A 115,343-nucleotide genomic window follows, 5' to 3' on the forward strand; every position below is an offset into this window, starting at 1 on the left:
TGGTACGTGGTCGACAGTCAAACCGAGCATCATCATAATGCCACCTTCAGCGATGGCCATGATGGTGATCATCAAACTACCAAGGACAACTTTGCTTGCCCACCATGCAACCGGTGACTTGCCTTGGATGGCAACACGCCGAATTGGGTAGACAAAGTTGAAAATCAAGGCACCGACGTACAGGGCAACGGACAGAACGTATGGTGCTAATGCGTGACCATAGTTTGGTACGTAGCTGTAGCTGTGGCTCTTCAGCTTGCTTGGTTCAGCAAACATCTTGGCCGTCCGGTTGTTGGTCTTGATACCATTAACGGTCTTGGCACCCTTGCCTAAAGCCGTGGCCAGTTGACCAGCACCGGCGTTCAGTTTGGTAATCCCTTGAACCAGTGCAGGTGAGTTGTCAACTAACTGCTGGGTCCCGTTGGCTAATTGGTTAACGCCCGCCGTCAAAGCAGGGATCTTACCATTCAGCTGTCCCAGGGCGCCTGCCAGTTGGCCAGCACCAGAATTCAGGGCACCCGAGTTAGCAGTTAATTGACCGGCACCAGCACCAGCTTGGGCAACCCCAGCCGTGTACTGTCCGATCCCGCCAGCCAAGGTGTTAGCACCAGCAGCGGCACTATCAACACCGTTCGTGTACTGGTGGACACCGTTATTCAACGTGTTGGCACCAGCGGCAATCTGATTCGTGGCACCTTGCAATTGTTGCAGTGCACCAGGCATCTGGCTCAGCATTGGCTTGTAGCCATCCAACGCCTTCAGCAAACCGTTAGCCTGCTGGATCGTCGTGTCAGCGTTGTTCAGGATTGCGCCCATGTTTGACAGCTGACCAAGCTGGCCCTTCATTTCATTTAAAGTGCTACCCAATTGATCAAGGCTACCCAATGCAGTTTTTACATTAGATAACGCACCTGCATTTGCTTGTAATTGTTTAAGAATTTTCCCAGCTGCCGTTCTCGTTGAAGAACTGGCGCTTGGATCACTGGCAATCTGGCCCGCTAAAGTGCCAATTTGAGTCTCACCAGCAGCTACTGTGCTCAAATTATCTTTAACTTGGGCTTTTATATTGCCCATGGAACTATTAGCTTGTTCTAGCTTATCAGCACTTTGTTTTACGCCATTCAATGCAGCCTTAGCTTGGTTCAAACCTTGTTGCAGCTGGCCTAAACCTTGCTGCAGCTGGCCGGCTTGGTTCATGGCATTTGAAATACCACTGAAGTCCAAGTTGCCCAACTGGCCGTTAACGGTTTGGTTCAGCTTGCCGGCACCATCAGCTAGTTGACTGGAGCCATTCCGCAATGATTCTGAATTGCCGCTTAAGGTGTTCAGACCAGCGCTTAATTGACCAGCACCACCGCTTAAGGTTCCGGAATTAGCCATTAACACGTGCAGGCCAGCAGCTAACTGACCAACGCCGCCCGTGTACTGAGCGACACCGTTTGCCAAGGTTGCACTACCGTTAGCCAACTGCTGAGCGCCGGCTGCTAATGGAGCAACCCCCATCCGCAGTGTTTGCACACCGTTGTTGACTTGCGATACACCAGCGACGTATTGGTTCATCCCGTTTTGCAGGGTAATCAGGCCGTTATCCAATTGGTGAGCCCCATTGGAAGCCTGGTTCATGCCCTTGCCTAAGACTTTCAGTTCCTTGAACATCGTCTTGGCATAGGCGTTGGTAACACTGGCACGGACCTTTTCGTTCAGCTTGCTCATGGCAACTTGGCTCATAACGTTACCGATGTAGTTGAGCGATTCGTTGGATGAGTAGTGCAGCTTCATCGTCTTAGGATGCTTGTCCAAAACGGTCGTTGCATCCTTTGAGAAGTCCTTTGGAATGGTGATCACCGTGTAGTATTTTCGGTGGGCCATCCCATCTTTGGCGGTCTTTGCCGAAACAAAGTGCCAATCCAGTTGATTATTGTGCTTCAATTCCTTGACCATCTGATCACCGACAGCCATTTGTTTCCCTTTGTAGTCAACAGGCACATCCTTGTTAACGACTGCCACTGGCAGGTCCTGTGTGCTGCCGTAAGGGTCCCAAACTGATTTCAGGAAGAAGATACTGTATAAGAAAGGAATGAAGCAGATAACAATTGCAGAAAGTAATAATAGCCGGTTGCGCCGGATATGACGGAATTCTGCTTTAATCATTCCCCACATTCTGCATGCCCCCTTTGGTTAAATATCTGTCGCCATCCGATAATGCCTTCACTGCCTGCTTGGCAAAGGTGACGATCTCTTGTTTAGGAACGTTGTAGTTCTTGGTCTGCCACCAGAAGCAGGCGCCCATGAATGCACCGCTGATCGAATAAGCTAACAGTTCTGGATTATTGGAATGCCGGATGAGTTTGCCGATCGTGTCAGTCGGTTGTGCCTTTGACCAATTCAAGGTCACGTCACTCACAATCCGAATTAATTCCGAAAATAGTGTCCGATTCGGTCCACCATCCGCAATGTTGCGGAAAACCTTTTTGTGTTGGTCGATGTAACTGATCCCCGACTCGATCAAGTCAGACTCGGATGACGAACCAGCGATGATCTCCTCCACACGGTTATCAATCAGGTGTTCCAACAGATCATACTTATCATGGAAATAACGATAGAAACTGCTCCGATGCAGCAAAGCTTCTTCGCAAATCTGATCAACTGTCAGATGAGCGAACTGCTGATCTTCAAGCAGGTGTTCCAAGGCATTTTCAAAATCACGAACCGTCCGATTGACCTTCATTTTTCGGCCCCCTTTCCCATGATTCGCCTAAAATTATAGTTCGTTTCGCAATAAGACCAAAGAGCCATACCGAAACATTTAATTAAAAATGAGACATATGTTCTAAAATGGTTCGAATATGTTTTTATTGGATTCCGGAATTGTCCAGCAATAAGAATGCTAAAATAAGGTTGATTAGTATTTCCATTGAAAGGGGTTATTAAAAATGGAAGTCTCACACACTAACTTTGGCAGCTGCCAAGAACGCGACGTGATCAAGTACACATTGACCAACGATCATGGGGTCAGTATCAGCGTGCTGAACTATGGCGGGATTTGGCAAGCTTACACTGTCCCAACCGACAAGGGATCACAGAACCTGCTGCTAAGCGCCAACAGCATCGACGATTATCTGGATGCCGGCTATGCCATCGGCCAAACGATCGGCCCCGTTGCCAACCGGATTGCTGCGGCACAATTTGTGATTGACGGTCACGATTACCAGCTGACGCCCAACGAAGGTCCAAACCTGATCCATGGTGGGAATCGTAGTTGGCGCAAACAATTCTGGGCCGTAGCCACCGAAGTTACGGATGGTGTCGGTAAGATCATCCTCCACCGTCGCTTCACGCCCGTTGACGATGGTTTCCCTGACAATCGGCTCGTTCACGTTGTCTTCAGCCTGCACGCCGACGACAGTGTCAACATTGACTACTATGCCGAAACCGACCAGCCAACGTTGTTCAACCCGACCAACCACACCTACTGGAACTTGGGCGACAGTGACGCCGCAACCATCGAAGACCAGCACCTGCAGCTGAATTCGGACTACCATCTGGCGGTCGGTCAGGGTAAGATCCCAACCGGTCAATTCCTGGCCAACGTCCGCACCCCATACGACTTCAACCGTGGTGCCCGCTTAGGCGATGCCCTGAACAAGATGTTAACGACCCCTGAAAAGGGCTTTGACGACTACTTTGTGGTTCGGCCAAGCAACACTTTTGAAGGCGAACCAATCGCCGTTATGTCAGATCCAAAGTCCGGCCGGCAGATGAAGATGTACTCCGACCGCAACAGTCTGGTTGTCTTCTCCGCTGATGGCCTGCCAAGCAGTGTGAAACTGAACCGGCCTGGTCGTAGTTGGGCTGCCTTGGCATTGGAAGCCCAGTCATTGACGGACGCCATTCACCACCCAAGCTTTGGCGACATTGTGCTCCGTCCAGCTGAACCAAAGCACTACCAGGTTCGTTACGAAATCAAATACTAAAATTAATGCCATGTAAACGTAAAAGCGCCCTGAGCCAGCAAGCTCAGGACGCTTTATTTTGTCTGTACGTTAATTATTGCCGATCTTTGTAGGCAACGTGGGCGATTAAGCCAAAGTCGCCATCAGTCAGGATCGTACTGCCACGCCGGCCGGCAATCTTGTGTGGCCCGCCGGTGACGTAGACGTTGGCCAGGTACAGATGGTACTGACGGTCAGCCGTCCGCACATCCGTTAAACCAACACGGGTGATGTGGCCGACCCGGACCCGGTGCATCTGATTGATCCCGGCATAGATTTCCAAGCGATTCAACACTGTGTCACGGTGTAATTCGAAGTATGGCGTCTGATTCTTGTTCAGGGCGTCCACCGGTTTCTGGGTGGCGTTGTATTCCTCAACAATTTCTTCAGCGTTTTTACCGTCATAATCGGCAACGAAGATCCTCTCTTCGACCAGTTGATCAACCAGGTGACGCAGGTTGCGTTGTTCTTCGTGGTCAATCTCGACCTCCGCCTGAATGACATCCTTATCGGTAAAGAAACCATTGGCCTGGTTGTGCACGAGGGTGTCAGCTGCAGTCGCGCGCCGGCCGTGTTTACCGGTTTCTGCATCCGGAGCTGACCCCGTGATCTTGATCAACCATGGCGATAAGAAATCGTAGCGTGATGTCTTGTCCAAGAAGTAGTACACGAAGTTCAGGTAAAGGTAGTAGGTAATGAAGACTACCGCCAGGCAATACAGAAATGCCCGCATCCACACGTGGTTGGCGAAGAGCCGGTAGGTAACGTAAATCAGGTAGCAATCCCCTAGAAAGGCAACAATCGTGTATAACTTGTTCTTTAACGTGGGCTTGATGTTGAAGTAACCAAGCGAATGGTTGATCATGTCCAGAAAACTAAACACTGTCCTTGCCTCCTTTATTGACCTTGACCGTTACTGCCACCAGTCGTTCCATTACTGCCGCCGCTATTATTGCCATTGGTGGTGCCAGTATTGGTGTTATTTTCGGTGTTAGTACCGTTATTCTTACTACTTTCCGTTGTTGACTGGTTATCGTTGTCGTTTGTGTTTTCGTTGCCCGTGTTCCCCTGATTGTTGTTGTGGTTGGTGGTAGAAGACGAGCTGCTTGAATCATGATCCTGATCATTGTCGTCATGACTAGACGAACTACTGTGATTCTGATCATTAGAATTATCAACGTGCCGATCGCTGGAATCGGTTCTGGTTACACGTGCCCCTTCACTGGTATGAGTGGCCGTGTTGACAACCACGTTGGTTGCACCGAGTGCCAATACCAACGAAACCAAGGCAAAGGGGGTCACAAATGGTGGAATTTTTGCCATATTAAAAGACTCCTTTTGAATACCACTATCATACTATCGCCGCTGACGGATAAAGGTTAAGGATCTCCTAAGATTTTTCCCGCATCCGCTGCATACAATCGGCGCAAATGCCATACAGTTCGAAGCTGTGACCGGTGATCTTAGCCCCCGGCAACTGCTTTTCACAATAGGCCAGCTGATCTGCCGACATCTTAATCTCTTGCACCCGTCCGCAACGCTGGCAGATGAAGTGATGGTGGTGCTGGTAAGCCGGATCACAGCTTAATTTGACCACCATACCGCCGCTGCGCCGGGCAATTTCGACGATCCCCAATTCCTGAAACTCCTTCAGGTTGCGATAGATCGTGTTATGACTCACGCCTGGATAGTATATGCGCATGGCATTATCCACGTCACTGATGGGAACATAGCGCTGCTCGCTGGACTGCATGATCGTAATCAGGCGGTTGCGTTGCTGGGTCCACCGCATGCCATGGGCTTTTGCCATTGTTTTTGCTTTTTCTATTGCATCCATCTTTTCACCTTTGTTGTGCCGCCATTAATTGATCGATCTTCTCGCGGGTGACCTGCCAGTCATCGTTGACAATGACGTGGGCCTTGCCTGCTAATTCGTCGGGCAGGGTCAGATCGCGCTGGTACTCTGCACTATGCAAGCGGGAATGAATGGCCGCCTGCCGATCGCCCCGCGAGTACAGGCGCCTGCTCAAGACCCGTACGTTCGAAACCGTCAGGAAAATGACAACAACTTTCGTGCCCAACTGTTGCTCATAAGTGATCGCACCAGCAGTATCCAAGACGATCACATCATCACGACCGTCCTGCCAGCCGCGTTGCAGGCCTTCCATCGAGGAACCATAGAGGTGGTGGTCATACTCGACTTTCTCCAGCAGGTGCAACTTGTTCATGGACGTCGGCGTTTCAAAGAAGTAGTCCACGCCATTCTGCTCACCGGGGCGGGGCTGTCTGGTCGTATGCGTGATCACCTTCATCATGTGGTATTGCTTGCGCAGGTAGTTGGCCACCGAGGTCTTGCCGGTCCCCGCAGCACCGGTAATCACGTAAACTTTATGCTCTATGCCAGCCATTAGTTCTGATCCGTCAAGTGGGCGTTGACCTGGTCAAGCAACTGTTTGAGGTTGTCGTAGGTTAACTGCTTGCGGGCATCCTCGTAGTTGAACCAGCCGGCATTCTTGATTTCTTCGGCCTGCAAATGTACCGGTTCGGCATCGTCCAAGCAGGCGGTGTACAAAGTCATCTGCTTGTGGTTGCCGTTGGGCAGGTCATATTCGGTGTAAACGTGAAATGACGTGTCGATCGGCGGTTCCAGCTGCGTTTCTTCCCGGATTTCACGGTGAGCCGTTTCCGGCAGCGTCTCATTGCCCTCAACGTGGCCCTTTGGGAAGCCCCAGAAATTTCCTTTATTAGTACTTTGCAATAACAAATATTGAATCTCACCTTGCCGACGCCGATAAACGACCGCGCCACTAGTTACTTCAATTGCCATTTGCAAACACTCCTAACCATTTTCTCATTGATTTTTAATAATATTGCATATATTATTATGTACAACAACCAACATTATACCAAAGGTGATTTGTGATTATGAAATTAAACATTCTAAGGAAAGAAAGTCTGTCACGCTACATGAGTGCGGATCAAAAATTCGTTAAATCCATGTCCGCAATCGACCTGATGACTTTGGGAATCGGTGCCGTCATTGGGACCGGGATCTTTATCCTCCCCGGGACGGTGGCCGCCAACGACGCAGGTCCTGGTGTAATCCTTTCATTCTTAATGGCCGCCGTTGTCTGTGCCTTAGCCGCAATGTGTTATGCCGAATTCTCATCCGCTTTGCCGGTCGCCGGGAGTGCCTACTCATACGGGAACATCATTTTTGGTGAAATCATCGGCTGGGTCCTCGGTTGGGCGCTGGTTTTGGAATACATGCTGGCTGTGTCCTCTGTTTCCACCGGTTGGGCCGCCTACTTCAATTCCTTGATCGGCAGCTTTGGCATTCAGGTGCCCAAAGCCCTGTCTGGACCATTTGATCCGGCTCACGGCACCTACATCAATATCGTTGCTGTCATCATCGTTCTATTGATTGTTTTGATGCTTTCTCACGGGATGCAGTCATCACTGCGGATCAACAACATCGCCGTTGCCATCAAATTGTTGATCATCCTGCTCTTTATCGGGATTGGTCTCTTCTTCATCAAGCCGACCAACTACCACCCATTCATGCCCTTCAAGCTAAGCGGGGTCTTCCGCGGGGCCACGACCGTCTTCTTCGCCTTCCTGGGCTTCGACGCGGTTTCCAGTTCCGCTGCCGAAGTTAAGAACCCGAAGAAAAATATGCCTTTAGGAATCATCGGTACCCTGCTGGTCGCTACCGTTCTCTACATGGGTGTTTCCGCCGTCCTGGTCGGGATGGTTAAGTACACCAAGCTGGATGTCGCCAACCCGGTGGCCTTCGCCTTGAAGTACGTCAACCAGGGCTGGTTAGCCGACCTCTTATCCATTGGGGCCTTGATTGGGATGTTCACGATGATGGTTACCATGATCTACTCCAGTTCCCGGCTGGTCTACTCCCTGGGTCGTGACGGCCTCTTGCCGAAGTTCTTGAGCCAGTTGAATGAAGAAAAAGGCAGCACCCCAGAAGCCGCTCTGTGGGTTGTCGGAATCATCATTGCCGTCATGGGTGGTATGGTTTCATTGGACAACCTGACCAGCCTGGTTAACATCGGGACCCTGCTGGCCTTCACCTTCGTCTCCTTTGGGATCATCCCGCTGCGGCACCGGCACGATATCGGTAACCAAGGTGGCTTCCAAGTGCCTCTTTACCCGGTTTTGCCAATCCTGTCTGGGCTGGCCTGCCTGTGGATGATGTTCCAGTTGAGCAAGCTGACTTACATTGGTGCCGGTATCTGGTTCCTGATCGGCTTAGTCATCTACTTTGCTTACGGCTACCGTCACAGCAAGATGAACGTTAAAAATTAATAGCAAATGCAAAAGCTCCTTCATCCACACTGCGATGAGGGAGCTTTCCTGCTTTTCTGCATGGTTAGTGCGATAATAATATGTATCAACGAAATGAGGTGTCATCATGAAGAATAATCAATTTGCCATTGTCCCGACCGACTTGGCCACCAAAAAGCAAGAGCTCACCCGCCTGCACCTGCTTCAAGACGGTGACCAGGATCTAAGTGCCAAAGATTTGTGGCTGACCTTATTGACCCGAATCAACCCCGACGGTCACACGGCGGCAGCGGACCAGGAATGGAAGAACGGGCTGTTGGCCACACCCGACCTGTCGATTGAGCAGTGGGCCCAATCCAATTCAGCATTGACCACCGACGTCTTCTACCTGGTTGCCTTGCAGTTGCTGCATTTCGAACCGGCCCTGGACTTCGCCATCGACCAGCCAATGGCCGCCATGAAGAAGATCAACCTGCCTTTTGAAGCTCACGATCAATGGGACGTAGGCGCCGTTATTTCTGCCTTCTACCTCCTCTTGAACACTAGCACCAAGAATGGCCAAAACCTGCTCGATCGGTTGACGGTCGCCGGCTTGTTCACCTGGACCTTCGACCTGCCTGCCAGTCAGAAGCCGCTCTTCTTCAACGGTAAACCGATGGCCTGCTTCGATCCCGAAAAGTTCATCCGTGAAGCTGTCTACGTTGAGACCGACATGGACACCGACAATGATGGGCATGCCGACCTAGTCAAAGTCGAAATCACCCGTCCACAAGACACGAACCATGGCTTGAAGGTGCCAGTGGCCTTCACCGCCAGCCCGTACTACCAAGGCACCAACGATCAGTGGGGTGAAAAGATCACCCACCATGTCAACGAAACGATCGACCGCAAAGAGAAGAATGATGTGGCGCCAAGTGAGCCCCACTTCAACCTCGACTTTGACCGGCAGACCGTGAATGGCCACGCCGATCAAGCGACGGAAAGCTTTAGTTATCAACCTAGCTATTCCTTAAACGACTATCTGGCTGCCCGTGGCTATGCCGTAGTCATCTCGGCTGGGATCGGCACTAAGGATTCGGATGGCCTACAGACCTGTGGCTCACCGGAACAAGTTGATTCAATGAAGGCTGTCATCGAGTGGCTGCATGGCGATCGGCGGGCATTTACCGACCGGACGTCTGGCATCGAAGTCAAGGCCAACTGGTGCAACGGCAACGTCGGCATGACCGGCCGTTCCTACCTGGGTACCCTGTCGACTGCGGTGGCCACGACTGGGGTAGCCGGCTTGAAGGCCATTGTCAGTGAAGCGGCCATCTCCAACTGGTACGACTACTACCGGGAAAACGGCCTGGTCATGGCTCCTGGCGGCTTCCAAGGCGAAGACGCGGACGTGCTGGCCGCCGAAACCTTCAGCCGTACCAAGCGGCCTGCCGACTACCGGCGCATTGAATCCACCAACAACGCCTACATGAAGGGCCTGCTGCTGGCACAAGACCGGACGACCGGCAACTACAATGCCTTCTGGGCGCGCCGCAACTACCTGCCGAATGTTGACCACATCAAGTGCGACGTCATGATGGTTCATGGTTTGAACGACTGGAACGTCAAGCCAAGCAACGTCAAGCACCTCTTTGACGCTTTGCAGGAAGTCGACGTCACGAAGAAATTAATCCTGCACCAAGGCCAGCACATCTACATCAACGCCTTCCAGTCACTTGATTTCTCCGCCATGGTCAATCTCTGGTTCGCCAACAAGCTCTGGGGTGTCGCCAACCAAGCCGACGAACTCCTGCCTGACGTGCTGGTCCAAGACAACGCCCATGAACAAACCTGGACCCCTTACCACAACTGGTCCGGCAACCACGAGACGACCCTCAACCTGACCAACAACAGTTTGACGGCCGCCGACGTGCACGACCATGCCCAAGTTGACTACCAAGACCAGCAGGATGACGCCGTCTACAAGGAATGGTGCAAGCATCCAGCCAAGTGGTCCCACGCCCTGCTCAATGACAATGACGGCCACTTCAGCGCGCACTTCCTGACGGCGCCGTTAAAATCCGACTGGCTCCTGCGGGGGATGCCGATGTTAAACGTCCGGATGGCTGCCAGCGTCGACCACGGCATCCTGTCCGCATGGCTGGTTGATCGCGGAACGGACAAGCGGCTCACCACTAGCCCGGTCGTCTTGGGCAAAGGCACCCTGCAAGAGGCCTACCACTACGGCAATGACGACTTAAGAGAGTTCCAGTTCCAAAAAGAAGCCACTCCCGCTAAGACCATCTCTTATGGCCACATCAACCTGCAGAACCGTCACGACGCCTCGACCGTTGACGACCTGAAGCCAGGTGAATTCGTTGACGTTGAGCTGCCGCTGCAGCCGATCTTCCACACTTTAAAGAAGGGCCACCAGTTAGAACTGATCCTCTTCGGGACCGACTATGGGATGACCTTACGCGGCAATGAAGCTATCCGCTACCAGATCGACACCTACAACAGCAGCTTGATCATCCCGGACGACCAGCAATAAACGGCTTGATTTTGTTATCAGCGATAAATGCGGTAAAATAGCGTCAGAATCGTTATTACGTCAAACAGAAAGGAAGTTACACATGAAACAAGGAACTACCATCATCACTTTGGATAATGGTTATCACCTTTGGACCAACACGCAGGGTACCGGTGACATTCACCTGCTCTGCCTGCACGGGGGCCCAGGTGGCAACCACGAATACTGGGAAGATACCGCTGACCAGCTCAAGAAGCAGGGCTTAAACGTCCAGGTCCACATGTACGACCAACTGGGCTCGCTCTACTCTGACCAGCCTGACTTCAGTAACCCTGACATTGCCAAGAAGTACCTGACCTACGAATACTTCCTGGACGAAGTTGAAGAAGTACGGCAAAAGCTGGGCATCGACCACTTCTACCTGATCGGTCAAAGCTGGGGCGGCCTGCTGGTTCAGGAATACGCCGTTAAGTATGGTCAACACTTGAAGGGTGCCATCATTTCTTCAATGGTTGACGAAATCGACGAATACGTTAAGCACGTCAACGAATGCCGTGAAAAGGTATTGTCCAAGGACGAAATTGACTTCATGCACAAGTGCGAAGCTAACAACGACTACGACAACCAGCGCTACCAAGACGATGTTCAGGTATTGAACGTTAACTTCGTGGACCGCAAGCAGCCATGCAAGCTGTACCACGTTAAGGACCTGGGTGGCACCGAAATCTACCACACCTTCCAAGGCGACAACGAATTTGTGATCACCGGGAAGCTGAAGGATTGGCACTTCCGTAAGCACCTGAAGGACATCAAGGTACCAACCCTGCTGACCTTTGGTGAACACGAAACGATGCCATTAGACACCGCTAAGACCATGAACAAGCTGATCCCGAACTCACAACTGGTAACCACTCCTGAAGGTGGCCACCACCACATGCTGGACAACCCAGATGTTTACTACAAGCACCTGGCTGACTTCATCCGCTCCGTCGAAAACGGGACTTTCAATAAGTAATCAGCTTCACTAAGCAAAGATTTTCTGCCGCATTTTGCCGCAGGAAATCTTTTTGTTTCCGCACTTTAAGCAATCCGCGATATGTTAATATTAATTGGTTAAAGCATTAATACAGGGGAGAGAATTAACGTATGGGCGAAATGAAAACCTTTATTTTCGATATTGATGGCACACTCATCGATAGTTATGAAATGTACATGCCAGCCTTATTTACGATTTTGGCACGCCATGGTTACCACTACAGCCATGAACAGGAAGTTGACTACGGCCACAAAACCTTTGGCATCAGTGGTGCCGACACGCTGCGCTTCTTGCACATTCCAGAAGCAGAACAGCCAGCTATCCAGCGTGAATGGTCCGACCTGGCCTTTCAACACGAAGACCGGCAACATGTCTTTCCTGGTATTCCGGAAGTGATTGATGACCTGTCGCACCGCTCAGACGCCCAGATTGCAATTGGCACCTCCAAGCCTTTGCATGACTTCCGCGAACACTTTGCCAAGCATTACTTTTTCACGAGTCTGTTTGACGATGTGGTCACCATCGATAGCGTGGAACATGGCAAGCCAGAACCCGACATGGTGATTAAGGCTACCCAGGATCTGCATGCCGACCCCAAGACAACCGTCTACATTGGTGACACGATCAACGACTTGAAGGCGGCACATGCGGCCGGGGTCAACTTTGCGGCGGCTCTTTACGGCGCTAAGAACCCAGAGAAGATCACCGATGGGGCCGAGTTCCTACTGCACCAGCCTGGCGATTTGTTGAAGATTTAGTTGATTTAATTTTGTTAAAGAGGCAGTTTAGAAAAATGAACAAGGACAGTTATCCACAAAAAGTTGCTTTATTTTGCGGTAGTGCCTTATTGACGTTAGCCGCATTGGGAGTCGTTAACGTCAGACCGCAAAGTGTCCACGCTGATACAGTTACGCCGGCACAAACAGCAGCGGTCAAGCAGCCTAGTTCCTTAACCAATCAAACGGTTAACGCAAACAAGCCAGTTGCCGCTAATATGCAGGCCGCACCAATTCAAAATGTCAACCACGTGAATGCAGCCACAGCAGCCCAAACTACACCCGCACCCAACCAGCCGATCCACCAAGTCGGCTGGGATGTTAACAGCACCACTGCGGATGCGGTCGACCTTTCCTGGATGAACGCCAACATGAATGAAGGCAACTTCGTCCAGCTCCGTAATCAAGGCGTTAAGTACGTCATGATTCAGTTGACCAAGGGCACCTACATGCAGGACCCTTACGCAGCGGAACAAGTGCGTGACGCTTACGCTGCCGGCTTAGGGGTTTCCGCCTACCACTTCACCAAGTTTACTGACCACAACTCTGCGGTTGCTGAAGCCAACTACTTCGCCGACCGGGCCGACCAACTGGGACTGCCGGCCAGCACCCTGATGTTTGCCGATGTTGAAGATCAGCTCAACAGCTATGCCGGCGTGGCCAACGACCTGCGCGCCTTCTTCGATCAATTAAGCGCTCGCGGTTACTGGAACCATGCTGTTTACACCGGCTTATGGTTCGACAGTTCCTACAATGTCAGCGCCGTCGTGGGCCGCAACCGGACCTGGATTGCCAAATACACCTGGGATCACCAGGTTACCCCGCAAGAAAAGCAGCAGATGGCCAACATGGGCTATGGGGCTTGGCAGTTTACTGGCTACAAGAATGGATATTTATTGCAGGGTTATGACCACATTGACGCCTCCGTTGACTTAGGCCTGTTGGGATCCGCCATCGGCCAAGGATTCCGTTCTGCAGCTAACTTAGACAACCTGTCCATCAACCCGCAGGACCAAAGCCTGAACGTCAGCGGCTGGTTTGCCTCTTACGACAGTCAGGGCCGCGATCAGTACCACTACATCATCCTACTCGACCAGAATAATCACGAAATCGCCCGGGAGCGGGTAAATGCCGGCGACCGTCCTGATGTCGCCAATGTTTACCGTTACCTTTACGGCGCCGATCATTCCGGCTTCAGTGGCAGCTTCAGTCTGAAGAATCCAGCATTGTACGCCGCCCTTGCCAACGGCAGTCAGCTGACCGTCATCTTCCGGAACAGTGCCTCGGCTGATGGCAACAGCAACTACAGCGACTACTGGTTCACCCAGCAAAACTTCGTGAAGAATGAGGCTTACCTGGACCACTACTACGTCGACAACGGCGACCTTTACGTCTCCGGCTGGCACGCCGCCGACCAATCCATGTTCAACCCTTACCAGTGGATCATCGTTTATGACCAGACGACACACCGCGAACTGGGCCGAATGAAGGTCAATAACCGTCAACGTGACGACGTAGCCAAGGCCTTCCCGCACATCTACAACGCTAATCAAAGCGGCTTTTCTGCCGACTTCAAGATTGCGGACAACCAAAGCTTAGCTGCCGCTCTCCTGCATGGCGATAGTCTGCAGGTCGTTGCCCGCTACAGCGATGACAGTCAATCAGGCGAAGGCAACCGGGTCGACTACTGGTTCCCTGCCCGCAACTTTGGCAATGGCAGTGCTGCCTCCCTGGATAACTTTGCCATTAACGGTCATCAATTAACGGCGAGCGGCTGGTTTGCCAACGATCGTTCACGTGGTGCCAGCCACCGTTACGTCATCCTCTTCGACCGGACGCTGGGCCACGAATTAAGCCGGCAAGAAGTCAGCTTGATCAGTCGGCCAGACGTTGCTCGTGCTTTCCCTAACCTGTACAATGCCGATCAGTCCGGCTTCAGTGCTAGCTTCGACATCGATACTGACAGTCAACTGGCTAAGGCCCTGCAAAACGGCGACCAGTTGCAGGCAATTGTCCGCGATTCAGACCAGGACAACGGTGAAGGCGACTACGTACAGAATTGGTTCGACGCGAAGACATTCACCGCCAACAACGCTTACTTAGACAGCTTCCACGTCAACCACGATAAGGGCACCATTGAGGCTGCTGGTTGGCACGCCACTGACCAGGCGGCAGGCCGTCCTTACCACTTCGACATCCTGCTGGATCACGACAACCACAACGCTGAATTGGCACGGGTTAAGCAAGCGACCACCGACCGTGACGATGTGGCTAAGGCCTTCCCTGACGTCTACAACAGCAAGCATTCCGGCTTTAATGTTTCCTTCAAACTGACCGACTCGATTAAGGCCGCCTTACAAGCCAACCACCACCTGCAGATTGTCGACCGCTACACCAACGATCCCGCTGGCAACAACAATGACGTCGACTACTGGTTTGCTGGCCGGCAACTGTAATCAAGAAAAATAAGCACTAAACAAAACGGCTCCTAGCGTTTGCATTAAGAACGCTAGGAGTCGTCATTTTTTGTAACACACGAATTTGGGGAGGGGTGTCACAAATCAATGGATTGCAGCTACTTCTAAATTATTTGTCGGCGTGCTTTGCATGGTCCTTGGAGTGTGCATTGTTTTGACCATAGTAAGCATTGGCACCATGCTTACGGTAGTAGTGCTTGTCGAGCAGGTATTGTGGTAGTTCAATATTTGCTCGGGTCAGTTGCAGAGAATGGTAGTCTTCTTCGGCAACAACTTCCAGAACCTTGGCATTGTAAACCGCCTTGTCTGGCGTAGGGCCCCAAGTGAATGGACCGTGTTGCATAACTAAGGCAGCTGGGGTTGCTTCATAATCAAGGTGACGTTCCTTGAAGGTCCGAACAATCACTTTACCAGTGTTGCCTTCGTAGTCTTCCTTGATTTCTTGTTCCGTCAATGCATCCGCTGCTGGAACATCCGTGTAGAAGGTGTCAGCATGGGTGGTGTTCAATGCCGGAATGTCCATGTGAGCAGCGGCAAAGGAAACGGCCCATGGTGAGTGGGTGTGAACGATGCCACCGATCTTTGGGAAGTGGTTGTAGAGGTAAGTGTGCGTTGGCGTATCAGATGATGGGTTGTAGTTGCCTTCCACTACTTCACCCTTCAAGTTAACAACGACCATGTCTTCAGGCTTCATGTCCTCATAAGGAACACCAGATGGCTTAATGACAAAGAGGCCCTTGTCACGGTCAATGCCGGAAACGTTACCCCAAGTAAAGGTAACCAGGCCCAGCTTTGGCAGCTTCATGTTTGCGTCATAAACTTCTTGTTTCAGCTTTTCGAGCATGTTAATTCTCCTTTTTATTTAACCTTACTTAACGGCTTCCTGAACAATCCCGACCTCTTTAAAGATCCGGTCGAAGTATTGTTTGGCTGCCTTGACTTCTTCAACGGGATCAGAGTCACCGTTGTCGCCCGTCCACATTTCGATGGTGTAGCTACCGTTGTACTGCAGACGAACCAATTCCTTCAGCAAGCCAGGGAAGTCAACACAACCATCACCAAAGTTAACGTTCTTGAATTGACCCTTGGACGTTGCCGTGACTGCCTTGGTATCCTTCAAGTGGATGGCGGCGATGTTATCCAGGTAGGTTTCCAGTTCAACCGGGACATTGTTTTCCGGCCAAGCGCTCAGGTTACCCAGGTCTGGGTATGCCTGCAGCCAAGGACTGTGGATCTGCGTCTTCAGTTCGTTGATCTTACTAATGGAGTTCAAGAATGGGTCATCCATCGTTTCAATCGACAGCATCACCATCTTCTTGGCAGCCATGTGAACACACTTACGCAGGTTTTCGATGTAGAGTTCACGTGACATCATCGTTTTATCTTCATAGAAGACGTCGTAACCGGCCATTTGGATGTTGTGAATGCCAAGATCCACTGCCAGGTCGATTGCCTTCTCCATCATTTCGAGGGAGTGCTTACGGATGGCTGGATCCTTGGAGCCCAGTGGGTAACGACGGTGGCCAGACAGCATCATCGTGTTGATCCGGCTGTGCGTCTTCCACATTGCATCACGAAAACTTGCCCGCTGTTCGTCGGTCCAATCCAAACGAGCCAAGCGCTCATCACTTTCGTCAATGGAAAATTCCAAGAAGTTGAAGCCCAAGTCATGAGTTAACTGGAACTTTTCTTCCCAGCTCAAGTCTTGTGGTAAGGCTTTTTCATAAATACCTAGTGCATTTTCAGTCATAAAATTGTTCCTTTCCACTAAAAAAGGCAATGACGAACTAACCACAGCCCGCCATTGCCTTGCATAACGCAAAAAGAGATTTTAACGAGGCGCTTATCGATTAGCCCCAAATACGGTTGATCTCGTTCTTAAAGGCCATCGCTGCTGCGTGTGGATCATCGGCACCGTGGATAGCACGGCCAGCGATGAAGCAGTAAACTGGCACACCAGCAAAGAGCTTCAATACTTCAGGTTTAACCCCACCAGTTACGGATACCTTGAAGCCCATGTCGATCAGCTTCTTAACTGAGTTCAGGTCCTTTTCGCCCCAAACTTGGCCAGCAGCCTTAGCATCACGGCTTTGGTGGTAAACAACTTGATCAATACCGTTGTCAAGCCATTCTTGAGCACGTTCCTTGTTGTCCCAGCCTTCGTAAAGTTCAACTTGAACTTCAATCTGCTTTTGAGCTTGGGCCATCGTTGGAACCGTAGCGGCGTTGATGCAGGTCATCCAGTCAGCACCGGCGTCCTTAGCCACCTTGCCGACGTGGCCACCGGCATCGGCAACCTTAGCATCAGCCAAAACGATCTTGTTAGGAGCAATTGCCCGCAGATCACGGACAGCTGACATACCTTCTTGGTAAATCAACAGGGTTCCGGCTTCAACGACATCAACAACATCGCTTACCTGACGAGCAACACTCAGAGCTTGGGCAGTCGTATCGGTGTCCAAAGCTACTTGTAACATTGGTTTTGCCATTCGAATAACTCTCCTTTTAATGTTTACTTGTTGAGCTTTTCTTGCAGCTTCTTGTTGTTCTTAACTGCTTCTTCAACTTCTTGCTTTGACATAACGTTCTTTACACCGATAACAATGGCACCACGCTTTTCGGCTTCGTCAAACATCTTGACAAATGGCAGTGAAGTGAAGACAACATCGTAGTTACGAGCAGTACCCTTAGCTTCAGAAACTGAAGTGTGGTCAGACTGGGTAACGTTGAATCCTAAGTCCTTTAAAGCCTTAGTAGCAGTCCGTGACAGCATTAAACTGGTACCAGAACCATTGGCACATGCACTCATAATTTTCATAATTGACACTCCCTTTTAGTGATTGAGATTGATAAATTCACATTAATTAAGCTTCAGTTTGTTCTTCCTTGTCGTGCATCTTCTTCCATGCATCGTAGTCCTTAACAATTAAGAAGTAGCCCTTTGGATCGTGACGGTACTCCAATTGTGGGATCATGATGAAGAGTAAGATGACGATGGCAATTCCGATGTAGCCTAAGTACTTCATGATGACAGTTGCGAGCGGCCATACAGTTGCCCAGTCGAACATGCCAAGGTAACCACCGTATGTTGCCATACCAACCCAGGTTGCGATCAATGCAGAACCGGCAACTTGGATCAGGCCGGAGATAAATGGTGCGATCATAGCGTACTTGTAACCACCACGGTTGTTGGCAAAGACACCAATTGCGGCGTTATCGAAGAACATCGGAATAAACCCGGCAATAACAATCGTTGGTGAGTGGAAGACGATCAGCAGAATGATCATCAGGAATTGTCCCATGGCACCAAACATGAAACCGATGGTAGCTGCGTTCGGTGAACCGAAGCCCAAGGTGGCAGCAACGTCGATACCAGGAACAGAACCTGGCAGCCAACGATCGGAAATACCAGTAAAGGATTCAGTCAGTTCGTTAACGAATGTCCGTACCCCTAATTGCAGGATAGCCAGATAAACGGCGAACATCAGTGAAGTTTGCAGAATGTAGAAGACGAAACTCTGACCCGGTTTCATAAAGCCAGCCTTTACCAGGTAGCTAGGGCCTAAGATAATCAAAATGATACCGAAGAAGACGATCATCAGGATGGCAGTGGAGACCATGTTATCGTTGAACATGGACAACCAACCTGGTAATTCAATATCTTCCAGACGCTTGCTTTCGGTCTTACCCTTAGCCTTGGCACGCTTTTCCATCCATTCAGCCCATTTGGCGAAGATGAAAATACCAAACATTTGCTGGTGGGCAATACCGAAGCCGGCACCATCAGTTAACTCTTGCGTAATACCTACAGTCAGGTTTGAACCAACAGCCCAGTAGAGACCTAAAACGATACTCATGATAATCAGGATTGGCAGACGACCCATGTGTGGGAAGCAGAATAAGAAGAGCCAGAAAGCAGTGGCTGCTTGTTGAACTTGAACATTACCAGTCGTAAATACGGCACGCAGCTTAGTGTACTTTTGGAAACGAACCAGCAAAATGTTGATGATGTATGCAAACAGCAGCAACAGCATCGTGTCGGCAAATGAACGGCCGAACCGCTTCATAATACCAACCGTAACGGCGTTCTGACCGAAGTAAGGGTCAGTAACCATGGCTGACAGGTGGAAACGAGTCTTCAGACCAACCAAGATAGGTCTAAAGGAAGTAACCAAACCACCAGAGCCGACCGTTAAAATGAAATAACCAATCGTGGCTTTTAAGAAACCTGACAGCACTTCGTACCATTTTTTCTTTTCCAGCAGGTAACCGATCAGGACAATGAACCCAATCATGAAGGCTGGCTGTTCAAGAATGTTCTTGGCGAAGTACTCCCAGATTGTCATAAAGACATTAAAAACAGTATTCATATTTTTCACCCTTTATTCTGACAATCCTACATATTGTGCTTCTTCATTACATTGCGATAATCGTCCATGGTCTTAACCTTTAACAGGTCATCCACCATTTCGTCTTCCATCAGCATGTCAGACAAGTTAGCAATGTTCTTAACGTGTGTATCGTGATCCTTAGCGGCAAGCATGAAGAACAGCTTTGCATCCTTTTCAGGGTTGCCGTCTTCAAATGAAACCTTTTCTGGCATGATCGTTAAACCAATGCCAGTGCCCAGCACACCGCTGTTCTCAGCTGATGAGTGTGGCATAGCTACACCGGGAACGATAACGATGTAAGGGCCGTATTCCTTGACGTCGGAGATAACCTGGTCAATGTATTGGTCAGTAACCAGCTTGTTCTTCTTCATCACTTCGCCGCTAACACGAATTGCTTCTTCCCAATTCTTGGGATGTTTGTCTGTAATATTAATTAGTCCATTTTCTAAAAAGTAACGTAACATTATTTAAAATCCTCCCAAGCCCACCCGATCGTGGGCCAATTAACTAATTTTAGCCAAGCTAATGTCCTTCTTTAGTTTGAAAAACTGTGAATTAAAGTAATTCAGGGAATGGCAGATCAGGCTTGTTCTTGAATGCGTCGTGGAAGCCACGGTCGTACATGTATTCGAAGTCATCCTTGTTCTGTGGGAAGCTGAAGCCACCACCGACTTGCAGGATGTATGGCTTGAACTGGTAGTGCAGACGGTACTTCTTCAAGTTCCACAGACGGATGATGTCCTTTGGATCTGCGAAGAAGTTAGTCCAGATGTCCCAGTGCATAGGAATAACAACCTTGGTCTTCAGGTCTTCGGACATCCGCAGAACTTGTGAGTCGTCCAGCTTGTCAGTGATACCACGTGGGTTTTCACCGTAAGCACAAAGAGCAACGTCAATCTTGTTTTCGTTACCGTGCTTAGTGAAGGTGTTGGACATGTGTGAGTCACCAGCGTCGTACAGGTTACCACCAGAAGTTTCGAACAGGTAGTTAACAGCAACTTCAGCCATGTTCCGTGGCATCTTGCCGGCTAACTTAACGTTAGGGTCGTCTTCGGTAACCAATTCAGTCCGGTCAAATGATTCAAGAGCCTTGATGTTAACAGCACCAACCTTGATTTCATCACCTGGCTTAACAACGATGGTCTTTTCCTTCGGGATACCCCAGTCGATCCATTCATCAACAACGCCTTGAGGGCCGATGAACTTAGCGTTAGGGCAGTTCTTGTTTACACATGCAGCAGTGTAAATGTCCAAGTGGTCGTGGTGAGTGTGGGTAACACAAAGGGCATCAATGTCCTTGAAGTGGAATGGGTCGATAACGTAAGGACGGTTACGAAGGTTTGGTTGTTGAGCTTCAACACCGGCCATCCGCATCATTTGGTGACCCTTACGCATCTTGCCGTTACCGTGGGTGTGCTTACCAGTACCGTTCCAAACATCAACGATGATGTTGGTACCTTCATGAGTCTTCAACCAGAAGCCCATGCAGCCAGTCCACCATAAGTGGAAGCTCTTTTCAGGTACTTGATAGTCAGCGATTTCTTCATTCAGGTAGTGACCCCATTCTGGGAAGTTGTTCATTGCAAAAGTCTCTGGGGTTACATCCTTAATATTCTTTGGTGATGCCATATTGTAATTCCTCCTTAACAACATCATGCTTTTGTTTACGGTTATAGTGTATTATCCTAAGCAACCGTTTTCAATCATTATATATGATAATTTTCAAGTTTATATGTGAATTATACGATATATAACATTATTTTGGCTTTTTTAGGCCGTTATAGAGTGCAAAGGCGCTTTTATTTGATATAATCACATAATAAAAGTAACTTTTTCGTTTATAAGGAAGTCATTAGATAAAATGCGCAATTCTTACAAGGCAATTGAAAACCGACGTGAACGTATCTTAAACATCCTGAGCACCGTCCCGTCCATTTCCATCCAGGAACTGAGCAAACGATTAAACGTATCCGAAATGACGGTGCGTAGGGATTGCAACAAGTTGAGCCAGATGGGCCGTTTAAAGCAAAAGCTGGGCATCGTCAGCTTTGTTTCCCCTGAAACCGCCAGCAACAGCAATTCACGGGAACGCATTAAACGCAGCCTCGGCGAAGAAGCCGTCAAGAGCATTAGCGATAACGAAATCGTCTTCATCAACTCCAGTACGACGGCTTTGTACTCAATCCCGCCACTATTAAAGAAGAATGTTTCCATTGTGACCAACAACGGCAATGCCGCCAAGTTCCTCAGTGAACACAACGTTGCTTCTCTGATCTTATCCGGTGGCAACGTCAACGATCGTGACATCATGAGCGGTGACATCGCCCAGCGGTCGTTCTCCAGCATGCGGTCTGACTGGAGCATCATCGGCTGTGCCGGCATCAGTGTGGAACACGGCATCACCACGCCTGTGATTGAAGAGGCCAACATCAACCGCACCATCATCAAGAACTCTCGTCACTTAATCGTCGTGGCTGACTACAGCAAGTTTGGCAACTTCTCGAACTTCACGATTGGCCAGGTTGATGACATTGACGTCCTGATTACGGACCCCTTTGTCTCAGCCAAAACGCTGGCCTCCTTCCGCAAGAAGGGCATCAACATCATCCAGGTCCCGCAAATCTAAATTCACAAAAAAGCTCCCGACCTTCAGTTTTTCACTGGAGATCGGGAGTTTTCTATTTAATAGTAGTTTTTACAACCGCGTGATCTTTACTTAACCAGGTTGTAGTTGCCGGTCTTTTCGTCAAAGTCGAATTCGTAACGGTCTTGGTCAGTCGTAACGTAGATCTTCTGGTAGGTTGGCTTGTAACCGTGGTTGGTCAACTTAACCTTAACGTCACCATTTTCTTCAACGGCAACATAGTATTCGTTGTATTCACCATGCTGGTAGTTGAAGTCGGTGCCATCGTCTTGGTAGTGGACGTATGAACCAGCTTCACCGAAGAGCCGGAAGGTCATGATCTTTTCTGGTTCGTCGCTAATGTGCATGACCTTGTTGCCCCATGGCAAAATGGTGTCCTTCTTGATGAAGAGTGGCAGTTTGTCAATTGGTGCTTCAGCCACAACGGATTGCTTACCAGAGTATTCGGCGTTGTTCCAGAAGTCTATCCATTCGCCAGCTGGCAGGTAAACGAGCCGCTTAGTCTGGCCTTGGTCAACGATTGGGGCAACCAAGAGCTTGCTGCCAACCATGTATTCATCGTTCAGGTTCCGAACGGCCGGATCCTGATCATAGTTCAGAACCAGTGGCCGCATTACTGGCAGGCCGCATTGAGTCTCGTGACGGAATTGGTCGTACAAGAATGGAATGAAGCGGTAACGCAGGTTCAAGTACTTCCGGTAAATGTCCAGGGTTTGCTTGTCGAATGCCCATGGTTCCTGGAAGCGTGAACCCATGATGGAGTGGTTCCGGAAGAGCGGAACGAACAGTGAAGCTTCAATCCACCGCGTCAACAGTTCTGGAGTGGTATCTTCTTGGAAACCACCAATGTCAGTGCCGGCAAAAGCAAAGCCTGACATGCCCAAACCGTTCAGCTGTGGGATGGCCATTGCCAGGTGAGCCCAAACGGCGGTGTTGTCACCGGTCCAAACAGTGGAGTACTTCTGAGTGCCAGAGTAAGCAGCCCGGGTGATGATATATGGACGCTTGCCAGTGGCTTCCTTCATGCCTTCGTAACAAGCCTTGGCCTGCAGGTGACCATAAACGTTGTGCATCCGTGCGTGGGTGCTCTTTTCGTGGCCGTTGGAGAAGACGGTGTCGTTTGGCAGTTGCTTTTGAGCGAAGTTGGCTGGTTCGTCCATATCGTTCCAAATGCCGCAGAAGCCGTTGTCAGCGAAGAACTTGCAGTGCTTTGCCCACCAAGCACGGACGTCCGGGTTACCAAAGTCTGGGAAGACCGAGTCGCCTGGCCATACCTTGCCGACATAAACGGAGCCATCAGGATTCTTAACGAAGTAGCCCTTTTCGATACCTTCCTTGTAGATGTTGTACTTGTCATCCTTCTTAACACCGGCATCCAGGATTGGCATCAAGCGGATTCCGCGTTCATGCATTCTCTTGACGAAGCCCTCAGTATCATTGCTGTACTTCTTTTCGTCCCAGGTGAAGTCACGGTAGCCGTTCATGTAGTCGATGTCCAAGTGGATAACGTCGATTGGCAGCTTGTACTTGGCAAAGCCGTCCGCAATGGATTCAACCCGCTTGTCGCTCGTGGAGTAGCCCCAACGAGACTGTTGGTAGCCCAGCATGAACTTCTGTGGCAACGGAACGACACCAGTTAAGTAGGTGTAGTTAGCAACGACATCCTTCAGCGTGTGACCACCCATGATGTAGTAGTCAATGTTGCCGCCAACAGCGGAGTAGAAGTAGTAGTGTTCGCTTTCCTTGCCCAGATCGAAGTGGCTCTTGTAGGAGTTATCGAAGAAGAGGCCATATGGGTGACCGTTCTTCAAACCATAAACCACTGGAATGGACTTGTAGAGGTGGGTTTGGGTTTCATTGTGCACAACCGGGTTGTCAGCGTTCCAGTTGTCGTATTCGTAGCCCCGCTTGTTCAGGAAACCAGTCTTGCCACCCAGGCCATAGAACTGTTCGTCGGGTGCCAAAGACTTGATGATTTCAAAGTTAACGTTGCCGGCCTTGGCCTTGGCGTGAACACTGTGACCTTCTGACATAACGGTGTGACGGTGTTCATCATCCATGTCGGTCGGTAATGGTGTCCGTTCGCCACGATAGTCGATGACCAGCGGGTTACCTTCGCTGTCATAGACATCCAGCTTTTGGTTATCATATGCCTTTACAATCAAGCCACTCGTGGTGATCTCAACATGGTCACCCTTGTCTTCAACTTGATACTTCGTTTTACGTTCCTTATTGCCTTCAACAGCGTATGAGTTAGCAGATACGCCGTGATCTTGGAAGACCCGAATGATTTCGCCGGTCAAAACCTTTAAAATCAGTGGCTTCCCTTCTTCATAAGTTAAGGTGATTGTCTGGTCGTTGTTTTCATAACCAGTTAATTGATTGGACATAGTGAACTTCCTTTCAAGTTTAACGATCTTTCCAATGCAATTTCGTTTACGCCATTATCATAACACTTTATGTAAACGTTTACAATACAATTATTATAGTATTGTAAACGTTTGCGGGGGATAAAGGAATCCGGTATAATGGTAGTAATTGATAAGGGAGTGTTAACGTGAAAGCGACAATTAAAGACATAGCAAAAGCCACCCAGCTTTCCACCGCCACCGTTTCACGGGTGCTGTCTCGCAAAGAAGGCACCTATCGTGAGGAAACGGCGAAAAGAGTGCTGGCTGCCGCCGAAAAACTGGGCTACCGACGCAACGTGGCAGCGGCAGATCTGGCTTCGAACAGCTTAAAAACGATTGCCGTGATCCTGAACAACACCCAAACGAACTTCTGGCAAGGTATTTTGGACGGTATCCAAGAGGCAGCCCTCAAAAACCACCGGCAGTTCATCATCTTCTACGCCGGTAACAACAACCCGGCAATGTTGACGCAGGCGCTCAACAATGCCCTGGAGCGGCAAATTGCCGGAATCCTTCTAGTAGCGACCAAGATGAACGCCGAGCAATTGGCAATTTTGCAGCACGCTAACATCCCCTACCGTTTCGTTTCCATCTATGACCCTAGCCAGCTGGACCGGACCTATGTCAGCTCTGACAACGTGGTCATCGGTCGCTTAGCTTGCCAATACCTGATTGATCATGGTCATTCCCAGATTGCCTTTGCTGGGCTCGACCGATCAGCAACCGGGCGCGAACGCCTATTAGGCTACCAGCAAGCAATGACCAAGGCTGGCCTCACGATTGACCCGACCTGGATTTTGAACGGTGATTACAGTTTTGAAAATGGTCAATCCTTGTTCCCACAAATCCATGAAGCCGATGTAACAGCAGTGGTGGCCGCCAGTGACATGATTGGCGCCGGGATCATTCAGGCAGCGGCACAAGCGCGAGTGAAGGTGCCGGACGACCTATCCGTCATCAGCATTGATGGTACCCAAGTTTGTCAAATGACCAACCCGACCCTCACCTGCGTCCAGCAAGACTTCTTTACCATTGGTGCGACCAGCCTGAACAGCCTAATTAACAACGAACAATCATAATTCGTCCCGGTCAAAATTGTGGAAGGAAAAAGCGTCAAAACTCTAAAATAGTTCGTTAAAGCTTGAAAACATAATTAGTGGAGCATGGCTAATTTTAGCCATGCTCCTTTGTTTTTTATTTAAATTAATGGTGAATGGTTGGCATTGCGTAAATTCCTGTTAAACTAGGACCCACTAAGTTTGTCAAAAAGGAGATTGACATGTTGCGCAAAGTTAAACGATCACTGATTGCCATTGTTTTGATCATCGTCGTTCTCTTTGCCGGCTGGCGCGGTTACATCGGCTATCTGGAGCATGCCGGCAAAATCGCGGCACCGACGAGTGGGCAATGGCTGCGGTCATCTGAAGACAAGCCCTATCCTGACGTCAACCGTTATCCCCACATGTGGATCCTGGTTTCCAAGCATCAGCAGCGCGTCTACCTGATTAACCACAACAAAGTGTTGTACACCATGTATGCTTCAACCGGGACGGGGAAAAACAACAATACCCCAAGCGGTTTCTACCACATCCAAGCTGAACGCGGCGATTCTTTTTACAACAATAAGAGCGGCGAAGGAGCCAATTTCTGGGTTTCCTGGAAAGACCACGGTATCTACCTCTTCCATTCGGTGCCGGTTGATCGCGACGGCCACTACGATAAGAGTGAGGCCGCTAAGTTAGGAAAGAGTGCTGCTTCCCACGGCTGTGTCCGGCTATCGATTCAGGACGCTCGTTGGCTCTATCAAAACATTAAGCAGGGCACGCGGGTAATCATTACTAGCTAATAGTCTAAAAAAGCGCCAGCCAAAGCCAGCGCGGAAAAGAAGCAATATTATTTCATCATTCAGGGTCATGATATAATATATTTACGATAATAAAGATGCTGGTGTGCAAATTGGAATCAGTTGGTTACTTATTCCGAGCCGGCGGGACATCTGAAAAGATGCCCTTTTTTTATGCTTAATTTTTGCTATGATCTTAAATAACTAGAAATAGGAGTAATGCTTTGAAGATTAACAACAATTCAGTCGTCGTCATTGGTTCAGTACTCAATTGTCTATTTGCCATTGCCCTACCTTTATTTGATAAATATTGGGATAATATCTCAGGCTGGATATCTTACCCATATATATTGCTGATGATCATTAATGCGACGATATTAATTGTTTACGCAACCAAAAACAGAAAATAACCTACATCATGACAAAGCAAAAGTCCCCAGCAGTTCTAAATTGCTGAGGGCTTTTAATGTATTTCGATTGTTGGGTGCTTATTGATCAGTTTTGCCAAACAAAGCCGCCATCTTCTTGGCCACTTCGGGATCCAAGTTATCGGCTAACGTGTCACCCGTATCCTCTTGTTGTGACTCGGCCTGGCGCTTAACTGTCTGCTGGAGTTCATCCATAACGGCCTGTTCACCGACTTGAATCAGGTTGGTGCTTAACCGGCCACCGGCAGCATCCGCATGGCCACCGCCACCAAGGTACTTTTCAGCAAACTTGGCAACATCAATCTTGCCGTTGCTGCGCAGGGAGGCACTGGTTGGGCTGAGCACCATTGCCGCCTCCACGTCCGGGTTTTGCAAAAGCAGTTCATGGGCGATCTCTGACTTGTAGTCATCCGCATAGACGAAGCCCCACTGATGACCGTCAATTTTGGCCTTAAGCGTATCCTTCAGGTGGCTCTTCAAGTAATTGGCCCGGCGCTCGGTCAACGTTTGAATCAAAATGGCATTCTGTTGCCGGTAAGCTGGCCAGCCGGCTTGAAAGACCTCGTCAACAAAGGCCTGTGAATGATCCAAGGGGTAGAACCAGAAGAGTTGATCAAGCTCATCGGCACCCTGCTTCGTATCCTTATCCATGTCCGGGTCGTTTTGCCAGTCCCAAGTGTCATAGGCCCGGATCAGTTCCACGATGGTTGCCAGTTGCTGCTGACGGTCACTGCCTAGCTGGTCATAACCGTCTTGACTGGCCAGCCATTCCCACACCAGGCTGGTGGCACTAGGGTTCTTGTCCTGCTTGGTTGCAATACAATTGCTGGCGTACTGCTGGCGGGCCTGGGCTTCCGTCTCATGGTGGTCAAACAAGAGCCAGTGGTTGGCAAAGTTTGTGTTGAGTTCCTTAAAGGTGTGCTCGCTGTCAGGGGTCATGTCCATGATGTAGACATCGCTATATGAGTCTGGATCGCCATAGGCAAAGAAGTGATCCAAGGTCTCATCAATGCGGCCAGCCCCGATGTTGTCAACGTCAAATGTGACCTGAGCAAACATGGTCGGTTGCACCGCGGTTAACAATGCGGGACCGCCAAAGCCATCCAAATCGTTATGTGAAAATACTTTTATTTTGCGTGCTGCCATTATAATGTCCTCCAATATTGACCCTATTATACATGACAAATGAGGCCACAAAAAAGGGAACGTGACATAGGCCATGTTCCCCGAGTGTATCAATTGTTTACTTAGTTAATTAGGCAGCCTTCTTAACGCTGACCCCTTCTTGAATGCCACGAACACAAAGGGCGGCAAGGAGCAGTGAAACACCGGCGATCAGCATCATCGTTGGCTGACTCTTGCCCGTCAATGGGAAGAGGACGAAGCTTAACAGTGAAGCAACGATTTGTGGCAGGCAAATACCAATGTTGAACAAACCGATGTAGGCACCTTCGTTCTGCCCGTTCAGAGAAGAAGTGAACAGGGTAAATGGCAAGGTGTGGATGGTGAAGTAGCTGATCCCAAAGAGGATGAAGGCAGCAACCGTGAGCCACTTGCTAGTTGCAAATGATACGGCAACCAGGCCAATTCCACCGAGGCACAGGCCTAAAGCGTACCACTGTTTCCGGGAACTGCTCTTGGTCTTCCCGTACAAGAAGCCCCAGCAGATACCGGCAATTGAAAGGATGGCGGTCAGAACACCGTACCAGTTACCAGCAGCTTGGAAGCCGGCGCTGGTTGGGTTGGAAGTGTGCCATACGTTGCGGGCCAACGTACCAGTCGTGTAAGTCCAAACGTACATAACACCGATCCAAGAGAAGAATTGAACCAAGCAAATTTGCCAGAAGGCTTTTGGTGCGGTCTTCAATAATTCCCAAAGTGAAGCGCTCTGGGCGTTCTTAGTTTCCTTAATGCCATGGTACTTAGCATAAGTTTCTGGGTCGTATTCGTGCACGTTGAAGACGGTCCACATACTAGTGATGAACAGAATGGCAGCGGCAATGATGTAAGCCCAGATAACCGTGTTTGGCACAACCCCCTTCTTAGCGGTGTTGTGCATCCCAAATGCGGTGAAGAGGAATGGCAAAAGTGATGCTAGAATACCACCGGCGTTGAAGAAGATTTGTTGAAGCGACCATGCATAGTTCTTCTGCTTGTCGTTGACCATGTCCCCCATGATCATCCGGAATGGCTGCATACAAATGTTACTGAACAGGTCCATGAAGCAGACGGCAAATGCGGCAAAGATCATTGCGGCCATTGAACCGTAGCCGAAGCCCAGTGAACCAGAGAATGGCAGCATCAGTAATACAATCGCAGCAATTGGAGCCCCAAAAAGCAGGTATGGCATCCGCCGACCGAAGCGGTTCCAGGTCCGGTCAGAATACTTACCAACTAAAGGCTGAACGATCATTCCCATCAGTGGTGGGAAGATAAAGAAGAAACCTAAACTGTTCGGGTTGGCACCGATGGATTGGAAAATCCGACTCATTTGTGAGCTTTGCAGTGAGAAGCCCATGTTAATCCCCAAGAAACCAAAGGTAATCGCAAAAATTACCCGTTTGGACAGGTCAGGCAAGCCTGCATCCAGGTTGACCCGCTCTTTCTTTTCTTTTTGATCCATGAAAATCACTCCTTCATTGGATCATTGCATCCGTAAATCAAACAAAATAATAGCAAAATGATTGTAAACGTTTACATTGGATTACGCTTTAATAGTAACACGCTTTACCAAGATGTCAATTACAAGCGCTTTATTTATTGATTTAATCGGGTTTTCACCAATAATTTGTTTAAAAGTGAACGTTTACATTTTGTCCACAAAATAAGGGACGTACTAGCAGTTTCAGCTGACTGCTAGTTCACGTCCCCGAGGTCACGACAGCGATTTAGGCATTCAACAAATCCCTAGCACCAATTGTCTGTCGTGCTTGTCTGTTTGCTTAAAGTTAGTGATTTAGGTCACAAACAATAATTATGTATTTTTTCTGCTTATTTACGCAAGCTCAGTTTCTCAACGTTTAAGACCTTATCGAACCAGCCCTGGGTGAAACTGGCTTCGTGGCTAACCAGAATCAGGTTGCCTGGAAATTCCTGCAGCGCCTTCTTCAGGCCATCTTTGGTTTCGTCGTCCAGGTGGTTGGTCGGTTCGTCCATGATCAGGAAGTTGCATGGTGTCAGTTCCAGGATGGCCAGCTTGACCTTGGTTTGTTCACCACCAGACAGCAGTTTGAGCGGCTTCATCGTGTTGGCGGCATTGATTCCGGCCCGAGCTAACTTTTGCCGGATGGTCTTTGGCATCATTGTCGGGAACATATTCTGAATGGTCTGCAGCGGTGTCTGCTCAGGATCGTCCCAAACCAGGTCCTGGTCAAAGTAGTTGATCTTGGCGGACGGAGAGAAAACCGACTGCCCGCCCAATACCGGGATCTTGCCCAGAATTGACTTGATCAAGGTTGACTTGCCGACCCCGTTAAACCCGGTGAAGAGCAGCTTCTCACCCATCGTTACGGAGAAGGTCACCGGCTTCAAAAGCGGCCGGCCATAACCAACGGAGAGTTGACTGACACGCAATGCGTTGGCGGAGCCGGTGTTTTCATAAGGAAAGTGGAAACTGGCTTTCAGATTGTCTGCCGGCGGGTCGATCCGCTTCATCCGCGCCAGCATCTTCTCCCGGGACTTGGCCATGTTGGAGTTGTTCCCAGCCTTGTTCTTCCGGATGAACCGTTCCGCCTTTTCAATCGTTTCCTGCTGCTTTTCGTACTCCCGCTCCTGAGTTTCCTTACGTTCCTCCTTCTGCTTCATCGCCTGTTTGAAGGAACCACGGTACTTGGTGATCTTGCCGAAAGCCACGTCTACAATCGAGTTCGTTACTTGCTGCAAGAAATCGTAATCATGGGAAATGATCATGGCCGCCCCGTCAAAATCGTTGAGGTAGTCGATCAGCCAGTTAATGTGGGCGGTGTCCAAGTAGTTGGTCGGTTCGTCCAGCAAGATGACATCCGGCTTTTCCAGCAGCATCTTGGCCAGGATAATCTTGGACCGCTGGCCACCACTCATTTCGGAGACCACGTGATCTTTGCCGATTTCGTCCAGACCCAGCCCGGTCATGACCCGTTCAACGTCCGTTTCGATATCGTAAAAGTTGTGGGCATCCAGTTGTTCCTGCAGGCGGCCGGCCTTGGTCAACAGGTCGTCGTCCATGTTCTTGGCATAGTCTTCATAGAGCTGGTTCATGCGGTCGTTCATCTGATAGAGATCTTTAAAGGCCGTATGGAGAAATTTGTTCAACGTCATCCCCTTGGGAATATCGACGTATTGGTCTAGGTAGCCAATCTTCGTGTTTTTCTGCCACTTAATCTGACCGGCTAACGGCAGTTCCTGGCCAATTAACAACTTAATCAACGTCGACTTGCCGGCCCCGTTTTGACCAACCACGCCCATGTGTTCACCCTTTTCTAAGCGGAAACTGGCGTCTGTATACAGCTTTTTGTCGGCGAAGCTCATCGTTAAGCCCGAAACTTCGAGAACTGCCATGTAAATTCACCCTTCTTATAAATCAAATAACTGCTAAAATAACACTATTGAACACTGGATTCAAATTAAAAAGGCTTATTACAAGTCTTTTTTTAAGGACCGTGATAACATTGGAGATGGATTGGTCTATATATTAGGTAAAACGAATTAACGAAGGGGAGGATTATTGTGAACTTGCTTGTCATTAAGGGTAGCCCGCAAAAAGATGGCGCCGCTACTGCAATCACTAACAAACTAATTGACGGCGCCCAAGATGGTGGTCAAACGATCACGCAATATGATGCTGGTACGGATCCGGTCCCTACCCTTACTACCGATGGCGATGGCAACTTCTTACCTGACGATGAACGCTTGAAAAAGCTGTTAGCCGAACTGCGAGCTGCCGATATCATTGTTTTTTCTACCCCGATGTATTTCTTTGGCATGTCAGCACAAATGAAGGCCGTCGTTGATCACATCATGCGCTGGAACGAGCAGCTAAAGACCCACAAGACCGGAATCCTGGTTGCCGTTGCGCCGGTGGACAACTTTGACCACATTAAGTCTGAATTTAAGGCCATCTTTGCCAGTCTTGGCTGGACATTTGGTGGTCAGGTGCTGGCCGGCAAGATTTCCGACGCCGACCACCTGCGTTTCTATCCCGACCTGGCCTACCAGCTGGGTAAAAGCTTGTAAACAATTTAATCATCTGTAACGAATAACGCCGCGAACATTCCTGATGTGAATGTTCGCGGCGTTTTTATTGTTGTTCGTGATCTTTGATTAACTGTCCCATCGCGTGCCAAGCTAAGGTGGCGCACTTGATGCGGGTCGGAAACTCGGCCACGGTAGCCATGACCGCCGCATCCTGCAAGCCTTTCTCCTGTTCTTCACTGACGGAGCCGCCCATGGCCAACGTTGAGAAGGCCGCAATCAGGTCACGGGCCTGGTCAACCGTCTTGTTGTTTAGGGTGTCGGTCATCATGCTGGCGGAAGCTTGGGAGATGGTGCAGCCCGACCCGTTGAAACAGACATTGGTCAATTTGCCATGGTCAATTTTGGCCGCCAAATTAATCGTGTCGCCGCAGGTTGGGTTATGCAGGGTGACTGTCTGACCGTCCTGAGGTAGCTGCTTAACAAAGTGGTGTGGCGCCTTGGCGTGTTCTAAGACCAACGTTTTGTACAAGAAACCTAGCTTATTCAAACTCATTGAAAAAACTCCCCACTGCCTTTAAGGCTTTAATGAAACGATCGCACTCGTCTTTAGTGTTATAGAAAGCCAGGCTGGCCCGGGCCGTCGCGGTGGTGTGCAAGGTCGTCATTAACGGCTCAGCACAGTGATGACCGGCACGGACGGCCACTCCTTCCATGTCTAAGCCAGTGGCAAGGTCGTGCGGGTGCAAGTGGCCCAGGTTGAAGGCAAAGACCCCTGTATGGTGATCCTGCGGGCCATATAGGCGGAGGTGCGGGACGGCCTTAATCTGGGGCAAAAGGTAGGTAGCCAAATCAGCCTCACGCTGCCTGATTTGGTCCATCCCCAGTTTCTCTAGGTAGTCGATGGCCGCCCCCAAAGCAATTGCACCGCCGATGTTGGGTGTGCCGGCTTCAAAGCCCAGCGGAGCCGCCTTGAAAGTGGTGTGATCGCGCTGGACGTCATCGATCATCTCGCCACCAAATTGGACGGGGCGCGCCATCTGCCACAGCTCACTCCTGCCATACACAGCACCAATCCCAGTGGGGGCCAGCATCTTGTGACCAGAAAAGGCGAAGAAATCTGCACCCATCTTTTGGACATCCACCGGATAATGGCCGATCAACTGGGCACCGTCAACCACAACGTAGGCCCCTTGCTGATGGGCCAGCTGGGCAATTTCCTTGACCGGGTTAACGACCCCCAGAACGTTCGACGCACCAGTGATGGCCACGATTTTGGTGTGGGGGCCGATGACACGGTGGGCACAATCCATGTCCAGCTCTTCGTTGGCATTTAATTCGATATAACGCAGGTGGGCCCCCTTGCGCCGAGCAAGCTCCTGCCACGGCACCAGGTTGCTATGGTGTTCCATGATCGACAATACGATCTCATCACCCGCTTGCACCACCTGGTCGCCAAAGGCCCTGGCAACCAAGTTCAGGCCTTCCGTAGTTGACCGGTCAAAGATGATTTCATTCGGGTCATTCGCGTTGATGAAGTGCGCAACTTTAGCCCGCGCCTGTTCATACTGTTCTGTCGACCGTTCTGCTAACGTGTGAACACCACGGTGCACGTTGGCCCGGTCATGCAGGTAGAAATGACGCAAGGCATCCAAAACCGGCACTGGCGTCTGGGCAGTGGCCGCGTTGTCAAAATAGATCAATGGTTCATCGTTGACCCGTTGTTTCAGGATCGGGAAGTCCTGGCGAATTTGGTTGACATCAAGTGACATTGGTTGTGCTCCCTTCTATTGCTATGTCCTATCTTAACTTAAAGTCGACCGCGGGCAAAAAATAAACTCCCAATCTGATTGACCATCGATTAGGAGTTTAATTGTAGTGATTATTTACAATTTTGCTTGCTATGCTTGCGGTAGCTATAAATCGTCGCTCCAACAAAGGCAACGATGGCCACCAAAATAATGATCAGCACGATTTAATTCCTCACTTCACAAAACAACGCGACACTACTTTTCTGCCAAAGCAGCCTTAACTTCATCATAGCTTGGGATTGACGGTGCAGCACCCATCTTCTGCACTGCCAAGCTGGAAGCACGCTGGCCAAAGGTTAATGCTTCGACCACGTTGGACAAGTCGGTCTTCAATTGAGAAGCAAAGGCCCCGATGAAGGTGTCACCGGCAGCCGTCGTGTCAACGGCCTTCACCTTGAATGCTGGCACTAAGCCTTGACCACTGGCAGTTGAGTAGAAGACACCCCGTGAACCCAGCGTGATCAGCAGGTTGTCAATGCCTTCCTTCTTGAAGTATTCGGCCGTCTTCTTCATGCCGGCTTCATCGTTGATTTCGATACCCGTAATCAGTGCACTTTCGCTTTCGTTAGGTGCAATCAGATCAGTGTATTGCAGCAATTCGGGAATGATCTTGTGGGCTGGTGCCGGGTTCAGAATCGTTACCACGTTGTGTTTCTTGGCTTCCTTAAAGGCCGCCAAAGTGACAGCTTGTGGAGTTTCAAACTGAGCGATCAGGATGTCGATGTCGTCAAAGACCGGACCACAGTTCTTTAAAACGTCGGTGGTCATTGCCTGGTTGGCACCACCGTAAACCATGATGTCGTTTTGGCCGTTGGCATCCAAAGTAACGAGGGCCGTCCCCGTACCGTGCAGTTCATCGATGCCGATGTGACTAGTATCGATGTGGTCTTCCTGCATTGCTTCACGCATAAACTTACCTTCGTTGTCGGCACCAACCATACCGATGAAGTAAGTTTTGGCACCCGACCGTGCACAGGCAACTGACTGGTTGCAGCCCTTGCCACCAGGAGCTGATGACTTATCCCGAGCGGACAGCGTTTCACCTGGTTGTGGGAAACGTTCCACGTGGTAAGTGGTATCGACATTAATACTTCCAAGAACGGCGATTGTGTTTGACATTATGATTCCTCCTCAGTGGTCAATTTAATGTTTATTTGATAGATTCTCGTGTCATGTAAAACGTTTTACACTAAATGCTACTAACAAGCTACCATATTAGGAAACCGCTTGCAAGTCCTATTGTGGCAAATCTGCCACTTATTTTGCTGGAACGTATTGTTTTAGCTTGCGGTCAAAGTAATGAGCTAAGCGGTCATAGGGATAAAAACCCGTCACCCGTTCTTTGGCGACCCCGTCACAGAAGAGCACCAGGCTCGGCATGCTCATCACCTTGTAGCGAGCCGGAATGGACTTGTCATCATCAACGTTGAAGCGCACAAACTTGATCTGGCCAGCATAATGGTCGGCCAATTTAGTCATGGTTGGGGCCATCATCTTGCAGGGCCCACACCACGGTGCCCAAAAGTCGACCACCGTCAGCGGCCCCTTTACCTGTTGATCAAAATTTTCGACAGTGGCATCTTGCATCGATTAATCCCCCTTATGATTTGCACGACGGATAAAGTGAATGATAAACGTGATGACGAAAACACCCACGATGAAGATTCCAAAGGCTTCCGATGAAATCTCGATGCCAATCGCAGGAATTCCCAAGAAGAGCTTGATCGCAATGATGGCAATCAAGACGTAAGCCATGGGTTCCAGTTCAGGGATCTTACGCATCAACCGCATGATGATCTCGGCCACGCCCCGCATGCAGGCAATCCCGATGAAGCCACCAATGAGGACAATCACCGGGTTGCTGGAAACGGCCAGCGAAGCCAAGACCGAGTCGATTGAGAAGACGATGTCGATGAATTCAATCTGTGCGACGACCGCCCAGAATCGTTTCCGTCCAGTTAAGTTTTTAAAATGGGTCCCTTTACTCTTGTGCATCGGCTGCTTTCCGAAAAACTTAAAACGGAAGAAGCGGTAGGAAAGGTACAGGAGATAAAGCGACCCTAAGACCTTGATTTCCCAGAAGTTAATCAGGTAAGTACCAACCCCAATGATCAAAAAGCGAAAAAGATAGGAGCCCCAAATCCCGTAGAAAAGCGACTCTTCCTGCTCCTTCAAGGTTGGTAATACCCTCGTCTGCGCGGCCAACACAATCGCGTTGTCCACCGACAGCAGACATTCAATCATAACCAGTGAGAAAATAATCAGCCAGTCTTGTCCTGACTCAACAACAGTCACCCAATTGTGTGGATCAAAGAACGGTCCATACAATTTCGTTAATAGTGACAATCAAGGTCCCCCTTATTTAATTCAATTTGCATATTTGCTGTTTTTATTTTAACAAATTTTACGGAAAATAGGGAGGCAGGGGATCATGGATTTCACAAGTGGTCATCTTGAAGGGCAAAATCAACTGCTGGCAATCACCATGGAGCAGCATTGGCCCGTGGTCGTCATGGCTGTACAAGGGATCGCCAACAATCGGATGACCACTGTGGGCGAGGTGGACCCGAATCTGGTGGGTGCGGCCGGTTTTCAAGCGTAGCCGCACCAGGCTGAATTGAGCATTAGCCTTGACCACTTCGTATTCGGTGATAGCGGATTGGGCGTGGACACCATTGACTTTTCGCTTGCGCCGGTCGTTTTCATCACGACCAATCGGCCAGTTAAAAGAACCGTGTGTAGGCGTCAGCTGGCCATGAATCAAGGCTAAATAAGAGCGGTGGATGCGGCCCTGCGCCATCAGTCGGTCCAGGATGGGCACCACAATCGGGTTCTTGGCAACAATGACCGCCCCGCTGGTTGCCTGGTCAATCCGGTGGACCATATAAGCATTTTGGCCCTGAGGCTGCAGGTAAGCCTGGGCGTCGTTCATCAAGGTGTTGTTTTCTAAAGGCTGGTTGGGATGGCTCTTCTGCCCGGCCGGTTTATCGACTACCATCAGGTCACGGTTTTCGAAGAGCACGTGCAGATGTGGCTGTGGACTGGCCAGGTAGTGGGAGTTGACTGTCCGAAACTCCTCCCCGCTGAACTGCAAGCAGATGTGGTCGCCGGGGCCCACCAATTGATTCATGTAGCGGTAGCGCCCGTTGACTAGGACATGCCGGCGGATCCGGAGAAAGTGGACGAAGCGGCTCGGCAACAGCCACTGTACGGATAACAAGTCACGCAGGCTGATCTCCTCTTGTGTACGTCCCAGTGTTTCTTCGATTTGCCAATTGACCATCGGACCACCCCCCTCCTGCATGTCGATGAATGATTAGTGTATAATAACGATGGATTTCTATGGAAAGCAGGTGACGACATGCTTAGTTCAGTCAAAATCAACAATCACGGGCACTGGGTCAGTGTTTTTGAGCCATTACCGCATGAACGCGAAGAACTGTTCAGCAAGTATGAAGTCACCCAAGAATTACTGGATTACGCCATCGACCCCTACGAAAAGGCGCGGGTCGAGGTTGATCGTGACGCGGGCGTGGCGCTCTTGATTTTTGACGTCTACGTGCCGATCCACAGCGCCTCAGCACCACAAACGGCCCCCATCGGCATCATGCTGACCACCAATAACGTGCTCACGTTCACCAACGCCAAAACGAACTTCGTCAACGGGATCATCGCTAAGCAATTGAAGATATTGCAGAGCCACCAGGATGAACCCGATCAATTCGATTTCATTCTACCCGTTCTCTACCAGCTTTCAACGGCCTATTTCGGCCCCATCCGCCGTGCCGACCAGCAACGACAATTGATTCAGCAGAACCTGCGGGGACGGACTGAACACAACGCAATTAGCGAATTTCTGGAAATTGAGACTGGGTTAGTCTACATCTTAATCTCCCTGCAAGGCAATGTCGCCTTGCTGCAAGAGTTTAAACGGCGCTATTCCAGCCAGATGTCACGTAAACAGAACAACGATCTGGATGACGTAATCATCGAAGCCCAGCAAGGCCTGGAGATGGCCCAGATGACCTCAGATGTGTCCGCCCGGGTTTCCGATGCCTACAGCAAGGTTCTGGACTCCAACCTGAACCGCACAATGAAGTTCTTAACCATCTATTCGATTGTGCTGGCAATCCCGCCGATCATTTCCGGTTTCTATGGCGAAAACGTCAAATTGCCGCTGGCCAACAGCCCATATGCTTGGCAGATTACCGTTCTGATGACGATCGGCTGCATCGCCGCTTGGCTGATCTTCTACCGGCGCTGGTGGCACTAGTCAATCTTTAAAAATACAAATTTGATCGCCGCGTTGTTTCCGATGAGAGAATCAACGCGGTTTTGTCTTACACGAATAATTAAATGAACGTTTGTGGCTTTAGTGCCTGTTTGACAGCAGATTCACCAGCTTTTGCCCCCGTTCTGTTGTACAATTGAAACAACAAATCGTTGCTGTAAGGCAGCGGCTAGGAGGATTTCTATGAAAAAGTTCAAGCGTATTAGTTCCGACTGTACCGCCATTATTGTTGGTAAGAAAGCCAGCATCGACGGTTCAACAATCATTGCCCGTGACGAAGACGGCTACGGCCCGATCAACCCCATCAAGTTTATTGCTGTCCCAGCCCAAGATTACGATGAAACTTACAAGTCCAAGTATACGGGCTTAGAAGTTCCGGTTCACGAACACGGTTACCGCTACACCGCTACCCCACAAGGTGACAACAGCAACGGTGACTGGTTCGAATCCGGCATCAACGAAAAGAACGTTGCCATGTCCGCTACCGAAACGGAACAGACCAACGCCCGCGTTCTGGGTCACGACCCACTGGTACCAGGTGGGATTGCCGAAGACGCCATGGTCAACCTGGTCTTGCCATTCATCAACAACGCTCGTGAAGGGGTCCAGCGTTTAGGCTCCCTGGTTGAAAAGTACGGAACCGCCGAATGCAACGGGATCGCCTTTTCCGACAAGGATGAAGTCTGGTACATGGAAACCGGTGGTGGTCACCAATGGGTTGCTATGCGGCTGCCTGAAGATGCATACGCTATCTGCCCGAACATCATGGTCATTGAAAACATCGACTTCGATGATCACGAAAACTACATGTACGCACCAACCATCCGCGAATTCGTTGAGAAGCACCACCTAAACCCAGACCCATCAACCTTCAACTTCCGGAACATCTTCGGGACCCAGAGTGAAGCAGATTCTTACTACAACACTTCCCGGACCTGGTACGGCCAGAAGTTGTTCAACCCAAGCATTGACCAGGATCCAACCAGCCAAGACATGCCAATGGTACGCCGGCCAGAAAAGAAGCTGGCCATTGAAGATGTTCAGTACTTCCTGACCTCACACTACAACGGCACTGAATATGACCCATTTGGCTCCATCTCTTCCGGTGACGAAAAGGCCCAGAAGAAGTTCCGTTCCATCGCCTTAGACCGGAACCAGTGCTCCAGCATCCTGCAAATCAGAAACGATGTGCCGGCAGAGTTCGCTGGTGTGCAGTGGATCAACCTGGGCTTCTACTGCTACAGCCCATACGTTCCGTTCTACACCAACATCAAGGACACCCCAGCCAACTACAAACTGGCACCAAACGACTTCACGATGGATTCCGCTTACTGGATGAACAAGCTGCTGCCAGTCATCATCGAGCCTAAGTTCCACCAGTTTGTCACCGAAGTCAACGCCTTCAGAGACGACTGCCAGAGTTACGGTGTTGGCCGCTTAGACGCCATTGACGAACACGCAAAGACCTTATCCGGCGATGAATTGACCGAATACTTGACCAACGAAAGTATCCACACCGCTGATCACATCACCGAAAAGACTTTGCAATTGATCAACAGCCTGGTTAAACAGTCACTGAACTCATCCAAGTTCAACTTCGAATTAGGCGATAACATGTAATTTAAGTGCACAGATTGACAAAAAGAGGAGGACTGCATGCAGTCCTCCTCTTTTTTAATAACATCATTTGTCCTAAACGCGGTTATAGAAGTCCACCTTAATATCGTCGTCAGTCATGATCATCTTGGATAAACTACCGTTGGCCGGCCGTTTGGTGACATCGTACTTGCCCTGGCCGAAACGCTCGATCAGACTCAAGCAGGTGTTGCCGTGGCTGACCCACAGCACGTTGCTATTGTCCGGCAGGCCAGCATTCCTAATCAGTGCAATGCCCTTGTCCATCCGTTCCCAGTATTGCTGGTTGTTCTCGGCGTCATGGAAGGGGTCGGCGTCGTGCAGCCAGTCTTTGGCTTGACCGATCGAGTACTTCGTCACAATGTCATGGAAGTTCTTGAAGCCATGAGGCGCGCCCGCCAGGTACCATGCTTGGTCCATATTGGTACCCTCAAAGACCCCATAAAACTCTTCACGGAAGTATGGGGAAACGGCTGGTTGAGCAACAGAATCGGCTTGGTTTTCTGCCAGGATGGTTTGACAGGTTTCTACTGCCCGGCTCAGATCCGAACAAAAGGCAGCCGCAAAGTGAATGTTGGCGACTTTTTGCCCCGCCCGCTTGGCGTCCTCTTTGCCTTTAGCAGTCAGTGGCGAGTTGCTCCACCCTTGCAGCTTGTTGTAACGGTTATAGTAGGTTTGCCCGTGACGGATCAGATAAATGTTTATCGAAGTCATCATTTTGGCCTCCTTGATCAAGTTATCTTTATTTTACCGCTTTTCGCCCAACTTCCCGTATTAAACGGCTTAGATCAACGATTAAGTTTTAGCAACATTTTGGCGATCTAACAAACTGGCGATATGAGTGTGCTAGAATTATATACGTTCTAACTGAGATTAATCACATTGCGAGGACATTTCATGAAAAAAATCGGACAAATTGTGGATACCAGGATGGGCTTCTGCGCCTTACTGGTCATCCTTTTTTGGTTAAAGACTTTGTTCGCGTATTTCACTGACTTTCGTCTAGGCGTTACTGGTCTTTACCAATATGCAATCTTACTAATTAACCCGCTGGCCACGACTATGCTGGTATTTACGCTGGCATTCTATCTCAAGCGGTCACGGTTCTTCTATCCGGTCATCATGGCGCTGGATGTGTTGAACACCCTCCTGCTTTACTTAAACGTCATCTATTATCGTGAGTTCACCGATTTAATGACGATCGCTACGATGACGGGATATTCCAAAGTCGACCAGGGCTTGAGCGGCAGTTCTTTGGCCTTAACCAACATCCATGATATTTTCTACTGGGTCGACATTGTCATCATCCTGTTGTTGATGGTCTTTCGCCGGATCAAGTTCGACCCGCGGGCCATCAGCCACCGTTTGGCTTTTGCCTTCACTTCCTTGTCGGTCCTGTTTTTCGGCTTGAACCTGATGTTTGCTGAATTCAGCCGGCCACAGTTGCTCGGACGGACTTTCGATCGGTCATACATCGTCAAGTACTTGGGTTTGGACGCCTTCACCGGCTACGACCTGCTCAAGTCCCAACACATTGACAATATGCGCAAGAGTGCCACTAAGACCGAGTTGGACACCGTCAAGAAGTTCACCGACAGCCATTACGCGGCACCGAATCCGAAGATGTTTGGCATTGCCAAGGGGCGTAACGTCATCGTGATCCACCTGGAAAGCTTCCAGCAGTTCATCATCGACAAGAAGGTCAATGGTCAGGAAGTCACACCATTCCTGAACTCCCTGTACCACGGCAAGGACACTTACGCCTTTGACAACTTCTTCCACCAAGTCGGGCAAGGGAAAACCTCCGACGCCGAAAACATGCTGGAAACCAGTACTTACGGCCTACCCCAAGGATCACTCTTTGCCACTTTAGGCAGCGATAACACCTTCCAAGGGGCGCCAGCAATCTTGAATCAACGGGCCGGCTACACCAGTGCGGTCTTCCACGGTAACGTTGCCAGCTTCTGGAACCGGAACAATGTATACAAGAACTTGGGCTTCCAGTACTTCTTCGATGCCAGTTACTACGACACTTCTGGTGACAAGGCCACCGGTTATGGCTTGAAGGACAAACTGCTCTTCCACGACTCGATCAAGTACCTGCAGACTTTGCAGCAGCCGTTCTACGTTAAGTACATCACCGTCACCAACCACTTCCCGTACGAATTGGATGATGAGGACAAGGACCCTAACTTCCAGACTACCAACACGGGGAATTCCACGGTTGACAACTACTTCGTGACGGCCCACTACCTTGATCAGTCACTGCAGCAGTTCTTCGACTACCTGAACAAGACCGGGTTGGCTAACAAGTCGATCATCATGATTTACGGTGATCACTACGGTATTTCCAATTCTGAAAACGAACACTTAGCCCCTGTTCTGGGCAAGAGCGCGGACAAGTGGAACGACTTCGACAACGCACAGTTGCAACGGGTTCCACTGATGTTTGTCATCCCAGGATCCGGCGGCCACGGCGGTATCTATCACCAATACGGTGGTGAAATCGATGTGCTGCCAACCCTGCTCCACCTGCTGGGAATCAGTAGCAAGCGTTACATTCAGTTTGGGACCGACCTCTTCAGTCCACAGCACGATCAGGTCGTTGCTTTCCGGAACCATGATTTCGTCACGCCAAACTTCACCAGCATCAACGGGACGATCTATAACAATAAGACCGGTAAGGTGGCCAAGTTGACCAAGGCACAACGCAAGCAGTTGAAGAAGGACGCCAAATTGGTTGAAAAGGAACTCCGCTTGTCGGATTCGCTCAACCAGAAGAACCTCCTGCGTTTCTACACGCCAAAGGGCTTCAAACGCATCAACCCGAAACTCTTCAACTACTCGAACGGCTTGAAGAAGGCCAAGAAGATTGAAAAGGAGAAAGGGCGCAAATCAACGAGCATCTTCAGTGAGAATCACGATCAATCCACGGTCGACGACTTCTCGACGGATGCACCTGAATTGAACCACTCCTCAACTGATTCGAACCGGATCAAGATCACCAACCCTGATAGTGGTAACAAGTAAATTACAAAAGCGGCTTTGCTTGAGCGTCAATACTCAAACAAAGCCGCTATTTGTTTAGTCGCCTAAATGCATAGATGAACTATGGGTGGCCATCCGCTTGTGGGGGTACATCTTCTTGGCCAGACTGGCAATGGCAACCGGACCCTCGCCAAAGGCCGTCGAAATCAGGGGCTGCTTACCAGGATAAGTGACCCCGTCACCAATGGCGTAGACACCCGGCACACTGGTCGTCATCTCGGAGTCCACCTTGATCAAATGACGATCCGTTGCAAACTGAAGCTCCCACTCATCTAGGGCATCATGATTGGCAGTGAAGCCGTAGTTAACTAAGACCCGGTCCACCGTCAACTGGCGATTGCCATCCCCGTGCATGCGCTTCAAACCGAGGCTGACCTGGTCGCCTACTTGGCTGATATTTTTCGGCAGGTATGGCGTTACTAATGACACACTCGACGCTTCGAGCTGGTCAAACATCTTCGGCAAGGCCCGGAACTCGGCGCGCCGGTGAACCAGGTAGACCTGCTCCGCAACCGGTGCCAACATCAGTGCCATATCGACAGCCGAATCGCCGCCACCCAGTACGGCCACGGTCTTGCCGGCATAGTCTGCCTTATGGGTCACAAAGTAATTGAGCTGGTGGCCTTCCAGTTGATCGGCACCTGGCAATGCCAATTTCCGTGGGGAAAAGGCGCCGTTGCCCAAAGCGATGACAACTGCGCGAGCGAAACTGACGCCTTGAGCAGTCGTGACCTTAAACGTACCATCAGGACACTTCTGCACATTGGTGACTGGGGCATTCAGCAGATAGTTAACGTCCACCAATTGCAGCTGCTTTTGCAGACGCTGCACCAGCTCTTTCCCGGTGATGCCCGGAGCCGCCGCCACATCCCAGATCGCTTTTTCGGGATACAGGGCGCCAACTTGCCCGCCTAATTGCGGCAACGCTTCGATCAGTTGCGTCTTCAAATCATGCAAGCCGGCATAAAAGGCCGCAAACATACCTGCCGGGCCGCCACCAATAATGTCAACGTCATAGACTTTCTTTTGCATGAATACAATCCTTTCTTTATCACATATCGCATTTATTGTATCATTATGTTCGCAAGGACCTGAATATTTAGTTTGCTTTTCACCCTTGTATCCGCTATCATTGTAAATGTAAACGGTTTTACTTACTGACAATATGGAGGTTATTTCTTATGGCTAAAAGAAAAATGATTTTGGACCTGGATACCGGTGTTGATGACGCTTTAGCAATTGCCTACGCCGTTGCCGATCCAGATGTTGATTTAATCGGGATCGTTTCTTCATACGGTAACAACCGGATGAAGACCTGTGCCCAAAACAGTTTGAAGCTGTTGGAACTGCTGGGTGCTACTGACGTTCCGGTTTTTGAAGGTGAAGCTCACTCTTGCACCACTGACCACTTTGACCCTGAACAAGTTTCGCTGGACATTCACGGTCAAAACGGGATTGGTGAAGTTCAATTACCTGACCCAAAGCGCAGTGTTGAAAAGGAATCCGGTGTGGACTTCTTCATCGACGCTGCCCACAAGTACGGCAAGGACTTGATTATTGTTCCTACTGGCCCGATGACCAACCTGGCTGCGGCTATTAAGAAAGACCCATCCATTACCAAGCTGATCGGCAACGTTACCTTCATGGGCGGTGCATTGACTGTTGAAGGCAATGTTTCCGAAGCTGCTGAAGCTAACATTCACCAAGACCCTAAGGCTGCCGATGAAGTTCTGGAAAGCGACCTGCCATTAACGATGGTTGGCCTGGACGTTACCCTGCGGACCCTCTTGACCAAGAAGGAAACCAAGAAGTGGCGTGACTTAGGCACCAAGGCCGGCAAGGCTTACGCCGACATTACCGACTACTACATTGATGCTTACTACAACATGGACATCGACAAGAAGGGCTGTGCTATCCACGACCCACTGTCAGTTGGTGTTGCTATCAACCCAAGCTTCGTTTCTACCATCAGCCTGTACATGAAGTGTGTCACTGACGGTCCTGAAGCTGGTCGGACGGTTGGTAACAACGCTCGTCTGCACGATCCAAACCCGAATGTTAAGGTTGCTGTTAACGTCGACAAGGACCTTTACCTGAAGGTCTTCATGGATCAACTGACTGGTCTGTTCAAGCAACACTAATCATTAACCAACATGATGATCAAGAGTCTCGCATGCGCGGGGCTCTTTTTTTACACACAACGTGGCTTGAAAACTACAAACTGTGCACGGTTATTGTGAAAAAAGGCAGCTAATTTCATTAATACCACAATCCGTGTTGTTAGACAGCCACCTTGGCCCCACTTTTTAACCACAAGACTTAGTAGTTTTCCACAGTTCTTCCACAAGATATGGTGGATAACTTTTAATCATCCGCGACAAAGCCCGTGACACCGGCTTTTATTTGTCCACAGTCAGTTGTGCACAATTTCTCCACAAGGTGTGGATAATTCTCGTGAGCTTGCCACAATGGTCAATCGCGTGTACTATGAATGTATCAATCATCTTTGTCTGAGGTGCCATCTGGCTGAGATAATACCCATTGAACCTGATCTGGTTAATACCAGCGAAGGGAGATACAAGTTTTAGTGGATATCAAATGACCCGCACCCTTGTCAGACACTGGCTAAGGGTGCTTTTTTGACATTGTGGTTGAAATACGCATTTAGGAGGATGCAACTATGCAATCCAAACGCGGTTTTCACCTGCGAGACATTATTTTTCTAGCTCTGATCGGAATTCTGTTCGGCGTTATCTACTACGGCGGTGACTTCATCTACAACGCCCTGACTGTCGCGTTAACGCCCCTCGGTTACGGACCCATGGCCAACGACCTCACAATGGGCCTATGGTGCATGGCGGGGCCATTGGCTGGCTTCCTGCTCAAACGTCCAGGAGCAGCCTTCATCGGCGAATTTCTGGGTGCCAGTGGCGAAATGTTCCTGGGTGGCCAATGGGGTGCCGCCAACCTGATTTCCGGTTTTGTCCAAGGGATTGCCACCGAATTAGGTTTCACCTTCACTGCTTACCGGATCTACAACAAATTTACGGTCGTCGTCGAAACGCTCACCACGACCCTCGTCACTTTCGGTTGGGACTGGTTCCGTAACGGCTATGACCACTTCAAGCCATCGACAATCATCATCCTGTTGATCGTCCGTCTGCTGTCCGTCTTCCTGTTCAGCGGCGTGCTCGTCAAACTGATCAGCAACCTCGTCAACCGGACCCATTTAATCAAGAATTAACATGAACGCTATCGAAATCCATCAACTGACATTTGCATATCAAAAAAAGCAGCCGGTCCTTTCGATCGACCAGCTCACGATCCAACTGCATCGGTTCACGATTTTGCACGGCCCCTCAGGAAGCGGCAAGTCGACCCTGTTGAAGATCATTGCCAACTTTCTCCCGCGCCATGGGGGCCAGTTAAGCGGGCAACTGCGAATGCCCAAATCACAGCGCGTCGCAATGATGTTTCAAGACCCTGGGATGCAGTTTGCTTTGGACACGCCTCGGCACGAAATTGAATTTGCGCTGGAAAACCTGCAAGTCACCAGCACGGACATTGCCCCACGAGTCGACGCTGCTTTAACCCAGGTTGGGATCAGCGACTTGGCCGACCGCCGCTTTGCCACTTTATCGGGTGGTGAGCAGCAGCGGGCCGCCTTGGCCGTAATCATTGCAATGGATGCCGACATTTTGCTGCTGGACGAACCCTTCGCCAGTCTGGACAGCCATAACCGGCAGCTTTTGATTGCTTCGCTGGTCCAACTGCAGCAGGCCGGCAAGACCATCATCATTGCCGACCACGACCTGAGCGGCTACCGTGGCCTTAATGCCGACATTGTGAGTTTCAAGGATAAAGTTGTTCGCTTAAGCCATGATCAAGCCCAGTTCTTGCTGGATCAGGCGCCGGCACAGTCAATTGTCACCGACCTGCTCGACACGCATGAGAGCCCAGCGGTATCACTACACCATTTCCGTTTGAAGCGGGCTGACCAACTGTTGATCGACCAACCCGAGCTGGAATTCATGCGCAACCGTGTCACATTGATCACCGGTGAATCCGGCAGCGGCAAGTCATCACTACTGTTGTCGTTGGCGGGCCTGCTTGATTATGAAGGCTCGGTGACCCTCTTCAAATGGCCACTGAATTCGTTTAAGCCCCGCGAGTTAGGTCGTAAAGTCGGTCTGACCTTCCAGCGGGCCAGCGACCAGTTCCTGAATGTCACCGTTGCCGAGGAACTGGCGCTCAGCCGGCGTCAGGGCAAGCAAACTTACTTCAATAACGACCGGCTCAACAAGTGGTTAAAGCGGCTAGGCCTTTCTAAGATGGATGACCGGGTGGTGTACTCACTTTCCGGCGGCCAACAGAAAAAGCTGCAGGTCCTATTGATGTTGATGATGGGGCAACCTTTACTGCTAATGGATGAGCCCTTCAGTGGCTTGGATGCCCAATCAGCGGCCGACATTGCGGCCCTCATCCGCGCTTGCCAGGAGCACAGCGGCATCACTGTGATCATGGTTAGCCACCAGTTCACCAACCTGTCCTCGCTGGTCGATTACCAACTGGCCCTGGCCAACCACCAACTGACTTATCAAGGGAGGAAGCAATCATGAATCCCAGTTGGCAATTATTCTTAGTTTTAATTATTTCCCTGGAAATATCTTTCACCCACCGTTTAATCGCCAACCTGGTCCTGATCGTCATTGCGGCCATCATCCTCATCCTGCAGCGGCTGCATTGGCGGACCTACCTGCGGCTCCTATTTCTACCGGCCATCCCGGCAGCTGCCTTGGCCGTCACGATTGGCTGCTTCAGTCCCGGCCATGACTGGTGGTTCGCGGCGGTCTTAGCCAGTCGGGTGTACGCCTACGTCTTCCTCGGTGCCACCGTCACGGTTACTACGACCCCGCTCAAGCTGGCCCGGTCGTTGGAACAAAATGCCCACCTGAGCGCCAAGTATGCTTATGGCGTGTTGGCAGCGGTCAACCTGACTCCCCGAACCATCAGTGCGATCAAAACCATCCGTGCCAGTGCCCGCATGCGCGGCATCGAATTGCATTTCTACTCGCCGACTTTGTACTTCAAGGCTATCCTGCAGGCCCTGCGCTGGTCGGATCAACTAGTGTTAGCAATGGAATCGCATGGCTTCGTTGAAAATCAAAGCCGGACGGTCGCCGAGCCCATCCTAGTATCGGTTAGTGACTGGCTGATTGTGGTGGGCGCGATCATCTGCTTGCAGGTCATCCTCATCGCTTTTCCATAAGGGTTCAGTTATACTGTCATTAAAGGAGTGATTTGATGATTTTACCTTCATCGACTAGCGAAAAGATTTTATGTTGCTTGTCTTACCTGAGCATTCTCTTCTTGCCCGTCGTTTTCCCCTTGATTGTCTGGATCGTGGCAATGAACCATGGTGATGCAGTCACCTACCATGCCAAACGCGCTTTCTGGAGCCAGATTTTTCCTGCCCTCTACATCCTAGTAGCGTTGATCATCTACTTTATTGCCGGAGCCACCGGAATGTCGGCCATCCGCAATGCTGGCGGCTGGCTCTTCGGTATCCTCCTGGTCTTAGCCCTGTTGATCTCATTGCTGTTATACATCTACAACCTGGCAATGGCCGTCCGTGTCCTATTAGACCGTTAATTTTAAAAATAAATGACCGGTGACGAACCGCGCCGCTTTGGCTGACGATTTGTCCCGGTCTTTTTTTTCTTTATTTGACGTATTGATTCAAGAACTTTTCCAAGTGTTGACGGTAAGCACGGGGTGCATGCTGATAAGAACTGGCATGGCTGGCACCATTGACTACCCATAACTGCCGTGGGCCCTTAGTGGCAGCGTAGTTTTCGTAGACCATTTTCGTGGGCACAAAGTTGTCAGCGGAACCGTGAATGAAAAGCATTGGCAAGTGGTTATGGTGCAAGGCGTTGACTGAACTGGCCTCGCTGGTATAAAAGCCGTTGGCCACCCGGTTAACGAGACTGAGTGACGTTTCGGCAGGCACACGGACAATGGTCGGCAGGTGGTACATATGGTGCGCCTCGTGATCCAATTCGGCAGCAAGACTGGTGTAGCCACAATCTTCAACCAACGCCTTCACCTGGGACGGCAATTTCAAGCCGCTCGTCATCATCGTCGTGGCACCACCCATGCTGACACCGAAGATCACGACCTGGCTGTTTTGCCCATTATGAGCGATCAGTTTGTTCGTCCACTTGCGGACATCATAACGTTCCGGCCAGCCGTAGCCGATGTATTTACCCTGACTCTGTCCCTGGGCGCGGGCATCCGGCATCAGCACGTTGTAGCCCATGGAGTGGAAGAGACTGGCGTAGGCGGCCATCGTTGACTTATTACCCATGAAACCGTGCAGGATGACCACATTCTTATTGCTGGCGGAACTAGCGGGCAGGTAATCGGCCACCAGGCGGTAATTACCACTGGCCGACTGCATCGTCCATTCCTGCTTGTGCGCGTGCACGAACCACTTCTTCTGCTGGTATAGCGGGTCGCTGCGCTTCAAGGTCAGGTGGGTGTTCTTCACGAAGGATTTATGCGACGGCACCATGCCCACATGAAAGAAATACAAGCCCATGCCAATCCAAATGACCAGTAACAGGCCGACAATGCCGCTGACCCAACGTAACCAGCGGTGTTTACGCGTTTTCTGCATCTACCGTCACTCCCTGTAAATTGATAATAGTTATCACTTTAACACAAATTAGGCCACACAGCGTGGAAATCCTGAGATTAGCTTCTGTCTCAGACCCGAACAATGTTAAAATAATAAAGTATGAAGGGGGTATATCTATGTTTCCAGAACGTTTACGTGCCTTGCGTCGGGGGCAAAAAATCACATTAAAGCAGCTGGCCACCGAGTTGAATAAAAATCTCGGTCCCAACGAGAAGCCGAATACCGCTTCGCAAATTGGTAATTGGGAGCGCGGCATCCGCACGCCTTCCTATATCGAAGCCCGCAAGCTGGCAGAATTTTTCGATGTTAGTCTGGACTATTTGACCGGCAAGACAGACCGTGACGATTACGATCTCGCCAAACTCTTTTTCTCCAGCAAGAGTTTGTCATTCAACCACACCGAGTTATCCAGCGAAGATCGCTACGAAATTTTCCAGCTGATTGATGGTTACCTGACCGGCAGAAACCACCGTAAGGACACCGACAAGTTCTACGGTCAGCAAGAACACCTGAATCTGAAGTTCTAAGCACCATGAAATCTTCACAACTTAAAAAACTAAAGAAGCGTTTCAAGAAGAACCACACGCAAACGCATGCTACCCCTTATATTCAACAGTTAGAGCACTATCGCGACGAGTACGATCCTTTTCCCAGTATCAAGTACTTGATCAACAATGCTCTGGAAAATGACCGCCTGATTAAACGCGGCCTCTTACCACAACCCCTGCCCCTCATGCAGCTGCCGGATGACATCCAGGATACTATCTTCAAATGGGTCAACCAGCACTATGCGGCACAGGATCCCAAGGGTGACGCCCTCTGGAACCGTCTGTCCGCGGGCCTACCCAAACTAGACCACCTGCTGCGCAACTTCCGGGACTACTTGGAAGATGAATACGGAATGTGGTCCTACGTGAACACCGCCTTTGTGCATGCCTTAAGCGACTATCTGAAGGGAGCTCCCGTTCTGGAAGTCATGGCGGGCAATGGTTACCTGTCCAAAGGCCTGCATGATGTGCGGCCGCAGCAGACCATCTATACGACCGATAACAAGGATTGGGTTAAGGAAAACGAAACCGGCAAGCATCCGGTGACCACCATTGAGAAGCTGTCCGCAATCGATGCCGTTGACAAGTATGGGCGGCAGGTCGAATACGTCTTGATGTCCTGGGCACCTGACAAGGGTGAAAGCGACTTGGCTTTGTTGCAACACTTGCGGGATCACTTCCCCCAGCTGAAACTATTGGTGATCGGCGAAAAGAATGGCGCCACCAATTCCAAAGCCTTCTGGCAAACAGCGAAATTGTCACAGCCGGACGATTTAAAAGCCGTCAACCAAAAGCTGCATTCCTTTGACTTGATTGACGAACAGATTTACTTAGCTAAATAGCTTAAGAACAACAAAAGAGCCGTTACCAAATTGATGGTAACGGCTCTTTCTGTGTATTGATACTATCTCAGGCCTAAAAGGATGTCCACTTCCTGATAGACCAGGCACCCTGCAATCCGGCAGGTTAACGTGCCCCACTCGAAAAATCATATCCGCTCGCGCGGGGTAGCCAATCTATGGGTCGGCTACCTGACCTCTCGACTCATCGCAACTTTTACCCTAACATCAGTCGGTCAAAAGTGCAAGCCAGGCCCGTTATTTCTTTTCTGCGGCGCGGTTTTCACTCAACTGTGCCAACTGATCAGCCACCCAGGCCTGAAACTGTTTGACTGTTGCTGAACTACCCGCTTGGCTAGCATCAGGGGCTAATTCATCGATACGCAGGTTTGACTTGTTCAACTGGTCGCCTTCAGCCACCATGTAGAGCTTCACCACGTATTCTTCGTCCTTGTTCAACAGCTTACCGTTCAGCCGTTGGGCATCCGCCATGGGCACGTTGATCAAGTTATTTTCCAGGCGAACACTTAATGGATCACCGTTGGGTACTTTAACTTGCCATTCGTAGTTAGCGAGGTAGCCACTGTCACAAGCATCCTGCATGAATTGCAGACCTGCTTTGACAGTTGATGCTTGTTGCACCTTGGCCGCCGTCGTAGTCACTTGTTCATGCCGTGCGTTAGGCAACTGTTCTAAATAATCAGCAACCGTTAATTTCATTTCTTAGAGTCCTTCTTTGCCTTTGATTTTTTAACTGTTTGATGCGTCTGTTCATACACTGCCCGATTATGGAGTGTCCGCTGCCGCATACCAAGACCGATCCCATAAACGGCAACCAAGACACCGGCGAGTGCGCCCATCTGCATGAGAATGCCGCCCAACGAGGTCCGGTGATGGATCTGCAGAACGCCACCCAAATCGATGATCAAGTAGTAAAGCATGATCAGGATCGTGGCGTAGTTAGAGAAACGGGCATCCCAAGCCGCTAAGAGGATGACAATCACCGCTAAGAAGATGATCAAAGCTACCCGTCCCCAAACAGCGGTCGAACCGAGTGAATAGCCATATTGATTGAACATGTAGAATTCAACCCCGATCGCAAGCAACATTGATACGATGGTAATCGCAATGATTTTTGTTACGTTTTTTTGTCGTGATTCCATAAAATTTCTCCTTTAGATATCCCTTTTATTTTACTAGGAAGTGAATAAAAGCTCAATTCACGATATTCATGGTAAAATATATGTTATCTAGTAATCATTGAAAGGAGGGTCCACTTTGACCGAAACACGCTATCAAAATATTTTAGTACCAGTGGATGGTACCAGGGCCACTCCCGGGGTTGTCGACAAGGCAATTCAGCTGGCAATCGTTAACCACGCTCATTTGGACATCCTCAACGTTGCCCAAATCAACCAGATCACGGAAGGTTACGCGACCTTAAGCGATTTATCGGAAGGCAAAACATACGAAATCGTGACCATCGTGGCACAGCGGCTCAAAGACATCAAGACCCGGGCACTAAAAGCCGGTGTCAAGTCCGCCAGCATCCACGTTCGTTTTGGCAATCCAAAGACCGTCATTGCCCGCGACTTTATCCGTGACCACCACAACGACTTGATCGTGATGGGCAGTTCCAGTCTCAACCGCTTCGAACGCGCCTTAATCGGTTCGGTGACCGCCTATGTCATCCGGTTGGCACCGTGTGACGTCATCGTCGTTAAACAAAAGTAAACGATCGGTTTCAATAACAAAAATAGAGCATGGCAATTGCCATGCTCTATTTTTTATCAACGATTATTGAAATTACTTCAGGTTCAAAGTCTTCTTAACCAGGTCCTGAACTTCTTCAACCGTGTCTAGCTTCAAAGCCTTTTCAACCAAGTCAGCACATTGCTTGGTGTCTAAGTCCTTCATCATGTTCCGGGTCCGCAGGATAGAAGATGCAGACATGGAGTATTCATCCAGACCCATACCCATCAGCAGTGGCAGAGCCAGTTCGTCGCCGGCCATTTCACCACACATAGCAGCCTTGGTGTTGTGACGGTGAGCAGCGTAGATAACGTGCTTGATCAGACCTAAGAAGGCTGGGTTCAGTGGCTGGTAGAGGTAGGAAACAGAATCGTTACCACGGTCAGCAGCGAAGTTGTATTGGATCAGGTCGTTGGTACCAATGGAGAAGAAGTCGACTTCTTCAGCCATCTTGTCGGCATTGATTGCGGCCAATGGAACTTCGATCATCATCCCGATCTTGACGTTCTTGCCAATGCCAGGGTGATCCTTCTGCAGCTCTTCAACACATTCGTTGTAAACCTTCTTGGCAGCCCGTAATTCAGCCAGCGTACCAATCATTGGGAACATGATGGAAATTGGGCCGAATTCAGAAGCACGAAGCAGTGCCCGCAGTTGTGGCTTGAAGATCTTTTCTGGGTCGTGCAGACTGATCCGGATAGCACGGTAGCCCAAGAATGGGTTCATTTCCTTCGGCAGCGGCATGTAGGTTAATGGCTTATCACCACCGATGTCCAGCGTCCGAACAACAACTGGCTTGCCCTTCATGCCAACAACGGCCTTCTTGTAGGCTTCGAACTGTTCATCTTCAGTTGGGAGGTGGTCACTGCCCATGTACAGGAATTCTGACCGGAAGAGACCTACGCCATCGGCACCCTGCTTAACGGCGTCGGCAACGTCATCTGGCGTACCAATGTTAGCAGCAATTTCAAAGTGCTTGCCGTCCTTGGAAACTGAAGGAGCGTCAACCAATTGTGCCCATTCAGCACGTTCCTTTTCGAAGTCAGCAGCCTTTTGCTTGTATTCGTTAACTTGATCTTCGCTTGGGTCAACGATGATGTCACCGTGCAGGCCATCAGCGATGATGGTTTGGTCCATCTTAGCCTGCTTGGTGATGTCTTCAGCACCAACAACGGCTGGAATCCGCAGCGTCCGTGACATGATGGCAGCGTGACTGGTCCGGCCACCTAAGTCCGTAACAATCCCCTTAACGAACTTAGCGTCCATCTGTGAAGTATCGGATGGCGTAATTTCATGAGCAACGATGACCACTGGCTTGTCGATCCCAGCGATGTTTGGCAAGGTCTTGCCCATCAAGTGGCTCATGGCCCGCTTAGCAACGTCCTTAACGTCGGCTGCACGTTCTTGCATGTACTTGTTGTCCTTCATGGCAGCCAGCATGTCAGCGAAGTTGGTCGTTACTTCATCAACGGCAGCTTCGGCAGTAGCGTGGTCGTTGGCAATCTTGTCCTTGATCTGGCCCAGCATTTCAGGGTCTGACAGGATGGTCATGTGAGCGTCGAACACTTCCAGTTCGTCGTCACCCAGACGGCCCTTAGCGTTTTCCTTGATCTGCTTCAATTCAGCAATTGAATCATCAAAGGCTTTCTTGACCCGAGCGTATTCTGCGTCCGTATCCGTTGACTTCTTGTTCTTGTCGTAAGAGAGGTCTGGATCAACCAGCAAATATGCTGGCGCAATTCCGATCCCATCACTTGCGGCGATTCCTTTAACGTCTTTTGACATGTTATGTCCTCCTTATGCTTTTCACTACATTATTATGCTACTTGTGACCGCTATCATGATCAAGTAAAAACTTTTACAAAATTTGCGGATCACGTGCTTTTTTTGCCGCGGCAACGTTTTGCGGCTTGAAATAAACGCGTTTGGCATTACCGGCCATGACCGCCGATAATTCCTGCTCATTAAACAAATCCGTGTGCTCCAGCCAGGTCGCCAGTTGATGATAGGAATTAAAGGTGGCCGACCATGGTGCATCCGTCCCCCAAATCAACCGCTGTGCTCCCAGAATCTGTTTGGCACAGGCAACGGTCTTTTGACAACGCGGGTATGGAAAATCATCCCGGCCTTCACCATCAATATCCTGGATGGCCGACAAGTCCACATAGACATTCTTTAGCGGCGCAAACTGCGTCAACGCGTTCGTTAAGCGGTCCAGATGGTCGGCATTAGGGAATGAGAGGTGGCAGACAACAAAGTCCATTTGCGGGTAACGCCGGGCCAAATTGGCGATGGCTTCTGGCTGATAGCTGACTTGATCTGGCGCACCATAGTCAACCGTCACCACAAAGCCTGGATAATCGGCCAGATAGTGGAAGATTCTCCCCACATGGTTGTCTAAATCCAAGCGGAATGGCCGGTGGAATCCCATTAAGCCCCCACCTTGGCTGATTTCAAATTTGATGGCCCGAAAACCGAGCGTCTCCACGTGGCGTTTGACGATCTTCATGGCAAATTCGTCGTAGGGATCGACGGCAAAGGCCCCGATGAAGCGGTCCGGGTATCGTTTAACGACAGTGTAGGTGTAGTAATTTTGGTAGCCGTTCAACGTTCCTTGCAGTAAGACCGCTTTGTCGATCCCCTCTTCTTTCATGACCGGCAGGTATTTTTCGACCAGGAAGTTATCGTCACCCCAGCCATCAGGGATCAATTTGATTACCTCACCGTCGTCCCAGATTGCCCGGCCATGACCAATCGGTGTCAACCGTCCTTGGCCTTTGGCACCGGCCAGCGACCGAACTAAATGCAAGTGTCCATCAATTTTCTCCATCATTTTGACCTCGCTTAAAGTAACAGTTTGCAAAAAGGACCATGACAAAACCGCCATGGCCCAGTAATCAACACACTATCAGCAGCGTGTTTTCAATCAATTAAAGTGATTTGAATAACTTAACGACATTTTCAGGGGTAAAGCCGTACTTCTTAACCACTTCAGGGCCCTTACCAGAGGCACCAAAGCGGTCAACTCCCATTACCTTGCCGTTCAAGCCAACGTACTGGTACCAGCTCATGGAAGCACCCATTTCAATGGCAACCCGCTTCGTGATGTTCTTTGGCAGAACAGATTCACGGTAGCTTTCTGGCTGTTCGTTGAAGATGTCCATTGATGGCATAGAAACTACCCGGACATCGATGCCGTCAGCGGCTAACTGTTGTTGAGCAGTCAGGGCCAGTGAAACTTCGGAACCGGCAGCAATCAGGATGCCATCCGGTGTTTCCTTCTTGGCATCCGAAACGACGTAGGCACCCTTGTCTACGGGAGCATTTTCCGTTTCCTTCAAAACTGGCAGCTTCTGCCGGGTCAAGACCAGCATGGTTGGCCGGTCGGTCGTTTTACCGATGACCTTCCAGGCACTAACCGCTTCGTTGGCGTCGGCTGGACGAATAACGTTTAAGTTCGGCATTGCCCGGAAGCTGGTCAGTTGTTCAACTGGTTCGTGCGTTGGGCCATCTTCACCAACCGCGATGGAATCGTGGGTGCCGATGAAGATTGATGGCACGTGCATCAAAGCGGCCAGCCGAACCGCAGCCCGCAGGTAGTCGGTAAAGACGAAGAAGGTGGAGCAGTAAGCCCTATCGCCACCGTGCAGGTTCATCCCGTTAGTAGCGGCTGCCATGCCGAATTCACGCACACCGAAGAAAACGTTGCGGCCAGCAGAGTTATCCTTCGTAAAGTTGCCGTCGTCCTTCAAGTAAGTCTTGTTGGATGAGAACAAGTCGGCAGCACCGCCCCAGAATTCAGGGTTCTTCTTGGCAACTTCGCCCATCACTTCAGCACTTGCCACCCGGGTAGCGATCATGTCGCCTGGCTTGTAAGAAGTCGTCAGGCCGTCGACATCCAGATCCTTGCGCGTCAACTGTTTAGCTTCTGCTGGGAAGTTGTGAGCGTAGTCTTCAAACATCTGTGACCATGCTTCATAAGCTGGCCGCTTGTCGGCAACGGCATCGTCGAAGAAGCCTTGAATGTCATCAGTGAATTCGAATGGGACAAGGTCCCAATTGTAGAAGTCACGCATCTTTTGGAGGTTTTCTTCGCCTAAAGGAGCCCCGTGCACGGCGTTGGTACCCTGTTGTGGCGTGCCATAACCGATCGTGGTTTTAACTTCAATCATTGATGGCTTGTCGGTCTTCTGCGCCTTGCGGATAGCAGCGACAATAGCGTCAACGTCCGTGTTACCATCACTCACAAACTGGTAGTCCCAGCCAGCAGCCAGTACCCGTTCCTTAACGCTTTCGTTTGTGGACAGGTCCAGTGGGCCATCCAAAGAGACGTCGTTGGAGTCATACAGGACGATCAGTTTGGAAAGGCCCTTGTCGCCGGCCAAGTTAATTGCTTCTTCACTCAAGCCTTCCATGAGGTCACCGTCACCGATAATGCTGTAGGTGTAGTGGTCAATGACGTCATAACCAGGCTTGTTGTACATTGCTGCCAGGTGCTTTTCGGCCATTGCCATCCCAACGGACATTGCAATCCCTTGTGATAGTGGACCAGTAGTGGCGTCAATTCCTGCCGTGTGGCCATATTCAGGGTGACCAGGCGTCTTGGAATCAAGCTGACGGAAACGCTTTGTATCATCCAAAGTCAGGCCGAAACCGTTGAAGTATAACAAACTGTATAACAATGCGGAACCATGTCCAGCAGAGAGCACAAAGCGGTCGCGGTTCAGCCATGTTGGATCCTCGGGATTGAAGTTCATTACCTTTTCCCACAGGCCGTAAGCTATTGGCGCAGCGTCAATTGAAACGCCGGGGTGACCACTGTTAGCCTTTTCGATCATGTCGGCGCTCAAGAAGCGCAATGCATCAACAGCTTGCATTTCTGTCTTATCCATAAATAAACCTCCTAAAAGGGAAATAGCTACACGGCACCAATAAACTCCGGTCTACCATGTAGCTATCTTCAGTCAATAACCAAAATGTCAGTTTATTGGCGCAAATGACAAATATCCATTTTAACCAATATTAATAATAACATACAGTACGCTACATTATTGCTAAATTGTGTTCGTTGCAAATCACATTTAATGGTTCAGTTCAATTAATGCAGCTTACTTGTTGTCGGTAGCCTTTGGTGACTTCATAAACATGCTGACCAGGATAACGATCACAGTGAAGGCGATAATTCCGGTCGTTAATGCAATGGCACCAGTTTCGCCTAACTTACCTAGTAAAATACCAGGAATCAGGTAGTCAGTATCTGCGAACGTTGAAGCAGCCATTTTTAGGTCACCTAAAACAGGCAGGACGAACAGTGGCAAGAAACTGATAATGATACTGTTAACCGTCGCACCGATGATCGCACCGCGACGACCACCCATGGAGTTACCGTAAATAGCAGCAGCGGCACCACAGAAGAAGTGACCAACAACCCCAGGAATGATAACGGTCGTGTGCATAGCAACCATGATGAACATGCAGATCGTACCAACTAAGAAGCTGACGATGAAGCCTAACAGAACGGCATTTGGTGCGTAAGGGAAGATAATAGGAACATCCAGGGCCGGCTTGGCGTTTGGCACAATTTTTTGAGCGATACCTTGGAATGCAGGAATGATTTCAGCCAAAATCATCCGTACACCTTGCAGAACAACGGCAAATCCAGCGGCGAAAGTACCAGCTTGTACAATCGCGTAAACGATGTAGTTCGTACCCTTACTCAAGTTTTGCTCAACGAAGTGCGGACCACAGATGATAGCTAAGATAATGTAAACGATAGCCATAACAATACTGATTGAAACGGTTGAGTCACGCATGAAGCCAAGTGACTTAGGGAAGTTGATGTCTTCGGTACTGTGTTTCTTGTCACCGAACCACTTACCACAGAGACCGGCAATGGCGTACCCAATGTCACCGGTGTGCCCCATGGCAACCGCGTCACCCTTCGTAATCTTACGCATGAATGGTTGACAAAGTGCAGGGGTTACAGTGAATAAAGTACCTTCAAACAGGCCGCCTAATAAGATGGACTTCCAGCCGGCCCCCATTCCGGCAGAAACCATAATTACGGCTGACAGGCAGGCAACGTATAACATAGCTTGACCAGTCAGGTAGATGTACTTGAATTTAGTGAAACGTGCCAGTAATACGTTGACAATCATCCCAACTAGCATGATCAAAGAAGCGGTGGAACCATACTTCACTAAGGCAATGGCAACTACGGCTTCGTTACTTGGCACAACCCCTTGAACACCTAAAGCAAACTTGAACATCTTTGCAAATGGCGTCAAAGCGTTACTCAAAATCGTTGAACCACCGGTCAGAATCAGGAAACCGGCGAAGGTCTTAATGGACCCTTGAATAACGTTGGTTGCTGGCTTCTTTTGCAGCAGCAAACCAATCAGAGCAATTAAACCAACCAGCAAGGCTGGTGTGGTGGCAACGCTCCGGAAAATATTAAGAACTGCATCCATAATTTAAATCCCCCAATTATCAATTCGGCAGTAAGCGTAATCAGGCAGTGATATAAATCAATCTACTTACTGCCATAACACGAATTAGTCGTGTGCAATACCTTCCTTATCTAAGATGGCATTGACTTTTTCCTTTAATTCGTTAGCGTCAACTAAACTCTTCAAAATGATCACCTTGTCTTCAGGCAGACCCGCAGCAGCGGTTTCCAAGGTTGGATCCAAGAAGAAGTAGTCGGCGTCGGCAGCAGTTGCACTACCAACATCGGAGTGGGTAACTTCGATGTTTTCCTTAACGTTTTCTTGGTTCAATAAATTCTGAATGTTCATTTGAACCATAAAACTACTACCTAAACCACTTTGACATAAAGCTTCAAACTTCATTTGAAAAACCTCCTTTATCCCTTCAATACATCAAGAATCTCGTCTGTCGACGTTGCAGCAAGTAACTTCTTTGTGCGATCAGAATCCATTAAAACTTGTGAAAGTTGCTGAATCACACCCAAGTGACTGTTGCTGTCGGTAGCCGCCAAAACAAACCAAAGTTTCACTGGGTGGTCCTTAGTAACCAGGTTTACTTCGGAATTGGTCTTTAACAGCGACAAACCAACGCGCTTAACGCTGGCACGCGGCCGTGAGTGTGCTAGTGCAATTTCTGGGCCAATGTTGATATATGGTCCTTGCTTTTCAACCACGTCGATCATGGCTTGCACGTAATCATCACCCACCGTACCGTTGTCAACTAACGGTTGCGCGGCAGTCTTGATGGCTGTTTGCCAATCCAAATCATTACCGTCTTGGACCTGCACCGTCTTTTTGGTTAGCAGATCAAGTGCCAAGAAATCACCTCATTTCTTTCTCTCTATGGTCCCTATAGTAAATATTTGTTAGTCTGCTCACAAGTGCAATGTTATCACTTGAAAAAGTGCAAAAAGTAGACTACCTTATTTAGAAAGGAGGCCCCAAAATGCCCGGCATTACTGTGAAACATGGTCAACGACTATTGAAAGTTTTATCCCAGCAGCAATCCACGACCCCACTTTCTGTACTAGAGAGTCGGTTAGGGTTGTCACGTCGAAGTATCTTTTACACCATCAAGCAAGTTAATAACCAGCTCAGTGCGTACGGCTTAGATGAAATTGAGAACATCCGCGGTGCTGGCTATCAACTGCCTTCTTCGGCAGCGCATAGCTTGCATCAACTGGATGGCAGCGATCAACTAGCTCATGACTATATCGAATTATTTGACAACCACTTCTTCTTTCAAGCACTCAGCCAGTCTGATCGTCGCTTGTTAACTATGTTCGCTCTAGTGTCACGATCGACAACTTCTCTCAATCAACTCAGTCGTTACTTCTCTGTCAGCAAAACTACCGTCATCAAAGATTTAGCCGCCCTGAAGTCACAATGGCCAGCAGGTGTCACTGTCGTAAATAGCAATGAAGGTAAGTCACTCCAAGGTAATGAAGACGGTCAGCGTCGCCTGATTTTCACTAATTTCAAACGGATCTTAACCCTCTGTGGAAGTGTAGTTGACCTGACACCCAATAATCATTACGTGTCGCAACTCCATCTATTAGAGCGAATTACTGGCAACTCATTCACTGAAGACGCCATCAATACCTTGGCTAACTTCATTAAATGGGAAATTGAGCGGTTACGCACGGACCCAAATTGCACTCTTGACCCAACGACGTCTAACAACTATTCGCTTATCATGACCTGGGCAACGAGTTTTTTAGGCGATTTAGGCATCGGCAACACCGGTGAAGCCCGTTTTCTAGCTGAAATTGTTAATACCCAAGCTTTTCAGCATGTTAATCGGAAGAATCCGTTAATCAATCAACTACGGCCCGTGATACAACAAATGATTCGCCGCTTCGATGAAATTGCCGGGGTTAATTTAGCCGCAGTAGCCGGTCAGCTCGTCGATAACCTCACCATTCACCTGGTTTCAACTTACTATCGTGCACGTTACCGAATCGACTACCATAACCCGTTACTTACTCAAATTAAAAACGATTACCGCGAGACCTTTGAGCTGACTAAGGCGTCGGTTGCACCGTTTGAACAATTTACCAATTCTAAGCTGTCAGACGACGAAATTGCATTAATTACCGTCTACTTCAGCGGTGCACTCCACGCAGTCAACCTGAACACCCAAAAGCATGATGGGGTTCTCGTAGTTTGTTCGAGTGGAATCGGGACCTCACAGCTATTAATCGCCCAATTACGTAATCACTACCCGACCGTTAACTTCTTAGGCCCCTACAACACTTTTCAATTTGAAAACACAGACTTTAAGCATGTTAAATTAATCTTATCAACCGTAGCCTTACCGACTAACCGGCCTGATTGCAAGGTAGTTACTGTGCCCGTTCTGCCTGGCCCCGCCGACTGGCCGCAAATTGACCAACAACTAAAGTTAGCTAACTTGATTCAAGCTAGTGTTTCACACAAAGTTAGCGTCACCACTTTAATGGATATCGTGTCTAACTATGCCCGCATCGTGGAACCAGATAAGTTAGAGCAAGCCTTACAAGACTATGTTTACCGTGATAATCAGCCACAGGTACTACCAACTAATAGCACCACGAACAGTCACGCTCAATTTTGCAAACAAACCGTTGACTGGACAAGTGCCATCCGTTTTGCTTTTCGCGATCTAATAAGTAACGGTACCGTAACCGATAATTATGTGGAACGCATCATCCAACTAACTAAGGAACATGGTGACTATATGGCCATCGGTAATGGCGTTTTTCTTGCCCACGCGAGCGCTAATGCCGGCGTCAACCGACTTGGCTTTTCCTATAATTACTTCACTCACCCCTTCAACATTGAGCATTCCAAGAAAAAGCTGAATTTCATTGTCTGCATTGCCCCGGTCGATCAAGAACAACACTTGAAGACTTTGGGTGTTCTCTTACAATGCCTGCAAAATGATGACTGGATGGCACAGTTGCATCGCTGTCAGAGTCAGAGTGAATTCGCGCAAGTCTTACAAGTAGGCCATCTGATATAGCAAAAGGCGTCGTGATTAAATCACGACGCCTTCTTTGTTAGATAGATTTAGATATGATCTGGATGAGCTGAAATTATTTCTTAGTGATGTAGCCCTGCTTGACCAGCAGCTCAGCACACTCAACGGCACCGCCAGCGGCACCACGAGCGGTGTTATGGGACAAACCTATGAACTTCCAGTCGAAGATCTTGTCCGGACGCAGACGACCAATTGAGATCCCCATGCCGTGTTCGAAGTTGACGTCATAGCGTGGCTGTGGGCGGAAGTCATCATCCAAGTATTGAATGAACTGCTTTGGTGCACTTGGCAGGCCCAGCTTCTGTGGTTCACCGCTGTAATCCTCCAAGGCCTGCACTAATTTCTCCTTCGTCGGCTTCTGCTTGAAGTTAACAAAGGTGGAAACCGTGTGACCATACAGAACTGGCACCCGCAGGCATTGGCTGGTGATCACCGGTGACGTTGCCGGTACAATTTCACCCTTTTCAGGATCAATGTGGCCCCAAATCTTCAGCGGTTCATCCTCAGACTTCTTTTCTTCACCCGGAATGTAAGGAATGACGTTGTTAACAATTTCAGGCGCCGTCTTGAAAGTCTTGCCGGCCCCAGAAATGGCTTGGTAGGTCGAGGCAATCACCTGGGTCGGTTCAAACTTCATCCATGCTGCCAGTGCTGGGGTATAGCTTTGGATGGAGCAGTTAGGCTTAACGGCGACGAAGCCCCGGCTGGTCCCCAAGCGCTGCCGCTGATACTTGATGATCTCTGCGTGCTGTGGGTTAATTTCAGGAATCATCATTGGCACATCCGGTGTCCAACGATGGGCGGAGTTGTTTGATACAACCGGGGTCTCATGTTTGGCATAGTCCGTCTCCAAACGCCGAATTTCCGACTTGTCCATATGCACCGCGGAGAAGACAAAGTCAACGTTTGCAGAAACTTTGTCAACATCTTCGGCGTCCATGACAACTAAGCTCTTAGCAGCTTCCGGAATTGGGTTATCCATCTTCCAACGGCCGTTAACTGCTTCTTCATATGTCTTGCCGGCACTACGTTGACTCGCCGCAACTTCGGTCAATTCAAACCACGGGTGATTGGCCAGAATCGTCACAAAACGCTGGCCCACCATACCGGTAGCACCAATCACTGCGACCTTAAACTTATTGCCCATAAAACAATCCCCCTCATCTGCCAAAAGCAGGCTGTTACGTAATAAGTGCAATACAATTGCACACATACTAATCCGACATTTTTGAAAAAGCAACTATCAAAAATCTTTTCTTAAAAAAGGTCTTGGCACATCAATCCATTATTAAGTGCTAAAAGTTGCTTAACGATACAGCAATGGCGCCTGACGTTCTGAATTGCCGAACGCCGGGCGCCGATTGTCACTTCATGTATGCATTTGTTAGCGGATGGCGGCCCTATTGAACAGTGTTAAAGCCATAAGCTTCAATCTGTTGCAGGGCCGGCCATTCGGAATGGTGATCAGCCTTGATTAAGTCAAACAACTCCACCGATTGCGTCTGTTTGGGTGCAAAGCAAAACTCCTGAAACTCGAAGGAATTGGTCGTCGAGAAGCTTTTGACTTCGCCATCGCTGAAACGGACGGAGACTTTCTTCCAATAGTTGTCATGGGGAAAGTCAGCCCGGAACAACAGGCGCAGGCGGTCAATCAACACTGGTCGGCCAAAATCAACCTTGATCGCCGCGTCATCCTGTGAGTTGATTCCCCAAGAATCGAAGGGATAGCCGCCGTGCGAATGGTTAGCCAATTTCCCATCAATCGCATTCTTGGCAAAGAAAACTGCTTCGCCCCGCGTCTCAACATTGGCGCTGGCATGGGGATAGGCTCCTGAATCAGTGACCTGGTCGTGGGTATTGAGGGCCCAATTCCGATAAGCGTGAATCTCCCAAGGATCAGCGTAGCGCACGCATAGGTAATGGCGCCGTGTGCGGAAGGCCGAGTCCAGTTGACTAGGATAGTACTGATCCTTCAAAGGAATGCTAAACACCCACTCGTCGCCCGGAATGTAGAGCAGGTCAGGCGTCAACGACTCATCCAGTTGCGCCCAGATGAATTTTTGATCGGGGTCTTTGTGAACGACGATCCGATCCCCTGCATGCCACTGCATCTCCTTGATTCCCAGTGCGGCAAACTGCTGGCCGGTGTTGGTGAGTGGCGCCGGTTCGTGATCATCGCTGATCGGAGCCACCCGCACCTGGCCGGTCTGATCTTCAATCGTTAATGAAATTGACATGATGTGCTCCTTACCAGACCTGAAGTTCCTTGCCGATGACTTTGAGCAAAGCCTCAGCGTAGAAGTAGTCACCGTAAATGATCGGTTTTTCGTTGGCGTGATCGGCATCATAGTTGACGGATCCATGGGTCAAAATCCCCATCTTATCTGGATCCAATTCAATATATTTGGCCGTTAAGGCACGCAAAATCTTGATGGCCGAGTCGTAGTACAGGTCGTGTTCGAATTCAGGGACAAACTTAGCGATCTCCAAAAGGCCTGAAGCCGCAATGGCTGCCGCAGTCGTGTCAATTTCCACCGGTTCTTTTGGTGCCCGGAAATCGACCAGCGGGATGAAGCCGGTTTGTTGGATGTTGGCAATGAAGTAGTGGGCAGCGCTCTTGGCAGCGTTCAAGTACTTATTCTTGTGGGTATGCTTGTAGTTCAAGGCTGAGCCATAGATTGCCCAAGCTTCACCACGCGACCAGCAGGAGCCGACACCGTATCCTTGACCACCCTTGGTTTCCAACAGCTGACCATTCTTCGGATCAAAGACACAAATGTGGTTAACCGAGCCATCCGCACGCAGGTTGTACTTCATAATCTTGTTGACGTGCTTCTTTGCAATATAGCCAAACTTCGGGTCATGGGTCTCATCCTGCGCCCAATAAAGCAGCGGTGCGTTCATCAAACTGTCGATAATCACCCAGCCGTTACGGTACAATCCATTCTCCGGGTTCCAAGCCTTGATAAAGTGGCCCTTGGGGTTGTAACGACCCGCCAAAATAGTGGCCGCATGCAGGGCCCGTGTCCAGGCAGCCTGCGATTTAGTTTCCTTATAATCCGCCACCGCCGTTAGTGTCCACATGAAGCCTACATCATGATCCAAGCCTCGGAAGTCAGCGAAGGCGTTGTCCAGTTGTTGCTCAATATTTTGGGCCGCCTGCTTATACTTTTCGTCTTTAGTAAAGTGGTAAAGCTGCCATAAAGTACCGGCCCAGAAACCATTGGTCCACCAGCTAATGTCCTTCTTGCCCATATCGACATAGTGGTTGTCTTCGGGAATATAAGGGATCTGGTTGCCCAAGACATCTAGCTCAGCGTCGGCCTTTTTAACAAAGTTTTGCAAGCTGGTTTCAGCCCACTGCTCAGTTGTTTCTTCCATTGGTAAGTCCTCTTTTCGTTGACGATGACATTTGCAACAACGTCCTTATTGTTTAAAGACGATTTTGTTATAAACATAACAGCGCTTTCTTGTCTTTTCAAGAAAAATTGCCTAAACAAATTTTTCCTTTTAACTTATTTTTTACTAAAATTTACTTAGAAAAGGCGTAACATCAGCCTTTCGCCTAATAAGGCAGGTTTCATTAACGTAAAAGAGTATTTGTATTCTTTCAATGTAAGCGCTATACTTTAACTGAGCTTATCGATAGGCAACCTTTGGATTTAATTTAGAGTGTATTTTAGTAAAACTTGCAATTTTGTTTTAGTACTTTGAAAGCTGATGGAATTATACAATGAGTAAAAAGAATGATAATGAGATCATTGCCAACGCGAAAGTGAAGGATGAAGATCAACCTAAGCTTCCGTGGACGGCATCTTGGGCAATGTTCATCGCACCAATGATTTGGTACGGGCCAACGGTTGGTGTGCGGAACACCCTTTTACCACAATTATTTAGTCAAATCGATCCAGTGCACAAGGTTTGGGCCTATGGGATTTTAGGTGCCGTTGCCACACTGGTTTCTGCCATTACTAACTTGGTCTTCGGGGCCTTATCTGATGTTACGCGTTCTCGTTGGGGCAAACGGCGTCCGTACATCTTCTGGGGCACCATCATCATGACCATCTCCATGATCATCGTCGCTAACCTGAAATCGGAAGTTGCGATCATCATCGTGTGGATTGTCGATGCGTCGGCTGAAAACGCCATTGCCGCTTCAATCTACCCACAAATTTCCGACTGGATTGCGCCAAAGTGGCGGGGCACAGTATCAACCTTCTACGGTGTCGGCTTTACGATCGCTCAACAAGGTTTTGCCATCCTGGCTGCTCAATTCTTAGGCAACGTCAAGGTTGGTATCTACGTCATGACGGCAATTTCAATTGTCCTGATGTTCATCCACCTGTTCTTAGGTAAAGAGCCTAACCCATCCAACCTGGATCAGCCAAAAGTTAAGTTTGACAAGAACTCTTTGAAGAAGTACTTCTTCTTCCCAACTAAGGGTGCTCGTGACTTCTACCTGGCTCTGTGCGGTAAGTTCTTTATGGTTGTTGGTTCAACGATTGTTACGACCTTTATTCTTTATATCTTTACTGACTACATTGGCCAGACTACCAAGACGGCTGGACACTCAATCTCTATTTTCTCCTCAATCATGCTGTTTATCGGTGTCTTCTTTGCCTTGGTCGGTGGCCCATTATCCGATAAGTTACATCGGGTTAAGATGCCAGTTGTATTAGCCACCTTTGCTTTAGGTGTTGCTGCATTGTTCCCACTCTTCATCGTTAAGCCATGGGCAATGTTCGTTTACGCCGTTATTGCTGCCTTTGGTAACGGCCTCTACAACTCAGTCGACGGTGCCTTGAACTTGGATGTTTTGCCAGACTCTGACACTGCCGGTAAGGATCTTGGTTTGATCAACCTGGCTAACACCTTAGGTCAAATGCTTGGTTCCGTGGTTGTTTCCGCCGTCGTTGCTAGCTTCGGTTACAAGGCAATCTTTATCTTCGCCGTTGGCATGGAAGTCATCGGAGGTTGCCTCATCTGGGCTATTCGTCGGGTTCGTTAATCGACTTCATTATTCGATTGCAAATCGATAAAGCAAAAAGCGCTCTTGCAAAGTTCAGCAAGAGCGCTTTTATTATGCCTAAAATTGTCCATCATTAACGGTTATATTTCGACGTTTAGCCGCATAAACTACGGGCCTGGATAATTAGCTATGGCACATTTAAAATGCGGCTAGCGACTAAAAATTGAGCAATGAGAGTCACTTATAATCTCCTGTTTCTGTTGTCCTACCAACCGATCCACAAGAAGCAAATAATTCAACCAGGCTGCTGTTCATCAGTTGACAATTGGCAATCAGCACTCGAGAAAAGCAAAAGCATAGAAAAAAGCGGGGCCGCTAAATGCAGCTCCGCTTTTTCTGATTTAAAACTTTTACAGATTTAAAACGCGTTAGTAGTTATTACTTCAATGGCTTCCAAGTCCATTCAGTAACTTCTGGCATGTCCTTACCGTTGTCACGGATGTATTGGTTGTGCTTTGCAACCATGTCATCCATCTTCTGGGCAAAGGCAGCACCCTTCTGTTCGTAGCCTGGTACGTGCAGAATAGCGTCCTTAGCCAAGTGGTAACGGTCAAGTTCGTTCAGTACACGCATGTCGAATGGAGTGGTGATGTCACCATTTTCTTCGTAGCAGTGGATGTGAACGTTGCGGTTGTGACGGTCGAAGAACAAGGATTGTGCCATGTCTTCAAATCCGTGCCATGCAAAGATAACTGGCTTGTCCTTGGTGAAGTAACGATCGAACTCTTCGTCAGTTAAGCCTTCAGGGTTCTTTTCGATTGGCATCAACTTCATGATGTCCACGATGTTGATGTAACGAATCTTCAGTTCAGGGAATGCTTCGTGCAGCAGACTGATAGCAGCCAGTGATTCTTCAGTTGGTTCAGTAGCAGCTGAAGCAAAGACAACATCAGGTTCTGCACCCTGGTCAGTAGAAGCCCAGTCAACGTAGCCCAGACCGTTCTTAACGATTTCAGTAGCTTCGTCAATGGAGAACCATTGTGCACGTGGGTGCTTGGAAGTTACCAAGATGTTGATGCATTCACGGTTGCGGAATGCAACGTCAGAAACAGCCATCAGTTCGTTGGTGTCAGCTGGCAGGTATTCCTTAACTAAGTCAGGACGTTCCTTTTCGTACATGTGAGTCAGCAGACCTGGATCTTGGTGAGTGTAACCGTTGTGGTCTTGCTGGAAGACAGTAGAAGTATCAACAAAAGTCAATGCTGGGTAGTCCTTACGCCATGGCATTTCCTTAGCCTTACGTAACCACTTCATGTGTTGAGTCAGCATTGAGTCAACAACACGACCGAATGATTCGTAAGTTGCAAAGAAGCCGTGACGACCAGTCAGAGTGTAACCTTCAAGCCAACCTTCTGCTTGGTGTTCAGAAAGTTGAGAGTCGATCATCCGACCATGCTTGGACAGGTCTTCATCGTTTGGTTCGTGAATACCTTCCATCCATTGACGCTTCTGGCCATCCAGGATAGCGTACAGACGGTTAGACTTGGATTCGTCAGGACCGAAGCCACGGAAAGTATTAGGGTTCAGTTCAGCAACCTTGTCCAGGTACTTACCCCATTCAATCATGTCCTGCTTTACAACAGAACCTGGTTGCTTAACGTCAACAGCAAAGTCACGGTAGTCTGGCAGACGCAGTGGCTTAGGATCAAGACCACCATTGGTGATTGGGTTCATAGCCATCCGCTTGTTGCCCTTAGGAGTAGTCATCTTAACAGCTTCAACTGGAGCACCGTTTTCGTCGAACAGTTCTTCAGGCTTGTAAGACTTCATCCAGTCGGTCAGCATGTCGGCGTGAGTCATGTCGTCTTGTGCAACCGGAATAGGAATTTGGTGAGCACGGAAGGAGTTTTCGATTGGGTTACCATCCAAGTCCTTCTTAGGACCAGTCCAGCCCTTAGGAACACGGAAGACAATCATTGGCCATTGTGGCAGAGAATCGTCGTTGTTTTCACGAGCGTTCTTTTGGATAGCCTTGATGTCTTCAATGGCTTCGTCCATAACCTTAGCCATTTCTTCGTGAACTTCCATGTGGTCTTTGTAACCAGAGAATTCACCTTCACGGTCTGGTTCTTTGTATGCGGAAACAAACAGTGGCTTCCAGCCCATACCTTCGAAGTACTTAGTCAGGTCAGCATCGCTCATCCGAGAAACGATGGTTGGGTTAGAAATCTTGAACCCGTTAACTTGCAGGATTGGCAGAACAGCACCATCCTTGATTGGGTTGATGAACTTGTCTGAGAACCATGAAGTTGCCAGTGGACCAGTTTCAGCTTCACCATCACCGATTTCAACGGCAGCGATAACGTCTGGGTTGTCTAAGATAGCACCAACACCGTGTGACAGAGAGTAACCTAATTCCCCACCTTCGTGGATTGAACCAGGAACTTCTGGTGCGGCGTGAGAAGCAGTACCACCTGGGAAACTAAAGTGCTTGAATAACTTAGCCATACCTTCTTCATCCTGAGTGAATTCAGGGTAAATTTCGGTGTAAGAACCGTCAAGGTATGAGTTGTTCATCATAACTTGGCCACCGTGACCGGAACCTTCAATGTAGAACATGTTCAGGTCGTACTTCTTAATTACACGGTTCAAGTGAGCGTAAATGAAGTTTTGAGGAACAGTAGTACCCCAGTGACCAATTGGCTTAGGCTTAACATCAGAAGCCTTTAATTCACGACGTAACAGAGGGTTATGCATTAAGAACAGCGTACCTGCAGTCAGGTAGTTGGCAGCACGCCAGTACTTATCAACATTTTCCAAGTATTCCTTGGAGTCGTAATCGACTGTCATTTAATATACACTCCTTCTAAAAAGAAATAACTACTATAACTAATCAACGCATTGTAAATCTAACCAATTTACGATTTTCATGATATAGCATTTTAGCCAAAAGTCAACCGATTTAAAAATTGATACGGTCCAATTTTTTGCTTATAAATTTATCCATAGAAAAAGGCGCTCAACCATCAAGAAAAGTAATGATTGGGCGTCTTTTTAACAATTCAATTACAGGTTTGGATCCATGTCAAAAGTCAGCTTCGACATTTCCAGACCCTTCGTCATCAATTCAGCCATCAGCTTGTTAGTCCGCTTGAAGACCTCATCAAACATTTCGGTCGTCCGCTGGTTCAAGTAATCAGTGGCTTCTGCATCCGACATGCCTTCAACATGCTTGGTGTTTTCTGCTAACCAGCTGTAGAAGTACTGACGCATGTCCTTCAAGTAGTCCATGTCCTGCTTAGCGAAGGCTGACAGGTGGGATTCAACAACCATGGACAGACGACGGAAGAGCCAGTATGCACTGTCACTTTCCATGTCCATCTTCATTGGCGTGTTGCGGAAACGTGGGTCCGAAGCATCCGCCTGAGCCATGAATGGCATGTAAGGGCTGAAGGTTGGGATACCACCAAACGTCATCCACATGATGGCACTGGCAGCTTCCGGAACGTTTGGCCGTACCTGCATGACGTGTGAGTTCTGCGTCCGGTTCAAGGAAATTGGCCGGTACAGTTCCTTGTCATGCTTGGTGCCTAAGTGGCCAACCGGGTCGTAAGGCGTGTTTTCATAGTGAGAACTCAGGAACTTCTCCAGGTCTTCAACTGTGAACTTGTGCTTGGCCTTCATGATAAATGGCAGGTCGAAATCTTCTGGATCCATCGAAACGTCAGGACGGAAGAGCAGGTGGCCGTACCATTGCCGTGGTGTGTTGTAGTGCAGGTCAAAGACATCAGCGGTCCCAAAAATGTGACGGAAGTTGAATTCGTCCATGTCAGGGTTCAGGTGGTTCTCGGCAACGAAGTCTTGGATGCCGTCGGACCACATGAAGTTGTCTGGATCGTTGAAGTCGATGTCCTGGATAGCAGCCCGGTTACCAGTTACGGCATAGCAGTCATCAGGAATCCGTTGAGCAACCCAGTGATGACCGGTAGCAATTTCCATGTACCAGACTTCATCCTTGTCGGAGAAAATGACCCCGTTACCAGCGGCTGAACCATACTTAGCAACCAATTTGCCTAAGTATTCAACCCCTTCACGAGCGGAGTTGATGAATGGCAAGGTCATTGCAACGATGTCGTCTTCGTCAATCCCAGTTTCGGTGTTCTGTGGGTCGGCAGCCAGTACCCGTTCGTTAGCATAGAAGCTTTCGGTGGCGGACATAGCCACGTTCTTTTCGTTAAAGCCGCTTTCGTCGTAGGTCCCTTCGTGCTGCAGGTCAACGTTCGGTACCCCTTGATAACGATAGCCATCAGCAGGACGGTCACCCACAAATTTGTTCAGGTAAGCGTGCAGCTGGTTAGGGTGGTTGTGATATGCCGGGTAGACAACAAACCGCTGTGGGCAAATTGGCGTTGCCGTGTCGTCGTTACGTGCGGCCATGGTTGACCCGTCAATGGTAGCTTTTTTACCGACTAAAATAGTCGTACAAGCAGACAGTTTTTTCATATGCGCTTTTCCTTTCTTACATTTAAAAGCATCATTACTAAGTTGTGTCAATTTTAGACCGGTTATTAAAGGCGGTCAATCTTCCCCTCTTCAACGGCGCACTATTAAATGGAGAAAAAGCCACAAGATCAGGTTAAAGACAATCGCCAGGATTAACGCCCAATAGGCAATAATCAGATGAGCACTCAGCCACTGCCCGACCATTAATGGATTGCTGAGCCAGGCCAGGATTGCCGCCAAGCCAAGCAAAATCAAGAGCAGAGCCGTGACCCCATGCGCCGAATTCTGCAAATCCGCGCTGCTCAGGTCAAAGCCGCCCACCGCAATGTTGACCATTAGGATGAGCCAGACAATCAGCTGCCATTTCGAACCGGCACTGACTGGCAAGGGGGCCATGGTGGGCAAGAATAATTGCAGGCAGTAGTTATACACTTGTGGCGCTAATGTCCGCGTTAACAGGGTCATTGCCAGCGTGCAGCCCAGGACCGGCGCAATTCCAATGAAGAAGTTGCCGCAACGCTGATACAAGTTATGGTCATTAAATGAATGGTTAACGTAACCCAAGCAGTTATCACTGGGATCGTTTCTGTCAGGGATGTGCAACAAAGCCACCCTATCGATGTGATGGCCAAAGAGAAGGGCCAAGATCAAGTGCGACAATTCGTGCAGAATCACACCGATGCCGCCCAAGAGGATCATCCCCCACAGGCCGTTCTGCATGGCCACCAACCGTTTATTGGCCCGGCTAATCGCAACTAAGATAATGCCCAGGATGCCTGGAATGACGATCAGCCACAAGCCCAACTGCCACAGGACGTTTAAGATGGTCCGCATCATGCTTGCTGCAGGTCCGCGAACTCTGCGTGCACCAATTTAGCCAGGTCTTCAGCGTTGACCTTCACCGACCGGCCGATCTGACCAGATGAAACATAGATCTCGCCCTGTTCCTTTGCCACCTGGTCAATGAAGATCGGGTAGTGGTGCTTTTCATAGATGCCAACTGGGGTGTTGGCTCCGTGCACGTAGCCGGTGGTCTTGACCAGTTTATTCAATGGCACCATTTCAACCTTTTTATTACCGGAAACCCGAGCCAGGGCCTTTTCGTCCAAGTGACTATCGATGGGTACCACGCCGACCAGCGGCCCCGTGGTTGGTCCAGATAATACCAGGGTCTTGTAAATAACGTGCTCGTCGATACCGGTATGGTCAGTCGTCAACGTCCGGACATCGCCGTCTTGATGGGTAGGAAAGACCACCTGCTCATACTTGACGTGGTTTTTATCCAAGATCTGTTCCACTTGTGTTTTCTTCAAACGACTTTTCTTTTTCTTCTTGCTCATCAGAAATTGGACTCCTTTTTTGTAGATTTGGCCGTTTATGGAACGGTCCAATTTTTATAAAGTTGATAACCAATTAGCAAAAGTCTGTTATACTGAGATCTGTAATTCAGGTCTATTTTAGCAACATGAATGAACGGAGCTAATTAACTATGTCAGATTTAGTATACCGCTCGGTAATGCGCGATATAAAAGAAAAAATCCTTCACCACGAGTATCCAAAGATGAAGCTGCCCGACGAACGCAGCTTAAGCGAGATTTATGGCATCAGCCGCTCATCGGTTAAGCGTGCTTTAGATGTGTTGGTCCAGCAGGGGATCATCTTCAAGAAACGGGGCTCTGGGACCTTCATTAACCCGCTCTATTTGAAGAATCGGGCAATGTTCCGTTATGAAGGTAGCAACCTTGGGATCACTGATTCCTTCCGCCTCGACGGCAAGAAACAAGGTATTCAGCTTCTAAACTACCGGGTCATCCCCGCCTCCAAGGAAATTCAGCAGGATTTGTTCCTCAACGAAAACGACTATGTCTATAAGATCGAACGCCTACGCCTGATTGACGAACAGCCCTTCATGATCGAAACGGGCTACATCCCAATCAAGATTCTGCCATCCTTATCACCGGCAGTGCTGCAGAAGTCGATTTTCAACTATTTGGAAAACGCGAAGGGCAAACAGGTGACCCGCTCATACCTTACTTTGACGGTTGAACCTTCCAATACCGCCGACCAAAAACTGCTGAAGCTCAATGAAAACGAACCGGTCGGTGTCATGGCCGGGGTCTTTTTCCTCGACGACGGTACTCCATTTGAAGTCTCCAACATGCGGGTCCATTATAAGTACATGCGTTTCAATACATTTGTCAGTGTCGGAAGGGATTGATCAGATTGATTAAGGCCATCGCCGTTGATATGGACGGTACCTTTCTAAACAGTCAGAGTCAGTATAACCATGAATATTTTGCCCGCCTCCTGCCTCGCCTGCAGGCAGCTGGCATCCAATTCATCGTCGCCAGTGGCAACCCTTATTACCAGCTGAAAGGCCAGTTCACCAATGTCTATAAACAGCTCGCCTTCGTTGCCGAAAACGGAGTTGAATGCATTGACCACGGCAAATTCATTTACTGCGGTCAAGTTGCCGATGAGGCGATCAAGGGAATCTTAAATATTCACCATTCCATTGCGGGCAGCGACTTCCTGTTGTCCGGCCGGCATCGTGCCTTCATCTTTGACGACAGCACGCCCGACTTCATGAAACGGATTATTAAACACTACCCCCGCTACACCTTTATTCACGACCTAAGCGAAGTCGATGATCAGATCGTGAAGCTCCAGCTCGATGTTCCCTTTGACTTGAGGGACCAGCTCCAGCAACAGATCAACCATGACTTTGCCTCTCAGCTGACGGCGGTCACCAGTGGCTACGGCAATTTGGACATCATCGTTGCCGGGATGGACAAGGCTACCGGCTTAAAACGTCTGCTCAAACAGTACCAGCTGACGCCTGACCAACTGATGGCCTTTGGCGATGGGCAAAACGACGTGACGATGCTCAAATTAGCCGGGCAAAGTTACGCTATGGCCCAATCCGATCCACGAGCCGTTGCGGCCGCCAACCACCGTGCACCCAGCAATGATGACGATGGCGTACTGCAAGTAATTGAACAATTTTTGGATAAGTTGGAAGAAAGATAATTATGTTACCAAGCTTAGGTTTAAAAGGCAGCAGTTCAATGACCCAGATCAACGACCGTCTAGCCTATCACCCAAATACCTACGAATTTTTCACTCAAGCCAGCGACTTTACGTCGGCTGGCTTTCTTCATCTTAAAAAGGCGGTGGCTTACGTTAAGCAGGCCGGAGTCGCCCATATCGTTTTGCACCACCCGATGCAGTTTCATGGGTTTCACACCGAACTGGTGGCTCCTGCTGACCGATACCCAGACCTCTACCAGTTTGTTGAAGAAAGCTCCAAAATGCTGATTCAGCTGGCAAAAGAGCAAGATGTGCAGTGTCTGATCCATGGTTCCTATGCCCATGAGACCCAGCAGTTCATCGATTGCTACTCCAGCCTGGCTGCCGCTCGTCACGCTGCCTTCGACCGGATGGACCGCTTTGCCAAATTGGGTGGCGACCATGTCATGTTCGAGAACTCGATCTCACCGATTTTTGCTTATGGTGACCCGGAAGTCGAATCTCAGATCTTACGTCATCACTACCGATTGGCCTTCGATACGTCTCACTGTTTCATCTATTTACATGGCAATAATAAAGGGCTGCAGGCGTCTTTATTACACCTGCAGCCGTTAATTGTTCACTATCATTTGGTTGATTCAATGGGCAAGGTCCACGACAGCCTGCCGCTGGGCCAAGGCAAAATCGACTGGCGGGCCGTCTTGAAATGCCTGAACCCGCAAGCCACCAGCATTTACGAGATCAACCTGCAAGACAACAACCATTGTGTTGAACAGGTTGAGAGCCACCGTTATCTGCAACGTCTTTGCAAAGGCAATTAACGCTTGAGCTGGGCCGGTGGCTGTTCCTTGTTCATCATCGAGAATAGTTGCACCGCCAAGACCCGTTGGTAGGCACTCTTGACCACCAACTGCAAGAGGGCCTCGTTGGCTGCGTTGATCCCCTCGTTTTTCGTGAAGCTTTCCTCTTTCAACAGTGCATTGAAGAGGTCGACGAAGCGGTTGTAAACGGCCTGTGGGTAGTCGTTAACGGTCAACTGAGCCAAGCCGGCCTTGATGTCATCCAGCGAGTAGGTGTTCTTCAGCAAGGCAATCACCGTAATCGCCGCCAATTGGTAAGCCGAATACTTCTTTTTAACGGGGGCCATGATGACGCCCTTTTTGACGTAATTGTTGACCATCGACTTGGTAATGGTCCCTACATGCAGGCCAGTCAACTGGTCATTGACGACAGATACCAACTGGTCCACGTACAGATTCATGGTTGGCAACTCTTCCCAGTGCGGCAGCTGCGTCTTCGACAATTCTTTGCGCCACTGTTTGAAGTCATCTAATAACATCGTTCGTCCCTCCTCGTGTCTATCTAGTTAATAATATACCATGACTTAGTTTTAAAAACTAGATCCTTGCACCGACACCGATCGATTCGTTTGGCCACTTACCTTGGCAGGCGGAAACCACCGTTTTGGCAACATCCTGAATCGCCACCGTTTGTCCCTTAATGGGCTCGCCTTCGCGATATAAGACCCCCTGTGGGCCGTGAGCGGCTAACGGCAGGGAACGGACGACTGTATAAGGGTATTCCAATTCGTCAATCATTTTGACCATGTACAGATAGGCCGACCAGATTTGGCGCCAATCCTTGCCCCACCACTTTGCCAGTTGCGTGGGAGTAGCATCATCAGCCGTGCCGGCGGGCGACCAGACAACGATCTTGGCCGGCTTGGTTTGGGCCTGGTCAATGGCAGCGACCACTGATTGTACCTGTTGATCGACCGGATCTTGAACTGTCGGCAGCCAGCAGATGACCCTACCACCATCCAAGTGGAGATTGATCAAATGTTTACGCCGGGCAGACGGTACCTGTTTGGCAACCGTATTGGCTAAATCTCCCCGGCCGAGCAAGATTAAATTGTCCATTAGTGCAGCCGTCACCACTGATTTTCGCTTCCTTTGTCCATTATGTATTCCTTTTGTGCAACATGTATCTTAAACTCAGTTTACCATGTTATAATGTTTGCTGTATGTAATCGGTTAGGACCTTGTCAGCATAAGGCCCAGCCCAATTCACTTTAGGAAATGAGGGAATTATATTTTGGATAATAGTCACATGATGACTAACTTTGTGATCATCATCGTCACCTTTATCTTTGCAGCTTTTTTCGTAATAGCCGAATTTGCGCTGGTTCAAACCAGGATTACCGCTTTGCAGGAGAGAAAGAAGGCCCATCCTTCTAAGCGGGTTGATCGGGCCATTAAGATGGTTACCAATCTGACGGAATACTTATCGACGACTCAAGTTGGGACGTCGATTTGCGGAATCATCTTAGGCTGGATTGGTGAAGACACATTCGAAACGATCCTGGCATCTGCCTTAGACCTTCCTAGCCTGCACTTGAATGACAATGCCGTTCATGCTGTCAGTGCCGTGGTCGGTGTCCTGTTGCTGACCTACCTGGAAGTGGTTTTGACAGAAATTGTCCCTAAAAACATCGCCATCGACTTCCCAATTAAGATGCTGATGGGCGTTGTGACACCGTTACATTACTTCCACACCTTCTTCTACCCATTCGTTTGGCTGCTCAATGCATCCGCTAACGGCATCGTTCGCCTGATGGGGATGAAACCGGCCGACGAAAACGACGAGGTGTTGTCGCAAAGCGAGATCATCAGTCTTTCTCGTAATGCCTACAAGGGCGGTAACCTGCACCGTGGCGAACTGCTCTACATGGAACGGGCCTTCGACTTCGACGACAAAATGGCCAAAGACATCATGATCGACCGGACTCAGTTGTCCGTTATCGACATCAAGCGCACGGTCAATGATGCCTTGACAGACTACTTGAAGACCAAGTTCAGTCGGCTGCCGGTTGTCGCTGATGGCAACAAAGACAAGATCTTAGGTTACGTCTTCAACTACGATTTGATCCGTCAGTCCCGAATCGATGGTAACGTTTCACTCACCAAAGTGTTGCGTCACTTGACGACCGTTCCGGAATCGACCCCCATCACCCAGGTCCTGCAGCAGATGATCCGCACCCGGGTGCCAATGGTGGTGGTCGTTGACGATTACGGCGGTACTTCCGGTATCATCACCGATAAAGACATTTACGAAGAATTATTCGGGACGGTTCGTGACGAGATTGACGATGTGGCCGATAATATGATCAGCAAGATGGCAAGTGGGAAAATTAAAATTAATGGTAAAACCACCACTTACGACTTTGAACGTTACTTCCACGATGATTTAAAGGAATTTGATCATACTGACGCCGTGACCCTTTCTGGATATGTGGTGGACAACTTCCCGCACATTCAAGAAGGCGATGTGGTCAATATCGGCGGCTACAAGTTAAAGATCATGGATTATAGCAACTCATATGTTGACTGGTTTGAAGTGGTTGCCACCCCAGACCAATCAAAAACTAAAAGGCATCAAACTACGGGGTGATAATAAATGGCATCAATGAACATCTTGTTTATTTCAATCGAGGGCAATACACGTTCCTTTTTAAAGCGCATGAGTGCGTATGCGCGCCAACAACACAGCTTTAACGACGCAAATCCATTAATCAAATGCAAGGAAATCTCCGACCAAACGGTGCCGGCAGCTGAACAAGAACCATTCTTTGCATTTGTACCAACCTACCTGGACGGCGGCAACGGTTTTGATTCGGGCTTTACCGAATTGATGACGAACGCTTTGGGTGAATACATTGCACAAAACGACAACGCCGATAAATGCATCGGGGTTGTCGGCAGCGGAAATAAGAACTTCAACGAACAGTATTGCCTGACTGCTAAAAAGTATGCTCACGAGTTTGATGCACCTTTCCTCGCCGATTATGAGTTGCGGGGTACCGATGAAGACATTCAAAAGATTTACAAGATTTTATCTGAACGCTGGCAAAAAGCCGCCGCAGATTAATTCAACATCATTAAAAAGCGAAAGCCGCTAAGCCCAACAATGTGTTGCGCTTAGCGGCTTTTTTGTGTGTCGTTAATTGTCTTTATGTTGTTCCAGTGGATGGAAGACGTTGAAGATGAAGAGGACCATGTTGATGAAGACCAGCCCAGCCGTCGACAGGAAGACTTGAGCATAGTCCCAGCAACCGGCCACTGCCCCACCGATCAACGGGCCAAAGATGTTACCGATATACATGAAGCTTTGGTTCCAAGAGAAGATCCGCCCCGTCAGCATGGATGGTGTGTTCTTCGTTAACAAGGTCTGCACCTGCGGGAAGAGGCTCGCGTTGCCAATTCCGATGATGAAACGCAGGATCCCTAGTTGTAATGGGTTGGTGACGAAGGCCGACGGAATAAAGCAGGCAATCTGCAGCAGGAAACCAAAGATCAGAATCTTGTGGGTCCCGATACGGTCGCCCAGACGACCCAGCAACGGTGCTGCCACCATCGTCGAGATTCCGGGCAAGGCGGCCACAATTCCGGCAACCAAGGTAACACCGTGGCCGCCATGCATCAGTTCTTTAATGAACAGAGAAATGATCGGGTTGATCGAATTGTTGGCAGCCTGAATGATCATTGTGGTAATTAACAAGCCGAAGATCACCCGTGGCTGGTCGAGCTCGTGGATGACCCCGCTGGCCTTATCGAGCTTCTTGTCCGTGACTGGGACAAAGCCCTCTTCATGCACGAAGAAGAGGCAGGCAAAGAAGATCATCAGCAAGATGGCACCCGTGATGAAAAAGGTCATCCGGTAAGAGAACATCGACGCCAAAGCACCACCCATGAGCGGGCCCAGCAGCGTCCCACCGGTTACCCCAGACGCCATTGTTCCCAGAGCGGACCCCGCCTGTTTCTTCGGCGTTTCGGTCGCAATCAAGGCGTTTGCGTTGGAGACGAAGCCGGCGAAGACCCCTTGCAGCATCCGCAAAATCATGAGTTCCCACACGTTTTGGACGGCACCCATGGCCGCAATCACAATGGCCATCCCGAGAGACGCTCGTAAGATCATCAATTTCCGCCCCTTCTGATCGGCCAACTTGCCCCAGTATGGCGAAGTGATGGCCGACACCACGTACATGACGGAAAAGACAATTCCGGAATAGAAGTTTAACTGTGAATAGCTATAGTTGCCTAGAGTGGCAATGTATAAGGATAAGAAGGGCATGATTTCAGAGAAGCCCATGCCCGCAAAAAACACACTGATTGATAGGACCCGGAGATTTCGTTTCCAGATCGGCGCTGTCTCGTCAGCCATCAGAGGGCCTCCTCTCTAAATAAAGTAAAAATAAAGGGGGTCCTGAGTTTTACCTCAGCCCCCTTGTCAGTATGATCAATTTTAATTTTGCTTAGTCTTCACTATTGCCGGAACAGATCAGCCAGGTAATGCCATAAGCATCGACAATCTGGCCCATCTTAGAATGAACCGGATGTGGACCAAATGGCAGGGTCACCCGCTGCTGGTCGGAAGCCGCCAGGCGATCGAATAGGTCCTTAGCGCTTGCTTCATCACCATTGAAGTCTAAAAGTAAGGACACCAAAGATGACGCTTGTGGTTCGACCATCGTTGCATCGGCACACATAATCTTGTGACCGGCAATGCTGAATTCGCCATAGGCCGTCGTATCATCCAGGTTATCTACTGAAAGACCCAGATTGTTTGCCTGTTCTTCAGTAAAAGGAATCCGCTGCAGGGCGTCCGCGTCAAATTCCTGCTGATAATATGTCATCGCCTTTTTGGCATTCTTAAAGGTCAAAAAAGGGTATATTTCTGCCGCCATTCTTTTCCTCCGTAATTGAGTTCTTACTAATTATATTGCCTTGACTAGCCGCCGTCAAATTGGGCCGGACCAATGAAGCACAAAGTTCCAGAAAAAATTTTGAACTAGACCAATTTTCTATCAACCGTGACGAAGCGTATTTTCATGGTGGACGACCCAAATCAATCCAATTTGTGGAATTAATCACAATCAAGAAAACGCTACCCAATATTGTAGCCGCGCGCCTAGTTTAAGGTTATAATGGCAATCGATGAACAATTTACAGACTCGATTTGGGGAGTGAACTTAAGCTATGGAAAACAAAGCTTTGATTACGTTATTTGGTGCAGCTGGTGACTTAGCCCAGCGGAAACTATACCCTTCTTTGTTCAAACTTTATCAAAAGGGTTACCTGGGTGAGCACTTTGCCCTCTTAGGAACTTCACGTCGGCAAATCTCTGATGAGGACTTCCAACAAATGGTTGCTAAGTCCATTAGCGGCATTAAGGAAACCGAAAAAGGTCAAGCTGCTAGTTTCATTAAGCACTTCTTCTTCCAATCACACGATGTTACTAAGCCAGAACACTATGTTGTTTTGAAGGACCGGCTGGCAAAGCTGGAAGACCAGTTCCACACCACTGGCAACCGTCTCTTCTACATGTCAATGGCCCCACAATTCTTCGGCACAATTGCTTTGAACCTGAAGAAGCAGCAATTATTAACCGACGACGGCTACAACCGCTTAGTCATTGAAAAGCCATTTGGTCGTGACTTTGACTCCGCTAAGAAGTTAAACGACGAATTGTCCCAGACTTTCCAAGAAAACCAGATTTTCCGGATTGACCACTACCTGGGTAAGGAAATGATTCAAAACATCGAAGCCCTGCGTTTCGGTAACACGATCATCGAATCCCTGTGGAACAACCGTTACATCGACAACGTCCAGGTAACCTTGAGTGAAAAGCTGGGTGTTGAAGAGCGTGCCGGTTACTACGACAACTCCGGTGCTCTGCGTGACATGATGCAAAACCACATCATGCAAGTGGTTGCCCAATTAGCCATGGAACAACCAGTTTCCTTCACCGACAGCGACGTGCGAGTTGAAAAGATCAAGGCCCTGCGTTCACTGCGGGTTTACACGCCAGCCGAAGCAGCTGCTAACTTTGTTCGTGGCCAATACGATGCCGGTCAAAACACCAACGCCTACCGTGACGAAGATGGTGTTGACCCACACTCCAACACCGAAACCTTCGTTGCCGCAAAGCTCTTGTTCGATAACTACCGTTGGTCTGGGGTTCCATTCTACGTCCGGACTGGTAAGAAGATGGCTGACAAGTTCACCCGGATCGACGTTGTCTTCAAGAAGCCTTTGATCGATATCTTCGCCAACCCACGGATGCAATCCGACCAATCCCTGAAGAGCAACATCTTAACAATCTATGTTGAACCAGAAGCCGGATTCTCCTTACGGGTCAACGCTAAGAGCGCCGGCCAAGGCTTCAAGACCACGCCAGTTGACCTGAAGTTCATGCAGGACACTTCCACCAAGGAAGAAGCCCCAGAACCATACGAACGGCTCCTGCACGACGCTCTGGAAGGCAACCACACCAACTTCGCTTCCTGGTCCGAAATTGCCTACGCTTGGAAGTTTGTTGACGTTGCCCGGAAGCTGTGGGACATTGAAGAACCACAATTCCCTAACTACGTACCTGGCTCCATGGGCCCAGCCGCATCCGATGAACTGCTGGCTCGTGACGGTCGGCAATGGGTTTACCGCTTGAACCGTTAATTCTCAAAACTAACCATAATAGCAAAACCGCTAACGTTCTTGATTGAGCGTTAGCGGTTTTATTTCCTCTATTTCTCGTTTTAGCCTAGTGGACCGACAGCAAGTACTGCCGCATGAGTGACATTACGGCATAAGCCAGCTGCTTTTCGGCGCTTGTAGCGATCACATTGGCAGCGAGATTCAGCTGACCTTTAAAGGTGCTGGCACAGATCTGATAGTGCGGCATCGTCCGAAAGCCACCGGTCAGAATGCAATCATCGATCTCGTTGTCAGCAAAATACAAGCGGGCATCGTTCACAATCGCCATATTGGTGTAGGCGATGCTGCGCACGTGGTAATGGTTTTCAACGTCCTGCTGCAATTGACTGACGCTGGCCCCATCATCCAGGTTCGCCAGCATTGACCGAAACGACTCCAAGAAGGTGTAGTCAGCCTTTTGCTGGTTCATTGCTTGGTGGACCTTAACAACCGTGGCCGGAAAATCTTCGGCCGGTTGGGCAGCCACACTGATGTTGTAACGGCCAGTCAGGTTTTGCACCCGCAATTCGGAACGTTGGTCATCCGGCAGAAACTGGCGCATGTCGGTGGGACAGGCCAGGTTCAGTTCATCAACCCCACAGAACTGTTGGACTGCCTTGGCAAAGGCCGTCATCACCGCATCATTGATGGTGACACCGTTAGCCTTAGTCCAGGCGTGGAGTTGGGCAAACTGTTTTGCCGTCAAATGCTGATGCAAAATCGAATATTGGCGACTTTCGGGGCTCGGGGCTAATGCCGGCAACGACAGTGCCTGGGTCGGATGATCGTTGTTTTTGCTCTGGTGTGCCGGGATTTTCTTGATCAACGCCTTAATGCCGTCAATGTCTTGGTGGTTGGCCACATCCAGGTCAGCGGTCTGGTTATAGGCGGCACACAGGAGATACAGGAGCTGCTTGAAACCGGCCCCGTCAGTCAGAATGTGGCTGCCATAGACCACCAGTTGCGAATCGGTGACGTACAGCTGCCATTGCGGCTGCTTTTCCCAGTCGAGCTTGCCAGCGGCGCTTTCATCAATCTGGTCGACAAAATGCAAGACGTCGCCGACAACTGCATCAATGTCTTCAAACTCGTTGTCTTTGATCCGGTAAGCCTGCATTAACTGCGGCACGGCTTTTACAACCTTGGCCACTGCCGTCGTTAACCGGCGGGCGTCGAGCGGCTTTTTGAGACTAATTCCGGCCCGGACCATTGGGTACATTGCCTTAAAGCCCACCGTGTGGAGAATATTTAACGGATCCGCCATTTGATTACCTTCTTTAACTTTTAGCTCGAAAAAAGGCCGCTAACAACTCAGCAAACCGAATTGTTAGCGACCGTTTGTGTTTACCGATCTGATGTTAATCGGTACGACCGTTTTTCTTGATTGATTAGAGTTGACTCGTCAGTTCACGAACCAGTGGCTTGCCGTTGACCAGGTTCTTAACATCGGAGACACACTTTTCGCCCATACCGTGCAGACATTCATAAGTGTATGCTGACGTGTGTGGGGTAACCAGGAAGTGCTTGTCCTTTAAGAATGGGTGGTTAGCACGAACTGGTTCAACTTCCATGGTATCGGCAGCGTAACCACCAACACGGCCATCCTTAACAGCAGCCAGCATTGCCTTTTCGTCGATCAGGGCACCACGGGCATGGTTGACGAAGTAGACACCCTTCTTAACCTTACTCAATGCTTCTTCGTTGATCAGGTGGTAGTCGGTGTCATCCAGGGATGCGTTCAGTGAGATGTAATCACACTTTTCGAGCAGCTCATCCAGGGAAACCAGCTTAGCGTACGGGTTGTCATCCCACCAGCCGTCACGGGCACGAGAGTGAGGGTCGACGATCAATACGTCTTCACCACCACTCAGCAGGTGGAACAGTTCAGCAACCCGGCTACCGATGTTACCACAGCCGATAACCCCGAACTGCTTGCCGCGGAATTCGTGGCCCATGAATTGAGCACGGTCTTCGTAGTGGTCGGCCTTAACCCGGTCAGCAGAAGCAGGTGCCTGACGAACAACGGCCATCAGGTTGGTCAGTGCGTTTTCAGCAACGGATTCACGTTCAACCAATGGCGGAACAATCGTTACCTTAACACCGTGTTCCTTAGCGGCCTTGATGTCGATGGAGTTGTAGCCGATACCGTGACGGGAAATCAGCTTCAGGCCTTCGATGTTGTCGAAGAATTCCTTAGTGAAGAATGGGGTCACACTAGCAATGATGATGTTGTAACCCTGCAGCTTTTCGGCTAATTCCTTGCCGCCGATGTTTGGGTCAAACATGAAACGCTTAACGTTACCAATCTTTTCCAATTCCTGCCAGTGTTCAGTAAAGATCTGGCCAAAACTGCTGGAGTTAACAACTGCGATATTATATTCTGTCATAATCAACTTTCCCTTTCGAATTAATCAATCTTTCCTTATGCGATATTACTCAACGTCTTTGCTGTCCTTAGCAAGGTGGGCTTCCAAGGTCTTGCGGATGGTACCCTTGCCAGCCAGCATTTCCTTGAAGTCAGCTTCAATCTTATCGCCCAAGCCAACTTCGTACAAGTCAACGCCGAAGATGGACTTGTTGGACAAGATACCCTTAACAGCTTCGTGAACATCTTGGTCAGCATCACCAAACTTGATGTCCTTAACCTGACCATGCAAGTCGTCCCACAGTGGGTCTGGACTTGGCTGGAATTCGGCACCCTCGTCGTTGATCCCCATCAGGTAACGTAACCAGGTAGCGATAACCAATGGAATGAAGTTTAATTCCTTTGGATCGCGGCTTGGGTCATCGATGTAGTGCTGGATGGTAACACCGTAACGAACACCCATCTTCTGTGAAGTATCAGTGGCAATCCGCTGTGGCGTATCTGGACTGTATGGGTTTGGCAAACGCTTGTTAACCAATTCGTCGATGAACTTGCGTGGGCTCAATACCTTTGGATCCTGAACAACAGGCAGGTCTTCGCCATAACCAATCTGCATGATCAGGTGCTTCAGGTCAGGGTCTTGAACTTCGGAAGAAATGGACTTGAAGCCTAAGATCGTCCCATAGATGGCCAGTGCCGTGTGCAGTGGGTTCAAGCAAGCCGTAACCTTCATCTGGTCGGCTAAGTTAACCGTGTCGCGGTCGGTCATGATCACACCATCGTCTTCAAATGCTGGCCGGCCGTTAGGGAACTTGTCTTCTACAACCAGGTAGTGAGCCTCTTCAGTGTTGGTGAAGGCCGCAATGTTGGTGTGAGCAGCGGTGTGAACAATCTGGTAGTCCTCAAAGCCATCCTTTTCCAGGGCCTTAGAAACCGTTTCGGATGGGTTTGGCGTGATCCGGTCAATCATTGACAGTGGGAAGGTGATCTTGTTTTCATCACTCAGGTAGTCAATGAAGTCTTGGTTAACGAAACCATTGGCCTTCCATGCCTTGGCGATCGTCATGACACTGTCCTTCAGCTTGTCCCCGTTCTGGGAGAAGTTATCGGTGGACAGTAATGCCATTGGCTTAGCGCCGGCGTTGAAACGAGCCAGCAGCAAAGCAACCATCAATGACATATTGTTTTCTGGCTTAGCAGGGCCGTTCTTGATGTCACGAGCAACCGGTGCGTAGAAGTTACCTTCTGCATCCTTTAATGCATAACCCTTTTCAGTAATTGAGAAGGAAGCCACTTGGAGACTATCCTGAACAAAGATCTTCTTCAGTGCTTCAAAGCCGCTTGCATCTTCAGTAGCCGGACCGGCATAGATTGCATCGGCAACCGAGGCAAACAGTTCACGATCTTGGGAACCATCAGCCTTGGTGATTACCCGGACCATCCGGTTGTTGAACTTCGTGTAAACACCGTCAATAACGCCAGAGTCGTGGGTATCAACAACGATGATCCCCTTGTTTAACTTACCGGCATCAATCAAATGACTAGCAATAGCTGCGTGAAAGGCGCGGAACAAGTTACCGCCACCGAAGTGAACCCATTGTGGGGCAGCTAAAGCATTCTTCGTAACTTCTGCTTGGTCATAAGTTGGTACCTTAATACCAGCCTTGGCAAAGTCAGCTTTTTTAGCTTTATAGTCATCAGTAATCTTAACCATAAATGTTTCCTCCATGTTCTTCCTAAACAACTGATATATTAGTATTGCCTGAACACGCTTTCATTCTAGCATAGAAACTTTAATTGTCAATCATATTTCTGCCATTATTTAAGGAAATTATTTGTCACTATTGTTAATTATGTCACAAAGTGCACGTTAACATTAAATTGCGCCTAACTGTTGACGAGTTTATGAAACCGTTTTAAACTTAGCTTGTATTGAAATCTGATATATTACTTTGCCATTCACAGCCCACGCGCAACATATATAAGGAAGGTATTAATTATGGATTACATCGTTGGAATTGATATTGGTACCACAAGTACTAAAGCACTGTTGTATGACTTAGATGGTAAGATTTACGCAAAAGCAAATAAGGGTTATACCCTCTACCAAACCGAACCCGACATGGCGGAAGAAGATCCGGATGTGATGTTTGACGCCACGATGGCAGCCATTAAGGAAGTTGTCGCCAAGTCCAAGTTAACGGATGGTAAAGTCGTTGCTATCTCCTGGTCGGCTCAGCAACACAGCCTGATCGCTTTGGACAAGAACTTTAAGCCACTGACCCGGGCCATCACCTGGGCTGATAACCGGGCCGAAAAGTACGCTAGCGAATACAAGGCGAACGGCAAAGGGATGACGGTCTACCAGCACACCGGTTTGCCGATCCACCCAATGGGTCCCTTCTACAAGCTGTTATGGTTGAAGAACGAACACCCTGAGATCGTTGATCAAACTACTTACTGGGTTGGCATTAAGGAATACATTATTTGGCGCTACACCAATGTATTGGCCGAAGAAACCTCAATGGCGGCTGCCACCGGCCTCTTAAACATGAAGACGATTGACTGGGATGACGAAATCCTGAAGATGGTTGACGTCAAGCGGTCACAACTGCCGGAACTGGTTGAATGCACCCACGCCATTGATGGGATCAAGCCGGAATACGCTAAGGAAATGGGCATCCCTGCTGACGTGAAGGTCGTCATGGGAGCCACTGATGGTGCCCTCTCCACTATCGGTGTTGGCGCTTTGGAAACCGGCACCCTGGCCATCAACATTGGTACTTCCGCCGCGGTTCGGTCATTCATGGACAAGCCGCTGGTTGATCCAAAGGCCCGCCTCTACTGCTACCCGATTATGGAGGGCAAGTACCTGGTCGGCGGCCCCATCAACAACGGTGGGATCGTCTTCAACTGGGCCCACGATGCCCTCTTTGGTGGCGAACAGGAAACGGCCAAGCTCTTGCACCGTGATTCCTACGACATGCTGACCGACATCGCCAAAACGGTGCCAGCTGGTTCTGCCGGCCTGCTCTTCCATCCTTACCTGGGTGGTGAACGGGCACCATTATGGGATGCCAATGCCCGTGCTTCCTTCTTCGGCCTGAACCGGAAACACACGCGTGCCCACATGGTTCGTGCCGTACTGGAAGGCATTGTCTTCAACCTGTACATGACCACTTTGGCCTTGACCAAGGTAACCGGCGATCCGAAAGACATCCTGGTTGCCGGTGGTTTTGTCCGTTCATCACTGGGTCGGCAGATCATGGCTGACATTTACGAACACGAAATCACCATCCCTGACTCATACGAAAGTGGCTGCCTGGCAGCTATGTACCTGGCAAAGATGAGTCTGGGTCTGGAAAGTAGCCTTGCCGACATTACTAAGTACATCGGCAAGGAAAAGCGTTACGAACCAAACGAAAACAATTACCCAGCCTACCGCAAGCTGAAGCCAATTTACATCAGCCTCAGCCAGAAGCTGGAATCCGAATACGCAGCGATTGCCAACTTCCAGCGTGAGTTCCCACAGATGTACAACGACGAAAAGTAATCGTTAAACAGTAAAAAATGGCCCCAAGCCTTAATTTTCAAGGCTTGGGGCCACTTTCTTTGTTCAATCTTATTTATCCATCTTCAACCAACGATGACGCAAGAATTCAACAACCTCTTTTGGCTGCCGATCGCGGGTGAAGACTCCTTTCAGGTTTTCACCGCCGATCCGGATCATGCCGGCGTCCGTGGCAAAGTCAGCGAAGTTCCAGAGCTGCTCACCCTGAACATAGTCGCACTGGTCAAAGACTGCAAAATTGGCCTTATAGTAATCAAGCTGGTATTCCTCGGAATATGGCATCCGCAGAATGGAATGGAGACCGGCCTTCGTGTCAGCCCCAAATTCCGTAAAGACAATTGGCTTGCCCGGCAGCTTCTGGTGCCATTTTTCCAGCTCGGCCTTCAAATCAGACTGAGCTTGTTGCAAGTTGTTGAAGTCGACGTACCAGCCGTAGTAGCGGTTCAGGCAGATGACATCTAAGAGATCGCCAACCAGGTCTTTGTCCGCGTTGGCCATCATGATGTTGACCATCGTGATCGGCCGCTTCTGTGGGTCCTGCTGGCGGGTGTAATCGATAATCTCCTTGAAGTATTCGTGCGCACCATTTTCATGACTGGCCGGTTCGTTGGCAACTGACCACATCACCACTGATGGGTGATCATGATCTCTTTCCACCATTTCTTTAATGGCCCGCTTATGGTTGGCCATCGTATTCAAGTGGTCCCAGGTGTTGCCGTGCTTGAAGTCGCCGTTGCCACCCAGCGTGACGTTAAAGGTCTCAAAGATCCCAACTGCCGGGCATTCATCAATGACGACTAAGCCTTCCCGGTCAGCCTGGCGCATGGCCTCCTCACAGTATGGGTAGTGCGAAGTCCGAAATGAGTTGGCGCCCATCCATTTCATGATCTGATAGTCCATGTTGACGAGGGGCATGTTTTCACCCTTACCATGAGCCAAAGAGTCTTCATGCCGGCCAAAACCCTTGAAGTAGAAGGGTTTGCCGTTGATCAGGAAGCGGTCGTTTTTAACGGCAATTGTCCGCACGCCGAACTCCTGTGTGTAGGAATCGAGCAGGTCGCTTTCCTGGTTATAGACATTGACTTCCAGTTCATACAAATAGGCGTGCAAAGGCTGCCAACGGTGGGTGTCGGCAATATTCATGTCCGCCTGCAAAGAATCGCCTGTGGCCACGACTTTGCCCTCTTCATCGAGGATCCGCAACTGGGCGTGATCGTAGTTGCCCCTGACATTGATCTCAGGACGGACGGTCGTTTTGGCGCCTTCGACATCGTAGTTGACCGCAATATGGTCGATGTAGGTCCGGTTGGTCGTGTAAAGCCGTACCCGCCGGTGAATGCCTGCATAGTTATAGAAGTCAAACCGCGTCTGCATGTGGTAATGTCCCTGCTCATCCTTCTTCAAATCGGCGGTCGGAATGGTGTCGTTGTCCAGCAGGTTGGAGACCCGAACCTTCAAGTCATTCTTGCCGGCGCGCAGGTGGTGGCTGACATCCGCTTCAAACGGCGTAAAACCACCCACATGATGGGCAACCTCTTGGCCGTTCAAGTACACCTGGCAGCTTTGGGTCACCGAGCCAAAACGCAGGACGTTACGTTTCTTCAGCTGGTCGGCGGGCACATTGAAGATTGTCTCGTACCAGAAATAGCCCAGGTGGTTGCGCAGTTGGGTGTTCATCGTCTGGTCGTTAAAGGAAGCGGGCACCGCCATCCACACGGTGTCAGTCAATGGCTTTTCCGGGTCAACCTTCCCCGTTTCCGCCTTAAATTTCCACATCCCCGACAAGTCTTCCAAAGTCCGGGTAGCAGTCTGTTCTGGATAAAGCATTCTTAATCCTCCAATCTGATTAAACGAGCGCCTTAATCAATGTCGCCAAATTGGAAGTAGTCGTGAGCGTTGTTGTAAGCAATGTTCTTAGCCATGTTCCCCATGAACTCTTCGTCGGCCGGTGCCTCACCGTTTTCGATCAGGCGGCCAAGGTAGTCGCACAGTACCCGGCGGAAGTATTCATGCCGTGAGTAGGACAGGAAGCTCCGTGAGTCAGTCAGCATGCCGACAAAGTTACCCAGCAGTGAGTTCTCAGCCATCATTTGCAGCTGCAGGTCCATGCCACGGCGGGTGTCATTGAACCACCATGCACAACCGAGTTGCAGCTTCTGCTTGGTAGCGTGGGCATCAACCCCGTCGCCGTAGAAGTCACCCATGCCAGAGGCCAGTTCCATCCAGTCATTTGGATTCAGTGAGTAGAGGATCAGCTTTGGAATGTTGTTCTCTGCCTGCATGTGCATCAAGAGCTTCATGATTTCCTGGGCGAAGTCGGCCTGGGTTCCCATGGAGTCACCACCACAGTCAGCACCGATCGAATCAAACAGCTGCTGGTTGCCGTTACGGATAACGTTGCCGTGGAACTGCATAGTCCAGTCGTACTTCTTGTTGATCCGCATCAAGTTTTCAATCAACGCCGTCAGGTAAACGTCAACGTCGTGGTCAGACAGTTTTTCATTGTTCAGGCCCTTTTGGAAGACGTCATTGACAGCAGACTCAGAAGCCGGAGCAAAGTGGAAGCTGTTAATGCCATGGTCGGACAGTTTAGCCCCTAGTGAGCTGAAGTATTCGTAACGCTGATCCAAGGCCTTAACCAGGTCGGCAAAATTGTTGATGGTGACACCGGCAACCGTGCCCAGCGTCTTCATGTAGGCGCCAAACGTGTCAACTTGAATGGCAAAGGCCTTGTCAGGACGCATTGCTGGCAATACCTTGAAGCCATTCTCTTTTTCATCCTTCTTGAGCAGCTTTTGGTACTTCAATTCAGATGCCGGGTCGTCAGTGGTGCAGACCACTTTCACGTTCATCCGTTGCAGCAGTTGCCGTGGACGGAATTCGGGCTTAACCAGCAATTCGTTGGCCTTATCCCAGATCTTCTTGGCGTTCTTTTCACAGATGGTGTCCGTGATCCCGAAGTAACGGCGCAGTTCCAGCGCTGACCACTCGTACAGCGGGTTGCCGATGGCCTTTTCCATGGTTGCACAGTAGGCTTTGACCTTTTCGAAGTCGTCGCCGTCACCGGTAATCAGGCTTTCCGGAACCCCGTTGGCCCGCATTAAACGCCACTTATAGTGGTCACCCGCGTTACCGTCGTTGATCCATACACGAGCCAGGTTCTTGTAATTCTTGTTTTCATACATTTCTTCCGGACTCAGGTGACAGTGATAGTCAATGATTGGCATGTCTTTGCAGGCGTTAAACAGTTTCTTTGCCCAATCGTTAGTCAACAAAAAATCATCGTCAATTAAACTCATAATTCAATACCTCCAAGAATTAATGCTTAAACAACTAATTACTGAATTGAGATCAGGTCCTTCATCGTGAATTGCAGCTGGGCTTGATAGTTGGCCGTCGTTGGATTCTGATAGTGGACTTTCGCCTGCCGGGTTTCACCGTCAAACCACCAGCCAGACTCTGCGTGATCGTAATCTTCCTTCTTCAAGAAGCGGTGCAGCGATTGGCCGGCCACCTTGACTTCGACGGGGGCCATCCGCGGGCAGTAGACGGACAGGTTCATCGTCTTAACCTTGGTCTGGTAGTCACCTTCACGCTTGAAGTCGACCATCACACCCTCAGGCTGGGCATGCGCCGTAACGTGAGTCCGCAGACTTTGGCCCTTCTTGTAAGCCATCGTTTCGCCATCGTCTTCATAAATTGTGAAGCTGGTGTCGGCGGTTGGTTCAATCAACAGGTCCAGGTTCGTGATCGTTTCCTTATGGATGTTCATCAAATGCGGCGCTTCCGGAATGATGGCCCCGGACCGTAAGAACATCGGGATGGAACTCATGTCGACCGGGATCGTAATTGTCTGACCGCCTTCGTAACGCTGGTAAGTCTTCAGGTCGATCCAGTTGGCGCCCTTCGGCAAGTAGACCTGCTTTTCGGTCTGGCCCTTGTCCAATACGTTGGCAACCAACAGGGAGTGGCCCAGCATGAATTCAAAGCTTTCATCTAAGACGTGAGGGTCATTCTGGAATTCGTATACCAATGGCCGCATTACCGGTGCACCAGTGACATGGGCTTCATACAGCAGCGAATACAGGTATGGAACTAAGCGGTAACGCAGCTGGATGGCGTGGGCAATGTACTTGGTGTAGTTCGGGTACATGTACGGTTCCGTGACAGTGTTGTCGGTGTTGGCCGAGTGGATGCTGAACCGTGGCTGGAAAATCCCATTTTGCACCCACCGGACTAAGAGTTCAGGTTCCGGCAGCGGACCGTAGAAACCACCGATGTCACAACCCTGGTTGGCGACTCCAGACAGGCCCATCCCGAGAATGACCGGAATGTTGTACTTAACGCTGGTCCAGTTGGTCGAGTTGTCACCGGCCCATGTTTGGGCATAACGCTGGATACCGGCAAAGCCAGCCCGATTGATGACGTAAGGACGAGCATCCGGATTGTACTGGTGAACCGCCTGCTGGGCGACTTTCGCCATAATCGTGGATTGCAGCGGCCGCATGTCATCCATCTTCTTGTTCTTCATGCCTTCCATGTTAATCGTGGCCGACCCATCGACGGTTTCGTATTCGTTGTTGTCGTTCCAAACCGAAGTGATGCCATACTTCAACAGCGAATTGGTCAAATAGAAGGTCCATGCCTTACGACCGGCCGGGTTCGTGAAGTCGATGAAGTTGGCTGGGCCGCCCCAGTATTGGTTAACTTGGTCGTGTTGACCACTCTCATCCTTGATGAAGGCATCTCGTTTCGATAAGTCAGGATTGTCAGGGTGTTTAAGCAGGATCCCCGGCTTGACGTTTGGTGCCAACAGTGCGCCCCGTGTCTTCAAGTCGTCCACAAACTTTTGCGGATCTGGGAAACGCCGCTTGTTCCACCGGAAGAAGAAACGCTTCTGGGTCTGCTCGTCGACGACATAACCTGAGGACAGGAAGAAGCCATCACACGGGATGTGGTTCTGCTTGCAGGTGTCCACAAAGTTCAGGATCGCTTTGTCGTCGCCTTCTGGCAGTTCGGAATAGAACATGGTGGATCCCATGTAGCCCAGCGATGACATTGGCATCATTGCCGACTTCCCGGTCAGGTCCGTGTAGTGTTCAACCACGTCTTTTACGGTCGGACCGCCAATAAAGAAGACATCCAGGTCGCCGCCGTCAGCTTGGAAGTAACTGTAGCGCAGCCAGTAGTTGCTGTGTTCACAGTCCATGTCGAATACGGAATCATTGGAGTTGTTGTAGAAAAGGCCGCTGGCAATATTGTTCTCGCAATTGAGGTAAATGTAGAACGGGATCATCTTGTAGAGCGGGTCGCTGCGCTTGGCATCCCAGCCCAGTGAGTCGGTGTTGTGCATCCGCATCCGCCGCTTGTACTTGTTCAACGGGCCCGACTTTTCACCGAAACCGTAAAACTTCTCGTGGTCGCCCATCTGTGAATAGTGAGTCCGCCGACCATTGTCATCCTCCACATAGGACCGCTTGGGCAGATCTTTGTGGACAACATTGCCGTTTTCATCGGTGATCTCCATATAGAAAGGTTCGGCGTAGATATGGAGCGTGTACTTGCCGTTGCTGACGGTGTACTGGCCCTCTTTTGGCTGCTGCAGGTCGATTGGTAACGGCTTGACCCGCGTCCGTTCGTCCTTCATCAGCTCATCGGTCTTGTCTGGCCAGGCAGTCTTGATCAGCGCATACGATTCTTCCGGTGCAAACTCGTCGTCAAACGTGCTGCGAATCCGGATGATGTTTTGGTCTAATAGGTAGATACGGAATTTTGCCCCATTAGTATCAAGATCCAGATAATCAGTCTGGTTATCGACAGTAAGCAATTTTGTACTGTTTTTCATAAACAACCCCCATAAAATTAACTGACATCGATAAGAAATTTCATAATTTTAAAAACTAATACATCAGATTAGTGAATAATTACCAGTAGATAACAATTTACAAGGCAATTTCAGTTCAAGAATACGCTTTCAGAAAGGCGATGTCAACGCGATCTGTCAATCAGTGACTAGTGGCTACGTCTATGTTTTTTGGTAGTGATGCAGCTGATTGCCCGCCTATCAACCCTTATCTGCTGATTGTCAAGGATGATTGAAAGCGTTAACCAGTGGTGCTATGATTAAGTTTATGCAGCGTCGAGCGTCTTTTTTCGTCAATCTAATATGCTAGTTTGGCCTGACCTGCTCGATGCATTCAAATCGTCGAATATCGTTTCCCTATATGAACCATCAAAAAGGACCGAACCACCATGGATACCAACATTCGTCAAGATGCGTATGACAAAATCAAATACAAAATCATTCACTTCCACTACCTGCCGGGGCAAAAAATTTCCGAAAAGATGATTTCAACCACGCTTGATTTGGGCCGGACACCGGTCAGAGAAGCGCTGATCCGGATTGAGCGTGAGGGCCTGATTGAGGTGATCCCCCAAAGTGGAACCTACGTGACCATGATCAACATTGACTCCGTGCAAAACGGCCGCTTTGTTCGTGAGTGCCTGGAGCCAAATGTGATGCTGGACGCCATGACCAAGCTGACACCCGAACATATCGACAAACTAAATAAAAACATGGAAGAACAGAAAGAAGCCGCTGAGTTGACACAGACCGACCGTTTCTTCGACCTGGACCAAAGCTTCCATGGGGAGTTTTACACGGTTGCCGGCAAGCAAGAAATCTGGAAGTGGCTGCAGTTGAATAACACCCAACTCAACCGTTTCCGGCGTCTGCGGCTGAAAGTGCCCGGCTTGAACTGGGCGACTCTTTTGACCCAGCACGAAGAAATCTTCAACGCCATTAAGAATCAGGACGTGGATGATTTGAGTTACCTGATGCATTCCCACTTGCACCTAATGCTCGATGAAAAGGAAACGGTTATGCGCTACTACCCCGATTACTTCACCCGGCCATCACAACCGGAATAAATTAACAACAAGAAAAAGGCATCTAGGATTGATCAATCCTAGATGCCTTTTTTACTGGAGTTCATACTCCGTTTACCCGCGATATTTATTAATCAGAATCTTGGGGTTGTATTTCAAGCCCTGCTTCTGTAATTCATCATAAATTCGCAGGAATGGTTTACGGCGGAATTTAAAGCCATCGATGATGATGGAATAGATGGCCAGGTTGCCATTGTGCGAGTAGTTCTTTTTAACCGCCTCAGCCTGCTTTTCCTTGTCCGTCAACACATTCATTGCAATGATGCCGATTTCCATTGAAGCATTGTTGGGTGCCAATTCAATCTTTTGAATCTGCGACCAAGGAACCGTCACTTTTTCGTCTTTGTGGGTATAATCGGTGACCCCATTTTGATCAATGACGTAGAGTGGCTGTTTCGACAAGGCCGGTGCCAACGTTTGGTAAGCCAAGATGCCAAAGAGGATGATGAAGAAGACGGCAAACGCCTTCCAAATCCAACTGGCTTGAATGAACAGAACTCCCGCCAGGCAAACAATGATAATCAGGTAGGCACAATCGATAATTGCGATCCGTACCCGGTCAGGATATACCTGGTATCTATCGTTATCCTTAGCCATGCTGATTAACCTTTGTAGTCAACCCGCTTTGATTCAGGAACAGACTGGAAGTAAACCTTCACACCTTCATCAGCGATTGCTTTGATGGTCTGCTGGTCTTCGGCAGTCAGGGAAACGTCAGGAATTGGTTTTTCAACCGTGCCTGGCTTCTTAGCTGCACCACCGACACAGAGTTCGTCCAGCTTCAGACCATTGTCCAGGGATTCCTTAACTTCTTTGACGTTCTTGAAGACGATCAGAACCTTGTCGTCACCGAATTGGTTCTTCTGCCATTCTTCGCCGACTTCCTTGGTGGAGTAAACCTTGATCTTCAGGCCACCAGTGGAGTTGGTGCTGACATAAACACTCTTCATGAAGTCGTCTGCAGCAGTAGCGTTGTCAACAACATAAACAGAGTTAGTGCCTAAACCCTTAGTCCACTTCTGCATAACTTTACCGTGGATTAAACGATCGTCAACACGTGCTAAATTAATTTGTCCCATTTTAATTCCTCCTTGAGTATCTGAGTATCTATTCCAGTCTATTATGCTTTCTTCAAAAAGTTCTTGTCAATCAACTTGATGCCATCGCGAGCAACCTTAATGGAGTCATTGATCAGCTTAACCGTGTCGTCTTCGCTGTCCGTGAAGTTAACCAGGTTAATCAGTAATGGCATGCTCAAGCCAGTCACAATCTTCAGTTCATGGTAGTTAGCCAATGAACGCAGAGCAACGTTGGATGGACTACCACCAAGCAAGTCAACGATGACTACCGTTTCATCGTATTCCTTGGCGTTTTTGTCCAGCACTTCAACAACCTTGTCCTTCAGTGCGTCAACGTTTTCGCCTTCGTGCAGGCCTAAAGCAGAAACATTCTTCTGTTCGCCCATCAACAGTTCCAGGCTCTTAACCGTTTCAACACCCATGTCACCGTGAGTAACAACTAAAAATGCACGTTTTGTCATAACTTAAGCCTCCATCAACTTTAGACAATGTAGAAGATTGACAGAACAATCAATACAAGGGTCAGGTAGATCAGACCACGGGTGATCTTCAAGCCCTTCTTCTGGAAGTACCAGTAGAGCAAGAGGATGGCCAGCAGTGGCAGGATCCCTGGCATGATCGTGTTCAAGATGCTTTGCAGGTCAAAGGTCTTGTGACTGATCGTGAACTTAAGGTAACTCTTGATCTTAACGTATTGACCAGCCATGATTCCCATCATGAACAGACCCAGAACACCCAGACCATCAATCACAGAGGACATCCGGCCGGAAGTCATGATTTCCTTAGCAGCAGACCGACCTAAGGTGTAACCCATCTTAGTGAAGTAGTAACCATAAATGTAGGTCGCAGTTGCAAAGCAAACGAATGGCAACAGGCACCCTAAGAAGTTACCCTTTTGTGCAAATGGCAGGAAGATAGCGATGAAGATGTATTGAATAGTTCCGGAGTCGATTGAGTCCCCAATACCAGCCAGTGGGCCCATCAGACCAACCTTGGTGTTTGAAATCATGTCTTCGGAAATAGCTTCTTCACCCTTAGCCATTGCCTTGGCACGTGCTTCTTCAAGTGAAATGGTAACCCCCATCAGAGTACCACCACCCCAAGTAGCTTGGGTGTTAAAGAAGAGCAGGTGACGTTGCAAGGCCTTAGCTAATTCATCCTTAGTCTTGTATAACTTTTTCAGAATTGGAATCAAACCAAAACAAAATGCAGGTGCTAGCATCCGGTCGAAGGTGTGGTTGACTTCGTTTGCCCACCACCAACCGAACCAGGCTTTCATTAAGTCCCGGTTGGTAATCTTATCAGGTTCAGGAATTGTACCCTTTTCGGTTTCCTGAGCAGCGTTTTCTTCAACTGCTGGGTTGTTCTTTTCTTCAGTCATTATTGAACCCTCCTTCGTTTAGTTCTGCGCTGGCTTCTGCGTGAACATTACGTACAGGATGGCGAAGATGATACCAAATGCGGCGTAGATCGTCATGTTAATGTTCAGCTTTGCAAATGCAACACTCATGAAGTATGCCAGGAAGAAGAATGGCAGGAGCTTTTGCTTACCGATAACCTGCATGATTACGGCAATACCTAAGGCAGCCAGACCACCACCAACACTGGTCAGAACGTGAATGATCGTACCGTGTTGGATACCAGCAACAACGTGAGCAATAACCGGAGCACCGAAGTACAGGGCGATGAAAATCAGTGGAATGAACAGGCAGAATGAAATAACTGCTGGAATTGCCATGATTGCCCAACGCAGGCCCCGCGTGTTACCTTCAGCCGCGAACTTGTCCATCGGCTTCAAAGCGAAGGTGTTAAGGAAGAAACGGAATTGGTAAAGGTAAGAACCTAACAGACCAACTGGAACGGCGATCGCAATGGCACCTTGTGGGCTCATGTGGCCTAACAAAGCAACTGGAACAGCGATTGCGGCAGCGATACATGGTTCAGCAGGCAGCGCACCACCTGGAGCAACGAAGCCCATGTAAACCAATTGAATAGCGGCAGTGATAATAACGGCTTGATGCATCTGGCCCATGATCAGACCAACCATCATACCGGTCATTAACGGACTGAACCGCATCGTTAAGGTAGCAAACCCTAAAATACGCGATTCAACCAATGCAACCCAGACGGCGATGGCTAATGCTTGCCATACAGAAAGAGTTAAATGCATGAGTACAACCTCCCCAAAAGTTGATAAATGAATTATTGCTATATTTGAAGGAGCAAATATTACTTCTCACTTCGAATACCATTATAAATGAAAGCGAATACATTACAAGGGGTAATATTTATTTTTTCTAATTAAATTTCGCGCTATAATTATCATAGTTAATATATGAAACGCTTCCAAAGAGGATTGTACGATTATGACCACTCAACTATATTTTGTTCGTCACGGAGAAACCTTTTTAAACAACTTCAAGCGCATGCAAGGCTGGATCGATTCGCATTTAACCGAAAAGGGTCGTCAACAAGCGATTGCGACTGGCAAGGCCCTTGCGCAAACCAAATTTACGGTTGTTGCCTCGTCTGATCTGGGCCGCGCACGTCAAACCAAGAAATTGATTATCAGCCAGCTCCAGCATCAGCCAAAAGCAACCTTTGTTTTACCGGAATTTCGGGAAGTCAATTTTGGCTCGTTTGATGGCCTGCCACGTATCGATGCCTGGAACACCGTTACCGAGAACACACCATATAATGACCAGAACGATATCATCCGCCATGGTGGCTTACATGAAGTTCGGCAGTTAATGGCTGATGCGGATCCCCTGCACCTCTGTGAATACAACCCCGAGATTATTGCTCGTTGGAAACGCGGGGTTCAGAAGTTGCTGGCAGAATCTCCTGACCAAGATAATATGAACATTTTGGTTATTTCACATGGCACTTTCATTCGGACAATTTCTGAGCACTATGGCCAATACGTTGCCGGCATGGAAAACGTCCCAAAAAACGGGAGTGTCACGATTTTTACCGTTGATCATGGACAGATCCACTTAAAGCGCTATAATCAATTACTTTAAGAATGGGGCATAAACCATGAATCCTGAAGTTATCGAATCTTTTTTGCAAATCGTTAAATATCGGCAAATTTCGCTGGCTGCCGATGCACTCTATTTGTCACAAGCAACCATCACGAACCGGTTGACTAAGCTGGAACGTTACTTAGGCGTCAAGCTGATCAACCGTGGTAAGGGCCATGCTTCCGTCACCCTGACTGATTATGGGAAGAAACTGGTTCCGATCGCCGAACAATATCTAAAGGTTGTCCAAACGGCTACCAACATTCGTGAGCTGGGCAAACACGAACAGCTGAATATTCTGACCACCAGTGACATCAGTGCCTTCTTCCTGGCACCCCTGATGCCACAGCTCAGCAAGTCCATTTCCAACCTGCAGATCACCGTCGAATGTCTTCCTAAGTACACGATCATTGACCGCCTGAAGACCAACCATGGTGACTGGGGCTTATTGACAGAGGTTCCGTTTGCCGATGGGCTGTCCAGCAATGAAGCCTTTAGGGACTCCTTACAGCTGGTGACCTCACCAACTATCTCCCTGCCCAAAATCATCAACACCGATTCATTAAAACGGGGCGATGAGATCTACTGTCCCTACAATGACAACTACAAAAAGTGGCACAGCATCTGTTGGGACGACCACCTGTTGCCATTTTTCCAAACTACCCAGATCGCCAGCGTACTGCCTACCCTTTTGTATGACAATCATTGGGCATTGGTACCAAAGATCTTCGCTAACCAACTAGATCCAAAATACCGGCAACACAGCATTCTGGAATCGGCAGCGCACTTCTCCGTTCAATCGGTGACCTTGCCCGATGCACCAAAATCCAAGTTGATTGAGCAAGTTTCTTCAATCATTAAGTTCAACCTGCAAAAACGGGTACAGTAATTGTTGACCATAGATTTAAAGGAGTACTAACATGATTCATCTTTACGTTGTCCGTCACGGCCAGACCGTCCTGAACCAGTTGGGCCGAATGCAGGGATGGGTGGATTCTTTTCTCACCCAGCAAGGGCGCAACCAAGCAATCGCAACCGGTCAGGCCTTGAAGGATAAAGTCTTTACCCTGGTTTGTTCATCGGATTTGCGGCGTGCTCAAGATACCGCCCAGCTCATTAGTCAACAACTGACTAGGCAGCCGAAACTGCGGCAGTCCTTCCCTGAATTTCGGGAAGTCAATTTTGGCGGCCTTGATGCCACCAAGATCAAACCAATGTGGAAGGCAATCACTGCGGATACGCCTTATCAAGGGCTGAACGATATCTTAGCAAAGGCCAACTTCGAAAAGGTGCGGCAGATCATGCAGGATCACGATCCCCTGCATACCGCCGAAAGCAACGAAGACGTCCTGAATCGTTGGCAACATGGTGTTCAATTAATCAATGACCAAGTAGCTGCAATCACCGATAAGCCGGCCAATGTTCTACTAGTTTCACATGGAACATTTATCCGGACCATTGCTGAACACTATGGTGCTGTAGTCGCCGGCAATGATCACGCACCACAAAATGGCAGTGTCACCATCTTTGATATCGACAACGACCAGGTCAAGCTCAAGTCTTACAATCAACAGCTTTAAAGTAAAAACACGAATCTTTTAACTAAGCTGTTTACAAAGCAAAAGCGCCACATATCCCATTATGACGGATATTGTGACGCTCTTTTTATTTATGGAGATCAATCATTCCTCAGTTTTCTCAGCAGATTTTTAGTAAAAATTTTAGTAAAAACGTTTACACACTGTTCCAATCCAGCTTATAATAAGTGTAAGCGTTTTCGATGACGCAATAAAAAGGAGGAATTGTAATGTCATCTAATGATTTTAAAAATCAATTTTGGACAGTCACTGCTGGCGACCTGTCTAAAAAGCGTGCTAAATTAGCCGCTCCACGAAAGACAGCTAAACCTGCAGAGGGTGCTGCCAAAATCGTGGTTGACCCATCACAAAAGTTTCAGGATTGGCTCGGTGTTGGTGCTGCAATCACCGACTCAACCGCTAAGTTAATCTGGGATCAGTCCAAGTCACAGCGGGATGCCCTGCTGCACGAATTGTTCGACCCCGAAGAAGGTGCTTATTCAGTTGTCCGGGTACCAATTGGCTCCTGTGACTTCCAAAGTCAGGATTACTACTCATTAGATGACGTTCCTTTTGGTGAGCATGATAATGACATGAAGCACTTCTCCATTGGTGAAGGCAAGTCGGGTGCCAAAGACGCTACCAAGGACCTGAAGCACATCGTTCCAGTTCTGCAAGAAATCGTTAAGATCAACCCAGCCATTAAGATTATTTCCTCACCATGGTCTGGTCCAGCTTGGATGAAGAACACTGGTCACCTGACCCAAGGCGGCCACCTGCGTTTCGGTGAATTCACCGGCAACGGTTATGCCCACAAGGATCACTTCGAAGCGGTTTACGCCAAGTACTTCGTTAAGTACATCGAAGCTTATGCTCACTATGGGATTCCGATTTACGGTGTCACCATTCAAAACGAACCTTCTAACGCCGCTATGTGGCCAGCAATGATCTGGACGATTCCTGAATTGGCTAAGTTTGGTTATGAATACCTGCGGCCAGCGCTGGACGAAACTTACCCAGACACCAAGATCTTCTTCTGGGATGGTTCATTGAACGTCTTGAACGAACCAATTTCCAAGTACATCACCCCACAACAAGCCAGCGCCTTCGATGGATTTGCATTCCACACCTACGACGGCCCATACACCAACTTGTTCAAGGTTAGTCGTGAATTCCCTAACTGGACGCTGGGCATGACTGAACGCCGTTGCCTCTTCACGGACTCCTATGAGGATGCTTCCCACATCATGGGTGGCCTGATCTGCAACTGGTTAGTCCGTCAAGGCCTCGGCTTCATCACCCTGTGGAACCTGGCATTGGACGAACGGGGCTTGCCTAACGAAGCTGGTTCAACCGGTCGGCGTGGTGTGATCACCATCGACCACAAAACTGGTAAGGTACAGCGGAACTTCGAATACTACATGCTGCGGAACCTGTCACAAGACGTTGAACCCGGCTCAACCCGGATCGCTTCATCCAGTTACTCACCAGACGGTTACACCGGTGGTATCAGTTCAACCGCCTTCTTGGCACCAGATGGGTCAATCGCCGTTCAGCTCTACAACCCAAGTGGCAAGGATCTGAAGGCCAGCTTGAACCTGTACGGCTATGGTACTCAATGGCAGACCGTTACTGTTCCTGCTTGGGGCACGGTTACCGTTCACAAGTCCAACTGGGCCATGAATGAAAGTGCACCACGTGAAGACGAAAAGTTTGCTCTGCACCCGACAAAGCTGAACTTCTCCGACGACACTGCTCCTGGTGTAGGTATCAACGCTAAGAAGAACAACCTTTTGTAATTAAACCGAATTAAACCGATCTACTACAGTTAAACCAAACGGAGCTGTCACATAACATGGCAGCTCCGTTTTTTATACAAAAAAGCTTGGCCAGTCCGACAACTGACCAAGCTTTCTTAATCTTAATGACTTGAATTATGCGTTCAGCTTTGCAAATGCTTCGTGGAACTTCTTGGCATTTTCCGTAACTTGGTCGTAGTCGCCAGTCTTGGCTGGGCCGACTAACTGGCCACCGACACCAACAACGAAGGCACCGGCGTCGAACCAGGTTGACAAGTTGTCCAGGGAAACACCACCAGTTGGCATGATGGACATCTGTGGGAAAGGACCCTTGAATTCGGAGATTGCCTTTGCACCGACCAATGCGGCTGGGAAGATCTTAACGACATCCACGCCGTATTCCATAGCGATCTGGGCTTCACGTGGGGTAAAGCAGCCGGCCATGTAGGAAACACCGTACAGGTTGCACATCTTGGCAACTTCCTTGTTGAAGGATGGGGAAACTACGAATTCGGCACCAGCCATCAAAGCCAGCCGTGCGCTAACGGGTTCCAAAACGGTCCCGGCACCGATGATTACTGAGTCATCGTCAGCGTACTTCTCGGTCAGTTTAGCGATCGTCTGGTCAGCATGTGGTGCAGTGAAGGCTACTTCGATCGCCTTCACACCACCCTTGACACAGGCAACAGAGGTCTTGTAAGCATCATCGGCACTGTTACCCCGCACAACGGCAACAATTCCGGCTTTTTGCACGTTATTTAAAACTTCATACTTCTTAATCATTGTTCTTTACTCCATTTTCAATTAGTTTAATAGATTTTCGTGGACATACTTGAGACAAGGCTCCAAGTCTGGAAGCCCGTCAAGTTCCATTATAGCATGTGGTTGAGCTGCCTCGATGGTCTTAACCATTCTTGGCAAGTCCACTTCACCAGTCCCAAAGTTGACCTTCTGCTTCTTCCCGTCAATGTAGCGATAGTCATTGATGTGGAAGCCGTAGATGATGTCGTTATAGTGGTCGATCATCGTTTCCGCAATTTGGTTAGCATCCGGATCCTTGTCACTGACTAAGCCAACGGGGTCAATGACCAGCTTCAGGTTTGGCGAATCAATCCAGTCCAGCATCCGGTCAATCGTGGCTACATCATGGATCGGGTGGTTGATGCCGGGTTCAATGCCGACCAGAACTCCCGCCTTCTCGGCCACTTTGACCTGCTTTTGGATCTGCTTAATGGTCAAATCAACCGCTTCTTCAGTGAAGTTCTCTGTCGTCGGCGAAACCCCTGGGTGAACCGTTCCTGTTTCGGTCACGACCAGTGGTGCACCAAAATTATGCGCCAGCGTGATGTACTGGCTGAACAAGTTCATGAAACGCTGCCGTTCAGCCAAATCAGGGTGCTCCATATTGCCGTAGCAGCCTAATGTTGCAATGGAAATCCCGTTGGCCGCCAAAGTCCGCTGAACATACGAAGCCAGGCCGGCATTCATCCGGTAGCCCTTTTGGCTGGTTTCTTTCAGTGAAACTCGCGGTGCAAACTGCAGATATGAAAAGCCCAGTTCCTTCAACTTAGCGCTTAAAGCCGACATGTCGTCAAAAATATGCACATCGTGGGCACGAATTCCAAATTTCATAATCAGGTTCCTTTCAAAAAAGGGGCGTGACCGGAGCCTATTCGACCCCATTGTCACGCTCCCTGATCAGTTTAAGCTTAATAATTAACGAACTAAGTAACCACCATCGACTGGCATGATGCAACCATTGACATAGTCGGCAGCTTCACTAGCCAAGAAGACGGCAACGCCCATCAGTTCATGAGGTGCACCCCAGTGTCCAGCTGGAATCCGGCTCAAGATTTCTTGGTTACGAGCCTTGTCTGCACGGATTGGTGCCGTGTTGGCGGTCTTGATGTAACCAGGTGCGATGGCGTTGACTTGAACATTGTAAGCACCCATTTCAGATGCAAATGCCTTGGTCAAGCCGGCAACCCCGTGCTTGGAAGCCGTGTAGGAAGGAATGAACTTCCCACCTTGGAATGACAGCATGGAACCAATGTTGATGATCTTACCATGCTTCTGCTTAGCAAATACCTTTGCAGCAGCCATTGACAGGTGGTAAACCGCCGTCAGGTTAATGGCAATAACGTTCTTCCAGTCTTCATCCTTGGATTCCAGCAGTGGGTTACGCTTGATCATCCCGGCGTTGTTGATCAGGATGTCAATGTGGCCGAACTTTTCGAGGGCAGTGTCGATCACCTTTTGTGCGACACCATCCTGGGTCAAGTCACACTGCATGAATTCAACTCGTTGACCACGCTTTTCGATCATCTTGCGGGTGTCTTCCCAGCCTTCTTGACCGTGGGTGGCAATGAAGATGTCAGCCCCGGCTTCAGCTAAGGCAACAGAATAACCTTGGCCCAAGCCAGTGTTCCCACCGGTAATGATTGCAACTTTGCCTTTCAGGCTGAACATTGACATCTTGAACTTGTCCAATGCAGCTTCATTGGCTTTAATTTCTTCTGCAGATTGTGGCATTATAGTCATCCTTTCAAAATTTGCTTTGTATAAACTCAATTAGCGAAGGTCGTGCATGTCGACCATGTCCATGTCATCGTAGGTCTGGTTTTCACCACACATTGCCCAGATGAAGGAGTAGTTGGAAGTACCAACCCCACAGTGAATGGACCATGATGGGTTAACAACGGCCTGGTCTGGTTCCAGAACGATGTGACGACTTTCATCTGGCTTACCCATGAAGTGGAATACCCGGGCGTCCTTGTCACCAAATTCGGTGTAGAGGTAGGTTTCCATCCGCCGTGCGTGGGTGTGGCATGGCATGGTGTTCCATGAGTTACCTGGTTCCAAGACGGTGTAGCCCATTTGCAGCTGGCAAGTTGGAAACAGTGATGCGTCGATGTACTTGTGAATCGTCCGCTTGTTCATGTGTTCCTGGTCACCCATTGGCATAGCAATGGAGTCCTTGTAAGCAAGCTTGTGATTTGGATAAGTCTTGTGTGCAGGAGTGGAGACAACGTAGAACTTAGCAGGCTTGCTTGCGTCGTCTGATGAGAAGACAACGTGCTTGACGCCCATGCCAATGTAGTAACCATCATGAGGTTCAATGTGGTCTTCTTTGCCGTCAATGGAAACTGAGCCGGCACCACCGATGTTGATGAAGCCCAGTTCACGACGCTGCAGGAAGAAGTCAACGCCAAGCTGCTTGTCCAACTTGATTTCAAGTGGTTCAGTAGTTGGCACAACCCCACCAAAGATCATCCGGTCGTTGTAGGTGTAAGTTAACAGGATGTCACCGGCAGAGAAGATCTTGTCCATCAGGAATTCCTGACGAAGCTGATCAGTGTCGTAGTGTTGGATATCCTTGGGACTGTGTGCATAGCGAGTAACCATCTTAAAAGTCATAAATAATACACTCCTTAAAAAATAATACTAATAGTCTAACTGTAATTAATTATAGTCGTCCTGTAATGCAATTAGCAAGCGCTTTTATAAACAAATAGTTTTTCATTTGTTCAATTAGTCACGAGTGGTCAAAGCATTACCTTTTTCAAACCCACTTAACTAGTAAATTTTTACCTTTTGCAAAAATACAGGAGAAGTAATCTATGCTCCTCCTGTATTTTGCAATCACAAATCAAGTTAATGGTTGTTTATGTGGCCCTTGGCCGGCTCAACCTCATGATCCTTGTAACCAACATTGTTGTGGCCAAACAAGTTCTTGTAGTCGAAACCAGTTAACAGTTCACAAACTTCCTTAACGTGTGGGTCGACGTCTTCCATCTTACCGCCGGCGTGAACACGCTTAACTTCTTTGTCAACGATTGCCAGGTTCTTTTCGTCAGCCTTCATGTGGCGAGAACAGAAGATGGCAATTAATTCCATACCACAGACACCGATCAGCATCATCAATACCAGGCCTAATTGTACGGAGTAAGGTTGTGACATCCGACCCTTAACCAGGCCAGTTGCGGAAATAACTGAGCCAGAAATCATGGTCACAATACCACGAACCAAACGACCGGACATGGTTTGAGCACCGGAAATGATACCTTCACGCCGCCGGTTGGTAATCAATTCATCAACGTCAGGCATGTATGGGTAGTTGGCTTGTGGTACGTAGTAAGCGATACCTTCACCAAATGACAGCAGCATTTGGGCAACACCGATTAACCATGCTAATTGCTGCCAGTGGAAGAACCAAATACCACAGTAGAGCAGCATTGATGAAATAACGATGAACATTGACCAGATGTAAGGACGAGCAGTGTCCCCAACCTTAGTAACAACCCAAACAGCGAAGATAGCGGAGATCAGAGCAAATGGCTTCATGATCGTGCCTAAGCCGGCTGCCCAGGTGGTTGACTTCTTCATAACATAAATGAAGTTAAAGGTTGAAATTGAAGACATCAGCCACAGACCACCAGAACCGGCAACATACATAGCAATGTGCCAGCGGAAAGTCCGAGAACGGAACGTTGAAAGAGTATCCTTAATCATCTTCCAAATACTCTTCCAGAATGAACCAGTCCGTTCGATGTGAACTTGATCCGGACTGTATTCCCAAGTGCTGAGGTAAACAATGGTCCCAGCGATAACCATGACAACTGAGTAGGTAACAACCATCATAACGTATGAGTTAGGGTTGTTCTTGCCCATCAGGCTAAAGAAGATAAGTGGGAAGGCAGCGGTAATGAAACCAACAACCTTAGAAGCAACGGAAGCAGAACCAGAAAGCAGTTGACGTTGCGTATAGTTGGTTGACATTTCAGTCTTCAGAGTGTTGTGGGTAACGGAGAACGTGTTATCAACAAAGTCGTATAACAGGTAGGTTACCATGTAGTAACCCCAGCTCATGCCACGAACCCAGCAAAGTGGGTAGAGCATGAAGAATGGGATACAAATCAGAATGAAGAACCGACGACGACCAAAAATCCGTCCTAAGTGCGTGTTGTAGAAGTTATCGGAAATGAAACCAATGATGGAACTTTCGAACACATCAAACCAGGTTGCCAGTGAGAAAATCAAGGCACCCTTCCAAGCATCCAAACCACAGAAGGTAGTGTAGTAAAGTAACAGCCATGAGTGAGCAAACGTCAGCCCACCACCACCGATGAACCCACCACAGCCGAAGCCGATACGCGTCCACCAAGTGATCTTACGGCCTTTACCAGTCTTAACGGCCATAGAACAATTGCATCTCTTTTCGTTAATTTAAAATAGCAAAGCAAATAACAAATACAAGAAAACGCTTTCTTACAACCTCGATGTTAACGTGTTCATTTACATTTTGCAATCCTTTTTTCAAAAATAATTTTCTAAAAATCGTTTTTGTCCATAACGTACGTAATAATAGCTATGCTTAAATTTTGCTGATTATTCTTACAGCACCACCAATTGTCCGACTTTTTTAATTTGTAAATCCACTGTTTAATATTTGTGAATTCTTTGATACGAAAATTTCGTTAATCACCCGAAATGTGAACGATAACATATGTTCAATTCATCCTCTGTGACCTTTCGTCACGCAAATCTTCTATATAAAAATGGCGATACGAACACTATTGGCGTCGTATCGTCATTTTATTTACTTATCTTAGTGGTTGTTGATATGCGCCTTTGCGGGCTCTACCTCATGATCTTTATAGCCGACATTGTTATGACCAAACAAATGTTGATAGTCAAAGCCCGTCAGCAATTCACAAACAGCTTTAACGTGTGGATCAACATCCGCCATCTTGCCACCCTTGTGAATTCGCTGCACTTCTTTATCAACAACTTCCAAGGCCGTCTTGTCAGCCTTCATGTGCCGTGAACACCAAATAGCAACGATTTCCAAAGAACAGACACCGATCAGCATCATCAAAACCAAGCCCAATTGAACCGAACGTGGTTGAGCCATCCGCCCCTTGACCAGGCCAGTTGCTGAAATAACTGAACCAGAGATAAAGGTGACGATCCCACGAACCAGACGGCCAGCCATCGTTTGAGCACCAGAAATGATCCCCTCACGCCGACGATTGGTAATCAGTTCATCGACATCCGGCATGTATGGGTAGTTAGCTTGCGGAACATAGTAGGCAATCCCTTCACCAAAGGACAGGAGCATTTGTGCGCAAGCGATGAGCCAAGCCATTGACTGCCAGTTGAAGAACCAAATACCAGAATAAAGCAGCATTGATGAAATAACGATCAACATGGACCAGATGTAAGGACGGGCGGTGTCACCAACTTTAGTGACCACCCAAACGGCAAAAATAGAAGAAATCAGTGCAAATGGCTTCATTGCCGTTCCTAAACCAGCGGCCCAAGTAGTCGACTTCTTCATTACATAGATGAAGTTAAAGGTCGAAATTGATGACATCAGCCACAGGCCACCAGATCCGGCAACGTACATCCCAATGTGCCAGCGAAACGTGCGGGAACGGAAAGTGGACAAAGTATCCTTAACCATCTTCCAAATGCTCTTCCAAAATGACCCGGTCCGCTCAATGTGAACTTGATCCGGTCCATATTCCCAGGTGCTGATGTAAACCAGGATCGCTGCGATCACCATGATGATGGAATAAGTGACCACCATGGAAACATAAGAATTAGGATTGTTCTTGCCCATAATGGAGAAGAAGATCAGCGGGAATGCGGCCGTGATGAAGCCAACGATTGTCCCAGCGATCGAAGCCGCACCGGACAACAATTGCCGCTGTTCATAGTTGGTCGACATTTCCGTCTTCAGTGTGTTGTGGGTCACCGAGAATGTATTGTCGATGAAGTCATAGAGCAAGTAGGTAATCATGTAATATCCCCAGCTCATGCCCCGAATCCAGCACAATGGATAGAGCATGAAGAACGGAATACATACCAAAATGAAGAAACGCCGCCGCCCGAACATGCGGCCAACGCGGGTGTTATAGAAGTTATCCGAAATAAAACCAATCACAGAGCTTTCAAACACATCCAGCCAGGTTGCCAGGGAAAAGATCAGCGCCCCTTTCCAAGCATCCAGGCCACAAAAGGTTGTGTAATACAGTAATAGCCAGGAGTGGGCAAACGTTAATCCCCCACCACTGATGAAACCGCCACAACCAAAGCCAAGCCGAGTCCACCAGGTAATTTTTCGATTCTTTCCAGTCTTAACGGCCATTGATTATTGCATCTCTTTTCGTAGATTTAAAATTTTTCAATTCATCATCAACAAAGTAGAGAAGGCGCCTTCTTTACGCCTGTAATGTTAACGTGTGCATTCTGCTTTTTCAATGCCTTTTGCCGATATTCTTTTAAGGAATTTATTTCTTTTTAATAACATACGTAATAAAACAAACGCCGGATCATGCGAAGTAATCCACTATCACTACTAATAAGTTGCCGATCTTTTACCAAAACTGGCCGCCAAAAATCAAGCGCTTTCAAATTTCTTTTGCCTTTTTTGATGAAAGCCCTTGCATTATCTGAATGTTAACGCTAACATTAAAAATGAAAAAAGGGAGGTGATCACAATGGCTTCTATCGCTATTGTTGCTTTAATTGGTATCGCACTGGTTGGGATTATGGTTGCAATCGTCAACAAGGACACTAGTAACCCTGCCCCAAAGCAGATCCATGCTGCTCAACACAAAGCAAACAAGATGAACTAAGTTAGGTAAACTGCTCGCAAGCTTGCGGATTTTCTGGGTGAACGGACAGCTTATTTTTTTACTTTCGACTTGTTGAACACGCTCGCTTTTTTTAATTGGTAAATTGTTCACGATCACATTTGTCGTTGACGTTAGCCTGTATTTAAAGGATGGTTTTGTACAATGCAAAAAGAATCAACAATTGTTCTTTCAGCTAGCCAATACGCACCGCACAAATTGGTAACCGACGAAATCCAGTCTGCTATTAATAAGCTGGATGCAATCGGCGGCGGTCACTTGGTACTGACTGGTGGTCAATTTTTCGTTTCATCATTAGCATTCTGTTCCAACCTGCACTTCACGGTTGAATCAGATGCTTCCCTGTTCTTTACTGATGACCGGTCCACTTACCCGATCTTATACACCCGTTGGGAAGGACACGAGCAATCAATGTACCGTGCCTGCCTCTACGCTGACCACGTTGAGAATCTGACTCTCGACGGTGGCGGTGTGATTGATGGTAATGGGAGTGACTGGTGGATCGAATTCCGTGCTAAGCACAAGAAGGTTGATCACGCTCGTCCATACCTGTTATCCATTGAGCACAGTAAACGGGTTCGGATCAGTCAGCTGAAGTTCACCAACTCACCGGCTTGGACCTTGCACCCGTATGACTGTGACGACGTGGTCATTGATGGGGTCAGCGTTAAGAACCCTGCCGATTCACCAAACACGGACGGCTGTGACCCAGAATCTTGCCGTAACCTGCGGATCGTCAACAGTGAATTCAACGTTGGTGACGACTGTATCGCCATCAAGGCTGGAACGGAAGATGCTTACCAGCCAATTGCCTGTGACGGTGTGGTAATTGCTAACTGCAACATGCTGCATGGTCACGGTGGTGTGGTTATTGGTAGTGAAATGAGCGGCGACGTTAAGAACATTGCCATCACGAACTGTACCTTTATCGACACGGACCGTGGTATTCGTTTCAAGACCCGTCGTGGCCGTGGTGGTGCGATCGACAACATCTTGATAAACAACATCATCATGAACAACGTCCTTTGCCCAGTTGTAATGAACCTCTACTACTTCTGTGGCGAAAAGGGTAAGGAAAAGCTGGTTTGGGACAAGAACCCATACCCAGTTTCCGAAATTACTCCTTCGATCAAGCACATCCGGATTTCCAACGTCAACGCTGAACACGTTCGTTCATGTGCCGGCATTATCTACGGCCTGCCGGAAATGCCAATTGAAGATGTGCACATCACCAGTTCTTCATTCTACTTAGACCAGGATGCAGAACCTGCCACTCCAGCAATGTTTGCTGACGCCCCTGAACTGACCAAGAAAGGCTTCTTCATGGAAAACACGAAGAACTGTGAATTAAGCGATCTCTTGGTCGTTGGGTCTGACGAAGCACCACTGTTCCATGACAAGGCCAACGAAAAGTTAGTTAAGAACCTGTAATTAAGATTGTTACGTAATTGCCTCTGTGTTTTATAGAAAGGATGGCAACACAAATGAATTATTCCTATGGCAAGCCAAGTGAAGACTGGTCAGTAAAAGCCGCTAACACCATGCTCAAGCGCGAACCCGAAGTTAACCTGAAGAACAAGTGGGAATACGAAGACGGTTTGATGCTGAATGGTATGATGGACATCTACGAACGGACTCACAACGAAGACTACCTGAACTACATCAAGCACTACTTCGAAACTTACATTGACTTCCAAGGCAATGTTAAGGGTTACCGCAAGGAACTCTACCGTCTGGATGACATCAACAACGGCAAGGTCCTGCTCCGTTTGTGGAAATTGGACCCACAGGATCGTTACAAGCACGTGTTAGACATGCTGTATGACCAGTTGAAGACGCAGCCACGGACTGAAAGCAACCTCTTCTGGCACAAACAATCCTACCCGAACCAGGTTTGGCTTGACGGGATCTACATGGGTGATGTCTTCTACGCTGAATACCTGAAGAACTTTGTGGACAATCCTGATTACACAGATGTGGTTCACCAATTTACCGGTTCTTACAAGCTAGCACTGGATGAAAAGACGGGCCTGCTCTACCACGGTGTTGACGAATCCAAGAAGATGTACTGGGCTGATAAGAAGACCGGTCGTTCGCCACACTTCTGGTTACGGAGCATTGGCTGGTACGTAATGGCTATGGCCGACGTACTGGAATTCCTGCCTGAAGACAGTGACGGCTATGCACAGATCTTGAACAACCTGCAGGCAGAACTGAAGGCATTGAAGAAGTTCGCCGACCCTGCTACCAACCTGTGGTACCAGATTCCTGACGAAGGCGATCGGCCAATGAACTACCTTGAATCTTCCGGTAGTCTGATGATCTTGAACGCCATTGCTAAGTCCCTGCGTAAGGAATACATTTCCGCCGACGAATGGACTGAATTCCTGAAGAAGGGCTGGGAAAATGCCCTTCAGCAATTCATCTCAGTTGATTACAATGGCTATGTCAACGTCAACAAGATTGCTCACGTCGGCGGCCTTGGTGGTGACAGTCACCGTGATGGTTCATTTGCCTACTACATTTCCGAACCTGTCGTTGTGAACGACCACAAGGGTTCCGGCCCATTCTTGATGCTTTCAAACGAAATGCGTGCATATTACTAATTTAATTAAGAAAAGATGATTCGATGCGCTTAATTAAGGAAAATATTTCTAGTCCACTTGGCCAAGCAGTCTTAAAGGGCTACGTGCTTGATAACTATGACAATGTTGACCCCGATCGCAAACGGCCGGCCATTATCATCTGCCCTGGTGGCGGATTCGATCACCTCTCTCCCCGTGAAGGTGAACCGGTAGCCGTTCGTATGCTCAGTCATGGCTTTCAGGCATTTATCCTCGAGTACAGCTTGGACCCGGCGCGCTTCCCTGTCGCAGTCAGCGAATTAGCGGCAGCGGTTAAGTATCTCCGGCAGCATGCTCAGTCACTGCATATCGCATCCGATGCGATCTGGGTAGCTGGTATGTCAGCTGGTGGTCATGTGGCTGCTAGTTTGGGTGTTTATTGGCACAATCCCCTCCTTAACGACTTGGGATTTGATCCGCAGCAGATCCAGCCAAATGGTCTCCTGCTCGGCTATCCCGTCATTACAAGTGGCCAATTCGCCCATCGTTATTCTATCAATTCCCTTTTAGGCGATGACTCAAACAATCCCCAAGCTTTAAAGAGTGTTTCATTGGAAGAACAGGTTTCTAAATTTACCCCTCCCACATTTCTTTGGTCAACGGCTGACGATCAGTCGGTCCCATGTGAAAATGCTATCCTGTTCGCCAACGCAATGAAGGCTCACCATCGTCCATTTCAATTGCATGTCTTCCCGTCTGGCCGGCATGGTTCCAGCTTAGGTACCGCTGAAACCGCCTTACCAGATGGAAAATACCGCGCCGCAAGTATCGTCAGTTGGCCGGAAATGTTTACCGATTGGGCGCAAAACATCGGACATACTTTTCTCAATTTCCATCAGCAATCCAAATGAAAAACGGATCCAGTGTTTGGCCTCTGCCTGCACTGGGTCCTTTTCTTAATACCGAAAGTAAAAGAGGTTTCAATTATGGCATTTACTCGTCAAGACTTAAAAAAGCTGCTTGGTCCCGATGAACGACTAGAAAACGTCAGCGGTGAATTCTTGAACCGTGAAGACCACGGTACTTTCGTGGTTGAACGCTATCAATTACATTTAAACAAGCTGGAAAGCGTACCAGCTTTGCGTGCCTATAGCAAGACCGTTTCTGGCAAGCGGCCGATAGTCATTTACCTGCACAGTCACGGCGGCAACTTCCCGCTGGGCAAGTCGGAAATGATCAATGGTACCGACTACCTGCAGAATCCGTCCTTTGCAAAGGTCATTACCGACATGGGCGCCGATGCATGGGCAATTGATGCCTGGGGCTTTGAGGACCGCGCTGGCAGCCATGGGGTCAAGGAAAGCGAACTGTTTAAGGAATTCCTGCTGGAAGGCCAAACCTTGTGGGGCATGCGCCTGTTCGACCAGCAGTCCTTGATTGATTACTTAAGCACCCGGCCAGAAGTCAACATGGACAAGATCGCCACTATCGGTATGTCTATGGGTGGCATGGAAAGCTGGTGGCTAGCCGCTTTGGAACCACGGGTTAAGGTTGTCGTTGATATTTCCGGGCAAACTGATCTATCAGTTTTGAAGAAGTACCGGTTATTGGATAAACACAATTTCTACCTATACGTTCCAGGCATGCTGAAGTACACCAGCACGTTGGAAATTCAGCAGTTGATCGCCCCACGGCCACGGTTAAGCATGGTTGGCAACCGTGACCTGCTCTGCTTCTACCCTGGTCCAGAAGCTTTGAATCCCGCCCTTTCCAAGTATTATGCAGAACAGGGTCATCCCGATAACTTCATCGGCAAGATCATGACGGGCGGCCACCAAGAAACCCAAGAAATGCGTGCCTGCTGGACCCGTTTCTTGAAGCAGCAGTTATTTAACTAAGTACCTACAACATCAAAATTCAACATGCGATACAACAATGGCCTCCAACGTTTGGTTTTCCCGAACGCTGGGGGCCATTCTCGACTACGAAGCCATTGACGACTTCTATCCTATTTTCGTTTTATTCCATGTTACTGTGACGTGATTTTGCCGCGCCATTGTCCGTTCCATCCCGTCGTGCCAGTTTCAAGCACAAGGCATCCAGGACTAAATGAACGGACTGGTCGAACAAGGTGCTCAGCAATTGGATGGATTTAATCCCATCGCCAGCTTTGGTCGCACCCGGCACCACAATGGTCTGGTCAGCCAACTGGGCAAGTGGTGAATGGCCATTACTGGTGACCGCTAATAAAGTGGCACCATCTTGGTGGGCTTTGTCAGCCAGTTCCACAATGCTGCGCGTACTGCCAGAGCCAGAAACCGCCAACAACAAATCACCCGCCTGGATTGAGGGTGTAATTGTTTCCCCAATCACAAAGGGCGTATAGCCAATGTGCATCAAGCGCATGGCAAATGCCTTGGCCATCAAACCTGATCGACCAGCGCCCAGTACAAAAATGCGCCGTTGTTGATTAAATAATGGAAGTGCGTCATCCAGCTGTTGTTCATCCGTCGCCGCCAAGACCGCACTGATTTCTTGGTTGATTGCATCCAAAATCCGCATTGTCATCGAACCTTCTCAGTTAATCGGCTGCGTGTTCTTCATAAAACTTTT

105 protein-coding genes and 1 riboswitch (2 of these 106 only partly in view) are annotated in these 115,343 nt (G+C 49.0%); of the genes, 40 read left to right on the forward strand and 65 right to left on the reverse strand.

The window, feature by feature from the left end; translation table 11 throughout:
• Positions 1–2,160: the 5' portion of a YhgE/Pip domain-containing protein gene (locus tag IV45_RS06340; RefSeq protein WP_057741678.1), read on the reverse strand. The gene continues 441 nt to the left of window position 1, outside the view; 2,160 of the gene's 2,601 nt are visible here — the first part of the coding sequence; the start codon lies at positions 2,158–2,160; the stop codon falls past the left edge of the window.
• On the reverse strand, positions 2,144–2,728 hold the full coding sequence (locus IV45_RS06345; protein WP_057741681.1) for a TetR/AcrR family transcriptional regulator: 585 nt from the start codon (positions 2,726–2,728) through the stop codon (positions 2,144–2,146). Before IV45_RS06345 ends, IV45_RS06340 begins: the two co-directional genes overlap by 17 nt.
• Before the next feature lie 205 nt (positions 2,729–2,933).
• On the opposite strand from IV45_RS06345, the gene IV45_RS06350 reads away from it, so the two are divergent.
• Positions 2,934–3,974 (forward strand): aldose epimerase family protein, encoded by a 1,041-nt coding sequence (locus tag IV45_RS06350; RefSeq protein ID WP_057741685.1) that lies wholly within the window; start codon positions 2,934–2,936, stop codon positions 3,972–3,974.
• A gap of 73 nt (positions 3,975–4,047) precedes the next feature.
• Here the strand turns inward: IV45_RS06350 and IV45_RS06355 are convergent, their stop codons facing one another.
• From IV45_RS06355 to IV45_RS06375, 5 genes are all read right to left on the reverse strand, one after another.
• Positions 4,048–4,875 carry a DUF6681 family protein gene (locus IV45_RS06355; RefSeq protein WP_057741687.1) on the reverse strand — a complete coding sequence of 276 codons (828 nt, stop codon included), beginning with the start codon at positions 4,873–4,875 and terminating at the stop codon, positions 4,048–4,050.
• Between the two features lie 14 nt (positions 4,876–4,889).
• On the reverse strand, positions 4,890–5,315 hold the full coding sequence (locus IV45_RS06360; protein ID WP_057741690.1) for a hypothetical protein: 426 nt from the start codon (positions 5,313–5,315) through the stop codon (positions 4,890–4,892).
• A 67-nt stretch (positions 5,316–5,382) separates the two neighbouring features.
• Positions 5,383–5,802 carry a Fur family transcriptional regulator gene (locus IV45_RS06365; protein WP_420806391.1) on the reverse strand — a complete coding sequence of 140 codons (420 nt, stop codon included), beginning with the start codon at positions 5,800–5,802 and terminating at the stop codon, positions 5,383–5,385.
• A 31-nt stretch (positions 5,803–5,833) separates the two neighbouring features.
• Entirely contained in the window at positions 5,834–6,400 is a 567-nt protein-coding gene (locus tag IV45_RS06370; RefSeq protein WP_057741697.1) for a guanylate kinase, read from the reverse strand.
• Complete coding sequence (locus tag IV45_RS06375) at positions 6,400–6,819, reverse strand: bis(5'-nucleosyl)-tetraphosphatase (RefSeq protein WP_057741699.1); 420 nt, start codon at positions 6,817–6,819, stop codon at positions 6,400–6,402. Before IV45_RS06375 ends, IV45_RS06370 begins: the two co-directional genes overlap by 1 nt.
• A gap of 98 nt (positions 6,820–6,917) precedes the next feature.
• On the opposite strand from IV45_RS06375, the gene IV45_RS06380 reads away from it, so the two are divergent.
• The 5 genes from IV45_RS06380 (at position 6,918) to IV45_RS06400 (ending at position 15,068) form a co-directional block, all read left to right on the forward strand.
• Positions 6,918–8,312, forward strand: a complete 1,395-nt coding sequence (locus tag IV45_RS06380; RefSeq protein ID WP_057741702.1) for an amino acid permease — start codon at positions 6,918–6,920, stop codon at positions 8,310–8,312.
• Between the two features lie 106 nt (positions 8,313–8,418).
• Positions 8,419–10,821, forward strand: coding sequence for a Xaa-Pro dipeptidyl-peptidase (locus tag IV45_RS06385; protein ID WP_057741704.1), 2,403 nt, complete (start codon positions 8,419–8,421; stop codon positions 10,819–10,821).
• A gap of 82 nt (positions 10,822–10,903) precedes the next feature.
• On the forward strand, positions 10,904–11,815 hold the full coding sequence (locus tag IV45_RS06390) for a proline-specific peptidase family protein (RefSeq protein WP_057741708.1): 912 nt from the start codon (positions 10,904–10,906) through the stop codon (positions 11,813–11,815).
• Positions 11,816–11,946: 131 nt separating this feature from the next.
• Positions 11,947–12,594, forward strand: coding sequence for an HAD family hydrolase (locus IV45_RS06395; RefSeq protein ID WP_235807670.1), 648 nt, complete (start codon positions 11,947–11,949; stop codon positions 12,592–12,594).
• Positions 12,595–12,629: 35 nt separating this feature from the next.
• Positions 12,630–15,068, forward strand: coding sequence for a GH25 family lysozyme (locus IV45_RS06400; protein WP_057741711.1), 2,439 nt, complete (start codon positions 12,630–12,632; stop codon positions 15,066–15,068).
• A gap of 130 nt (positions 15,069–15,198) precedes the next feature.
• On the opposite strand, the gene IV45_RS06405 is transcribed toward IV45_RS06400, so the two are convergent.
• From IV45_RS06405 to ulaG, 7 genes are all read right to left on the reverse strand, one after another.
• On the reverse strand, positions 15,199–15,933 hold the full coding sequence (locus tag IV45_RS06405; protein WP_057741715.1) for an L-ribulose-5-phosphate 4-epimerase: 735 nt from the start codon (positions 15,931–15,933) through the stop codon (positions 15,199–15,201).
• 24 nt (positions 15,934–15,957) lie between these two features.
• Positions 15,958–16,839 carry an L-ribulose-5-phosphate 3-epimerase gene (locus IV45_RS06410; protein WP_057741717.1) on the reverse strand — a complete coding sequence of 294 codons (882 nt, stop codon included), beginning with the start codon at positions 16,837–16,839 and terminating at the stop codon, positions 15,958–15,960.
• Between the two features lie 100 nt (positions 16,840–16,939).
• Positions 16,940–17,578, reverse strand: coding sequence for a 3-keto-L-gulonate-6-phosphate decarboxylase UlaD (locus IV45_RS06415; protein WP_057741720.1), 639 nt, complete (start codon positions 17,576–17,578; stop codon positions 16,940–16,942).
• Positions 17,579–17,601: 23 nt separating this feature from the next.
• Positions 17,602–17,907, reverse strand: coding sequence for a PTS sugar transporter subunit IIB (locus IV45_RS06420; protein WP_057741724.1), 306 nt, complete (start codon positions 17,905–17,907; stop codon positions 17,602–17,604).
• A gap of 46 nt (positions 17,908–17,953) precedes the next feature.
• Complete coding sequence (locus IV45_RS06425; protein ID WP_057741727.1) at positions 17,954–19,459, reverse strand: PTS ascorbate transporter subunit IIC; 1,506 nt, start codon at positions 19,457–19,459, stop codon at positions 17,954–17,956.
• 26 nt (positions 19,460–19,485) lie between these two features.
• Positions 19,486–19,944 (reverse strand): PTS sugar transporter subunit IIA, encoded by a 459-nt coding sequence (locus tag IV45_RS06430; RefSeq protein WP_057741730.1) that lies wholly within the window; start codon positions 19,942–19,944, stop codon positions 19,486–19,488.
• A 91-nt stretch (positions 19,945–20,035) separates the two neighbouring features.
• Entirely contained in the window at positions 20,036–21,109 is a 1,074-nt protein-coding gene (gene ulaG / locus IV45_RS06435; RefSeq protein ID WP_057741733.1) for an L-ascorbate 6-phosphate lactonase, read from the reverse strand.
• Between the two features lie 232 nt (positions 21,110–21,341).
• Here ulaG and IV45_RS06440 point away from each other — a divergent pair, with 232 nt between their 5' ends.
• On the forward strand, positions 21,342–22,106 hold the full coding sequence (locus IV45_RS06440) for a DeoR/GlpR family DNA-binding transcription regulator (RefSeq protein ID WP_057741736.1): 765 nt from the start codon (positions 21,342–21,344) through the stop codon (positions 22,104–22,106).
• 86 nt (positions 22,107–22,192) lie between these two features.
• On the opposite strand, the gene IV45_RS06445 is transcribed toward IV45_RS06440, so the two are convergent.
• Positions 22,193–24,514 carry a glycoside hydrolase family 31 protein gene (locus IV45_RS06445; RefSeq protein WP_057741739.1) on the reverse strand — a complete coding sequence of 774 codons (2,322 nt, stop codon included), beginning with the start codon at positions 24,512–24,514 and terminating at the stop codon, positions 22,193–22,195.
• Positions 24,515–24,681: 167 nt separating this feature from the next.
• On the opposite strand from IV45_RS06445, the gene IV45_RS06450 reads away from it, so the two are divergent.
• Complete coding sequence (locus tag IV45_RS06450) at positions 24,682–25,614, forward strand: LacI family DNA-binding transcriptional regulator (RefSeq protein ID WP_057741742.1); 933 nt, start codon at positions 24,682–24,684, stop codon at positions 25,612–25,614.
• A 200-nt stretch (positions 25,615–25,814) separates the two neighbouring features.
• Positions 25,815–26,381 (forward strand): L,D-transpeptidase, encoded by a 567-nt coding sequence (locus tag IV45_RS06455; RefSeq protein WP_057741744.1) that lies wholly within the window; start codon positions 25,815–25,817, stop codon positions 26,379–26,381.
• 485 nt (positions 26,382–26,866) lie between these two features.
• Here IV45_RS06455 and IV45_RS06460 read toward each other — a convergent pair whose 3' ends face one another.
• From IV45_RS06460 to IV45_RS06470, 3 genes are all read right to left on the reverse strand, one after another.
• Positions 26,867–27,952: a DHHA1 domain-containing protein gene (locus tag IV45_RS06460; RefSeq protein ID WP_057741747.1), complete on the reverse strand. Its 1,086-nt coding sequence runs from the start codon at positions 27,950–27,952 to the stop codon at positions 26,867–26,869.
• A 109-nt stretch (positions 27,953–28,061) separates the two neighbouring features.
• Positions 28,062–29,429, reverse strand: coding sequence for an SLC45 family MFS transporter (locus IV45_RS06465; RefSeq protein WP_057741750.1), 1,368 nt, complete (start codon positions 29,427–29,429; stop codon positions 28,062–28,064).
• Between the two features lie 368 nt (positions 29,430–29,797).
• Complete coding sequence (locus IV45_RS06470) at positions 29,798–31,342, reverse strand: ABC-F family ATP-binding cassette domain-containing protein (protein ID WP_057741753.1); 1,545 nt, start codon at positions 31,340–31,342, stop codon at positions 29,798–29,800.
• A 168-nt stretch (positions 31,343–31,510) separates the two neighbouring features.
• On the opposite strand from IV45_RS06470, the gene IV45_RS06475 reads away from it, so the two are divergent.
• Positions 31,511–32,017, forward strand: coding sequence for an NAD(P)H-dependent oxidoreductase (locus tag IV45_RS06475; RefSeq protein ID WP_057741756.1), 507 nt, complete (start codon positions 31,511–31,513; stop codon positions 32,015–32,017).
• Between the two features lie 64 nt (positions 32,018–32,081).
• On the opposite strand, the gene sufU is transcribed toward IV45_RS06475, so the two are convergent.
• From sufU to IV45_RS06505, 6 genes are all read right to left on the reverse strand, one after another.
• Complete coding sequence (sufU, locus tag IV45_RS06480) at positions 32,082–32,531, reverse strand: Fe-S cluster assembly sulfur transfer protein SufU (RefSeq protein ID WP_057741759.1); 450 nt, start codon at positions 32,529–32,531, stop codon at positions 32,082–32,084.
• On the reverse strand, positions 32,518–33,747 hold the full coding sequence (locus tag IV45_RS06485; protein WP_057741761.1) for an aminotransferase class V-fold PLP-dependent enzyme: 1,230 nt from the start codon (positions 33,745–33,747) through the stop codon (positions 32,518–32,520). The genes sufU and IV45_RS06485 overlap by 14 nt, the downstream gene beginning before the upstream one ends.
• A 234-nt stretch (positions 33,748–33,981) precedes the next feature.
• A complete protein-coding gene (gene rbsK, locus IV45_RS06490; RefSeq protein WP_057741764.1) occupies positions 33,982–34,905 on the reverse strand; it encodes a ribokinase in 924 nt (307 codons plus the stop codon).
• A 138-nt stretch (positions 34,906–35,043) separates the two neighbouring features.
• The gene (gene trxA / locus IV45_RS06495; protein ID WP_057741767.1) at positions 35,044–35,373 is read right to left on the reverse strand and encodes a thioredoxin; all 330 of its coding nucleotides are present in this window, start codon (positions 35,371–35,373) and stop codon (positions 35,044–35,046) included.
• Between the two features lie 3 nt (positions 35,374–35,376).
• Positions 35,377–36,132, reverse strand: a complete 756-nt coding sequence (locus IV45_RS06500) for a TerC family protein (RefSeq protein WP_057741770.1) — start codon at positions 36,130–36,132, stop codon at positions 35,377–35,379.
• A gap of 58 nt (positions 36,133–36,190) precedes the next feature.
• Positions 36,191–37,069, reverse strand: a complete 879-nt coding sequence (locus IV45_RS06505; protein WP_057741772.1) for an RluA family pseudouridine synthase — start codon at positions 37,067–37,069, stop codon at positions 36,191–36,193.
• Positions 37,070–37,147: 78 nt separating this feature from the next.
• Here IV45_RS06505 and IV45_RS06510 point away from each other — a divergent pair, with 78 nt between their 5' ends.
• Both IV45_RS06510 and IV45_RS06515 read left to right on the forward strand, forming a co-directional pair.
• Positions 37,148–38,059, forward strand: coding sequence for a magnesium transporter CorA family protein (locus tag IV45_RS06510; protein ID WP_057741775.1), 912 nt, complete (start codon positions 37,148–37,150; stop codon positions 38,057–38,059).
• A gap of 201 nt (positions 38,060–38,260) precedes the next feature.
• Positions 38,261–39,697: a C69 family dipeptidase gene (locus tag IV45_RS06515; protein WP_057741778.1), complete on the forward strand. Its 1,437-nt coding sequence runs from the start codon at positions 38,261–38,263 to the stop codon at positions 39,695–39,697.
• Between the two features lie 72 nt (positions 39,698–39,769).
• Here the strand turns inward: IV45_RS06515 and IV45_RS06520 are convergent, their stop codons facing one another.
• The gene (locus IV45_RS06520; protein ID WP_057741781.1) at positions 39,770–40,426 is read right to left on the reverse strand and encodes a histidine phosphatase family protein; all 657 of its coding nucleotides are present in this window, start codon (positions 40,424–40,426) and stop codon (positions 39,770–39,772) included.
• 183 nt (positions 40,427–40,609) lie between these two features.
• Between IV45_RS06520 and IV45_RS06525 the strand changes: the two genes are divergently transcribed.
• Positions 40,610–42,742, forward strand: a complete 2,133-nt coding sequence (locus IV45_RS06525; RefSeq protein ID WP_057741784.1) for an LTA synthase family protein — start codon at positions 40,610–40,612, stop codon at positions 42,740–42,742.
• A gap of 54 nt (positions 42,743–42,796) precedes the next feature.
• Here the strand turns inward: IV45_RS06525 and IV45_RS06530 are convergent, their stop codons facing one another.
• Positions 42,797–43,792 (reverse strand): NAD(P)/FAD-dependent oxidoreductase, encoded by a 996-nt coding sequence (locus tag IV45_RS06530; protein WP_057741787.1) that lies wholly within the window; start codon positions 43,790–43,792, stop codon positions 42,797–42,799.
• 149 nt (positions 43,793–43,941) lie between these two features.
• Here IV45_RS06530 and IV45_RS06535 point away from each other — a divergent pair, with 149 nt between their 5' ends.
• The 5 genes from IV45_RS06535 (at position 43,942) to IV45_RS06555 (ending at position 48,412) form a co-directional block, all read left to right on the forward strand.
• Entirely contained in the window at positions 43,942–44,901 is a 960-nt protein-coding gene (locus tag IV45_RS06535; RefSeq protein WP_057741790.1) for a nucleoside hydrolase, read from the forward strand.
• 360 nt (positions 44,902–45,261) lie between these two features.
• A riboswitch (TPP riboswitch) is annotated at positions 45,262–45,351 on the forward strand.
• Positions 45,352–45,440: 89 nt separating this feature from the next.
• Positions 45,441–46,004, forward strand: coding sequence for an ECF transporter S component (locus tag IV45_RS06540; protein ID WP_057741792.1), 564 nt, complete (start codon positions 45,441–45,443; stop codon positions 46,002–46,004).
• A 1-nt stretch (position 46,005) separates the two neighbouring features.
• Positions 46,006–47,379, forward strand: coding sequence for an ABC transporter ATP-binding protein (locus IV45_RS06545; protein ID WP_057741795.1), 1,374 nt, complete (start codon positions 46,006–46,008; stop codon positions 47,377–47,379).
• Positions 47,376–48,029 carry an energy-coupling factor transporter transmembrane component T family protein gene (locus IV45_RS06550; protein WP_057741797.1) on the forward strand — a complete coding sequence of 218 codons (654 nt, stop codon included), beginning with the start codon at positions 47,376–47,378 and terminating at the stop codon, positions 48,027–48,029. Before IV45_RS06545 ends, IV45_RS06550 begins: the two co-directional genes overlap by 4 nt.
• Positions 48,030–48,064: 35 nt before the next feature.
• Positions 48,065–48,412 (forward strand): magnetosome magnetite crystal formation protein family, encoded by a 348-nt coding sequence (locus tag IV45_RS06555; protein ID WP_057741799.1) that lies wholly within the window; start codon positions 48,065–48,067, stop codon positions 48,410–48,412.
• A 70-nt stretch (positions 48,413–48,482) separates the two neighbouring features.
• Here the strand turns inward: IV45_RS06555 and IV45_RS06560 are convergent, their stop codons facing one another.
• Positions 48,483–49,442, reverse strand: coding sequence for an alpha/beta hydrolase (locus tag IV45_RS06560; RefSeq protein WP_057741802.1), 960 nt, complete (start codon positions 49,440–49,442; stop codon positions 48,483–48,485).
• Between the two features lie 137 nt (positions 49,443–49,579).
• On the opposite strand from IV45_RS06560, the gene IV45_RS06565 reads away from it, so the two are divergent.
• Together IV45_RS06565 and IV45_RS06570 are read left to right on the forward strand one after the other, a co-directional pair.
• On the forward strand, positions 49,580–49,990 hold the full coding sequence (locus tag IV45_RS06565) for a helix-turn-helix domain-containing protein (protein WP_057741805.1): 411 nt from the start codon (positions 49,580–49,582) through the stop codon (positions 49,988–49,990).
• A gap of 5 nt (positions 49,991–49,995) precedes the next feature.
• The gene (locus IV45_RS06570; protein ID WP_057741807.1) at positions 49,996–50,853 is read left to right on the forward strand and encodes a hypothetical protein; all 858 of its coding nucleotides are present in this window, start codon (positions 49,996–49,998) and stop codon (positions 50,851–50,853) included.
• A gap of 255 nt (positions 50,854–51,108) precedes the next feature.
• Here the strand turns inward: IV45_RS06570 and IV45_RS06575 are convergent, their stop codons facing one another.
• Both IV45_RS06575 and IV45_RS06580 read right to left on the reverse strand, forming a co-directional pair.
• Positions 51,109–51,570, reverse strand: coding sequence for a hypothetical protein (locus tag IV45_RS06575; protein ID WP_057741810.1), 462 nt, complete (start codon positions 51,568–51,570; stop codon positions 51,109–51,111).
• Positions 51,567–52,013 carry a hypothetical protein gene (locus IV45_RS06580; RefSeq protein WP_057741815.1) on the reverse strand — a complete coding sequence of 149 codons (447 nt, stop codon included), beginning with the start codon at positions 52,011–52,013 and terminating at the stop codon, positions 51,567–51,569. Before IV45_RS06580 ends, IV45_RS06575 begins: the two co-directional genes overlap by 4 nt.
• A gap of 115 nt (positions 52,014–52,128) precedes the next feature.
• Here IV45_RS06580 and IV45_RS06585 point away from each other — a divergent pair, with 115 nt between their 5' ends.
• On the forward strand, positions 52,129–52,584 hold the full coding sequence (locus IV45_RS06585) for a universal stress protein (protein ID WP_157051222.1): 456 nt from the start codon (positions 52,129–52,131) through the stop codon (positions 52,582–52,584).
• A 72-nt stretch (positions 52,585–52,656) separates the two neighbouring features.
• Here IV45_RS06585 and ptsP read toward each other — a convergent pair whose 3' ends face one another.
• The 6 genes from ptsP to IV45_RS06615 all read right to left on the reverse strand — a co-directional run bounded on the left by ptsP (position 52,657) and on the right by IV45_RS06615 (position 59,908).
• Positions 52,657–54,387 carry a phosphoenolpyruvate--protein phosphotransferase gene (gene ptsP / locus IV45_RS06590; RefSeq protein ID WP_057741820.1) on the reverse strand — a complete coding sequence of 577 codons (1,731 nt, stop codon included), beginning with the start codon at positions 54,385–54,387 and terminating at the stop codon, positions 52,657–52,659.
• Between the two features lie 73 nt (positions 54,388–54,460).
• The gene (locus IV45_RS06595; RefSeq protein WP_057741823.1) at positions 54,461–55,432 is read right to left on the reverse strand and encodes an amidohydrolase family protein; all 972 of its coding nucleotides are present in this window, start codon (positions 55,430–55,432) and stop codon (positions 54,461–54,463) included.
• Between the two features lie 100 nt (positions 55,433–55,532).
• The gene (gene tkt / locus IV45_RS06600) at positions 55,533–57,494 is read right to left on the reverse strand and encodes a transketolase (protein WP_057741826.1); all 1,962 of its coding nucleotides are present in this window, start codon (positions 57,492–57,494) and stop codon (positions 55,533–55,535) included.
• Between the two features lie 216 nt (positions 57,495–57,710).
• Positions 57,711–59,072, reverse strand: a complete 1,362-nt coding sequence (locus IV45_RS06605) for a PTS ascorbate transporter subunit IIC (RefSeq protein ID WP_057741829.1) — start codon at positions 59,070–59,072, stop codon at positions 57,711–57,713.
• Between the two features lie 84 nt (positions 59,073–59,156).
• Complete coding sequence (locus IV45_RS06610; RefSeq protein ID WP_057741832.1) at positions 59,157–59,453, reverse strand: PTS sugar transporter subunit IIB; 297 nt, start codon at positions 59,451–59,453, stop codon at positions 59,157–59,159.
• A gap of 14 nt (positions 59,454–59,467) precedes the next feature.
• On the reverse strand, positions 59,468–59,908 hold the full coding sequence (locus tag IV45_RS06615) for a PTS sugar transporter subunit IIA (RefSeq protein WP_057741834.1): 441 nt from the start codon (positions 59,906–59,908) through the stop codon (positions 59,468–59,470).
• Between the two features lie 128 nt (positions 59,909–60,036).
• On the opposite strand from IV45_RS06615, the gene IV45_RS06620 reads away from it, so the two are divergent.
• On the forward strand, positions 60,037–62,094 hold the full coding sequence (locus tag IV45_RS06620) for a BglG family transcription antiterminator (protein ID WP_057741837.1): 2,058 nt from the start codon (positions 60,037–60,039) through the stop codon (positions 62,092–62,094).
• A 73-nt stretch (positions 62,095–62,167) separates the two neighbouring features.
• On the opposite strand, the gene asd is transcribed toward IV45_RS06620, so the two are convergent.
• The 3 genes from asd to IV45_RS06635 form a co-directional block, all read right to left on the reverse strand.
• A complete protein-coding gene (gene asd / locus IV45_RS06625) occupies positions 62,168–63,259 on the reverse strand; it encodes an aspartate-semialdehyde dehydrogenase (protein WP_057741839.1) in 1,092 nt (363 codons plus the stop codon).
• Between the two features lie 253 nt (positions 63,260–63,512).
• The gene (locus IV45_RS06630; protein WP_057741842.1) at positions 63,513–64,349 is read right to left on the reverse strand and encodes a discoidin domain-containing protein; all 837 of its coding nucleotides are present in this window, start codon (positions 64,347–64,349) and stop codon (positions 63,513–63,515) included.
• 10 nt (positions 64,350–64,359) lie between these two features.
• Positions 64,360–65,493, reverse strand: a complete 1,134-nt coding sequence (locus tag IV45_RS06635) for a glycoside hydrolase family 88 protein (protein WP_057741844.1) — start codon at positions 65,491–65,493, stop codon at positions 64,360–64,362.
• A 352-nt stretch (positions 65,494–65,845) separates the two neighbouring features.
• Between IV45_RS06635 and IV45_RS06640 the strand changes: the two genes are divergently transcribed.
• The gene (locus IV45_RS06640) at positions 65,846–67,120 is read left to right on the forward strand and encodes an MFS transporter (RefSeq protein ID WP_057741847.1); all 1,275 of its coding nucleotides are present in this window, start codon (positions 65,846–65,848) and stop codon (positions 67,118–67,120) included.
• A 399-nt stretch (positions 67,121–67,519) separates the two neighbouring features.
• On the opposite strand, the gene IV45_RS06645 is transcribed toward IV45_RS06640, so the two are convergent.
• The 4 genes from IV45_RS06645 to ybaK form a co-directional block, all read right to left on the reverse strand.
• A complete protein-coding gene (locus IV45_RS06645) occupies positions 67,520–69,931 on the reverse strand; it encodes a phosphoketolase family protein (RefSeq protein ID WP_057741850.1) in 2,412 nt (803 codons plus the stop codon).
• 216 nt (positions 69,932–70,147) lie between these two features.
• Positions 70,148–71,584 carry a C69 family dipeptidase gene (locus tag IV45_RS06650; RefSeq protein ID WP_057741853.1) on the reverse strand — a complete coding sequence of 479 codons (1,437 nt, stop codon included), beginning with the start codon at positions 71,582–71,584 and terminating at the stop codon, positions 70,148–70,150.
• 90 nt (positions 71,585–71,674) lie between these two features.
• The gene (locus IV45_RS06655) at positions 71,675–72,418 is read right to left on the reverse strand and encodes a hypothetical protein (protein ID WP_057741855.1); all 744 of its coding nucleotides are present in this window, start codon (positions 72,416–72,418) and stop codon (positions 71,675–71,677) included.
• Complete coding sequence (ybaK, locus tag IV45_RS06660) at positions 72,418–72,924, reverse strand: Cys-tRNA(Pro) deacylase (RefSeq protein WP_057741858.1); 507 nt, start codon at positions 72,922–72,924, stop codon at positions 72,418–72,420. The genes IV45_RS06655 and ybaK overlap by 1 nt, the downstream gene beginning before the upstream one ends.
• A 149-nt stretch (positions 72,925–73,073) precedes the next feature.
• Between ybaK and IV45_RS06665 the strand changes: the two genes are divergently transcribed.
• From IV45_RS06665 to IV45_RS06675, 3 genes are read left to right on the forward strand one after another with little or no spacing between them, the layout of a single operon-like run.
• Entirely contained in the window at positions 73,074–73,802 is a 729-nt protein-coding gene (locus IV45_RS06665) for a GntR family transcriptional regulator (protein ID WP_057741861.1), read from the forward strand.
• Positions 73,803–73,807: 5 nt separating this feature from the next.
• Positions 73,808–74,614 (forward strand): Cof-type HAD-IIB family hydrolase, encoded by an 807-nt coding sequence (locus IV45_RS06670; RefSeq protein ID WP_235807671.1) that lies wholly within the window; start codon positions 73,808–73,810, stop codon positions 74,612–74,614.
• A complete protein-coding gene (locus tag IV45_RS06675; protein WP_057741864.1) occupies positions 74,614–75,435 on the forward strand; it encodes a TIM barrel protein in 822 nt (273 codons plus the stop codon). Before IV45_RS06670 ends, IV45_RS06675 begins: the two co-directional genes overlap by 1 nt.
• On the opposite strand, the gene IV45_RS06680 is transcribed toward IV45_RS06675, so the two are convergent.
• Positions 75,432–75,953, reverse strand: a complete 522-nt coding sequence (locus tag IV45_RS06680; protein WP_057741867.1) for a DUF1836 domain-containing protein — start codon at positions 75,951–75,953, stop codon at positions 75,432–75,434. The genes IV45_RS06675 and IV45_RS06680 overlap by 4 nt on opposite strands.
• Positions 75,954–76,011: 58 nt before the next feature.
• Positions 76,012–76,551, reverse strand: coding sequence for an NAD(P)H-binding protein (locus IV45_RS06685; protein WP_057741871.1), 540 nt, complete (start codon positions 76,549–76,551; stop codon positions 76,012–76,014).
• Positions 76,552–76,708: 157 nt separating this feature from the next.
• On the opposite strand from IV45_RS06685, the gene IV45_RS06690 reads away from it, so the two are divergent.
• Together IV45_RS06690 and nrdI are read left to right on the forward strand one after the other, a co-directional pair.
• Positions 76,709–78,064: a hemolysin family protein gene (locus IV45_RS06690; protein WP_057741874.1), complete on the forward strand. Its 1,356-nt coding sequence runs from the start codon at positions 76,709–76,711 to the stop codon at positions 78,062–78,064.
• A 6-nt stretch (positions 78,065–78,070) separates the two neighbouring features.
• Positions 78,071–78,541, forward strand: a complete 471-nt coding sequence (gene nrdI / locus IV45_RS06695) for a class Ib ribonucleoside-diphosphate reductase assembly flavoprotein NrdI (RefSeq protein WP_057741876.1) — start codon at positions 78,071–78,073, stop codon at positions 78,539–78,541.
• A gap of 72 nt (positions 78,542–78,613) precedes the next feature.
• Here the strand turns inward: nrdI and IV45_RS06700 are convergent, their stop codons facing one another.
• Positions 78,614–79,834, reverse strand: coding sequence for a multidrug efflux MFS transporter (locus IV45_RS06700; RefSeq protein WP_057741879.1), 1,221 nt, complete (start codon positions 79,832–79,834; stop codon positions 78,614–78,616).
• A 91-nt stretch (positions 79,835–79,925) separates the two neighbouring features.
• Positions 79,926–80,357, reverse strand: coding sequence for a VOC family protein (locus tag IV45_RS06705; RefSeq protein ID WP_057741881.1), 432 nt, complete (start codon positions 80,355–80,357; stop codon positions 79,926–79,928).
• Between the two features lie 292 nt (positions 80,358–80,649).
• Between IV45_RS06705 and zwf the strand changes: the two genes are divergently transcribed.
• Positions 80,650–82,125 (forward strand): glucose-6-phosphate dehydrogenase, encoded by a 1,476-nt coding sequence (zwf, locus tag IV45_RS06710; RefSeq protein WP_057741885.1) that lies wholly within the window; start codon positions 80,650–80,652, stop codon positions 82,123–82,125.
• Between the two features lie 85 nt (positions 82,126–82,210).
• Here the strand turns inward: zwf and IV45_RS06715 are convergent, their stop codons facing one another.
• The 3 genes from IV45_RS06715 to IV45_RS06725 form a co-directional block, all read right to left on the reverse strand.
• On the reverse strand, positions 82,211–83,407 hold the full coding sequence (locus tag IV45_RS06715) for a hypothetical protein (RefSeq protein ID WP_057741887.1): 1,197 nt from the start codon (positions 83,405–83,407) through the stop codon (positions 82,211–82,213).
• A 124-nt stretch (positions 83,408–83,531) separates the two neighbouring features.
• On the reverse strand, positions 83,532–84,530 hold the full coding sequence (locus tag IV45_RS06720; protein ID WP_057741889.1) for a D-isomer specific 2-hydroxyacid dehydrogenase family protein: 999 nt from the start codon (positions 84,528–84,530) through the stop codon (positions 83,532–83,534).
• A gap of 45 nt (positions 84,531–84,575) precedes the next feature.
• Complete coding sequence (locus IV45_RS06725; protein WP_057741891.1) at positions 84,576–86,222, reverse strand: mannitol dehydrogenase family protein; 1,647 nt, start codon at positions 86,220–86,222, stop codon at positions 84,576–84,578.
• A 285-nt stretch (positions 86,223–86,507) separates the two neighbouring features.
• Between IV45_RS06725 and IV45_RS06730 the strand changes: the two genes are divergently transcribed.
• On the forward strand, positions 86,508–88,061 hold the full coding sequence (locus IV45_RS06730) for a gluconokinase (protein WP_057741893.1): 1,554 nt from the start codon (positions 86,508–86,510) through the stop codon (positions 88,059–88,061).
• 69 nt (positions 88,062–88,130) lie between these two features.
• Here IV45_RS06730 and uidA read toward each other — a convergent pair whose 3' ends face one another.
• Genes uidA through IV45_RS06745 form a run of 3 tightly spaced genes read right to left on the reverse strand, consistent with a single transcriptional unit; the run spans position 88,131 to position 93,924 of the window.
• Complete coding sequence (gene uidA / locus IV45_RS06735; RefSeq protein ID WP_057741894.1) at positions 88,131–89,906, reverse strand: beta-glucuronidase; 1,776 nt, start codon at positions 89,904–89,906, stop codon at positions 88,131–88,133.
• A 32-nt stretch (positions 89,907–89,938) separates the two neighbouring features.
• Positions 89,939–91,378, reverse strand: coding sequence for a glucuronate isomerase (uxaC, locus tag IV45_RS06740; protein ID WP_057741897.1), 1,440 nt, complete (start codon positions 91,376–91,378; stop codon positions 89,939–89,941).
• Between the two features lie 38 nt (positions 91,379–91,416).
• A complete protein-coding gene (locus tag IV45_RS06745; protein WP_057741899.1) occupies positions 91,417–93,924 on the reverse strand; it encodes a glycoside hydrolase family 31 protein in 2,508 nt (835 codons plus the stop codon).
• A 407-nt stretch (positions 93,925–94,331) separates the two neighbouring features.
• Here IV45_RS06745 and IV45_RS06750 point away from each other — a divergent pair, with 407 nt between their 5' ends.
• Entirely contained in the window at positions 94,332–95,009 is a 678-nt protein-coding gene (locus IV45_RS06750; RefSeq protein WP_057741902.1) for a GntR family transcriptional regulator, read from the forward strand.
• A gap of 72 nt (positions 95,010–95,081) precedes the next feature.
• On the opposite strand, the gene IV45_RS06755 is transcribed toward IV45_RS06750, so the two are convergent.
• From IV45_RS06755 to IV45_RS06775, 5 genes are read right to left on the reverse strand one after another with little or no spacing between them, the layout of a single operon-like run.
• The gene (locus IV45_RS06755; protein ID WP_057741905.1) at positions 95,082–95,624 is read right to left on the reverse strand and encodes an STM3941 family protein; all 543 of its coding nucleotides are present in this window, start codon (positions 95,622–95,624) and stop codon (positions 95,082–95,084) included.
• 5 nt (positions 95,625–95,629) lie between these two features.
• Positions 95,630–96,106 (reverse strand): PTS sugar transporter subunit IIB, encoded by a 477-nt coding sequence (locus IV45_RS06760; protein WP_057741907.1) that lies wholly within the window; start codon positions 96,104–96,106, stop codon positions 95,630–95,632.
• 41 nt (positions 96,107–96,147) lie between these two features.
• Positions 96,148–96,567: a PTS sugar transporter subunit IIA gene (locus IV45_RS06765; RefSeq protein ID WP_057741910.1), complete on the reverse strand. Its 420-nt coding sequence runs from the start codon at positions 96,565–96,567 to the stop codon at positions 96,148–96,150.
• Between the two features lie 20 nt (positions 96,568–96,587).
• The gene (locus IV45_RS06770) at positions 96,588–97,487 is read right to left on the reverse strand and encodes a PTS system mannose/fructose/sorbose family transporter subunit IID (protein ID WP_057741912.1); all 900 of its coding nucleotides are present in this window, start codon (positions 97,485–97,487) and stop codon (positions 96,588–96,590) included.
• An 18-nt stretch (positions 97,488–97,505) separates the two neighbouring features.
• Positions 97,506–98,276, reverse strand: coding sequence for a PTS mannose/fructose/sorbose/N-acetylgalactosamine transporter subunit IIC (locus tag IV45_RS06775; protein WP_057741915.1), 771 nt, complete (start codon positions 98,274–98,276; stop codon positions 97,506–97,508).
• A 196-nt stretch (positions 98,277–98,472) separates the two neighbouring features.
• Between IV45_RS06775 and IV45_RS06780 the strand changes: the two genes are divergently transcribed.
• The 4 genes from IV45_RS06780 (at position 98,473) to IV45_RS06795 (ending at position 102,505) form a co-directional block, all read left to right on the forward strand.
• On the forward strand, positions 98,473–99,129 hold the full coding sequence (locus IV45_RS06780) for a histidine phosphatase family protein (RefSeq protein ID WP_057741918.1): 657 nt from the start codon (positions 98,473–98,475) through the stop codon (positions 99,127–99,129).
• A gap of 16 nt (positions 99,130–99,145) precedes the next feature.
• Entirely contained in the window at positions 99,146–100,018 is an 873-nt protein-coding gene (locus tag IV45_RS06785) for a LysR family transcriptional regulator (protein WP_057741921.1), read from the forward strand.
• 31 nt (positions 100,019–100,049) lie between these two features.
• Complete coding sequence (locus tag IV45_RS06790; RefSeq protein ID WP_057741924.1) at positions 100,050–100,709, forward strand: histidine phosphatase family protein; 660 nt, start codon at positions 100,050–100,052, stop codon at positions 100,707–100,709.
• Positions 100,710–100,936: 227 nt separating this feature from the next.
• Positions 100,937–102,505 (forward strand): glycoside hydrolase family 30 protein, encoded by a 1,569-nt coding sequence (locus IV45_RS06795; protein ID WP_057741927.1) that lies wholly within the window; start codon positions 100,937–100,939, stop codon positions 102,503–102,505.
• Between the two features lie 135 nt (positions 102,506–102,640).
• Here the strand turns inward: IV45_RS06795 and IV45_RS06800 are convergent, their stop codons facing one another.
• The 6 genes from IV45_RS06800 to IV45_RS06825 form a co-directional block, all read right to left on the reverse strand.
• Positions 102,641–103,285 (reverse strand): bifunctional 2-keto-4-hydroxyglutarate aldolase/2-keto-3-deoxy-6-phosphogluconate aldolase, encoded by a 645-nt coding sequence (locus IV45_RS06800; RefSeq protein WP_057742422.1) that lies wholly within the window; start codon positions 103,283–103,285, stop codon positions 102,641–102,643.
• A 24-nt stretch (positions 103,286–103,309) separates the two neighbouring features.
• Positions 103,310–104,137 carry a sugar phosphate isomerase/epimerase family protein gene (locus IV45_RS06805; protein ID WP_057741929.1) on the reverse strand — a complete coding sequence of 276 codons (828 nt, stop codon included), beginning with the start codon at positions 104,135–104,137 and terminating at the stop codon, positions 103,310–103,312.
• A gap of 84 nt (positions 104,138–104,221) precedes the next feature.
• Complete coding sequence (kduD, locus tag IV45_RS06810) at positions 104,222–105,037, reverse strand: 2-dehydro-3-deoxy-D-gluconate 5-dehydrogenase KduD (protein WP_157051223.1); 816 nt, start codon at positions 105,035–105,037, stop codon at positions 104,222–104,224.
• 39 nt (positions 105,038–105,076) lie between these two features.
• Complete coding sequence (gene kduI, locus IV45_RS06815) at positions 105,077–105,922, reverse strand: 5-dehydro-4-deoxy-D-glucuronate isomerase (RefSeq protein ID WP_057741934.1); 846 nt, start codon at positions 105,920–105,922, stop codon at positions 105,077–105,079.
• 237 nt (positions 105,923–106,159) lie between these two features.
• Entirely contained in the window at positions 106,160–107,704 is a 1,545-nt protein-coding gene (locus IV45_RS06820) for an MFS transporter (protein WP_057741936.1), read from the reverse strand.
• A 409-nt stretch (positions 107,705–108,113) separates the two neighbouring features.
• Entirely contained in the window at positions 108,114–109,658 is a 1,545-nt protein-coding gene (locus IV45_RS06825; RefSeq protein WP_057741939.1) for an MFS transporter, read from the reverse strand.
• A 352-nt stretch (positions 109,659–110,010) separates the two neighbouring features.
• Between IV45_RS06825 and IV45_RS07890 the strand changes: the two genes are divergently transcribed.
• The 5 genes from IV45_RS07890 (at position 110,011) to IV45_RS06845 (ending at position 114,628) form a co-directional block, all read left to right on the forward strand.
• Entirely contained in the window at positions 110,011–110,148 is a 138-nt protein-coding gene (locus IV45_RS07890) for a hypothetical protein (protein WP_157051224.1), read from the forward strand.
• A 162-nt stretch (positions 110,149–110,310) separates the two neighbouring features.
• The gene (locus tag IV45_RS06830) at positions 110,311–111,597 is read left to right on the forward strand and encodes a glycoside hydrolase family 28 protein (protein WP_057741941.1); all 1,287 of its coding nucleotides are present in this window, start codon (positions 110,311–110,313) and stop codon (positions 111,595–111,597) included.
• Positions 111,598–111,650: 53 nt separating this feature from the next.
• Positions 111,651–112,772: a glycoside hydrolase family 88/105 protein gene (locus tag IV45_RS06835; RefSeq protein ID WP_057741944.1), complete on the forward strand. Its 1,122-nt coding sequence runs from the start codon at positions 111,651–111,653 to the stop codon at positions 112,770–112,772.
• Positions 112,773–112,795: 23 nt separating this feature from the next.
• Complete coding sequence (locus tag IV45_RS06840) at positions 112,796–113,641, forward strand: alpha/beta hydrolase (RefSeq protein ID WP_057741947.1); 846 nt, start codon at positions 112,796–112,798, stop codon at positions 113,639–113,641.
• A gap of 75 nt (positions 113,642–113,716) precedes the next feature.
• The gene (locus IV45_RS06845) at positions 113,717–114,628 is read left to right on the forward strand and encodes a dienelactone hydrolase family protein (RefSeq protein ID WP_157051225.1); all 912 of its coding nucleotides are present in this window, start codon (positions 113,717–113,719) and stop codon (positions 114,626–114,628) included.
• Between the two features lie 121 nt (positions 114,629–114,749).
• Here IV45_RS06845 and hxlB read toward each other — a convergent pair whose 3' ends face one another.
• A complete protein-coding gene (gene hxlB / locus IV45_RS06850) occupies positions 114,750–115,292 on the reverse strand; it encodes a 6-phospho-3-hexuloisomerase (RefSeq protein WP_057741949.1) in 543 nt (180 codons plus the stop codon).
• A 19-nt stretch (positions 115,293–115,311) separates the two neighbouring features.
• Positions 115,312–115,343: the end of a sugar kinase gene (locus tag IV45_RS06855; RefSeq protein WP_057741952.1), read on the reverse strand. The gene runs 928 nt beyond the window's last position; only the last 32 of its 960 coding nucleotides appear in the window; its start codon lies off the right edge, out of view; it ends in the stop codon at positions 115,312–115,314.

The organism is Limosilactobacillus secaliphilus, assembly GCF_001437055.1.
Classification (GTDB): Bacteria; Bacillota; Bacilli; order Lactobacillales; family Lactobacillaceae; genus Limosilactobacillus; species Limosilactobacillus secaliphilus.

Coding starts and splice junctions, on each gene's coding strand:
- uxaC (WP_057741897.1), bottom strand. CDS start 91,378: ATGAGTTTAATTGACGATGATTTTTTGTTGACTAACGATTGGGCAAAG.
- IV45_RS06820 (WP_057741936.1), bottom strand. CDS start 107,704: ATGGCCGTTAAGACTGGTAAAGGCCGTAAGATCACTTGGTGGACGCGT.
- IV45_RS06380 (WP_057741702.1), top strand. CDS start 6,918: ATGAAATTAAACATTCTAAGGAAAGAAAGTCTGTCACGCTACATGAGT.
- IV45_RS06395 (WP_235807670.1), top strand. CDS start 11,947: ATGGGCGAAATGAAAACCTTTATTTTCGATATTGATGGCACACTCATC.
- IV45_RS06550 (WP_057741797.1), top strand. CDS start 47,376: ATGAATCCCAGTTGGCAATTATTCTTAGTTTTAATTATTTCCCTGGAA.
- IV45_RS06560 (WP_057741802.1), bottom strand. CDS start 49,442: ATGCAGAAAACGCGTAAACACCGCTGGTTACGTTGGGTCAGCGGCATT.
- tkt (WP_057741826.1), bottom strand. CDS start 57,494: ATGGATAAGACAGAAATGCAAGCTGTTGATGCATTGCGCTTCTTGAGC.
- IV45_RS06570 (WP_057741807.1), top strand. CDS start 49,996: ATGAAATCTTCACAACTTAAAAAACTAAAGAAGCGTTTCAAGAAGAAC.
- IV45_RS06655 (WP_057741855.1), bottom strand. CDS start 72,418: ATGCGGACCATCTTAAACGTCCTGTGGCAGTTGGGCTTGTGGCTGATC.
- IV45_RS06390 (WP_057741708.1), top strand. CDS start 10,904: ATGAAACAAGGAACTACCATCATCACTTTGGATAATGGTTATCACCTT.
- IV45_RS06455 (WP_057741744.1), top strand. CDS start 25,815: ATGTTGCGCAAAGTTAAACGATCACTGATTGCCATTGTTTTGATCATC.
- IV45_RS06565 (WP_057741805.1), top strand. CDS start 49,580: ATGTTTCCAGAACGTTTACGTGCCTTGCGTCGGGGGCAAAAAATCACA.
- IV45_RS06760 (WP_057741907.1), bottom strand. CDS start 96,106: ATGGGACAAATTAATTTAGCACGTGTTGACGATCGTTTAATCCACGGT.
- ulaG (WP_057741733.1), bottom strand. CDS start 21,109: ATGGCATCACCAAAGAATATTAAGGATGTAACCCCAGAGACTTTTGCA.
- IV45_RS06420 (WP_057741724.1), bottom strand. CDS start 17,907: ATGAAAATTATGAGTGCATGTGCCAATGGTTCTGGTACCAGTTTAATG.
- IV45_RS06510 (WP_057741775.1), top strand. CDS start 37,148: ATGCTTAGTTCAGTCAAAATCAACAATCACGGGCACTGGGTCAGTGTT.
- IV45_RS06555 (WP_057741799.1), top strand. CDS start 48,065: ATGATTTTACCTTCATCGACTAGCGAAAAGATTTTATGTTGCTTGTCT.
- IV45_RS06705 (WP_057741881.1), bottom strand. CDS start 80,357: ATGGCGGCAGAAATATACCCTTTTTTGACCTTTAAGAATGCCAAAAAG.
- IV45_RS06405 (WP_057741715.1), bottom strand. CDS start 15,933: ATGCTCGAAAAGCTGAAACAAGAAGTTTATGACGCAAACATGAAGCTG.
- IV45_RS06830 (WP_057741941.1), top strand. CDS start 110,311: ATGCAAAAAGAATCAACAATTGTTCTTTCAGCTAGCCAATACGCACCG.
- IV45_RS06410 (WP_057741717.1), bottom strand. CDS start 16,839: ATGACTGAAAATGCACTAGGTATTTATGAAAAAGCCTTACCACAAGAC.
- IV45_RS06535 (WP_057741790.1), top strand. CDS start 43,942: ATGGCTAAAAGAAAAATGATTTTGGACCTGGATACCGGTGTTGATGAC.
- IV45_RS06790 (WP_057741924.1), top strand. CDS start 100,050: ATGATTCATCTTTACGTTGTCCGTCACGGCCAGACCGTCCTGAACCAG.
- IV45_RS06755 (WP_057741905.1), bottom strand. CDS start 95,624: ATGGCTAAGGATAACGATAGATACCAGGTATATCCTGACCGGGTACGG.
- IV45_RS06485 (WP_057741761.1), bottom strand. CDS start 33,747: ATGTCACTTGATGTCAACCAAATTCGCCAGGACTTCCCGATCCTGAAA.
- IV45_RS06630 (WP_057741842.1), bottom strand. CDS start 64,349: ATGTCAATTTCATTAACGATTGAAGATCAGACCGGCCAGGTGCGGGTG.
- IV45_RS06640 (WP_057741847.1), top strand. CDS start 65,846: ATGAGTAAAAAGAATGATAATGAGATCATTGCCAACGCGAAAGTGAAG.
- IV45_RS06530 (WP_057741787.1), bottom strand. CDS start 43,792: ATGCAAAAGAAAGTCTATGACGTTGACATTATTGGTGGCGGCCCGGCA.
- IV45_RS06825 (WP_057741939.1), bottom strand. CDS start 109,658: ATGGCCGTTAAGACTGGAAAGAATCGAAAAATTACCTGGTGGACTCGG.
- IV45_RS06610 (WP_057741832.1), bottom strand. CDS start 59,453: ATGAAGTTTGAAGCTTTATGTCAAAGTGGTTTAGGTAGTAGTTTTATG.
- IV45_RS06580 (WP_057741815.1), bottom strand. CDS start 52,013: ATGGAATCACGACAAAAAAACGTAACAAAAATCATTGCGATTACCATC.
- IV45_RS06520 (WP_057741781.1), bottom strand. CDS start 40,426: ATGACTTCGATAAACATTTATCTGATCCGTCACGGGCAAACCTACTAT.
- IV45_RS06730 (WP_057741893.1), top strand. CDS start 86,508: ATGGATTACATCGTTGGAATTGATATTGGTACCACAAGTACTAAAGCA.
- IV45_RS06345 (WP_057741681.1), bottom strand. CDS start 2,728: ATGAAGGTCAATCGGACGGTTCGTGATTTTGAAAATGCCTTGGAACAC.
- IV45_RS06350 (WP_057741685.1), top strand. CDS start 2,934: ATGGAAGTCTCACACACTAACTTTGGCAGCTGCCAAGAACGCGACGTG.
- sufU (WP_057741759.1), bottom strand. CDS start 32,531: ATGAGTTTGAATAAGCTAGGTTTCTTGTACAAAACGTTGGTCTTAGAA.
- IV45_RS06645 (WP_057741850.1), bottom strand. CDS start 69,931: ATGACAGTCGATTACGACTCCAAGGAATACTTGGAAAATGTTGATAAG.
- IV45_RS06440 (WP_057741736.1), top strand. CDS start 21,342: ATGCGCAATTCTTACAAGGCAATTGAAAACCGACGTGAACGTATCTTA.
- asd (WP_057741839.1), bottom strand. CDS start 63,259: ATGGGCAATAAGTTTAAGGTCGCAGTGATTGGTGCTACCGGTATGGTG.
- IV45_RS06460 (WP_057741747.1), bottom strand. CDS start 27,952: ATGGCAGCACGCAAAATAAAAGTATTTTCACATAACGATTTGGATGGC.
- IV45_RS06795 (WP_057741927.1), top strand. CDS start 100,937: ATGTCATCTAATGATTTTAAAAATCAATTTTGGACAGTCACTGCTGGC.
- IV45_RS06620 (WP_057741837.1), top strand. CDS start 60,037: ATGCCCGGCATTACTGTGAAACATGGTCAACGACTATTGAAAGTTTTA.
- IV45_RS06465 (WP_057741750.1), bottom strand. CDS start 29,429: ATGGATCAAAAAGAAAAGAAAGAGCGGGTCAACCTGGATGCAGGCTTG.
- IV45_RS06595 (WP_057741823.1), bottom strand. CDS start 55,432: ATGGAGAAAATTGATGGACACTTGCATTTAGTTCGGTCGCTGGCCGGT.
- IV45_RS06665 (WP_057741861.1), top strand. CDS start 73,074: ATGTCAGATTTAGTATACCGCTCGGTAATGCGCGATATAAAAGAAAAA.
- ptsP (WP_057741820.1), bottom strand. CDS start 54,387: ATGTCAAAAGACGTTAAAGGAATCGCCGCAAGTGATGGGATCGGAATT.
- IV45_RS06635 (WP_057741844.1), bottom strand. CDS start 65,493: ATGGAAGAAACAACTGAGCAGTGGGCTGAAACCAGCTTGCAAAACTTT.
- IV45_RS06545 (WP_057741795.1), top strand. CDS start 46,006: ATGAACGCTATCGAAATCCATCAACTGACATTTGCATATCAAAAAAAG.
- IV45_RS06650 (WP_057741853.1), bottom strand. CDS start 71,584: ATGAAAAAACTGTCTGCTTGTACGACTATTTTAGTCGGTAAAAAAGCT.
- IV45_RS06605 (WP_057741829.1), bottom strand. CDS start 59,072: ATGGATGCAGTTCTTAATATTTTCCGGAGCGTTGCCACCACACCAGCC.
- kduD (WP_157051223.1), bottom strand. CDS start 105,037: ATGCCACAATCTGCAGAAGAAATTAAAGCCAATGAAGCTGCATTGGAC.
- IV45_RS06840 (WP_057741947.1), top strand. CDS start 112,796: ATGCGCTTAATTAAGGAAAATATTTCTAGTCCACTTGGCCAAGCAGTC.
- uidA (WP_057741894.1), bottom strand. CDS start 89,906: ATGCTTTATCCAGAACAGACTGCTACCCGGACTTTGGAAGACTTGTCG.
- trxA (WP_057741767.1), bottom strand. CDS start 35,373: ATGCAAGATGCCACTGTCGAAAATTTTGATCAACAGGTAAAGGGGCCG.
- rbsK (WP_057741764.1), bottom strand. CDS start 34,905: ATGTCAAACACAATCGCCGTTCTTGGAAGTATTAATGTCGATACCACT.
- IV45_RS06370 (WP_057741697.1), bottom strand. CDS start 6,400: ATGGCTGGCATAGAGCATAAAGTTTACGTGATTACCGGTGCTGCGGGG.
- IV45_RS06445 (WP_057741739.1), bottom strand. CDS start 24,514: ATGTCCAATCAATTAACTGGTTATGAAAACAACGACCAGACAATCACC.
- IV45_RS06375 (WP_057741699.1), bottom strand. CDS start 6,819: ATGGCAATTGAAGTAACTAGTGGCGCGGTCGTTTATCGGCGTCGGCAA.
- IV45_RS06700 (WP_057741879.1), bottom strand. CDS start 79,834: ATGGCTGACGAGACAGCGCCGATCTGGAAACGAAATCTCCGGGTCCTA.
- IV45_RS07890 (WP_157051224.1), top strand. CDS start 110,011: ATGGCTTCTATCGCTATTGTTGCTTTAATTGGTATCGCACTGGTTGGG.
- IV45_RS06385 (WP_057741704.1), top strand. CDS start 8,419: ATGAAGAATAATCAATTTGCCATTGTCCCGACCGACTTGGCCACCAAA.
- kduI (WP_057741934.1), bottom strand. CDS start 105,922: ATGACTTTTAAGATGGTTACTCGCTATGCACACAGTCCCAAGGATATC.
- IV45_RS06540 (WP_057741792.1), top strand. CDS start 45,441: ATGCAATCCAAACGCGGTTTTCACCTGCGAGACATTATTTTTCTAGCT.
- IV45_RS06775 (WP_057741915.1), bottom strand. CDS start 98,276: ATGCATTTAACTCTTTCTGTATGGCAAGCATTAGCCATCGCCGTCTGG.
- IV45_RS06805 (WP_057741929.1), bottom strand. CDS start 104,137: ATGAAATTTGGAATTCGTGCCCACGATGTGCATATTTTTGACGACATG.
- IV45_RS06525 (WP_057741784.1), top strand. CDS start 40,610: ATGAAAAAAATCGGACAAATTGTGGATACCAGGATGGGCTTCTGCGCC.
- IV45_RS06780 (WP_057741918.1), top strand. CDS start 98,473: ATGACCACTCAACTATATTTTGTTCGTCACGGAGAAACCTTTTTAAAC.
- IV45_RS06720 (WP_057741889.1), bottom strand. CDS start 84,530: ATGACAGAATATAATATCGCAGTTGTTAACTCCAGCAGTTTTGGCCAG.
- IV45_RS06505 (WP_057741772.1), bottom strand. CDS start 37,069: ATGGTCAATTGGCAAATCGAAGAAACACTGGGACGTACACAAGAGGAG.
- IV45_RS06415 (WP_057741720.1), bottom strand. CDS start 17,578: ATGGCAAAACCAATGTTACAAGTAGCTTTGGACACCGATACGACTGCC.
- IV45_RS06365 (WP_420806391.1), bottom strand. CDS start 5,802: ATGGCAAAAGCCCATGGCATGCGGTGGACCCAGCAACGCAACCGCCTG.
- nrdI (WP_057741876.1), top strand. CDS start 78,071: ATGGCATCAATGAACATCTTGTTTATTTCAATCGAGGGCAATACACGT.
- IV45_RS06470 (WP_057741753.1), bottom strand. CDS start 31,342: ATGGCAGTTCTCGAAGTTTCGGGCTTAACGATGAGCTTCGCCGACAAA.
- IV45_RS06425 (WP_057741727.1), bottom strand. CDS start 19,459: ATGAATACTGTTTTTAATGTCTTTATGACAATCTGGGAGTACTTCGCC.
- IV45_RS06770 (WP_057741912.1), bottom strand. CDS start 97,487: ATGACTGAAGAAAAGAACAACCCAGCAGTTGAAGAAAACGCTGCTCAG.
- IV45_RS06575 (WP_057741810.1), bottom strand. CDS start 51,570: ATGAAATTAACGGTTGCTGATTATTTAGAACAGTTGCCTAACGCACGG.
- zwf (WP_057741885.1), top strand. CDS start 80,650: ATGGAAAACAAAGCTTTGATTACGTTATTTGGTGCAGCTGGTGACTTA.
- IV45_RS06360 (WP_057741690.1), bottom strand. CDS start 5,315: ATGGCAAAAATTCCACCATTTGTGACCCCCTTTGCCTTGGTTTCGTTG.
- IV45_RS06835 (WP_057741944.1), top strand. CDS start 111,651: ATGAATTATTCCTATGGCAAGCCAAGTGAAGACTGGTCAGTAAAAGCC.
- IV45_RS06785 (WP_057741921.1), top strand. CDS start 99,146: ATGAATCCTGAAGTTATCGAATCTTTTTTGCAAATCGTTAAATATCGG.
- IV45_RS06680 (WP_057741867.1), bottom strand. CDS start 75,953: ATGTTATTAGATGACTTCAAACAGTGGCGCAAAGAATTGTCGAAGACG.
- IV45_RS06400 (WP_057741711.1), top strand. CDS start 12,630: ATGAACAAGGACAGTTATCCACAAAAAGTTGCTTTATTTTGCGGTAGT.
- hxlB (WP_057741949.1), bottom strand. CDS start 115,292: ATGCGGATTTTGGATGCAATCAACCAAGAAATCAGTGCGGTCTTGGCG.
- IV45_RS06430 (WP_057741730.1), bottom strand. CDS start 19,944: ATGTTACGTTACTTTTTAGAAAATGGACTAATTAATATTACAGACAAA.
- IV45_RS06750 (WP_057741902.1), top strand. CDS start 94,332: ATGGATACCAACATTCGTCAAGATGCGTATGACAAAATCAAATACAAA.
- IV45_RS06845 (WP_157051225.1), top strand. CDS start 113,717: ATGGCATTTACTCGTCAAGACTTAAAAAAGCTGCTTGGTCCCGATGAA.
- IV45_RS06725 (WP_057741891.1), bottom strand. CDS start 86,222: ATGGTTAAGATTACTGATGACTATAAAGCTAAAAAAGCTGACTTTGCC.
- IV45_RS06745 (WP_057741899.1), bottom strand. CDS start 93,924: ATGAAAAACAGTACAAAATTGCTTACTGTCGATAACCAGACTGATTAT.
- ybaK (WP_057741858.1), bottom strand. CDS start 72,924: ATGAGCAAGAAGAAAAAGAAAAGTCGTTTGAAGAAAACACAAGTGGAA.
- IV45_RS06515 (WP_057741778.1), top strand. CDS start 38,261: ATGAAAAAGTTCAAGCGTATTAGTTCCGACTGTACCGCCATTATTGTT.
- IV45_RS06765 (WP_057741910.1), bottom strand. CDS start 96,567: ATGACAAAACGTGCATTTTTAGTTGTTACTCACGGTGACATGGGTGTT.
- IV45_RS06715 (WP_057741887.1), bottom strand. CDS start 83,407: ATGGCGGATCCGTTAAATATTCTCCACACGGTGGGCTTTAAGGCAATG.